The sequence below is a fragment of the Paenibacillus sp. CECT 9249 genome (assembly GCF_918697855.1).
GTDB lineage: Bacteria > Bacillota > Bacilli > Paenibacillales > Paenibacillaceae > MSJ-34.
This window is the reverse complement of sequence record NZ_CAKKLI010000006.1, coordinates 57672-173014: the sequence shown is the minus strand read 5'-3', so window position 1 is coordinate 173014 and position 115343 is coordinate 57672. Positions and strand designations below refer to the sequence as shown.

Annotated in this window: 105 protein-coding genes (2 of these 105 cut by a window edge); 84 read left to right on the top strand and 21 right to left on the bottom strand. The window is 52.2% G+C overall.

What is annotated here, in order from left to right:
* The 3 genes in view from LQ229_RS08015 to murC are tightly spaced (at most 29 nt apart) and all read left to right on the top strand, a layout consistent with a single transcriptional unit that may run on beyond the window.
* On the top strand, positions 1 to 2162 hold the 3' portion of the coding sequence (locus LQ229_RS08015; RefSeq protein WP_216540438.1) for a valine--tRNA ligase. It extends 508 nt beyond the left edge of the window; the window shows 2162 of its 2670 coding nt (coding positions 509–2670); its start codon lies beyond the left edge, outside the window; its stop codon occupies positions 2160 to 2162.
* Positions 2163 to 2191: 29 nt separating this feature from the next.
* A complete protein-coding gene (locus LQ229_RS08010) occupies positions 2192 to 3571 on the top strand; it encodes a folylpolyglutamate synthase/dihydrofolate synthase family protein (RefSeq protein ID WP_230191385.1) in 1380 nt (459 codons plus the stop codon).
* Between the two features lie 7 nt (positions 3572 to 3578).
* Positions 3579 to 4973, top strand: coding sequence for a UDP-N-acetylmuramate--L-alanine ligase (gene murC / locus LQ229_RS08005; protein ID WP_216540436.1), 1395 nt, complete (start codon positions 3579 to 3581; stop codon positions 4971 to 4973).
* Positions 4974 to 5043: 70 nt separating this feature from the next.
* On the opposite strand, the gene LQ229_RS08000 is transcribed toward murC, so the two are convergent.
* The 4 genes from LQ229_RS08000 to LQ229_RS07985 all read right to left on the bottom strand — a co-directional run bounded on the left by LQ229_RS08000 (position 5044) and on the right by LQ229_RS07985 (position 8130).
* Positions 5044 to 5673, bottom strand: a complete 630-nt coding sequence (locus tag LQ229_RS08000; protein WP_356710033.1) for a YitT family protein — start codon at positions 5671 to 5673, stop codon at positions 5044 to 5046.
* 66 nt (positions 5674 to 5739) lie between these two features.
* Positions 5740 to 6756 (bottom strand): stage V sporulation protein AD, encoded by a 1017-nt coding sequence (gene spoVAD, locus LQ229_RS07995; RefSeq protein WP_216540435.1) that lies wholly within the window; start codon positions 6754 to 6756, stop codon positions 5740 to 5742.
* 4 nt (positions 6757 to 6760) lie between these two features.
* Positions 6761 to 7237: a stage V sporulation protein AC gene (gene spoVAC / locus LQ229_RS07990; protein ID WP_216540434.1), complete on the bottom strand. Its 477-nt coding sequence runs from the start codon at positions 7235 to 7237 to the stop codon at positions 6761 to 6763.
* 32 nt (positions 7238 to 7269) lie between these two features.
* Entirely contained in the window at positions 7270 to 8130 is an 861-nt protein-coding gene (locus LQ229_RS07985) for a DUF421 domain-containing protein (RefSeq protein ID WP_216540433.1), read from the bottom strand.
* Positions 8131 to 8340: 210 nt separating this feature from the next.
* Between LQ229_RS07985 and LQ229_RS07980 the strand changes: the two genes are divergently transcribed.
* The 32 genes from LQ229_RS07980 to yajC all read left to right on the top strand — a co-directional run bounded on the left by LQ229_RS07980 (position 8341) and on the right by yajC (position 37571).
* Positions 8341 to 8547 (top strand): DUF1657 domain-containing protein, encoded by a 207-nt coding sequence (locus LQ229_RS07980; RefSeq protein WP_216540432.1) that lies wholly within the window; start codon positions 8341 to 8343, stop codon positions 8545 to 8547.
* Positions 8548 to 8677: 130 nt separating this feature from the next.
* The gene (locus LQ229_RS07975; protein ID WP_230191384.1) at positions 8678 to 9868 is read left to right on the top strand and encodes an SPOR domain-containing protein; all 1191 of its coding nucleotides are present in this window, start codon (positions 8678 to 8680) and stop codon (positions 9866 to 9868) included.
* A 151-nt stretch (positions 9869 to 10019) separates the two neighbouring features.
* On the top strand, positions 10020 to 10619 hold the full coding sequence (locus LQ229_RS07970) for a Maf family protein (RefSeq protein ID WP_230191383.1): 600 nt from the start codon (positions 10020 to 10022) through the stop codon (positions 10617 to 10619).
* A gap of 30 nt (positions 10620 to 10649) precedes the next feature.
* A complete protein-coding gene (gene radC, locus LQ229_RS07965) occupies positions 10650 to 11339 on the top strand; it encodes a DNA repair protein RadC (protein WP_230191382.1) in 690 nt (229 codons plus the stop codon).
* A 52-nt stretch (positions 11340 to 11391) separates the two neighbouring features.
* Complete coding sequence (locus LQ229_RS07960) at positions 11392 to 12426, top strand: rod shape-determining protein (RefSeq protein WP_230191381.1); 1035 nt, start codon at positions 11392 to 11394, stop codon at positions 12424 to 12426.
* Between the two features lie 3 nt (positions 12427 to 12429).
* The gene (gene mreC / locus LQ229_RS07955; RefSeq protein ID WP_230191380.1) at positions 12430 to 13302 is read left to right on the top strand and encodes a rod shape-determining protein MreC; all 873 of its coding nucleotides are present in this window, start codon (positions 12430 to 12432) and stop codon (positions 13300 to 13302) included.
* Between the two features lie 5 nt (positions 13303 to 13307).
* Positions 13308 to 13829: a rod shape-determining protein MreD gene (gene mreD / locus LQ229_RS07950; RefSeq protein ID WP_230191379.1), complete on the top strand. Its 522-nt coding sequence runs from the start codon at positions 13308 to 13310 to the stop codon at positions 13827 to 13829.
* 109 nt (positions 13830 to 13938) lie between these two features.
* Entirely contained in the window at positions 13939 to 14598 is a 660-nt protein-coding gene (gene minC, locus LQ229_RS07945; protein ID WP_216540425.1) for a septum site-determining protein MinC, read from the top strand.
* 5 nt (positions 14599 to 14603) lie between these two features.
* Complete coding sequence (gene minD / locus LQ229_RS07940) at positions 14604 to 15398, top strand: septum site-determining protein MinD (RefSeq protein ID WP_216540424.1); 795 nt, start codon at positions 14604 to 14606, stop codon at positions 15396 to 15398.
* A gap of 5 nt (positions 15399 to 15403) precedes the next feature.
* A complete protein-coding gene (locus LQ229_RS07935; RefSeq protein WP_216540465.1) occupies positions 15404 to 16555 on the top strand; it encodes an FtsW/RodA/SpoVE family cell cycle protein in 1152 nt (383 codons plus the stop codon).
* Positions 16556 to 16664: 109 nt separating this feature from the next.
* Complete coding sequence (locus tag LQ229_RS07930; protein ID WP_216540423.1) at positions 16665 to 17546, top strand: M23 family metallopeptidase; 882 nt, start codon at positions 16665 to 16667, stop codon at positions 17544 to 17546.
* Positions 17539 to 18387, top strand: a complete 849-nt coding sequence (locus LQ229_RS07925) for a M50 family metallopeptidase (RefSeq protein WP_216540422.1) — start codon at positions 17539 to 17541, stop codon at positions 18385 to 18387. The genes LQ229_RS07930 and LQ229_RS07925 overlap by 8 nt, the downstream gene beginning before the upstream one ends.
* A gap of 37 nt (positions 18388 to 18424) precedes the next feature.
* Complete coding sequence (locus LQ229_RS07920; RefSeq protein ID WP_230191378.1) at positions 18425 to 19648, top strand: Rne/Rng family ribonuclease; 1224 nt, start codon at positions 18425 to 18427, stop codon at positions 19646 to 19648.
* Positions 19649 to 20087: 439 nt separating this feature from the next.
* A complete protein-coding gene (gene rplU, locus LQ229_RS07915) occupies positions 20088 to 20399 on the top strand; it encodes a 50S ribosomal protein L21 (protein WP_216541379.1) in 312 nt (103 codons plus the stop codon).
* A 10-nt stretch (positions 20400 to 20409) separates the two neighbouring features.
* Complete coding sequence (locus tag LQ229_RS07910) at positions 20410 to 20745, top strand: ribosomal-processing cysteine protease Prp (protein WP_230191377.1); 336 nt, start codon at positions 20410 to 20412, stop codon at positions 20743 to 20745.
* 16 nt (positions 20746 to 20761) lie between these two features.
* Positions 20762 to 21073, top strand: a complete 312-nt coding sequence (gene rpmA, locus LQ229_RS07905; protein WP_216541377.1) for a 50S ribosomal protein L27 — start codon at positions 20762 to 20764, stop codon at positions 21071 to 21073.
* Between the two features lie 228 nt (positions 21074 to 21301).
* On the top strand, positions 21302 to 22027 hold the full coding sequence (locus LQ229_RS07900) for a Spo0B domain-containing protein (RefSeq protein ID WP_230191376.1): 726 nt from the start codon (positions 21302 to 21304) through the stop codon (positions 22025 to 22027).
* A 12-nt stretch (positions 22028 to 22039) separates the two neighbouring features.
* Positions 22040 to 23353, top strand: a complete 1314-nt coding sequence (obgE, locus tag LQ229_RS07895) for a GTPase ObgE (RefSeq protein WP_230191375.1) — start codon at positions 22040 to 22042, stop codon at positions 23351 to 23353.
* Positions 23354 to 23522: 169 nt separating this feature from the next.
* Positions 23523 to 23960 carry an ACT domain-containing protein gene (locus LQ229_RS07890; RefSeq protein ID WP_216541374.1) on the top strand — a complete coding sequence of 146 codons (438 nt, stop codon included), beginning with the start codon at positions 23523 to 23525 and terminating at the stop codon, positions 23958 to 23960.
* A gap of 90 nt (positions 23961 to 24050) precedes the next feature.
* On the top strand, positions 24051 to 25337 hold the full coding sequence (locus LQ229_RS07885) for a homoserine dehydrogenase (protein WP_230191374.1): 1287 nt from the start codon (positions 24051 to 24053) through the stop codon (positions 25335 to 25337).
* A 12-nt stretch (positions 25338 to 25349) separates the two neighbouring features.
* Positions 25350 to 26330, top strand: coding sequence for a homoserine kinase (gene thrB, locus LQ229_RS07880; protein ID WP_216541372.1), 981 nt, complete (start codon positions 25350 to 25352; stop codon positions 26328 to 26330).
* Entirely contained in the window at positions 26327 to 27226 is a 900-nt protein-coding gene (gene pheA, locus LQ229_RS07875; RefSeq protein ID WP_216541371.1) for a prephenate dehydratase, read from the top strand. Before thrB ends, pheA begins: the two co-directional genes overlap by 4 nt.
* Before the next feature lie 39 nt (positions 27227 to 27265).
* Entirely contained in the window at positions 27266 to 28144 is an 879-nt protein-coding gene (gene ilvE / locus LQ229_RS07870) for a branched-chain-amino-acid transaminase (protein WP_216538386.1), read from the top strand.
* 188 nt (positions 28145 to 28332) lie between these two features.
* Positions 28333 to 29535, top strand: a complete 1203-nt coding sequence (locus LQ229_RS27270; protein ID WP_216538385.1) for a LysM peptidoglycan-binding domain-containing protein — start codon at positions 28333 to 28335, stop codon at positions 29533 to 29535.
* Between the two features lie 121 nt (positions 29536 to 29656).
* Positions 29657 to 30283 carry a BofC C-terminal domain-containing protein gene (locus LQ229_RS07860; RefSeq protein ID WP_230191373.1) on the top strand — a complete coding sequence of 209 codons (627 nt, stop codon included), beginning with the start codon at positions 29657 to 29659 and terminating at the stop codon, positions 30281 to 30283.
* 156 nt (positions 30284 to 30439) lie between these two features.
* Entirely contained in the window at positions 30440 to 30940 is a 501-nt protein-coding gene (gene ruvC / locus LQ229_RS07855; RefSeq protein ID WP_216538384.1) for a crossover junction endodeoxyribonuclease RuvC, read from the top strand.
* A complete protein-coding gene (gene ruvA / locus LQ229_RS07850; RefSeq protein ID WP_216538383.1) occupies positions 30940 to 31575 on the top strand; it encodes a Holliday junction branch migration protein RuvA in 636 nt (211 codons plus the stop codon). The genes ruvC and ruvA overlap by 1 nt, the downstream gene beginning before the upstream one ends.
* A gap of 17 nt (positions 31576 to 31592) precedes the next feature.
* On the top strand, positions 31593 to 32600 hold the full coding sequence (gene ruvB, locus LQ229_RS07845) for a Holliday junction branch migration DNA helicase RuvB (protein ID WP_216538393.1): 1008 nt from the start codon (positions 31593 to 31595) through the stop codon (positions 32598 to 32600).
* A 91-nt stretch (positions 32601 to 32691) separates the two neighbouring features.
* Complete coding sequence (locus LQ229_RS07840; protein WP_230191372.1) at positions 32692 to 34827, top strand: SpoIID/LytB domain-containing protein; 2136 nt, start codon at positions 32692 to 32694, stop codon at positions 34825 to 34827.
* A gap of 160 nt (positions 34828 to 34987) precedes the next feature.
* A complete protein-coding gene (queA, locus tag LQ229_RS07835; RefSeq protein ID WP_216538381.1) occupies positions 34988 to 36016 on the top strand; it encodes a tRNA preQ1(34) S-adenosylmethionine ribosyltransferase-isomerase QueA in 1029 nt (342 codons plus the stop codon).
* Positions 36017 to 36033: 17 nt separating this feature from the next.
* Entirely contained in the window at positions 36034 to 37173 is a 1140-nt protein-coding gene (gene tgt, locus LQ229_RS07830) for a tRNA guanosine(34) transglycosylase Tgt (protein WP_216538380.1), read from the top strand.
* Positions 37174 to 37256: 83 nt separating this feature from the next.
* Entirely contained in the window at positions 37257 to 37571 is a 315-nt protein-coding gene (gene yajC, locus LQ229_RS07825) for a preprotein translocase subunit YajC (RefSeq protein ID WP_216538379.1), read from the top strand.
* A 64-nt stretch (positions 37572 to 37635) separates the two neighbouring features.
* Here the strand turns inward: yajC and LQ229_RS07820 are convergent, their stop codons facing one another.
* Positions 37636 to 38019 (bottom strand): TIGR04086 family membrane protein, encoded by a 384-nt coding sequence (locus tag LQ229_RS07820; protein WP_216538378.1) that lies wholly within the window; start codon positions 38017 to 38019, stop codon positions 37636 to 37638.
* Positions 38020 to 38200: 181 nt separating this feature from the next.
* Here LQ229_RS07820 and LQ229_RS07815 point away from each other — a divergent pair, with 181 nt between their 5' ends.
* Positions 38201 to 39517 (top strand): ArsB/NhaD family transporter, encoded by a 1317-nt coding sequence (locus LQ229_RS07815; protein ID WP_216538377.1) that lies wholly within the window; start codon positions 38201 to 38203, stop codon positions 39515 to 39517.
* A 125-nt stretch (positions 39518 to 39642) separates the two neighbouring features.
* The gene (locus tag LQ229_RS07810) at positions 39643 to 40356 is read left to right on the top strand and encodes a DUF421 domain-containing protein (protein WP_216538376.1); all 714 of its coding nucleotides are present in this window, start codon (positions 39643 to 39645) and stop codon (positions 40354 to 40356) included.
* A gap of 19 nt (positions 40357 to 40375) precedes the next feature.
* Here the strand turns inward: LQ229_RS07810 and spoVB are convergent, their stop codons facing one another.
* Positions 40376 to 41965, bottom strand: a complete 1590-nt coding sequence (spoVB, locus tag LQ229_RS07805; RefSeq protein ID WP_216538375.1) for a stage V sporulation protein B — start codon at positions 41963 to 41965, stop codon at positions 40376 to 40378.
* 256 nt (positions 41966 to 42221) lie between these two features.
* On the opposite strand from spoVB, the gene LQ229_RS07800 reads away from it, so the two are divergent.
* The 6 genes from LQ229_RS07800 (at position 42222) to LQ229_RS07775 (ending at position 48809) form a co-directional block, all read left to right on the top strand.
* Positions 42222 to 42470: a post-transcriptional regulator gene (locus tag LQ229_RS07800; protein ID WP_216538374.1), complete on the top strand. Its 249-nt coding sequence runs from the start codon at positions 42222 to 42224 to the stop codon at positions 42468 to 42470.
* Positions 42471 to 42582: 112 nt separating this feature from the next.
* Entirely contained in the window at positions 42583 to 43833 is a 1251-nt protein-coding gene (gene secD / locus LQ229_RS07795) for a protein translocase subunit SecD (protein WP_216538373.1), read from the top strand.
* Entirely contained in the window at positions 43823 to 44731 is a 909-nt protein-coding gene (gene secF, locus LQ229_RS07790) for a protein translocase subunit SecF (RefSeq protein WP_230191371.1), read from the top strand. Before secD ends, secF begins: the two co-directional genes overlap by 11 nt.
* A 106-nt stretch (positions 44732 to 44837) precedes the next feature.
* Complete coding sequence (locus LQ229_RS07785) at positions 44838 to 45791, top strand: cation diffusion facilitator family transporter (protein WP_216538371.1); 954 nt, start codon at positions 44838 to 44840, stop codon at positions 45789 to 45791.
* Between the two features lie 23 nt (positions 45792 to 45814).
* Positions 45815 to 48268, top strand: a complete 2454-nt coding sequence (gene recJ / locus LQ229_RS07780; RefSeq protein WP_230191370.1) for a single-stranded-DNA-specific exonuclease RecJ — start codon at positions 45815 to 45817, stop codon at positions 48266 to 48268.
* Positions 48269 to 48296: 28 nt separating this feature from the next.
* Positions 48297 to 48809 (top strand): adenine phosphoribosyltransferase, encoded by a 513-nt coding sequence (locus tag LQ229_RS07775; RefSeq protein ID WP_230191369.1) that lies wholly within the window; start codon positions 48297 to 48299, stop codon positions 48807 to 48809.
* A 68-nt stretch (positions 48810 to 48877) separates the two neighbouring features.
* Here LQ229_RS07775 and uraA read toward each other — a convergent pair whose 3' ends face one another.
* On the bottom strand, positions 48878 to 50158 hold the full coding sequence (gene uraA, locus LQ229_RS07770) for a uracil permease (protein ID WP_230191368.1): 1281 nt from the start codon (positions 50156 to 50158) through the stop codon (positions 48878 to 48880).
* 235 nt (positions 50159 to 50393) lie between these two features.
* Here uraA and LQ229_RS07765 point away from each other — a divergent pair, with 235 nt between their 5' ends.
* On the top strand, positions 50394 to 52574 hold the full coding sequence (locus LQ229_RS07765; protein WP_230191367.1) for a bifunctional (p)ppGpp synthetase/guanosine-3',5'-bis(diphosphate) 3'-pyrophosphohydrolase: 2181 nt from the start codon (positions 50394 to 50396) through the stop codon (positions 52572 to 52574).
* Between the two features lie 47 nt (positions 52575 to 52621).
* Positions 52622 to 53071, top strand: coding sequence for a D-aminoacyl-tRNA deacylase (dtd, locus tag LQ229_RS07760; RefSeq protein ID WP_230191366.1), 450 nt, complete (start codon positions 52622 to 52624; stop codon positions 53069 to 53071).
* A gap of 12 nt (positions 53072 to 53083) precedes the next feature.
* Here dtd and arcC read toward each other — a convergent pair whose 3' ends face one another.
* The 5 genes from arcC to LQ229_RS07735 are packed head-to-tail and all read right to left on the bottom strand — an operon-like array spanning position 53084 to position 59266.
* Entirely contained in the window at positions 53084 to 54031 is a 948-nt protein-coding gene (gene arcC / locus LQ229_RS07755; protein ID WP_230191365.1) for a carbamate kinase, read from the bottom strand.
* Positions 54028 to 54930, bottom strand: coding sequence for a DUF2877 domain-containing protein (locus LQ229_RS07750; protein ID WP_230191364.1), 903 nt, complete (start codon positions 54928 to 54930; stop codon positions 54028 to 54030). The genes arcC and LQ229_RS07750 overlap by 4 nt, the downstream gene beginning before the upstream one ends.
* A gap of 3 nt (positions 54931 to 54933) precedes the next feature.
* Positions 54934 to 56193 carry a DUF1116 domain-containing protein gene (locus tag LQ229_RS07745; RefSeq protein WP_230191363.1) on the bottom strand — a complete coding sequence of 420 codons (1260 nt, stop codon included), beginning with the start codon at positions 56191 to 56193 and terminating at the stop codon, positions 54934 to 54936.
* Positions 56194 to 56215: 22 nt separating this feature from the next.
* The gene (gene fdrA, locus LQ229_RS07740) at positions 56216 to 57970 is read right to left on the bottom strand and encodes an acyl-CoA synthetase FdrA (RefSeq protein WP_230191362.1); all 1755 of its coding nucleotides are present in this window, start codon (positions 57968 to 57970) and stop codon (positions 56216 to 56218) included.
* Positions 57971 to 58003: 33 nt separating this feature from the next.
* Positions 58004 to 59266: an MFS transporter gene (locus LQ229_RS07735; RefSeq protein WP_230191361.1), complete on the bottom strand. Its 1263-nt coding sequence runs from the start codon at positions 59264 to 59266 to the stop codon at positions 58004 to 58006.
* A 261-nt stretch (positions 59267 to 59527) separates the two neighbouring features.
* On the opposite strand from LQ229_RS07735, the gene LQ229_RS07730 reads away from it, so the two are divergent.
* From LQ229_RS07730 to crcB (LQ229_RS07675), 12 genes are all read left to right on the top strand, one after another.
* Positions 59528 to 59689 (top strand): hypothetical protein, encoded by a 162-nt coding sequence (locus LQ229_RS07730; protein ID WP_230191360.1) that lies wholly within the window; start codon positions 59528 to 59530, stop codon positions 59687 to 59689.
* Positions 59690 to 59771: 82 nt separating this feature from the next.
* On the top strand, positions 59772 to 61304 hold the full coding sequence (locus LQ229_RS07725; RefSeq protein ID WP_230191359.1) for a coproporphyrinogen III oxidase: 1533 nt from the start codon (positions 59772 to 59774) through the stop codon (positions 61302 to 61304).
* Between the two features lie 638 nt (positions 61305 to 61942).
* Positions 61943 to 63187, top strand: a complete 1245-nt coding sequence (gene hisS / locus LQ229_RS07720) for a histidine--tRNA ligase (RefSeq protein WP_230191358.1) — start codon at positions 61943 to 61945, stop codon at positions 63185 to 63187.
* Between the two features lie 53 nt (positions 63188 to 63240).
* Positions 63241 to 65022, top strand: coding sequence for an aspartate--tRNA ligase (aspS, locus tag LQ229_RS07715; protein WP_230191357.1), 1782 nt, complete (start codon positions 63241 to 63243; stop codon positions 65020 to 65022).
* A 36-nt stretch (positions 65023 to 65058) separates the two neighbouring features.
* Complete coding sequence (locus LQ229_RS07710; protein WP_230191356.1) at positions 65059 to 65799, top strand: tRNA threonylcarbamoyladenosine dehydratase; 741 nt, start codon at positions 65059 to 65061, stop codon at positions 65797 to 65799.
* Positions 65800 to 65813: 14 nt separating this feature from the next.
* On the top strand, positions 65814 to 67136 hold the full coding sequence (locus LQ229_RS07705) for a replication-associated recombination protein A (protein ID WP_230191394.1): 1323 nt from the start codon (positions 65814 to 65816) through the stop codon (positions 67134 to 67136).
* Between the two features lie 124 nt (positions 67137 to 67260).
* Positions 67261 to 68739 carry a spore germination protein gene (locus tag LQ229_RS07700; protein WP_230191393.1) on the top strand — a complete coding sequence of 493 codons (1479 nt, stop codon included), beginning with the start codon at positions 67261 to 67263 and terminating at the stop codon, positions 68737 to 68739.
* Complete coding sequence (locus LQ229_RS07695) at positions 68736 to 69911, top strand: Ger(x)C family spore germination protein (protein ID WP_230191355.1); 1176 nt, start codon at positions 68736 to 68738, stop codon at positions 69909 to 69911. Before LQ229_RS07700 ends, LQ229_RS07695 begins: the two co-directional genes overlap by 4 nt.
* 9 nt (positions 69912 to 69920) lie before the next feature.
* Positions 69921 to 70133, top strand: a complete 213-nt coding sequence (locus LQ229_RS07690) for a hypothetical protein (protein WP_230191354.1) — start codon at positions 69921 to 69923, stop codon at positions 70131 to 70133.
* A gap of 19 nt (positions 70134 to 70152) precedes the next feature.
* Positions 70153 to 71247 (top strand): GerAB/ArcD/ProY family transporter, encoded by a 1095-nt coding sequence (locus LQ229_RS07685; protein ID WP_230191353.1) that lies wholly within the window; start codon positions 70153 to 70155, stop codon positions 71245 to 71247.
* A 123-nt stretch (positions 71248 to 71370) separates the two neighbouring features.
* Positions 71371 to 71790 (top strand): fluoride efflux transporter CrcB, encoded by a 420-nt coding sequence (crcB, locus tag LQ229_RS07680; protein ID WP_230191352.1) that lies wholly within the window; start codon positions 71371 to 71373, stop codon positions 71788 to 71790.
* Positions 71787 to 72140, top strand: a complete 354-nt coding sequence (gene crcB / locus LQ229_RS07675) for a fluoride efflux transporter CrcB (protein ID WP_230191351.1) — start codon at positions 71787 to 71789, stop codon at positions 72138 to 72140. Before crcB (LQ229_RS07680) ends, crcB (LQ229_RS07675) begins: the two co-directional genes overlap by 4 nt.
* Before the next feature lie 6 nt (positions 72141 to 72146).
* Here the strand turns inward: crcB (LQ229_RS07675) and LQ229_RS07670 are convergent, their stop codons facing one another.
* The 3 genes from LQ229_RS07670 to mnmA are packed head-to-tail and all read right to left on the bottom strand — an operon-like array spanning position 72147 to position 75312.
* Complete coding sequence (locus LQ229_RS07670; protein WP_230191350.1) at positions 72147 to 73376, bottom strand: MFS transporter; 1230 nt, start codon at positions 73374 to 73376, stop codon at positions 72147 to 72149.
* Positions 73377 to 73416: 40 nt separating this feature from the next.
* Positions 73417 to 74163 (bottom strand): type I methionyl aminopeptidase, encoded by a 747-nt coding sequence (map, locus tag LQ229_RS07665; RefSeq protein WP_216538347.1) that lies wholly within the window; start codon positions 74161 to 74163, stop codon positions 73417 to 73419.
* 21 nt (positions 74164 to 74184) lie between these two features.
* Positions 74185 to 75312, bottom strand: a complete 1128-nt coding sequence (gene mnmA, locus LQ229_RS07660; protein ID WP_230191349.1) for a tRNA 2-thiouridine(34) synthase MnmA — start codon at positions 75310 to 75312, stop codon at positions 74185 to 74187.
* Positions 75313 to 75554: 242 nt separating this feature from the next.
* Between mnmA and LQ229_RS07655 the strand changes: the two genes are divergently transcribed.
* The 15 genes from LQ229_RS07655 to LQ229_RS07585 all read left to right on the top strand — a co-directional run bounded on the left by LQ229_RS07655 (position 75555) and on the right by LQ229_RS07585 (position 91394).
* The gene (locus LQ229_RS07655; protein ID WP_216538345.1) at positions 75555 to 75974 is read left to right on the top strand and encodes an Rrf2 family transcriptional regulator; all 420 of its coding nucleotides are present in this window, start codon (positions 75555 to 75557) and stop codon (positions 75972 to 75974) included.
* A gap of 68 nt (positions 75975 to 76042) precedes the next feature.
* Positions 76043 to 77194, top strand: a complete 1152-nt coding sequence (locus tag LQ229_RS07650) for a cysteine desulfurase family protein (RefSeq protein WP_216538344.1) — start codon at positions 76043 to 76045, stop codon at positions 77192 to 77194.
* Between the two features lie 125 nt (positions 77195 to 77319).
* Positions 77320 to 77841: a PRC-barrel domain-containing protein gene (locus tag LQ229_RS07645; protein ID WP_216538343.1), complete on the top strand. Its 522-nt coding sequence runs from the start codon at positions 77320 to 77322 to the stop codon at positions 77839 to 77841.
* 12 nt (positions 77842 to 77853) lie between these two features.
* The gene (locus LQ229_RS07640) at positions 77854 to 78066 is read left to right on the top strand and encodes a hypothetical protein (protein ID WP_216538342.1); all 213 of its coding nucleotides are present in this window, start codon (positions 77854 to 77856) and stop codon (positions 78064 to 78066) included.
* Between the two features lie 151 nt (positions 78067 to 78217).
* Positions 78218 to 79285 (top strand): AI-2E family transporter, encoded by a 1068-nt coding sequence (locus LQ229_RS07635; protein ID WP_230191348.1) that lies wholly within the window; start codon positions 78218 to 78220, stop codon positions 79283 to 79285.
* 380 nt (positions 79286 to 79665) lie between these two features.
* Positions 79666 to 82299 carry an alanine--tRNA ligase gene (alaS, locus tag LQ229_RS07630; protein ID WP_230191347.1) on the top strand — a complete coding sequence of 878 codons (2634 nt, stop codon included), beginning with the start codon at positions 79666 to 79668 and terminating at the stop codon, positions 82297 to 82299.
* An 88-nt stretch (positions 82300 to 82387) separates the two neighbouring features.
* Positions 82388 to 82648: an IreB family regulatory phosphoprotein gene (locus LQ229_RS07625; RefSeq protein ID WP_216538339.1), complete on the top strand. Its 261-nt coding sequence runs from the start codon at positions 82388 to 82390 to the stop codon at positions 82646 to 82648.
* Between the two features lie 17 nt (positions 82649 to 82665).
* Positions 82666 to 83082, top strand: a complete 417-nt coding sequence (gene ruvX / locus LQ229_RS07620) for a Holliday junction resolvase RuvX (RefSeq protein ID WP_216538391.1) — start codon at positions 82666 to 82668, stop codon at positions 83080 to 83082.
* 12 nt (positions 83083 to 83094) lie between these two features.
* Entirely contained in the window at positions 83095 to 83394 is a 300-nt protein-coding gene (locus LQ229_RS07615; protein WP_216538338.1) for a DUF1292 domain-containing protein, read from the top strand.
* A 3-nt stretch (positions 83395 to 83397) separates the two neighbouring features.
* Positions 83398 to 83715 carry a DUF1292 domain-containing protein gene (locus LQ229_RS07610; protein ID WP_216538337.1) on the top strand — a complete coding sequence of 106 codons (318 nt, stop codon included), beginning with the start codon at positions 83398 to 83400 and terminating at the stop codon, positions 83713 to 83715.
* A gap of 68 nt (positions 83716 to 83783) precedes the next feature.
* Positions 83784 to 84860, top strand: coding sequence for an endolytic transglycosylase MltG (mltG, locus tag LQ229_RS07605; RefSeq protein ID WP_230191346.1), 1077 nt, complete (start codon positions 83784 to 83786; stop codon positions 84858 to 84860).
* A gap of 35 nt (positions 84861 to 84895) precedes the next feature.
* The gene (locus LQ229_RS07600) at positions 84896 to 85840 is read left to right on the top strand and encodes a peptidase U32 family protein (protein ID WP_230191345.1); all 945 of its coding nucleotides are present in this window, start codon (positions 84896 to 84898) and stop codon (positions 85838 to 85840) included.
* A gap of 16 nt (positions 85841 to 85856) precedes the next feature.
* Positions 85857 to 87170: a U32 family peptidase gene (locus LQ229_RS07595; RefSeq protein WP_230191344.1), complete on the top strand. Its 1314-nt coding sequence runs from the start codon at positions 85857 to 85859 to the stop codon at positions 87168 to 87170.
* A 159-nt stretch (positions 87171 to 87329) separates the two neighbouring features.
* Positions 87330 to 89417 (top strand): methyl-accepting chemotaxis protein, encoded by a 2088-nt coding sequence (locus tag LQ229_RS07590; protein WP_230191343.1) that lies wholly within the window; start codon positions 87330 to 87332, stop codon positions 89415 to 89417.
* A gap of 144 nt (positions 89418 to 89561) precedes the next feature.
* Complete coding sequence (locus LQ229_RS07585; protein WP_230191342.1) at positions 89562 to 91394, top strand: penicillin-binding transpeptidase domain-containing protein; 1833 nt, start codon at positions 89562 to 89564, stop codon at positions 91392 to 91394.
* Here the strand turns inward: LQ229_RS07585 and ytvI are convergent.
* On the bottom strand, positions 91391 to 92494 hold the full coding sequence (gene ytvI / locus LQ229_RS07580) for a sporulation integral membrane protein YtvI (protein WP_216538333.1): 1104 nt from the start codon (positions 92492 to 92494) through the stop codon (positions 91391 to 91393). The two genes, LQ229_RS07585 and ytvI, sit on opposite strands and share 4 nt — an antisense overlap.
* Before the next feature lie 209 nt (positions 92495 to 92703).
* Between ytvI and LQ229_RS07575 the strand changes: the two genes are divergently transcribed.
* A complete protein-coding gene (locus tag LQ229_RS07575) occupies positions 92704 to 93999 on the top strand; it encodes a polysaccharide deacetylase family protein (RefSeq protein WP_356709978.1) in 1296 nt (431 codons plus the stop codon).
* An 89-nt stretch (positions 94000 to 94088) separates the two neighbouring features.
* On the opposite strand, the gene ilvD is transcribed toward LQ229_RS07575, so the two are convergent.
* A complete protein-coding gene (gene ilvD / locus LQ229_RS07570) occupies positions 94089 to 95774 on the bottom strand; it encodes a dihydroxy-acid dehydratase (protein ID WP_216538331.1) in 1686 nt (561 codons plus the stop codon).
* Positions 95775 to 96026: 252 nt separating this feature from the next.
* On the opposite strand from ilvD, the gene LQ229_RS07565 reads away from it, so the two are divergent.
* The 4 genes from LQ229_RS07565 (at position 96027) to LQ229_RS07550 (ending at position 101830) form a co-directional block, all read left to right on the top strand.
* The gene (locus LQ229_RS07565) at positions 96027 to 96752 is read left to right on the top strand and encodes a YwiC-like family protein (RefSeq protein WP_230191340.1); all 726 of its coding nucleotides are present in this window, start codon (positions 96027 to 96029) and stop codon (positions 96750 to 96752) included.
* A gap of 190 nt (positions 96753 to 96942) precedes the next feature.
* A complete protein-coding gene (locus tag LQ229_RS07560) occupies positions 96943 to 100041 on the top strand; it encodes a DEAD/DEAH box helicase (RefSeq protein ID WP_230191339.1) in 3099 nt (1032 codons plus the stop codon).
* A complete protein-coding gene (locus LQ229_RS07555; protein ID WP_230191338.1) occupies positions 100041 to 100910 on the top strand; it encodes an SWIM zinc finger family protein in 870 nt (289 codons plus the stop codon). Before LQ229_RS07560 ends, LQ229_RS07555 begins: the two co-directional genes overlap by 1 nt.
* A 146-nt stretch (positions 100911 to 101056) precedes the next feature.
* Positions 101057 to 101830: a polysaccharide deacetylase family protein gene (locus LQ229_RS07550; RefSeq protein WP_230191337.1), complete on the top strand. Its 774-nt coding sequence runs from the start codon at positions 101057 to 101059 to the stop codon at positions 101828 to 101830.
* A 31-nt stretch (positions 101831 to 101861) separates the two neighbouring features.
* On the opposite strand, the gene LQ229_RS07545 is transcribed toward LQ229_RS07550, so the two are convergent.
* Positions 101862 to 102737: an AraC family transcriptional regulator gene (locus LQ229_RS07545; protein WP_230191336.1), complete on the bottom strand. Its 876-nt coding sequence runs from the start codon at positions 102735 to 102737 to the stop codon at positions 101862 to 101864.
* A 163-nt stretch (positions 102738 to 102900) separates the two neighbouring features.
* Between LQ229_RS07545 and LQ229_RS07540 the strand changes: the two genes are divergently transcribed.
* The 5 genes from LQ229_RS07540 to LQ229_RS07520 all read left to right on the top strand — a co-directional run bounded on the left by LQ229_RS07540 (position 102901) and on the right by LQ229_RS07520 (position 109036).
* On the top strand, positions 102901 to 104079 hold the full coding sequence (locus LQ229_RS07540) for a galactokinase (protein WP_230191335.1): 1179 nt from the start codon (positions 102901 to 102903) through the stop codon (positions 104077 to 104079).
* 39 nt (positions 104080 to 104118) lie between these two features.
* The gene (gene galE / locus LQ229_RS07535) at positions 104119 to 105105 is read left to right on the top strand and encodes a UDP-glucose 4-epimerase GalE (protein WP_216538326.1); all 987 of its coding nucleotides are present in this window, start codon (positions 104119 to 104121) and stop codon (positions 105103 to 105105) included.
* A 4-nt stretch (positions 105106 to 105109) separates the two neighbouring features.
* A complete protein-coding gene (locus LQ229_RS07530) occupies positions 105110 to 106666 on the top strand; it encodes a UDP-glucose--hexose-1-phosphate uridylyltransferase (RefSeq protein WP_216538325.1) in 1557 nt (518 codons plus the stop codon).
* A gap of 11 nt (positions 106667 to 106677) precedes the next feature.
* Positions 106678 to 107550, top strand: coding sequence for a hypothetical protein (locus LQ229_RS07525; RefSeq protein ID WP_216538324.1), 873 nt, complete (start codon positions 106678 to 106680; stop codon positions 107548 to 107550).
* A 193-nt stretch (positions 107551 to 107743) separates the two neighbouring features.
* Entirely contained in the window at positions 107744 to 109036 is a 1293-nt protein-coding gene (locus LQ229_RS07520) for a homocysteine synthase (protein ID WP_230191334.1), read from the top strand.
* A gap of 56 nt (positions 109037 to 109092) precedes the next feature.
* On the opposite strand, the gene LQ229_RS07515 is transcribed toward LQ229_RS07520, so the two are convergent.
* The 3 genes from LQ229_RS07515 to LQ229_RS07505 form a co-directional block, all read right to left on the bottom strand.
* Positions 109093 to 109890: an ABC transporter ATP-binding protein gene (locus tag LQ229_RS07515; protein ID WP_216538322.1), complete on the bottom strand. Its 798-nt coding sequence runs from the start codon at positions 109888 to 109890 to the stop codon at positions 109093 to 109095.
* Positions 109890 to 110804, bottom strand: a complete 915-nt coding sequence (locus LQ229_RS07510; RefSeq protein WP_216538321.1) for an ABC transporter permease — start codon at positions 110802 to 110804, stop codon at positions 109890 to 109892. Before LQ229_RS07510 ends, LQ229_RS07515 begins: the two co-directional genes overlap by 1 nt.
* A 160-nt stretch (positions 110805 to 110964) precedes the next feature.
* Complete coding sequence (locus tag LQ229_RS07505) at positions 110965 to 112065, bottom strand: ABC transporter substrate-binding protein (protein ID WP_216538320.1); 1101 nt, start codon at positions 112063 to 112065, stop codon at positions 110965 to 110967.
* A 298-nt stretch (positions 112066 to 112363) separates the two neighbouring features.
* Between LQ229_RS07505 and LQ229_RS07500 the strand changes: the two genes are divergently transcribed.
* Together LQ229_RS07500 and LQ229_RS07495 are read left to right on the top strand one after the other, a co-directional pair.
* Positions 112364 to 113527 carry an iron-containing alcohol dehydrogenase gene (locus LQ229_RS07500; protein ID WP_216538319.1) on the top strand — a complete coding sequence of 388 codons (1164 nt, stop codon included), beginning with the start codon at positions 112364 to 112366 and terminating at the stop codon, positions 113525 to 113527.
* Positions 113528 to 113733: 206 nt separating this feature from the next.
* Positions 113734 to 115343: the 5' portion of a bifunctional 2',3'-cyclic-nucleotide 2'-phosphodiesterase/3'-nucleotidase gene (locus LQ229_RS07495; protein ID WP_230191333.1), read on the top strand. The gene runs 691 nt beyond the window's last position; only the first 1610 of its 2301 coding nucleotides appear in the window; the start codon lies at positions 113734 to 113736; its stop codon lies beyond the right edge, outside the window.

Below are 115343 nucleotides of genomic sequence, written 5' to 3'. Positions count from 1 at the left end.
AGCTGTACGAAAAAGGATTGATCTACCGCGGCAAATATATTATTAACTGGGATCCCGCGGCACGCACCGCGTTGTCGGACATCGAAGTGGAATATAAGGAAGTTCAAGGCCATTTGTATCATTTGCAATATCCGCTGAAAGACGGAAGCGGTTCGATTACGGTAGCGACGACGCGTCCGGAGACGATGCTCGGCGATACGGCGGTTGCCGTTCATCCGGAGGACGAGCGCTACAAGCATATGATCGGCCGCATGCTCGTGTTGCCGATCGTCGGCAGAGAAATTCCGGTGATCGCGGATGAATATGTCGACAAGGAGTTCGGAAGCGGCGCTGTGAAAATCACTCCCGCCCACGATCCGAACGATTTCGAAGTCGGGCTGCGGCATGATCTTCCGCAAATTACCGTAATGGACGAGAGCGGAACGATGAACGAGCATGCCGGCAAATACAACGGCCTGGACCGTTCGGAATGCCGCAAGCAAATCGTCAAGGATTTGCAAGAGCAAGGCGTGTTGATCAAAATCGAAGACCATCTTCATCAAGTGGGGCATAGCGAACGAAGCGGGGCTGTCGTCGAGCCTTATTTGTCCACGCAATGGTTCGTCAAAATGAAGCCGCTCGCGCAAAAAGCGATCGAGGCGCAAAAATCCGGGCAAGGAGTCCGCTTCATACCGGACCGTTTTGAGAAAATTTATTTGCATTGGATCGAAAATGTGCGCGATTGGTGCATCTCCCGCCAATTGTGGTGGGGGCACCGAATACCGGCATGGTATTGCAACGATTGCGGAGAGATGCATGTGTCTATAGGCGATGCGGCCGTTTGCGCCAAATGCGGAGGCAGCAGCCTGAGGCAGGACGAGGACGTGCTCGATACGTGGTTCAGTTCGGCGCTATGGCCGTTTTCCACGCTTGGATGGCCGGACCGAACGGACGATTTCAAACGTTATTATCCGACGAACGTGCTCGTGACCGGATATGATATTATTTATTTCTGGGTTGCGCGTATGATCTTTACCGCATTGGAGTTCACGGAACAGATTCCGTTTAAGGACGTCATGATTCACGGACTCGTGCGCGACGCCGAAGGCCGCAAAATGTCGAAATCGCTCGGCAACGGCATCGATCCGCTTGAAGTGATCGACAAATACGGCGCCGACGCCATGCGTTATATGATTTCCACCAGCAGCACGCCTGGGCAAGATTTACGTTTCCGCCTTGAAAAGGTGGAACAGGCGCGCAATTTCGCCAACAAAATTTGGAATGCGTCGCGGTTCGCCTTAATGAATTTGGACGGATTCACTTACGGCCAAATCGACATCGGCGGCGAACTCGGTACGGCCGACCGCTGGATTTTGCATCGGTTGAACGAGACGGCGCGCGACATTACCCGGTTGATCGACAGCTATGAGTTCGGAGAAACCGGCCGGTTGTTGTATAATTTCATTTGGGACGATCTATGCGACTGGTATATCGAATTCGCCAAGCTTCGCCTTTACGGCGAAGACGCCGATGCGAAGAAGAAAACGCAATCCGTACTCGCCTACGTGCTCGACCGTACGCTGCGTATGATCCATCCTTTCATGCCGTTTATTTCGGAAGAAATTTGGCAGCATTTGCCGCATGAGGGCGAAACGATTACGCTCGCTCCATGGCCGGTATACGATGCGGCGCTGGAGGCTCCTTCCGCGGTGCGCGAGATGAATCTGCTCATGGATATCATTCGCGCGGTACGCAATATTCGGGCCGAGGTTAACGTTCCGATGAGCAAGAAAATCGAATTGATCGTCAAACCTTCGGACGAGGAAACGAACCGCATTATTTCTCGCAACGCGGAATATGTTCGCCGTTTCTGCAACACGTCCAAATTCGAGGTCGATCCGGGCGTTGCCGCGCCGGATAAAGCGATGACCGCGGTCGTCACTGGGTTGGAACTGTATTTGCCGCTGTCCGGATTAATCGATATCGAGCAAGAGATCGCCCGTCTGGAGAAAGAATTGGCCCATTTGAACAGCGAAGTCGAACGGGTCGACAAAAAATTGGCGAACGCCGGATTTGTCGCGAAGGCGCCGGCGAAAGTGATCGAGGAAGAAAGGGCGAAGCAAAAAGATTATTCGGATAAACGCGATAAGGTGTTGGCGCGTATCGCAGAATTGCGCGGGTAATGCCGCAAGACGAAAAGGATGGGGTAACAATGGCTGACATCAACGGGGCTGTCGCGGCAGCCCCTTTTCAAACCTATGAAGAAGCGGTACGTTGGATCAACGGATTAATACCGTTCGGCATTCGCCCAGGCTTGGCGCGAATAGAAATGTTGATGGATTTAATGGGAAACCCGCATCGCAGATTGAAGTTTATTCATGTTGCCGGGACGAACGGCAAAGGATCGACATGCGCTTTTTTGACGCGAATTTTATGCCAGAGCGGCTACGATGTAGGGACGTTCACCTCGCCTTACATCGAGAAATTTACGAACCGGTTTCAATATAACGGCCAGGATATCCCTGAGGAAACGCTCCTGCGCCTAACGAACGAATTGAAGCCGTATGTGGACGAAGTGGCCGCTACCGAATTGGGATCGCCCACGATGTTTGAAGTGTCGACGGCTCTTGCCGTATTATATTTCGCCAAGGCAACTTTTCCCGATTATGTAGTTTGGGAGACGGGTCTTGGTGGAAGACTGGATGTAACGAACATCGTCGTTCCCGTGATTTCCGTCATTACGAATATCGGTCACGATCATATGGATGTGCTGGGCGATACGATCGAAGAAATCGCGGCCGAGAAAGCGGGAATCATTAAAGCCGGCGTGCCGGTCGTCAGCAGCGCGGAACAGCCGGAAGCGATCCGCGTGCTGCGCGAAACGGCGCAAAGCCGCAAATCTACGCTTTACTTGGCGGAAGAACAATATCGTTTCGAAACGATCCGTTCGCAAGAGAACGAGCAAGTTTTCACTTTTGTCGGTCCGTTCCGCAAACTGGATCATGTCGTCATCCGCATGAACGGGGAACATCAGATCAAAAACGCCGCCGCAGCGTTAATGGCGATTGAAGTGCTGCGGCAATATTACGCGCTTATCGTGGAAGACGACGATTTGTACAAAGCGCTTGCGGAGACGGCCTGGGCGGGACGCTTGGAAATGCTCGGGACGCGGCCGCGTCTGCTTGTGGACGGCGCGCATAATCCCGAGGGCGCGGAAACGCTGGCCAAGGCGCTCCAAAGCACGTACCGTTATAACAAATTGCATCTGATGCTAGGGATGTTGTCGACGAAGAATCATATTGATGTTTTACGGCATATACTACCTATAGTGGATACGCTTATCATAACCGAGCCCGATTTCCGCAAAAAGATGAAGGCCGAAGATTTGCTGGCGATCGTCCGGAACGTAGCGGACGAGATTTCGCGCCCGGATCTGAACGTGACAGTTGAACCGGACTGGAAAGAAGCGTTGCGAAAGTTGACGGAAATAACGTCCGACGAAGATTTGGCGGTCGTAACCGGAACGCTATACTTAATCGCCGATGTTCGTTCGCATATCTTGTATCAGACCGATTCTGAAAAAGGTTGGTGAGTCTTTGTTGAATACAGTAGAACATGTTCATTTTATCGGCATCGGGGGCTACGGGATGAGCGCCATTGCTCGGGTTATGCTGGAAATGGGATATACGGTTACGGGTTCCGACGTAGCCGCGCAAGATTTAACGGAGAAATTGGCGGCCAAAGGGGCGAAAATTTATATAGGACATACGGCGGGCAACGTGCAAGGCGCCGATCTGGTCGTTTATTCGACCGCGCTCGCAGGAGACAATGTGGAAAGAGTGGAGGCCGAGAAACAGGGCATCCCGATATTGCATCGTTCGCAAATGCTGGCCCGTTTGCTGAATTCGCGCAATGGGGTCGCTGTGGCGGGCGCCCACGGCAAGACGACGACTTCGTCGATGATCGCCCTTGTGATGGAGGAATGCAATTACGATCCGACCTATATTATCGGGGGAGAAATTATGAACGTCGGCACAAACGCGAAAGCGGGGAAAGGCGATTATGTCGTGGCTGAAGCGGACGAGAGCGACGGATCCTTTCTGCAATATCATCCGACGCTGGCTATCGTAACCAACATCGAAGCCGATCATCTGGAAAACTACGGCGGAGATTTCGCGAAGTTGAAGCAGGCCTATGTCCGGTTTCTGAATCAAGTGAAAGAAGGCGGCAAAGCGATCGTATGCGCGGACGACGAGACGCTGCAGGAAATGCTTCCTACGGTCAAAGGCGAATATATAACGTACGGAATCGACCGGCAAGCGGATTACACGGCAACAGACGTCGTTCTGGGCGATAGAAAGGTTAATTTCACGTTCTGCTACCAGGGCGTTCCGCTCGGTCCGATCGAATTGTCCGTGCCGGGCCGCCATAACGTGTATAACGCCATGGCTACGGTCATTACTTGCATGCAGGCGGGCATTCCGTTTTATGCGATTCAAGGCGCGATCAAGCTGTTTCGCGGCGCAAAGCGCAGATTTCAAGTGCTGGGCGAAGTGAACGATATATTGGTCATCGACGACTACGCCCATCATCCGACGGAAATTCAAGCGACCATCCAAGCGGCGAAGGCGACGGGCAAACGGATTGTCGCCGTATTTCAGCCGCAGCGCTATTCCCGCACCTTCTTTTTGCTGGATCAATTCAGCCGCGCCTTTGCGGACGCGGATGAAGTCATCATAACGGACATCTACTCCCCCGCGGGAGAAAAGCAGATCGAAGGCGTCCATAGCGCCAAATTGGTCGAATTGATCGTGCAGAACAGCAATCGAAATACGAAATATATTCCGACCAAAGAAGAGGTGCTGAGCTATTTGAGCGACAGCGTGCGTCCCGGCGACCTGGTGATTACCATGGGAGCGGGCGATATTTGGAAAGCCGCGGACGGGCTCGCCAAAACGCTGAGAGCGCAAATGGACGGCAAGCAGCTTCAGTAATTCAAATGGACGGTCCCCATCGTTGAACGAAAGGGGGCGGTCCTTTTTTTGTTGGTTTTCACGCCGCTGTTCAACCGAAGCGCCGATGTCCGGCAGGCGGTCCCGAATGCAGCGTATTGCGGTTCAAACAGCATAGTCCGGTTACGATTCCGCCGACGAATATCGTAACGACGGACAGCAGAAACGTTTCCGCGGAGAAAAGCATGCCGCCCAAAGTGACGATCATCCCGTCGATAATAAAAATCGTAAAGCCGACATTGACCAAATAATAGTCGGCAATAAATTTGGCGACCAAGTCCGTCCCCCCGGTACTGGTTTCGTAACGAAGCATCACGCCGAGGCCGCCCCCCATGAAGATGCCGCCGATCGCGGCGCTCATCAACGGACTTAGTTTCACATAGTACGTAAAGTAATAAAGCGACGGATAGAGCGCATCCGTAAACAGCGAGGAGATGAGCATGCCCGGGAAGCTTAAATAAAAATAAGGACGGTACCGGAACCATGCCAGCATAAAAATCGGAATGCTGCATACGATCATCGTCAGTCCGACTTTGGCGCCCCATAAATATTTGGCAATTAAGGCGATTCCGATAATTCCTCCGTCCAAAATGCTGAAAGGAATCAGAAAATAATTAATTCCGATCGCGATCATTAAGCTCCCCGCAATGATCGCCAACCACCTTTTGAGCGATCGCAACAAACATCAGCCCCCGTCCCGAAAATGCAGGATGAATTCCCTATTGCATACTTGTCTATTTATATGCAGTCAAGCGTCCGCATATTCGATGGACACCGCATGTGCGATGCAAGGAATGGTTTCCCCTTGCTGGTATGACAGGGGAGACAGCAGCGCCCCGGTTGCCACGACGAGAATTCGCTTCAATTCGCCGGCGAGCAGCCGGCGAATCAGATGGCCGTAAGTGACGACGGCCGAACAAGCGCATCCGCTCGCCCCCGCCTGCACCATTTGCTTCTCGTAGTCGTAGATCATCATGCCGCAATCCTGATACGTCGTTTGGTTCATCGGAACGTTATGTTTTTTCAACAAATCGCAGGCGATCGCATAGCCCACTTTCGATAGATCTCCGGTAACGATCAAGTCGTAATGCCCCGGTTGGATTTGCAAATCCCTGAAATGCGCTTGTATCGTGTCGACCGCCGCAGGAGCCATCGCCGCGCCCATATTGAACGGATCGCTAATTCCCATATCGACGACCCGGCCGATCGTAGCCGATGTTACGGCCGGTCCCTCTCCTTTGAGCGATACGACGGCCGCCCCTGCCCCCGTTACAGTGAATTGAGCGGTCGGAGGCTTCTGCGAGCCGTATTCCGTCGGATAGCGGAATTGTTTTTCGATGCCTGCGTTATGGCTGCAAGTGCCGGCAAGCGCGTATTTCGCCGAACCTGTGTTGACCATAAGCGAAGCGAGGGCCAAGCTTTCCATCGAGGTCGAACAAGCGCCGAAGACGCCGAGATAAGGAATGCCGAGCGTTCTGGCGCTAAAGCTGCTGCTGATGATTTGATTGTTCAAGTCGCCGCCGACATAAAATTGGACTTGCTCTTTCGTTAACCCGGCATTCTCGATCGCCAACGTCGCCGCTTCTTCCATCAATTTCTTCTCCGCTTTTTCCCAACTTTTTTGCCCCATCATCAACTCGCCGTGGATGATGTCGAAATCGTCGGCAAGCGGGCCTTGACCTTCGAAGGGGCCGACAACCGTAGCCGTTCCGACAATTCTCGGTTTATTCTCGAAACGCCAGCTTTGATGCCCTTTTAACGTCATTTGGTTATCCCCCCATATTCGGATTGAAAATCCAGTGGAGAATGCCGACGATAAATGCGGCTACGGTGCCGAAGACGATAACGGGTCCGGCGATTTTGAACATTTTGCCGCCCACGCCGAGCACAACCCCTTCGCTGCGATGCTCGATCGCCGCGGAAGCCATCGAATTGGCGAAGCCCGTAACCGGAACGGCTGTGCCGGCGCCCGCCCACTGCGCAATTTTATCGTACACCCCTAGGCTGGTAAGGATGACGGAGATAATGACGAGCACGGCAACGGTCGGATTGCCCGCTTCCTTCTCGCTAAACCCGCCCCATTTGATGAACATCTGCTGTATCGCTTGCCCGATCAGGCAGATCGTTCCGCCCGACAGAAACGCCAGCAAACAATTTTTGAGCACCGGACGCGGAGGTTCGTTGCGCTTGGCCAGTTCTTTATATTCTTGCTGCACGGGCGTTAAATCTTTATTTTTGCTTGACATTGGATTTCCTCCTTAAGTATTCGCGATGCCGCTTACCGTGTAAGCAACGGTTTCATATCTTCAATGACGCCTTGCATTTGCTCCGAACATTGCCGGTATAGCTCTTTCACGCTCGCTTCGTCCGTCGACAATCCGTACAGTTCGAGATCCGCTTCGCATTTTTTCAGCGTCGCGTAGAGCGAAGCTTTTTGCATCGGCTCCGGAACCTTAATTTGGTCGTCGTACAAATCGGCATAGAATTGGCCGTAACTGTCGACTTGGCCGACAAAAACGTTATCGAGCGATACCCCCAGCTTTTTTAATTCGGTATGAAGCCATCTTCGGTTCAATCCCAACGTTGCGAGCGGTTCGTCCAATATTTTGCCGTCCATAATAACGGCTTGCGGCTCTTGTTCCGGCCCGACTTTAATTCCGAGATGTTTCGGCGTTAGAGGCTGATTCTCTTTCTTCAGCATTACGTTGAGTTCTCCGCTTGGCTCCATGACCGCAAATTCGACATCCGCCGCTTTAAATGCATTTTTTTTACGCAACAGTTCGAGCAGTTCGTCGCTGGTAATCCTCTCTTTTTTCATATTGTCGTCCATGATTTTGCCGTCTTTGATGAGAACGGTACCTTTGCCGTCAACAAAATCGCGTATTTTTTTGCTTTTTAATTGAACAAATTCGATCGCTAAAGAGACTCCTACCCATACGACCAACGATACGATGCCGAGTACCCAATGCTTTTCCAGGTCCATTGATACATAAGCTGTCAAGCTCCCGATCGTAATGCCGGTAATGTATTCGAACAGGGAGAGCTGCGAAACTTGTCTTTTTCCCAATAACTTCGTCAAGGTAAATAGCACCGCAACGGACAATAAGGTGCGCAGAGCCGTCGCTAACCATTCGGGCATGCTGATCACTCGCCTTTCGTACATGAATGTCGATGAATTCCGCTACCAGCAGTCAATAGAAAAGGTACCCTCTTTCGCCAAAGATTATTCTTGCGGCGGTGCATCGAAGTGAAATCCGCATCGCGTAAGGTTTGTCCGAACCCATCGTATGAATTGCCGCCATTACGGTTACATTATGTTTCGTTACGTGAAGAGAGGAGGTGTGAATCAATGACCGTTGGATCCCAAGTCAAAACGACGCTGGCCTCGCTGAAAGGCGCACAGGCAGACCTTGAAACGTTTGCGCTGAGCACGCAAAATCAAGAAGCGAAAACGCTGTTCGAGAATGCGGCGAAAACGACGCAGCAAATCGTTCAACAAGTGGAAAGCCGCGTTCAACAGTTGGAAAACGAGGAGCCGCAATACAAAGGGTTTTAATGCGCCGACGAATCCCGACGTCATGGATTGCAAAGATGTCGGGATTTTTGCGTTCCCAAATCTATCATAATTTCTTCGACTCTATCATAGAGTGAAAATAGAAGAATGGACATGGAAGAGAGGGATTTGCATGAATAAAGCAAAGATGACGTTCCGCTTTGACGAGCCGAACCGCAAGCCTGCGAATAACGCGGCGATGCAGGAACAATCCGAGACGAAAGTCGTTTCCTTGAACGAATATAAGAGCGATTACGGTGTATGGAGCTCTCCGCAAGACGAGCTCGATGCGATCGAGCGGGAAATCCGCGAGTCCGATCGGATGCCGCAAATTCCTGCCGGGAAAGAGCGGCCGGAACAAGACGGGAAAGAAGAACGGGACACGATTGTTTGGGATGGCGAGACGGGCTATGTCGAGGTGGACGAAACGTGGAAGGGGGGCAGCTACCGGACGCCGGGAAGCCCTTCATGGTTCAAAATATTCATATCGGTAACCGGCGCAATCGCGACAGGCGCCATATTCGGATTCGTCGTATTATCGCTGTTTAACGGGGACGTGCAAATTCCGGGGTTGGACAAGCTCGTCGCCGACGATGTGAAAACCGGCGCAGCAATTGCGCCAAGCGGCCGGACGGATGTGAAACAGGCCGATCCCGAGGCGAAGGAAGCCGCAACCGTACAGACGCAGCCGCTAAGCGTCGCCGTCGACATTCCGGCCCAAAACTATTATATGCTCCAATACGGCGTCTTCAGCGGCTTAGAGGGCGTCAATCAGGCGAAGCAAGAGCTGCAGCAGAAGGGACTTGCGGCATACGCCGATACGGGAGACAAAAACAGGGTATACGCCGGCGTCGCCGTGGCGCGGGAAGACGCGATGCTGCTTACCCAGCAATTTAAAGCGCAAGGAATCGAATTTTACGTACGGACGGTCGAACTGCCGGCCATAAGCCAAATGACTTATGCGGGAGACGCAAAGCAAGTGTCCCAATATTTCGAGCAGTCCGCGGGCATGGTTCGATTGTTGAACGATGTGGCGATCGCGCGGCTCATGGAGAAGGAACCGAAGGCGTTAAGCGAATCCCAACTGCAAGCGATCCGTAACGAGCATCAGCGCTGGACCGAGCTCGAGAGCAAGGCGCAGAGCGGATTGCCGGCCGAAGCGAAGGAACTATGGTCGCAAATGACGAAAGCGATGAACAGCGCCGTCGTTGCGATGAACGAATATAACAAAAAAACGTCGGAAACCCATTTATGGGAAGTTCAATCCGCGATGATGGATTATATTATGCTGGAAAAATCTTTCCTGGAGACGATCGGGACGTAAACATGCCTGTCATCCTCCGCAAAATGCCGGGGAATGCGGAAAATCCGGCAGTGTACCGCTTAATGTACGCTGTCGGATTTTCGTTTGTGTTGTCGCAAAATACAAAGTATAATAGACAAAGGTGTAAAAAATTGGCGAAGGAGTTATCCGTTTGAACCATTGGAACAGTCATCTGCTAATATTAGCTTCTTCTTCTCCACGAAGGCAAGAGCTCATTCGTTCATTGGGATTGCCATTTGAAATTGTGGCAAGCGATGTCGACGAATCGACGCCTCCCGACTGGACGCCCGCGCATACGGTGGAGCAATTGGCATTGCGCAAAGCGCAAGCCGTCAGCGAACGGCTTGCGCCGCCGAACGAATCGATCGTCATCGGCGCCGATACGGTTGTCGTACTGGACGACGAAGTGCTCGGCAAGCCGAAGGACCGCGAGGATGCGGCGTCGATGCTGCGCCGGTTGCAAGGAAGATCCCATCAAGTATTTACCGGGGTCGCCTGCATCGATATGCGAACAGGACGCACCGAAGCGTCCCACCGTATGACGCATGTACGGATGAAGCCGCTCACTGAACGGCAAATCGCAGCCTACGCCGCAAGCGGAGAGCCTGACGACAAAGCGGGGGCTTACGCGATTCAAGGCTTGGGAGCGACGATCGTGGAATCGATCGAAGGATGTTATTTCAACGTCGTCGGTTTGCCGTTGTCGCTGCTCAGCGACATGCTTGCTTCATTCGGCATCGAAGTCTTATAAACGCACTATTTTGGGAAAAGAGGGTTTTGGATGGAAGCGCATAGTTATACTTTGCGCGATCTCCCCCGCGAAGAACGTCCGAGAGAGCGCTTGATGCAGTACGGGGCGAGTTCGCTGAGCAACGCGGAATTGCTTGCAATATTGCTGCGAACCGGAACGAGGCGGGAATCCGCCGTACATATGGCACAACGCATGCTGCGCCAAATCGGAGGACTACGCAATTTAGTCGATATAAGCATTGAAGAAATGACGGAAATGAAAGGAATGGGACTTGCCAAAGCGATTCAATTGAAAGCCGGAATCGAGCTGGGCCGAAGGCTTGCGCAGTCTCGTCTCAACGAGACGATAACGATACGCAAGCCGCAAGACGCGGCCGACCTGCTCTCGGAACAAATGCGTTATTTGCAGAAGGAGCATTTCGTATGCCTCTTTCTAAATACGAAAAACCATCTTATTGCACAAGAGACGCTGTCTATGGGCAGCTTGAACGCCTCCATCGTGCATCCGCGCGAAATTTTCCGCGCGGCGATCAAATGCAGCAGCGCTTCGGTGATATGCGCGCATAACCATCCGAGCGGCGATCCGACGCCAAGCGCGGAGGACATCGGTTTAACCCGGCGGTTGGTTGAAGCGGGCGAGATTATCGGAATTGACGTGCTCGATCACCTGATTATCGGAGATGGCAGTTTTATCAGTTTGAAGGAACAAGGGCTTATGTAATATAATTGAAAAGATATGAGGAACATTGATAGAGGAAAAGGAGATAAACAGCATGTTTGGTAGCTTCACGAAAGATTTGGGCATCGATTTGGGTACAGCGAATACGCTTGTTTATGTAAGAGGAAAAGGAGTTGTCGTAAGAGAGCCTTCCGTGGTCGCTCTGCGTACAGATACAAAGACGATTGAAGCGGTCGGAGAATCCGCGAAGAAAATGATCGGCAGGACGCCGGGCAATATTCGCGCCATCCGCCCGATGAAGGATGGGGTTATCGCCGATTTCGACACGACGGCGACGATGATCAAATATTTTATTCGTCAGGCGCAGAACAACCGGTCCATCTTCCCGCGGCATCCGAATGTGATGGTTTGCGTGCCTTCGGGAATTACGGCGGTAGAACAGCGGGCGGTCGAAGACGCGACGAAGCAGGCGGGAGCGCGTGAAGCATATACGATCGAAGAGCCGTTCGCTGCGGCGATCGGCGCTGATTTGCCCGTATGGGAGCCTACCGGGAGCATGGTCGTCGACATCGGCGGCGGTACGACGGAAGTGGCGGTCATCTCGCTCGGCGGCATTGTAACCAGCAGATCGGTGCGTGTGGCCGGAGATGAAATGGACGATTCGATCATTCAATACATTAAACGGTCGTATAATTTAATGATCGGCGAAAGAACGTCGGAACAATTAAAGATGGATATCGGATCGGCGCTGCCGCTCGACCAAGTGGAGTCGGTCGAAATTCGCGGCCGGGACCTCGTAACCGGCTTGCCGAAAACGCTTAGCATCACATCCGACGAAATTACGGACGCTTTAACCGATACGGTGACGGCGATCGTCGAGGCGGTGAAAGTGACGTTGGAGAAGTGTCCTCCGGAGCTTGCCGCAGATATTATGGACCGCGGCATTGTGCTGACAGGCGGAGGCGCGCTGCTGCGCAATTTGGACAAATTGCTCGCGCGGGAAACCGGAATGCCGGTGCTCGTGGCGGACGATCCGCTCGATTGCGTGGCAAAAGGCACGGGGCGCGCGCTTGAGAACATTCATTTGTTTAAATCGAAGAGCAGTCCGGCCGTTCGTTCCAAACGATAAGAGGTGTTTAAACTGTTTAAGCTACTGGGGAATAAACGTTTATTCATTTTGTTGTTGGGGCTAATCTTATTTATCGCTCTTATGGGTTTTACGCTTGGCAAGAGAAACCAATTGTCATGGCCCGAGAAGTTTATTAACGATACGGTAGCGTTTGCGCAGAACATTTTTTACAAGCCCGCTGGCTTTATAGCGGGCTTGTTTGAAGATATCGCCAATATGCGTGAGGTATACGAGGAGAATGAACAGCTGAAAATCGCGGTCTCTCATTATATCCGCGATAAAGCGAAATACAATTTTATCGAAGCGGAAAACGAACGGCTGCAAAACGAGCTCAATTTTACCGAAAACCAGAAGAAAATGTACAAATACGAGTATAAAATCGCCCAAGTCGTCAGCGCGAGTCCGGATCCGCTGAATCGGACGATTACGATTAATATCGGGGAGAAGAACGGGGTGAAGAACAATATGGCGGTCATTTCCGTCGAGGGACTCGTCGGAACGGTCAGCCAGGTGAGCCCGTTCTCGTCAACCGTCAAGCTTCTTACCGATTTGGACGAGCGCAACCCGAATTCGAATGCGATCGCCGCCACGGTCATCGGCAAGGAGAACGAGTCGTTCGGAATGGTGGAAAGCTACGATGAAGAAACCGGCACATTTCTAATGACCAAAATCGCGGAGAAGGATAAGCTCGACAAAGGCGATATCGTCGTATCTTCCGGTCTGGGAGAAGCTTTCCCGCGCGGGATGATTATCGGCGAGGTTATTTCGCGCCAGGTTGGCGATTTCGGCTTGACGCATACGGCAACGATCAAACCCGCGGCCACGTTCGGCAATTGGAAGGAATTATTCGTCGTCGTGCCGGAAATAGAGGAGTAACGGCGATGCAGCGCAAATGGTTGGTCCTTCTGTTAATCGTACTCTTTTTGATCGAAGGAACGGTCATGCCGTGGATCATCCCCGACGCATGGCAGACGAGAATCGTTCCTCATTTCGTTTTCACGGTTATATTGTTTTATGCGGTATACAGGCATCGGTACGTTGGACTCGGTTTAGGACTTATTTTCGGATTATTGCACGATATCGTTTATTACGGGCACATGATTGGAGTTTATTCTTTCAGCATGGGAATTTCGGCTTATTTGATCGGGCGGTTGACAGGCGGCAAACGGATTATGTTCGGCTGGATGATGTTTATCGTCTTGCTTGGCAATTGTTTGTTCGACACGGCCGTATTCGCCGTTTATACGCTATTTCGCGTTACACACCAGCCGTATGATTGGGCGCTGCTCCATCATATTATACCAAGTCTGTTCCTTCAGCTTTTATTTGCGCTCATCGTATACGTTCCTGTGCGCCGCGCTTTGGACGGGGATCGCAAAAAACCGGAAGAAGAAGAACAATAGTGAAGTCCCGCGGCTGCTCCGAACGCGCTTCCTACATACGGATTTTCTCGGGCATGCAGGAACTTTGCGGTGTCAGCACGAATTGAATAGATAGGAGGGACAGCCGTTTATGAGGACAAAGCATCGCGTCACGATTAAAGGAATCAAAGACGGCCTGGTGTTCCTGTTGGACGATCAATGCGAGTTTTCCGAATTGTTGGAAGAACTGAAATATAAACTGGAACATTCGCATCAAAATATATTAACCGGGCCGATTATGCATGTCGATGTGAAATGCGGTTCGCGTGAAATGTCCGAGAACCAGCGTGAAGAGATCATAAATATTTTGAAGCAAAAAGGGAATTTGTTGATCCGTTCGGTCGAGTCGGACGCGGCCGCGCCCGCGGAGGATTCCGGGGACCGTATTACAATTATGACGGGAATGGTCCGATCCGGACAAGTTATGCATCATGACGGCCATTTGCTGTTTCTCGGCGATGTCAATCCGGGGGGAACCGTTACATGTACGGGCGACATTTATATTATGGGAAAGCTCCGGGGAATGGCGCATGCCGGGTATAACGGCAACGAAGACGCGATTATCGCCGCTTCCCAATTAACGCCGACACAGCTTCGAATTGCCGACGTGATCAGCCGCCCGCCGGACGAGTGGGGCGACGCCGACTCGAATATGGAGTTCGCTTATTTGAAAGACGGGGCTATGGAAATCGACAAACTTACGAATATCACTCGCTTGCGTCGCAATAGCCAACTTTTTAAAGGGGTGTAGAACGAATGGGAGAGGCAATAGTCATCACTTCAGGCAAAGGCGGAGTGGGAAAAACGACGACATCCGCGAATTTGGGCACCGCTCTGGCGTTGCTTGAAAAGAAAGTATGCATGGTCGATACCGATATCGGACTGCGAAACTTGGATGTCGTGATGGGATTGGAAAATCGAATTATTTACGATCTGTGCGACGTGGCGGACGGCCGCTGCCGTCTGCAGCAGGCGCTCGTAAAAGATAAGCGTTTCGAGGAGCTTTATATGCTGCCCGCCGCGCAAACGAAAGATAAGAACGCCATTTCCCCGGAACAGGTGAAAGATATCGTACTGGAATTGAAGAAAGAATTCGAATACGTTATTATCGATTGCCCGGCAGGCATTGAGCAAGGGTTCAAAAATGCGATCGCCGGAGCCGATCGCGCTATCGTCGTCACGACGCCGGAGAATGCCGCCGTGCGCGACGCCGACCGGATCATCGGCTTGTTGGAAAACTCCCATATCGGAGCGCCGAAACTCGTCGTCAACCGGATTCGCTCCAATATGGTCAAATCGGGCGATATGCTTGACATCGACGAGATATTGCAAGTGCTGGCCATCGACTTGATCGGCATTGTGCCGGACGACGAGATGGTGATCAAAGCCGCGAATTCCGGCGAGCCAACCGTAATGAATCCGGATTCCCGCGCGGCGATCGCCTACCGGAATATCGCCCGCCGCATTTTGGGCGATACGGTTCCGCTTATGCAGCTTGATCAGAAATCGGGGATGCTCCACCGGATGAAGAAGTTTTTTGGAATGGGTTGATGCAAGTGCTGAACAAGCTGAAAAAAATAGATTGGAGCATTATATTATTACTGATCGTATTTATGTTTATCAGTTTCGTCGTCGTTCGCAGCGCGACGTTTGACGATCCGAAATTTCCGAATTACGACATCAAGACGCTTTTGTTTTACGGCGTCGGGTTTGTCATCATTTTTGCCTTAACGATGTTCGATTACCGGATTTTTCTGAAAGGATGGCTTTTCTTATTCGGGTTCGGGATCGCGCTCCTCGTACTGGTCTTTTTTTTCGGCTCGAAGGTGAACGGAGCGATCGGCTGGTTCGTACTGCCTGGCGGATTGCTCCAATTCCAGCCTGCGGAAATGATGAAGATTGCGATTATAATCGCTGTCGCTTATTTGATGGGCAGGCGCGACGGGGACCCGCTTCGCTTCCGCCGGGACGTCATTCCGATCGGGGTGCTCGTTTTCGTCCCGTTTGTGCTCGTGCTCGTGCAGCCGGATCTCGGAAACGCCATTATTTATGTTTTCATCTTGCTCGGCATGTTCTGGATCGGCAACGTGAAATATACCCATGTGCTCATCGGTCTTGCGGTCATTATCGCCGGCATGGTGCTGTTTATCTTTCTGTTTAATACCTTTAATTCGGAAATTAAAGATTATTTGGACAGCAAAAATAAAGTGCATTGGTATCAACGGATTAATACGTTCATTAATCCGGAGAGCGCGACCGTCGACGAGAAGCATCAATCCGAAAATGCGATGATCGCGATCGGTTCGGGCGGCTTGTCCGGGGACGGATATATGAAAGGCCAAATGAAAAGCAAAAAATTTATCCCGTACCCGTATTCGGACTCCATCTTCGTCGTCATCGGCGAAGAGTTCGGATTCCAAGGCGCTTCCATTTTGCTGCTGCTTTATTTTTTGCTTATATACAGGATGATTTTGATCGCCTTTCAGTGCAACGACAGGCGAGGCTCGTATATTATTATCGGTATCGTCTCGATGTTCGTGTTCCAAATCTTCGAAAATATCGGGATGATGATCGGGTTAATGCCGATTACGGGCATTACGCTGCCTTTCGTCAGTTACGGCGGAACTTCGTTAATGCTCAATATGATCTGTATCGGAATCGTACTCAGCATTAAAATTCATCAAGTCAAATACGAACTAAACGATTAAGCCGGCGCGCATTCGCGCCGGCTTTTTGCTTGCGCTTCGCGTTCATAAACAGGCCGGGCTTGTCATAATTATGTACAAACAGGAAAAAGAGTAGAAGGGGAACGTCCTTATGCACATTAAAGACAATGTCCGGGAACGCCGTCAGCGCAAAATTCGAAGTTTATTGGAATCGCAGCCGGAAAGGCAGGAAGAGAAAACTTTCCCGCCGCGTTCGAATTCGGCGCATCGGCCGATATCCGAATTGCCGCTTTCGAATGCGCCCGAACCGGATCCGGAACAAGTGTGGAAGCAGCAGCGCAACCAGCTATGGAACAGCCCGCCGGCGGCGGGAGGCGGCGAGGACCCGGAAACGCCCGAAAGGAACGGTTCTTCGGCCATCCGCTCGTTTGGCGTCAAATTGGCCGTTTGCGCGTTGCTCTTTGCCGCGGTGTGGGGCTTGTTTCAAGTGCAGAAGCCTTGGGCCGGGCCCGCCAAGTCGTTTATCGCCCAAGCTCTGACCGAAGAGATGAATTTCCAGGCGATTGCCGCATGGTATGAGCAAACGTTCGGCGGAGCGCCTTCGTTTATTCCGATATTTCAAACGACGGACAATCGGGCGGAGAAAGCGAATTCGACGGTAGCGTTTGTCGTCCCGCTCGACGGATCTGTCGTTCAATCGTTTGCGATGACGTTGAAAGGAATCGAAATCGCCTCATCCTCTTCCAACCATGATTATTCCGTGAAAGCCGTCGATACCGGCCGCGTCGTTCAAGTTTCCCGCGATCCGGAGCTTGGATTGACGGTTGCGATTCAGCATGCGGGTCAATATTTGTCGGTGTACGGAAGGCTGGGCGAGGCCGAAGTCAAGGTAAACGACTGGGTGCAGGCCGGCCATGAAATCGGGACGCTGTCCGAATCGAGGGAGGCGAGCGGCGCCGCGCCCATGTTGTATTTTGCCCTGAAAAAGGACGGGCGTTACGTGGACCCTGCGGATGTGATCGCATTTGATTAAATGGGGCGGTATCGAGTTTTCGCTGCATCCTCTGTTTATCATGGTCATGCTGGCTTCCATTTTCACCGGTCATTTCATTGAAATGATTACATTATTCGCGATCGTGCTCGTTCATGAATTGGGTCACGCGGCGGCGGCCAGAAGCTTCGGATGGGAAGTGAAAGAAATCAAGCTGCTGCCTTTCGGCGGCGTGGCGGTGATGGACGAATCGGGACGAGGCTCGGCTTGGGAGGAAATTGCAATCGCCATCGCCGGCCCTTTGCAGAACGCCCTTATGATCATCGTCGGCTGGGCCGCATTCCGCCTTGGTTGGTGGGATGCCGAGTGGACGAGCTATTTCATCAAGGCGAACGCGGTCATCGCGCTATTCAATTTGTTGCCCGTATTGCCGCTCGACGGAGGGCGAATCGTTCATTCGCTGTTCAGCTTATGGTTTCCGTATCATCGGACGATGATATGGAGTTTTCGGTTGAGCGTGGCGTTTAGCGGGCTGATTGTGGGATATGCGGTTTTGCCTTTATTTCGCCACGGAGAGATCGAGTTGAATTTGTTGGTGATCGGCTTATTTTTGCTGTATTCGAACTGGTATGACTACCGCAACATCCCTTACCGGTTCGTCCGTTTTATGGTGGGCCGCGAGCGTCTCGCTTCGGCCCAAATTAGGCGCGGCGTGGCCGCGGTGCCGATTGTTGTCCATGCAGCGCAACCTTTGCAGGATGTATTGCGTCTATTTATGAGGGGGAAGTATCATGTCGTGTACGTGATGAACGGTCATGGGAAAATCGTTGCGGTCTTGCCGGAACAGCGCTTGATCGACTCCTATTTTGCAAAGGAAATCTAATCTGTTATGAATTTACGCTTGGGACTGGGGTGAGACCGTGCAGCAAATGGTTGTTCACTGCGAACGGGATAAGACGCAAATGGCGTTGTTGGAAGACGGGCGATTGGTCGAATTCGCGGTGGAACGCGTTCAAGGAAAGCAATTGGTCGGCGGTTTTTATAAGGGCCGTGTCGTCAATGTGCTGCCTGGTATGCAAGCGGCATTTGTAGATATCGGCTTGAAGAAAAACGCCTTTTTATATGTTGATGATGTATTGCATCCGCATTTGGAAAAGCAGCCGAAGGAGAAACCTTCGATCGACAGCTTGCTTGACGTTGGCCAAGAATTGGTCGTGCAAGTGATGAAGGAGCCGTTTGGCGGCAAAGGAGCGCGCGTGACGACGCATTATTCGTTGCCCGGCCGCACGATCGTGTATATGCCGCATGCGGATTATGTCGGTGTCTCCAAAAAAATCGAGAATGAAACGGAGCGCGGCAGGTTAAAGGTAATAGGAGACCATCTGCGGCAGCCGGGCGAAGGACTGATCATGCGCACCGTAGCGGAAGGAGCGAGCCGGGATGCGGTCGCGGACGATCTCGCGCATTTGCGCGAGCAATGGCGGCGGATCGAGCAGCGCGCGGAGACAAGCCCCGCTCCGCTGGAGATTCATCACGACCTAAGCATGGTGGAGCGGCTAGTGCGCGATATTTTTACGCCTCAAACGGAAGAGTTGTTCGTCGACGATAAGGAAATATACGGGCAAATCGTTTCGCTGCTGCGGAATATGGAGCCGCTGCTCGTTCCGCGAATTCGTTACTACAAGGAGGCGGAGCCGATATTTCAACATTTCCGTATACAGGAACAGCTCGACCGGGCGTTCCAGCGCAAAATTTGGCTCGATAACGGCGCGTATCTCGTTCTGGACCATACGGAAGCGCTCACGGTTATCGATGTCAATACCGGCAAATATATCGGCAATCACGACCTTGAAGATACCGTGTTTGCGGCGAATGTGGAGGCGGCGGAGGAAATCGCGAGACTGGTGCGGCTGCGGGATATCGGCGGCATCATCATCGTCGATTTCATCGATATGGAACAAGAAGAGCACAGGCAGTACATTATCGACAGACTGGAGCAATTGTTGAAGAAGGACCGCACCAAATGCTTGGTCGTCGGTTGGACAAGACTCGGCTTGCTCGAAATGACCCGCAAAAAAGTGCGCGATCATGTTCTGTACGAGCCGTGCGCGGCTTGCCGGGGAACCGGCCGAATCAATACGTAGAATACGATAGAAGCCAAAAAGTTTTTTACAACTCTAAAGTCGATGAAAAATGATATACTATGGTTGCGGACCATGCTTTCATTGTTTTTTGGAGGTGTAATGATGAGTTTTATACCAAGTTCGAACCTTATAATTTTTGCTGTACTCTTCATTTTACTTTTTTTCCTCATTAGAAAAATCGTTCGCTATTGGACGGGGCTCAAAAAAACTTTGGAGCGTATTGAAGTGCATTTGATTGAAATAAAAGAGAATCAAAAAAATAATGGTTCTTGAATCTCCGGCTAAAACATGCTAATATAGGTAAGTATGTGTGAAGTATCCGTTGCTGCACATGCTGTAACCGCACCGATCGGGTAACGAAGCATGGACGATGATGCGCGTATGCCATCGAACCCATCACCTGAATCAGGCGAGTCTTGGACATGAGGAGGTGCAACAAATGTACGCAATTATTGAAACAGGCGGCAAACAATACAAAGTGCAAGAAGGCGATGTATTGTATATTGAAAAACTGAATGCAGGCGAAGGCGAGAGCGTTACTTTCGACCGCGTATTGGGCGTATCCAAAGGCGACGGTTTCGTAACAGGCACGCCAGTCGTATCCGGCGCATCCGTTTCCGCGAAAGTGGAGAAGCACGGCAAAGGACAAAAAGTTACGGTTTTCAAATATAAGCCGAAGAAAAACTATCACAAAAAGCAAGGTCACCGTCAACCGTACACGAAAGTTGTGATCGAGAAAATCCAGGCGTAAGAGGTGCGGCATGATTCGCATTCAAATTGCGCGCAAGCGGGATGATCGATCGATCGTTAGCTTCTCTGTGGACGGGCATGCGAACTATGCGAAACGGGGGCAGGATATCGTCTGTGCGGGCGTATCCGCCGTCACGGTCGGCACGGTGAATTCGATTGAAGCGTTAACCGGCGTCGTTCTGGAGAGCGAAATGAAAAACGGATTTCTGAGCGGACGCATCAAGGCTGCGATCGAGCCGGAAACATTCGCGCAAGTTCAATTGCTGCTTGAGTCTATGGTGGTTATGCTGCAATCTATCGAGACGTCATACGGAAAGTATATTGAAATACATGAACAATTCTTGTAAGAAGGAGGTAGACAACATGTTAAAGTTGAATCTTCAATTATTCGCATCGAAAAAAGGTGTAGGTTCCACGAAGAACGGACGCGACAGCATCGCGAAACGCCTTGGCGTGAAACGCGCTGACGGTCAAACCGTATCCGCGGGCAGCATCTTGGTGCGTCAACGCGGCACGAAAATTCACCCTGGCAACAACGTAGGAATCGGTAAAGACGATACGCTTTTTGCGAAAGTGGAAGGTGTCGTTAAATTCGAACGTTGGGGCCGCGATCGCAAAAAAGTGAGCGTCTACCCGGTTGAATCCGCTCCTGTAGCGGCGACGGTAGAAGCGTAATCGTTTTTGAAGCGACAAACCCGTTTCGGGTCTTTTGATTAAACAAGCCGAGGACAAACAAACTGATCCTCGGCTTGTTTTTTTCGTCCTGCCTCCGGGCGGTTGTCTTTCGTTGAAGATTTAGTGTACTATTTACACATACGCGCAATGATGGTTATCGAAAGTTCGAGATATGAAATTGTGGAAGAGGATTGTGGGAAACGGATGAAATCTTGGAGAACGAAGCGGATGATTGCAGCAGGATCAGCCGTTATTCCTCTGCTGATCGTCATCGTTTACGATCGGCCGCTGTGGCCCGCGATATTGTTCGCCGTATGGATCGGAGCGATCGCGTGGTACAGCGTGCGAACCGTTCGCAAGGAATATGAGGAGCGAATGAAGCGGTCGCTCCTTGCGGCTCATGAAACGGCCATACATACGTTGAATCATCACCGCCATGATTGGATGAACGAACTGCAAATCGTATACGGATATATTCAATTGAAAAAACATGATCAATTATTGCAGAGCGTGGGAAAAATAAAAGAGCGGATGGCGCAGGAAAGCAAAATTTCGAAGTTGGGAATCCCGTCGCTCGTGCTGTACTTTCACTCGTTTCGAACTTGCAACGCCGACATGCAATTGGATGTTCGTCTCGACGAGGAAATCGATTTGACGGATTTGCGCATGGAGATCGATGCGGAAACATTGTCGCAAACGATTCAAGATACGGTTCGAATTTTTCAGTACATTCCGCGGCAAACGTATGACGACGAACGGGTTCTTCAAGTCATGTTTCAGAAGCGCCCCGGAGAATTGCGCGTTGCCTATCGATGGGAAGGGGAAGTTCCCCTGGATGCATTAGATGACGTACGCCAAAAAATGAAATCGATTGTGCAGGGCAAACCAGGGATGATGGAGCAACCCGATTCCGGGCGGGCTTCGTTCGAATGGAGTGTGCCTTGCGTTACGTAACGAGGTGGAACGATGTTTGTAGATAAAGCGAAAATTTATGTCAAAGGCGGCGACGGAGGCGACGGGATCGTATCCTTCCGCAGGGAAAAGTATGTGCCGGAAGGCGGTCCCGCCGGAGGCGACGGCGGAAAAGGCGGAGACGTTATTTTCAGGGTGGACGAAGGATTGCGCACGCTGATGGATTTTCGTTATCAACGCCATTTCAAGGCGAAGCGAGGCGAGAAAGGGCGCAATAAAAGCCAGCACGGCGCCAATGCGGAGAATATGATCGTCCGCATACCTCCCGGCACCGTCGTGATCGATGACGATACGCAGGAAGTGATCGCCGATTTGACGCGGCACGGCCAACAAGTCGTCGTAGCCCGCGGCGGGCGCGGCGGGCGCGGCAATATCCGCTTTGCGACGCCGAACAATCCGGCTCCGGAAATCGCCGAGAACGGCGAAGAGGGAGAAGAACGCTGGGTCGTTCTTGAACTGAAAGTGATGGCCGACGTAGGCTTGGTAGGTTTTCCGAGCGTCGGCAAATCGACGCTGCTGTCGGTCGTTTCGGCTGCCAAACCGAAAATCGGCGCCTATCATTTTACGACGATTACGCCGAATTTGGGCGTCGTTGATGTTGGAGACGGCCGCAGCTTCGTCATGGCCGATTTGCCGGGACTGATCGAAGGAGCGCATGAAGGCGTAGGCCTCGGCCATGAATTTCTGCGTCATGTGGAGCGGACTCGCGTCATTATTCATGTCGTGGATATGGCCGGATCGGAAGGCAGAGATCCGTATGAAGATTGGCTCAAAATCAATCAGGAGCTCCAGCTATATAACGCCAAGCTTGCGGAACGCCCGCAAATCGTGGCCGCGAACAAGATGGATATGCCCGAAGCGGAACAGAACTTGTCCGAATTTACGCGCAAAGCGTTGAAGGAGCGGCCGGATCTGGACATTATGCCGATCTCGTCGCTTACAAGGCAAGGGATTCAGGAATTGCTGTACCGGGCTGCCGCAATCCTTGACGAAATTCCGGATACGCCGGAAATCGAAGAAGTGGCCGAGGTGGAGGAACGCAAAGTATACCGTTTCGAGAAAAAGGACGAACAGCAATTTACGATTCGGCGCGAGAACGACATCTTTGTCGTGGAAAGCGAGAGCATCGAACGCATGATGAAGCGGATGCAGCTCAATTCCCATGATGCGATCTTAAGATTTGCCCGCGTTTTACGCAAGATGGGAGTGGACGAAGCGCTGCGGCAGCGCGGAGCGAAAGACGGAACGATTATTCGCATCGCGGATTTCGAGTTCGAATTCGTCGAAGGCAGCAGCTACTATTATTGAGAAACCGCAGATGCTTTTTCTTCGCAACAGTCCGAGCCATATCATATCGACGCTTTGCACCCGCGCGATATGGTATGGTTTTTTCCGTTAACAACTATTGCTCTTCTACCCGGATTCCGCTATAATGTCCACTATACGAAAACAATGGTCTAGTGGGAGAGGACGTTCGATGGCGGAACGCTATTATTTGGTCCGGGAGGACATTTTGCCCGAAGCGGTAATGAAAACCGTTCAGGTAAAGCAAATGTTGGCAAGCGGCGAAGCGGTCACCGTGCATGAGGCTGTGGAGCGCGTCGGGTTAAGCCGCAGCGCGTTCTACAAATATAAAGACGGGATATTTCCGCTCAATCAAATGCAGCGGGAACGCATCGTTACGATTTCGCTCGATTTGGAGCACCGATCGGGCGTTCTGTCGAAAGTGCTTGGTTTGGTGGCGGCGCATGACGGCAATGTACTCACCATCAATCAGACCATTCCGCTGCAAGGTATGGCCAATGTGGTCATTACGGTGGAGACGACGTTCATGTCGGGGCAACTGGAGGCGATGATGGAAGCGTTCCGGGCGCAGGAAGGCGTCAGGAAGGTGTCTCTCATCGGACAAGGATAGTCTTGAGCACGGAATCACGCGGACTTCGAAAGCAAATGAGCATGATATTGTTTCAAGCGTCACGCTTACAAACATTTAGGAGGAGCATATATGAAACCGGTCAAAGTGGGGTTGTTGGGGTTAGGCACTGTCGGTACGGGAGTCGTCCGTATCGTTCAAGGGCATCAGGAAGATTTGCGGAGTCAAGTCGGATCGCCCATTCAAATCGAAAAAATATTGGTGAAAGATGCGAATAAAGTTCGTAATATTCCAATCGATCCGGGCAAGCTGACGGAGGACGCTTGGGAAATTATCCGCGATCCGGAAATCGATGTCATCGTCGAAGTGATGGGCGGAGTCGATTCGACCAAGCCGTATATACTCGAAGCTTTGGAACGCGGCAAACATGTCGTCACCGCCAACAAAGATTTGATGGCGCTGCACGGCCCGGAAATATTGGCGAAGGCCCAGCAGCATCAATGCGACGTGATGTACGAGGCTAGCGTTGCCGGCGGCATTCCGATTATACGTACCTTAATCGAAGGCTTCTCTTCCGATCGCATTTTGAAAATTATGGGGATTGTGAATGGGACGACGAACTATATATTAACGAAAATGAGCCAAGAAGGGGCTTCTTACGAGGATGTGCTGAAAGAAGCGCAGCAGCTCGGATATGCGGAGGCAGACCCGACTTCCGACGTCGAGGGACTCGACGCCGCGCGCAAAATGGCGATTCTCGCGACGCTCGGGTTTCGTACGGAAGTGGCGCTGGAAGATGTCGACGTACGGGGGATCTCCGGCGTGTCCAAAGAAGATATTATGTACGCGAAACGTCTCGGCTACGAAGTGAAACTGCTCGGCATCGCCGAACGGCAGGATGAGCATATCAGCATTAGCGTGCAGCCGACGATGGTGAAATTTTCGCATCCGATCGCTTCCGTCAACGGGGTCTTCAACGCGGTTTACGTTCATGGCGAAGCGGTGGGAGAAACGATGTTCTACGGAGCCGGAGCCGGCGAATTGCCGACGGCAACATCCGTTGTCGCCGATTTGGTCGCGGTGGTGAAAAATTTAAAACTCGGCGTCAACGGGCAAAAAACGATGGTGCCGTATAACGAGAAGAAACTGAAATCCGACGAGCAGATCGCCTGCAAAAACTTTCTTCTTTTGCACGTTGAAGACAAGGCGGGAGTTCTCGCGCAAATTACGCAAGTATTCGCCGAGTACGAGGTCAGCTTGGCATCCGTATTGCAGCAGCCAAACGCCGACAATCCGGACGCGGAAATCATTATCATTACGCATGACGCGAGCAAAGCGAGCATGGATAAAGTATTGAAACATTTCGAACGGCTTGGCGTCATTCGCAAAGTGAAGAGCGTCTACCGCGTCGAAGGTTAAAAGGTGGAGCCGATGACGAAACAGATTAACATTCGTCCGAGGGCGGCTGTCAAAGTTCCGGCCAGCACGGCCAACTTGGGACCGGGATTCGACACGCTCGGCATGGCGCTCAATTTGTTCGCTTGGATCGAAATGAAGCCTTCCTCGGAGACGCAAATCCATTTATACGGCGATGAAATGAACGATATACCGTGCGATAAATCCAATTTAATTTATAAAGTGGCGCAAACGGTGTTTGCAGAAGCGGGCGTTGCCGTGCCTGAACTGGAAATATCGATGTACAGCGACATCCCGCTTGCGCGGGGACTGGGAAGCAGCGCCGCGGCGATTATCGGCGGCATGGTGTGCGCGAATGCGCTAATCGGCAATCCGCTGTCGCAGGACCGCATTTTCACATTGGCAACCGCTTTGGAGAAGCATCCCGACAACGTAGGAGCGTCGTTGTTCGGCGGAATCGTCGTGACCGTATGGAACGGGGAACGCGCCGAACATATTCGTTTGGAACCGCATCCCGCCTTGGAGGTGCTGGCGGCGATTCCGGAATTTCATCTGGAAACGGAAAAGGCGCGCCATGTGCTGCCGCAATCCGTCTCCATGCAGGACGCCGTGTTCAATGTAAGCCATTCGTCGTTATTGGTCGCGGCGCTTGCGAGCGGCAAATTGCCGCTCATCCGCCAGGCGATGAAGGACAAGCTGCATCAACCGTATCGGGCGGCCTTGGTGCCAGGCATGAAGGCGATATTGGAGAATGCGACGGAATACGGCGCGCTAGGCGTCGCGCTAAGCGGCGCGGGGCCTACGCTGCTCGCATTGGTTGATGGACAAGGGGTTCATAAGGTACAATTAGAACAGTTTTTATTGGATACGTTGCAACGGGAAGGAATAACCGCGGCCACGCTCCGGCTGAAGCCGAACGCGGAAGGAGCCGTCGTGCTGCCCGAGCCTGCGCAGCAGTCTTTCATGGAGCTTGTTAAAGGGGAAATGGGCGTATGAAACGCATCGCATTATTGCCGCAAGGCACGGTGTCGCATGAGGCGGTCGCTTATTTATTCGCGAACGAAGAGCATGAATTCGTGCATTACAAAATGATTTCCGACGTTTTCGCCGCGACGGCATCCGGCAAGACGGATTACAGCGTCATTCCGATCGAGAACACGATTGAAGGTTCGGTCAGCCTTCATATGGATTGGCTGATCCATGAAGTGGACATTCCGATCCAGGCGGAATGGGTATATCCCTCCGTCCAAAATTTGATCGGCGACGCATCGCAATTCCGCGTTTTGGGCGGCGACGGGAAACGGGAAGCGGGCGAAGAGGCGATCGATTACCGTAAAATTAAAAAAATATTGTCCCATCCTGTGGCGATGGCGCAATGTACGCAATTTTTGCGCACTTACGTGCCCCATGCCGAATTGGAGCAGGTCGGCAGCACCGCGGAAGGCGTCAAGCAAGCGAAGGAAAGGCCGGGCCAAGGCGTTGCGGCAATCGGAACCAGACTTGGAGCGGCGGCGCACGGTCTTGATATTTTGAAGGAAAACGTAACCGACCATCAAAACAACTTTACGAGATTCGTACTGATCGGTCCGGACAACATCGCTTTGCCGAAACCGGGGCGCATGAAAACGAGCATACTCGTCACGCCGCCGCAAGATTATTCGGGAGCGCTTCATCAAATTTTATCGGCGTTCGCATGGCGCCGCCTTAACTTGACGCGTATCGAATCCCGGCCGACCAAAAAGCAATTAGGCAATTATTTCTTTTATATCGATATTGAGGCTTCGATGGATTCCGTTTTGCTGCCTGCCGCGATAGCGGAAATTGAGGCGATCGGTTCGCAGGTTCGCGTCCTTGGTTGTTATCCGAGCTATTCTTACGATCAACCAAAATGATCATAGAAGTTCGTTAAATAATATGGAGGTGTCAATCATATGTCACAATGGATCTACTTAAACGGACAATTTGTAACAAAAGAAGAGGCCACAGTATCGGTGTACGACCACGGTTTTTTGTACGGCGACGGTATTTTCGAAGGGATTCGGATTTATAACGGCAATATTTTCAAATGCAAAGAACATTTAGACCGGTTATACGATTCCGCCAAATCGATTATGTTGGAAATTCCGTTAACGTATGAAGAGATGGAAGCAGCGCTTGTGGAAACGATACGCAAGAACGATATGCGCGACGGTTATATTCGTCTCGTCGTTTCGCGCGGAGCGGGCAATCTCGGACTCGATCCGCGCCGCTGCCCGAAAGCGACCGTTCTCATTATTGTGGAGCAGCTCGCCATTTACTCGGAGGAAGCGTACAAGAACGGCTTGAGAACGGTTTCCGTCTCACAGCGACGCAATATTCCCGACGCCTTGAACCCGAAGATCAAGTCGCTCAACTATTTGAACAATATCCTGGTGAAAATTCAGGCGAATTTGGCCGATGTCGGCGAAGCGATTATGCTGAACGCGCAAGGGTACGTCGCGGAAGGGTCGAGCGACAATATTTTCATCGTCAAAAAAGGGGCCGTATATACGCCGCCTTGCTATATCGGAGCGTTGGAAGGCATCACCCGGCTTGCGATAATTGAATTATGCGCCAAATTAGGCTACGCGTTGAAAGAAGAACCGTTCACGCTTCATGACGTATACGTCGCCGACGAAGTATTCTTTACCGGCACGGCCGCCGAAGTGATCGCGGTGCGCGAAGTGGACGGCCGGATCATCGGTGGAGGGCAAGCCGGACCGGTCACGCTGCATCTTCTAGAAGAGTTCCGCAAAATCGTAGATCAGGACGGCGTCAAAGTGTTCGAATAATATGATCCATAATGGATTCCTCTCAACCATTCGCAAGGTTGGGAGGAATTTTTTTGTACTCGGGGATGTCAAAAGCCCACCTCCTGCATAGTATGTATTAATTGGTTCCGGGCATTTATCATGCCTGCACAGAACATAAAGCACGTACCTTTATTTTTGCACAGAAAAAATGTAGGAGGTTCTGACGCGTGAAAATTCATATCGTCAAAAAGGGAGATACGCTCTACGAATTGTCAAAAAAGTATAACGTGTCTCTTGAAAAGATTATTGAAGCGAATCCGGATATTGCGAATCCGGATCAGTTGAACGTCGGAATGAAGGTCAAAATTCCGACGGTAGCGAAACCGGTCTTGCCTGATTACGAAACGATGCATAAACATACGGTGAGTCAAGGCGATACGTTGTGGAAGCTGTCCAAGGCATGGGGAGTTCCGCTTCAGGATATGATCAAGGCCAACCCGCAGCTTAAAAATCCGAACGCACTATTGGTAGGGGAAGTTGTAAACATACCTAAGGTAGGTCATGTCGTCATGCCGGACGACGATAAGTCGGGTTGGAAGAAGCCGACCGGACCGAAACCGGCGGAGCCTACGCAAGCGGTACCGGCGGTTCCGATGCAGCCCGCGGTTCCCGCAGCGCCGGTCATGCCGGAATCGACGTATTATGAACCGATGGAAATGGAGATGGAGATGTCGGAAGATTTATTTGCCCAGTTCCATGTGCCGGCCACGGAAGCATTTACACATGAGATGACGGAATATCCGGGATTGTATCAGTACCCGATGATGGAAGCCGCGCCTCCGGAAATTCCATACTCCGCATATGAATCTTGCTCTCCCGGCTATCAAATGCCGGCGTTCTACGAGCCGCAAACCTATCAGTTCGGAACGCCGTATGCGCCGCCCTGTCCGCCGGACGCAGGCAAGGAAGCGTATACGCATCAGTATTGGATGCCGACGCCAGACGGGCATCACCACCATCATCATGAAATGGCGGAGCCTTATGGCGCAGGGACGCTAGGGGGCGAACAAGAGGCTTACGTTCATTCTTATCCGTACGCAAGTCCCTATATGATGCCGTACGGCCATGAAATGCAGCCTTCGTTCGTGCCGCCGATGCCGCTTGGAGCTTACGGCATGGTTCCGTACGGCATGCCGCATAAGAAGCCTTGCGATTGCGGATGCCATACCCGCGAGACGGAGCAAGCCCCCGCGGAAGGGAGCGTCGAAGCGGCTGCCGTTCAGACGACGGAGAAGGCCAAATCGCCGGAGTCCCGTCAGCCGTCCAAAGCAAAAGCACGTACGTCATCCGCCAAACGGACGGGATCGCCAGGAGCGAGCCGCCAGAACAAATCGAAAAAAACGCGCAATTTGCCTTGGATCAACGGATAATGCAAGATTATTCCTTTCATGCCTCGAAGTGCGAAATTCGGGGCTTTTTCCTATGCCAATCCGTATAAATCCTGCTTCCGATGGGTAAACTAGGGTAAACTCAGGATAGAAGGGGATAGCGGTGTTCTTCAATATTCGAAAACGGATCAAAAAAAGACTGCGGCGTGTGAAACGTCCCGTATGGTCGCTCGGAATCTTGCTCATTGTCGTTCTATTCGTCGCGATTCGGCTCGTGACGGCGGACAGCAAGCCGACGGCCGGCGTGATTGAAGCGCTTAGCAAAGATCCGCAGGAGCGTGAGGTTTATTTGCGCAAAGAATACGTCTGCGGCCAAGAAACGACCTCGTTAGGCTATATGCAAGCCGATGAAATTATCCGATTATTGCAGCAGCATCCGGAATGGAGCGGGCATACGGATATGGAAGGCGCCGTTTGGCTCGTGGAGCATATTGAAGATTTGTCGGACGACTGCAAGCAAAACGGTTATATCAGCTTGGACAAAGCCGGAAATTTGTCTTTGTTCGACGGCCCGCCGGATCGGGAGAAAGTGCTTCGTACTTTTTTTCAACTCGACATCGAGTCGATGGAAAGCTCGCTGCCCGACCATATTATTCAGGAATTGCGGGAAGGAATCCGCGTGAGCGATTTCGATGAATATAACAGCGTCATTTCGACATTTAGCGATTACGCGGTTGACGATACGGAACATGTGATGAAATATAAAAGCGAATCGGAGTCGATTCGTTAATCCGTAATGGATGCGGGAAGGGTGCGAGGGCCCTTCCTTTTTTGCGTGCCCGAAAACAGGCAAACAGGAAATGATGCGCTACTCGTTCTCTTCCTCCCGATCTTTTGTTATAATGTAGTGGATACATATGTTCGGCTTGGAGAGGGAGATGTTTTTTTGCGAATATTAGGAATCGATCCGGGGATCGCGATTGTCGGATTCGGATTTATCGATAAAGCGGGGAGCAAACTAACGCCCGTGCAATACGGTTCGATACAGACCGAAGCTCATACGCCGCTCGAAGAGAGGCTTTTGCAAGTATATGAGGCGACGCTGCAACTCATCGACAAATATAAACCGGATACCGTTGCGATGGAGAAATTGTTTTTCAATCGAAACGTCACGACCGCTTTCACGGTCGGACAGGCAAGGGGAGTTATGATTCTCGCCGCCGTGCAGCGTGGACTTTCCGTAGCGGAATATACGCCGCTACAGGTGAAGCAAGCCGTCGTCGGTTACGGAAAAGCGGAGAAGAGGCAAGTGCAGGAAATGGTCAAAATGTTTTTGCGGCTGCAGGCGGTGCCGAAGCCTGACGACGTGGCCGACGCTTTGGCGGTCGCCGTATGCCATGCCCATTCGTATACGCTACAACAAAAAGTAAACGAGGTATTGCGCTAATGATCGATTTTCTTAAAGGCCGCGTGGCCCATTTGGAGACGGATTACATCGTGCTCGACGTGCATGGCGTAGGATACCGGGTTTTCTGCCCGAATCCTTATCGTTTCGCCAAGTCGGACGACACGGTAACGGTTTATACGCATCATCATGTGCGGGAAGACGCCATTTTGCTGTTCGGATTCGAAACGAGGGAAGAACAGAAGCTTTTCCGCCGCCTGCTCGACGTTTCGGGCATCGGGCCGCGCGTTGCGCTCGGCATTTTGGCCGGAGGGCGTCCGGAAACGGTCGTCACGGCCGTTCAACAGGAAAATTTGACGTTTCTAACGAAATTGCCGGGTATCGGCAAGAAGACGGCCCAACGCATAATTTTGGATTTAAAAGATAAGTTGGACCATATCGGATTAGGTTCGGAACTTGGGGCTTTATCGGCCGGATATGTCGACGATCCGGCGTCCGCCGCGGCGCTTCGGGAAGGCGGGCCGATCTGGGGAGAAGTGAAGGAGGCGTTGAAGGCGCTCGGATATACGGATGCGGAATTGGATCGCGCATGGCATGAGATGAAGAACGACGTGCCGGGAGACGAAAGTGCCGATGCGCTGATGAAACGGGCGTTAAAGTTATTGTATAGAGGGTAGAGGTGCCAGAACGCATGATGGATGATCGAATTATATCGGCGAACTTGATGATGGAAGACCAGGCGGTGGAGTTCAGCCTTCGTCCCCGCTACTTATCGGAATATATCGGCCAGTCGCAGGCGAAGGAAAACTTGAAAATATATATCGAGGCAGCCAAAATGCGCAAAGAGGCGCTTGATCACGTACTGCTGTACGGTCCGCCCGGACTTGGCAAAACGACGCTCTCGAACATTATCGCCAACGAGCTCGGCGTCAATTTGCGCACGACTTCGGGCCCGGCGATCGAGCGCCCGGGCGACCTTGCGGCGCTTTTGACCAATTTGCAGGAGAACGACGTATTGTTCATCGACGAGATTCACCGTTTGCACCGTACGGTGGAGGAGGTGCTGTATCCGGCGATGGAAGACTTCGCGCTGGATATTATGATCGGCAAAGGGCCGAGCGCCCGTTCGGTGCGGCTTGACTTGCCGCCCTTCACGCTCATCGGCGCGACGACGAGAGCGGGCTTGCTCTCGGCGCCGCTGCGCGACCGCTTCGGCGTCGTCAGCCGGCTCGAGTTTTACACGGTCGACGAACTAAGCTATATCGTAACGCGCGCGTCAGAAATTTTAAACGTGCAAATGATTGGCGACGCCGCGGAAGAGATCGCTCTTCGGTCCCGGGGGACGCCGCGGATCGCCAACCGGCTGCTGAAACGGGTGCGCGATTACGCGCAGGTGCGCGGCGACGGCGTTATTACGCTGGACGTTGCACGGCAAGCGCTCAAGTTGATCCAAGTGGACAATATGGGCCTTGACCATATCGATCATAAGATGCTGCACGCAATGATCCGCAATTTCGGCGGCGGCCCGGTCGGACTGGATACGATTGCGGCGACGATCGGCGAAGAAAGTCAAACGATCGAAGACGTTTACGAACCGTACTTGCTGCAAATCGGCTTCTTGCAGCGCACGCCGCGCGGCAGAGTGGCTACGGTGCAGGCGTACCGGCATTTGGGAATTCCTGTTCCGGGCGACGAAACATAATGCCGAAGCAAGGCGTATACATATGTGCAAGAGTTCGTCCTTGTCGAAACAAAACACGGATCATGAGGAAATACTGGAGGAGGAATCGTAAATGCGCATATGGAAAAAGGAACGGTCCCGCCAATGGAGCAGAAGCGTCTTTTTGGCGGTTATATTGTCATTATCTCTCGGTACGGCTTCCTATCAGCCCGCTTATGCGGATGAGGCGGCCGCGTCGGCCAAACAAATTCGGGTGGCATTATTCGCCGATTTGGGGAATCAATATCGATCGATTGCGCCGACCGTGACGATGAACGCGGGCGGAGGGATGGCGATCGGCGAGCGCCTGGGCGGAGGAATCGTCCCCCTTGCGAATGCGGGAGCGGGGGAAACGGTGCGTTTCAGCATGGACTCCTTTATGGTGAAGGCGCTTGAAACGACGGACGCCCAAGCGGCGGCCGGCGCCGCGAGTCGGCTTCAGGCTGCCGACGGCGCGGGCAAAGTTTATGTAATGGCCGTTAGCCAGCAAAGCGGCACAGTTTACCAAGTTTACATAGGCAATTATGCAAGCAAAGAGGAGGCGGTTCGAGTCCGGGACCGTCTCGCCGCGGATCCGGCCCTGTCCGCGATTGTGCCAAGCGGGAAACCGATTGTGACGGGCAACCTCCATTGGCTCGCAGGCTTGTATGAAACGGAAGAACAAGCGAACGCCGCCGTACGGACAATCGCAAATGCCGGTTTGGATGCGTTTACGGCCATCGCAGTGAATCAAGGGGGATCGGTGCAATATGCCGCGCTGCTCGGACAAGCCGCCGACTCGCATGAGCTCGACTCGGTCGGAAACGAAGCGACGAAACTCGTTCCGGGCTTGTCGCTTCTGCCGACCGATCCGGCTTCGCTATATTTAATCCGGCGGGACGATATGTCGCCCGGGGTATCCGGTTCGGGGCAAGCGTTCAGGCATTATTTCTTAGGGGGCGCTTCCGATCGCAAGTTGTGGATCGCACCAAGCGCGGCGGGATCCGGCATCCAAGTGACGGAACGGGCGGGTCGCATGTATCGGGGCGGATTCGAATTGAGCCTTGCGAACAATCGGCTCGCACTCGTGAACGAGCTTCCGCTTGAACAATATTTATATTCCGTCGTCGGCATGGAAGTTTCGCCTTCCTGGCCCGAGGAAGCGTTGAAGGCGCAGGCTGTCGCTGCGCGCACGTACGCTTTGTACCAAGGGACGAAATATCAAATCGCCGACGTGGTGGATACGACGTTAAGCCAAGCGTATTACGGCATGGATAAGGAACATCCGAACACGATCGCGGCAGTCGATGCGACCGCCGGCGAAGTTATAATGCTGAATGGGAAATTGATTGAGCCGCTATATTCGTCCAATAGCGGAGGGATGACGGCCGACCCCGGCGAACTATGGAACAGCAAATCGGATTATTTGGTTAGCGTACAAAGCCCGGACGAAACCGCCGAGCAAGGATTGCCTTACTGGTATCGCGTCGTGCTGCCGGACGGGAAAGTCGGCTATATTCGCGAAGATCTCGTACAGGATACGGGAGAGAAAACGAAAGCCGGATTGCCCGTATTTACGGTCAAGACGGACGGCGCCAACATTCGCCAGCTTCCGCTTATCCAAAGCGATGTCGAGCCGATCGCAAACGTGAATCAAGGCGTGAAAGCGATCGTATTGGAGAAGACGATTCAATCCAATACGATGAACTGGATACGCGGACCGTATACGTCGGATCAACTTTCCAAATCGATTCAAGGCCAGGCCAAGACGCCGATTCAAGGCCCGATCGTATCGTTGGAGGTTACCGAACGCGGGCCTTCGCAACGGGTGACCGAAGTTCGCGCGAACGGGCAAATCGTCGATGTCAAATATCCGGATAGTTTGCGGTCGGCGCTTGGCGGATTGCCGAGCACCCGGTTCGATATAGAACCGGCGGGAGCGTATTCCATTCTGGGAGCGAACGGTGCGTCCGGCAACGCAGCGCAGCAAAACGTGCATGCGCTGTCCGAATCCGGCAAGCAGCAAGTAAACGATTCGATTCTGGTTCAGAACGGTTCCGGCGACGTCTCCGTCATGACCAAAGCTCCTTCCTATCGCTTTGTAGGCCAGGGCAACGGGCACGGAGCGGGGATGTCGCAATGGGGATCCAAAGGCTTGGCCGATCAAGGCTACCGATACGAATCGATATTGCAGCATTACTATAAAGGAGTTCAAATCGCGAAACCGTAGTTTCCTCGCTCCTGATCCGTTCATGCTTTTGGCAAATTTGATATTAAAGAGTCTGGCAGTTATACTATATTAGATACCTATCGTTAAGAGAGCACGTATGGTTGACGATAAGGAATGCAATACTGGAATTAATAAGACATTAAGGGATGACTTGGAACTAATGAATGTTGACTTATACGATTTCGATTTGCCGGAACGGTTAATCGCCCAGACGCCGCTGTCGAACAGAACGGATTCAAGGCTTCTTGCTTTGGATAAACGGAGCGGCGCGATCGGACATCATCTTTTTCCGGACATCATCGATATGCTGCATGCCGGAGATACGCTCGTCTTAAACGATACGCGCGTCATCCCGGCCCGCATATTCGGCGTTAAAGAGGACACCGGCGCCAAGGCGGAAGTCCTGCTGTTGAAGCAAGTCGCCGACGACCGCTGGGAGTGTCTCGTCAAGCCCGGCAAAAAATTAAGATCAGGCTCGACGATTCGGTTCGGAGATTCGCTCTCGGCGGTTATCGAAACGGAAGGGGAAATGGGGGCGCGCGTGCTCCGGTTTTCGTACCAAGGCATTTTCAACGAAATATTGGATAAGCTCGGGCAAATGCCTTTGCCTCCTTATATTAAGGAGCGGTTGGAAGACCGGGAACGTTATCAGACGGTATACGCCAAGCACGAAGGCTCGGCGGCCGCGCCGACCGCCGGCTTGCATTTTACGAAGGAGATCCTGGAACGAATCGCCGCCAAACAAGTGACAATCGCCTATGTGACGCTTCACGTCGGGTTGGGGACGTTTCGGCCCGTTACCGCAGAGCGGGTGGAGGAGCATGTCATGCATGAGGAATATTATTCGCTCTCCGCAGAAACCGCCCGCCTATTGAATGAAGCGCGAGGTCGAGGAGGACGGGTGGTCGCCGTAGGGACGACCTCATGCCGAACGTTGGAAACGGTCGCTGCCCGATTTGCGGGGAAGCCGTTCGAGCCATGCAGCGGTTGGACGGACATTTTCATGTATCCCGGATACAAGTTTCGGTTGGTGGACGCATTGCTCACCAATTTCCATCTCCCCAAATCGACCTTGGTGATGTTGGTCAGCGCGTTGGCGGGCAGGGAGAACGTGTTAAAAGCGTACCGCGAGGCGATCGAACGGGAATACCGGTTCTTTAGTTTCGGAGACGCGATGTTTATATACTAAAGAGGAAGCGATAGCACATGACAGCAGCTGTAACCTACGAACATATCAAAACATGCAAGCAATCGGGAGCGCGGCTTGGACGGGTTCATACCCCGCACGGCACGATCGACACGCCGACGTTCATGCCCGTCGGAACGCAAGCGACGGTCAAAACGATGAGCCCTGAAGAATTGAAAGAGATGGACGCGCATATCATTTTGAGCAATACATACCATTTGTTTCTGCGTCCCGGGCATGAGATTGTAAGAGAGGCGGGCGGTTTGCACCGCTTTATGAATTGGGATCGTGCCATATTGACCGATAGCGGCGGGTTTCAAGTGTTCAGTTTGAGCGAGATGAGGAAAATTTCCGAAGAAGGCGTTCACTTCCGCTCCCATCTGAATGGGGATAAGCTGTTTATTTCGCCCGAAGTCGCGATGGAGATTCAAAATGCGCTCGGTTCCGATATTATGATGGCGTTTGACGAATGTGCGCCTTATCCGGCCGAACATTCCTATGTCAAGCAATCGATGGAGCGGACGACGCGCTGGGCGGAACGCTGTTTGAAGAGCCATGCCCGTCCGCAAGATCAAGCGTTGTTCGGCATCGTACAGGGCGGCATGTATGAAGATTTGCGCAAGCAAAGCGCCGCCGAGTTGACTTCGCTTAATTTCCCGGGGTATGCTATTGGTGGGTTAAGCGTCGGAGAACCGAAGCATCTGATGTATGAAATGTTGGAGTGCACGGTGCCGCTGTTGCCGTTCCATAAACCGCGCTATTTAATGGGCGTCGGTTCGCCCGATGCGCTGATCGAGGGATCGATTCGCGGAATCGACATGTTCGACTGCGTGCTGCCGACGCGCATCGCCCGCAACGGAACGACGATGACAAGCGAAGGACGGCTCGTAATCCGCAATGCGAAGTTCGCCCGCGATTTCGGACCGCTTGATCCGAATTGCGATTGCTATACATGCCGCAATTATTCCCGCGCTTATTTGCGCCACTTGCTTAAAGCCGAGGAAACGTTCGGCATCCGCCTGACGACGTATCATAACTTGCACTTCCTGCTGCAATTGATGCGCGATGTCAGACAAGCCATTCGGGAAGACAGACTGCTCGACTTTCGGGACGAGTTTTTCGACAAGTATGGCATGCATGGGAACGACAGCGGTTTTTGACCGCGTTGCAATGGATATCAGTTCAAAAAAATGAGACGTTTTGCGGAACGTTTCGTAAAGTAAATGAAGGGAGGGAAAAACAGATGACATTTTTAGCGGCAGAAGCGGCCCAAGGAGGCGCGGGCAACATTATTCAATTAATTTGGCCTTTCGTTCTCATGTTCGCGGTTTTCTATTTCTTATTGATCCGTCCGCAGCAGAAGAAGCAAAAAGCGCGCGGAGCAATGTTGAACGCTTTGAAAAAAGGCGATAAAATCGTGACAATCGGAGGGCTTCACGGCACAATTCACGAAATTACGGACGATGTGGTCGTATTGCTTGTCAACGATGCGACGAAGCTAACATTCGACCGCAGCGCCGTAAGCCAAGTATCGAGCACGACGGAAACGTCGAGTTAAGAAACAAATACATAAGGAAGAGGACCGGAAGAAGAACTTCGGGTCCTTTTTCACGTTAACGATTCTACTTTCTCGTGTTAACGCCGAGAATGCCTCCGATCGCGCTGACGCCGAACGCCGCGACGAAGAATACGAAAACAGTGAACGATAAGCCGGAATCGAATGCGAGAAAGCTGACCAACAATACGATCAAACAATATAGTATTCCAATTAAACCTCCGGCATACCACCCCCTTCTAATGGAGCGGCGCCCTGCCGTAAATCCGCCGACGAATAATGCGAATCCGTGAATAATATAAGTGTATGCGGATAAATTATTTTCTCTGATTCCGCCCAGCAGAAGCAGCGCGGATAAAGCGACGGCTCCAAGCGCCATCCAAATAAATGCGTTAAGCAAACCTGACAATACCGGGCTGGAAATACGCAATCGCTGATTGATCGGATTCATGGATTAACCCTCCTTAAAGTTTTGTGAGCGATGCCACGCGGATAAACTCCGGACAAAACTAGCGTTGAAAGCATGCGCCCTTATTCTGCGTTACCACCAGTTTATGGCCAAGCCGTTGAAAATAGTACATCGATTGGATATAATATTCTTCACTAATTTAGAAGGCTGGGAAGGATAACGAATGGAACAGATGCCCGAAACATCATGGCAGGTCATTGCCGCAGTCGTCGTGTTTTTGCTAAGTTACGCCATCATCATCTCAGAAAAAATAAACCGGGCTATTATTGCGCTGCTGGGCGCAATTGTGCTCATCGCGCTGGGAATCGTCGAATGGCATCATGCTTATACGGTACATATCGAATGGAATACGATTTTTTTGCTCATCGGCATGATGATATTGGTCGGCATTACGAATCGAAGCGGCATTTTTCAATATGTCGCAGTCAAAGCGGCCCAAATGGCGCAAGGAAATCCAGTCAAAATTTTGATTGCGCTCGCTTCGTTGACGGCGATTGGATCCGCCTTTCTCGATAATGTGACCACAGTTTTGCTAATGGTGCCGATCACGTTCTCGATCACCAAAATGTTGCGAATCAATCCGGTGCCTTATTTGATTTCCGAGATTATTGCCTCCAACGTCGGCGGAACGGCTACCTTGATCGGCGATCCGCCGAACATTATGATCGGCTCGTCGAACCCTCATTTGACGTTCAACTCGTTTTTGCAGTATTTAACGCCGATCATCGTGATTATTATGGCGGTCTTGATCTTGGCGCTCGTCGTCATATACCGCAAGCAACTGCGCGTACCGGAAGAACGGAAGAAAGAGTTGATGTCGCTGGAAGCCGCCAGCTATATTCGGGATAAGGCGCTGGTCATTAAATCCGTTGTTGCGCTTCTGCTCACCGTTGCCGGATTCGCATTGCATTCGGTCATTCATGTCGAAGCTGCGGTCATCGCCATAGCCGGCGCGGTTATTTTAATGCTTGTTACGGTTAAGAAAGAGAGTGAGCTGGAAGAAGCTTTCCGCGGCGTGGAATGGGTAACGATATTTTTCTTCATCGGCTTGTTTATTCTAGTAGGAGGCTTGAAGGAAGTCGGCGTTATTCAGGCGCTTGCATCTCTTACTTTACATGTAACTTCCGGCGATATGACGTTGACGTCGATGCTGATCCTATGGGTGTCCGGCATCGCATCGGCAACGATTGACAACATCCCGTTCGTAGCGACGATGATTCCGATGATTCAAGATTTAGGGGTCCAAATGGGAATTGCAGACCCAAGCGAATTGAATCCGCTATGGTGGTCGTTATCGCTGGGCGCTTGTCTCGGAGGAAACGGAACGATCCTCGGCGCTTCGGCGAATGTGATCGTTGCCGGCATGGCACAGCGGGAAGGCAAAGGTTTCAGCTATATGCAATATTTGAAAATAGGCGCGCCGCTAACGCTGCTGTCTTTAGCGTTGGCAACGGTTTACGTATATTTTGTCATTTTGTAACGGCCATTTACCATTAATTAAACACTTCCCAAATGCATGAGGCAGGGAAACGGCGGTCAGAATACCATTGAATGATCAGACGATTCAAGCTTTCCGACAAGAAACTTTGAGGAGGCTCGTATTCAATGGAAGCTCTGACCGTTATTTTTCGTACCATGCTTATTTACTTTGTCGTCTTACTGATTATGCGTCTAATGGGAAAACGCGAGATCGGTAAATTGTCTTTATTCGATCTAGTCATTTCAATCATGATCGCGGAAGCCGCCGTATTCGTTATTGAAGATACGAAACGTCCGATCTGGGAAGGCATATTGCCGATGGCCACATTGCTGGTCATTCAGGTCGGCACTTCGTTTCTTGCGCTCAAGAGCCGGAATCTTCGCTTCGTACTTGACGGAAAACCGAGCATGGTTATTAACAACGGGCAATTGATGCGGAATGAGATGCGCAAGCAAAGATACAGTTTGGACGATCTTATGGCCCAACTGCGGGAGCAAAACGTAGACGATATCAACGATGTTCAATTCGCATTCTTGGAAACGACGGGCAAGCTAACGGTCATCTTGAAAGACGCCGCACATTCGAAAGGAACTGCCGAATCAAGCCGCGGCGAGCAAGTCACGCTCCCGGAAGGGCAAAAGATCCGATACGAATCTTTGCCGCTCCCGCTCATCATGGACGGGAAGGTCCAGGACGAAAACTTGGAGAAAATTGAGAAAAACCGGTTTTGGCTGAAAAGTCAGATTCAATCGAAAGGAATCTCCGATTTTAAAGAAGTTTTCTTCTGCACGATCGATCATAAAGGGCGGTTGTTTGTAAACTCGAAACAAAAGCAATAGCGAATGAAAAGCCCAACGACTACAATTTGAATAATTTGCCCAAAATCGGAATGCGCACGATATCGTAACGGTCGATCAGCTTGACCCAAACCATAATGAGCAAATAGACGACGACTCCGGCAGAACAAGCGGCCATCAATTTCAGCCACACATTTGCTTGCAAATCGACGCGGTAAAAAACAAAATGCACGATGGCCGCCATAACGATCATCGCCGCGATCACTTTCACAAAATCGGCGATTTTCATGCGGAAACGAAGCAGCTTGACGACGCTGAACCCATGCAATCCGGTCACGAGCACAATATTGACGATAATGGCGATTAAAGCGCCGTAAATGCCCAGTTCGGGATCGGTAGCCAATTGGACGATCAGAAACAGCTTGACGGCGGCGCCGATGAAAGTGTTCAGCAGCGCTTTCCCCGGTTGATCCAACGCTTGCAACGAGGCCTGAAGCGGAGCCTGCAAGTAGATGAATAACGCGATCGGAGCCATCATCTTCAGCATGGGAGCGATACTTGCATTATGGTATAGCGCCATACATATCGGCTCGGCCAGGACGTACATCACGACGGCGAAGGGGGCGCCGGCGACCAAGGCGAGCCGCAACGCTTGATGAAGGCGCTTATGAATCGTGCGGTAATCCTGCCTCGCCGAAGCTTCGGCTAAGGAAGGAATAAGCGATACGGCCAAGGAATTCGTCAGCGCCCCCGGCAGCAGCACGATCGGAAAGATCATGCCTTGCAGCGCTCCGTATTGCGCGGTCGCTACCGCAGTTGCAATTCCTGCCATCGCCAAACTTTGGGCGATCATAATCGATTCGAGCAAATACGATAAAGAGCCGACCATTCTTCCGGCCGTGACCGGTATGGCGACCGCAAAAATCCGGCGCAATTCGCCGAGCGGTTCGAATAACCGTTTCGCGGGGGCTCCGGCTTTGATTTTCCCTTCAACCGTTTCCCCATAGTTTGGCGTTCGTTTTTTATCTTGGAAAAACTTCCACAGCAAGACGACAAATCCGCACAATTCCCCGGCGCCTACCCCCAGCATCGCTCCTGCCGCGGCGTATTCCAATCCGTATGGCAGCATAAGGTAAGCGAGCAATAGTACGGCCACAATTCGTACAAGCGTTTCGACGACTTGCGAAAGAGCGGTCGGTATCATATCGAGTTTGCCTTGGAAATAACCGCGCAGGACGGAAGAGGCGCCGATGAGAACAATCATCGGGCTCATGCTCAAGAAGGAGTAGTATACGCGCTGATCCGTTAAAATATTTCGGGTAATCCAAGGCGCCATCACGATGCATAGCACGGTAAACAACAGGCTGATGCCGATCACGAAGCTGAGCGATACCGTCAAAATGCGCTTAACCCGTCTGCCGTCGCCTTCCGATTCGGCCGCGGCAACCAGCTTGGCAATCGCAAGGGGAATGCCCCCCGTAATAATCGTTAGAATGACAGTTAGAAACGGATAGGCAAGCTGATACAATCCTACGCCTTCGGCCCCGATAATGCGCGGCAGCGTAATGCGGGGAATAAAACCGAGAAGGCGGTTAATTATGCCTGCGGCCAACAGGATCATCGTACCTTTAATAAACGATTGTCTGGTCAACGGAAATTCCCTCTTCCTCGGTTCGTATTGGGCCGTATGGGCCAAGCAGTTCTTGTCCCTACATGTGTATGCACGACAAGCTGCGGCTCATGCACAATAAGTTCCAATCGCTTCAAATGTTTTGGTCATACAAAATTTTACAAAATAAATTCGCGGGAGCGATGCAGGATTTTGCGGTCGGGAATCGAATTATATCTAAGATTGGCCTTTAGAAAGACTGTCTTCCTTTGACGACGGGAAAGGAGGGTCTTAAGACGTGAACGACGAATATACGGAACAGGAATTGAACGAACTGATCGAGCAATTATGCCGCAGCAAAGCGGAAGAGTTTCGAATGATCGGTTACGAACAAGTGAGCGGGGAAGACATTTGGAATTGCGTAAGCGACAAATATCATAAAGGAATTCCGTCTCTGCACCAAGTCGTTAACGACATTCTTTCGTTGAAAGTGACAAGTTTTATGAATTATATGACCCTAAGCGCATTCAAGGGCTCCCGTTTCTAGGCAGGAGTTCTTTTTTTGCCCTTAAAACCCAAGTTTCGTCATGAATTGACTTTGATTTTAGCAAGCTACTATAATAGGAATATTGAGAATGGAAAGGGGAACATAGGACGGTATGAAGAGGATCTTGGCTTTCTTGCTTATCGTAGTTGTATCGATCGGTGTTATGGCCTGGACAAGTCCCGAACTCGTCAAAAGCATCCGATTGGGATTGGATCTAAAAGGAGGCTTCGAGATTCTGTATGAGGCGGAACCTTTGGAGCAAGGCGGAACGGTGACGAAGGAATCGCTCCACCAAACGGCGAAAAGCTTGGCGAAGCGGGCGGATGCGCTCGGTACGACAGAGCCGGAAATTACGCCGGAAGGAACGAAGCGTATCCGGGTGAAAATTGCCGGCATTACGGATGAAGCGAAAGTCCGCGACATTATGAAGAAACCGGCGGAATTGACTTTCCGCAGCGCGGACGGTTGCAAGCCGGAGGAAGGCTATTGCAAAGTGGAACTGCGCGGCAACGAATTCGTAGAGAACGGCGCAGAACTCGTTTACGATCAGCTTCACAATCCGGAAGTCGCGATTAAAGTTAAAGACAAGAAGAAATGGGAAGAAATTTCAAGCCGCTTAATCGGCAAACAATTGGCTATTTACTTGGATGACCGTTTGTTGTCCGACCCGGTCGTTAACGGCGTGTTTACGGACGGAAACGCGGTCATATCGGGAAGCTATACGAACGAAGAAGCGCGCGAATTGCGCGACACGATTAATCTTGGCGCGCTCCCGCTCAAATTGACGGAAAAATATACGCAAAGCGTCGGCGCTACATTAGGACAAATGTCGCTGCAGCAAACGGTATTTGCCGGCTTGATCGGTTCGGCTGCCGTCGTCTTGTTTATGCTCATATTTTACCGCTTGCCGGGAACGATCGCCATTTTCACGTTGTTGATGCATACCTGGCTCATGCTGCTGCTGTTTTATTGGGGCGGATTTACGCTTACGCTTCCGGGAATTGCGGCGTTCGTGCTTGGCGTCGGCATGGCCGTCGACGCGAACATTATTACGAGCGAGCGGATTAAGGAAGAACTGCGGAGCGGCAAAAGTGTCTTGTCCGCGTTGAAGGCGGGATCCAAAAACTCGTTCCGCGCCATCATGGATGCAAACGTAACAACATTGATCGCCGGCGCCGTCATGTTTATGATCGGTACGGGATCGGTCAAAGGTTTCGCGGTTATTCTAATGCTGAATATCATTACGAGTATATTGACGAACGTGTTTTTGTCCCGCGTATTGCTCCATATGGTCGTGAAAGCCAACCTGTTCAAGAAACCGTCTTATTTTGGTGTGAAGGAGAGTGAAATCAGTGCGCTCTAAGTGGGACTTCAATTTTGTCAAGGCAAGTAAATATTGTTTCACTTTCTCCATCGTCATCACGCTGCTCGGAGCTATTATGCTCGGTGTGCTAGGCTTGAATTACGGCGTCGATTTCAGCGCCGGCTCCAATGTGGATATTTCGGTGAACAAGCCTGTGGCTCAGGGGGATGTCGAACAATTTTTGCAGGAACAAGGGTTTGAGAAAATCCCTCCGATTATCGTCGGCGCCGACAGGGTAACGATTCGATTTCCGGAAGTATTGAACGACCAACAGGAACATAAACTGAAAGAGGACTTTAGCGCGAAGTTCGACGCGGGAGCGTCCTACGAAGTGAATACCGTTGACGTGGAGATGGCCAAAGAGCTGCAGCGGAACGCGCTGATCGCCGTCTTGCTTGCAAGCGTCGGCATCATTATTTATGTGAGCATTCGGTTCGAATGGCGGTTTGCGATCGCCGCGATCGTATCGCTGCTGCATGTCGCTTTTTTCGTCATCAGCATCTTTTCGGTGTTTCGCTTGGAAGTCAACTTGCCGTTCATTATCGCGATCTTAACCATTATCGGTTATGCCATTAACGATACGGTCGTTATTTTCGACCGGATTCGTGAAAATCTCCGTTTTGCCAAAATTAAAGGGAGAGACGATTTGGTGAAGCTCGTCAACCGAAGCGTGTCGCAATCGATGACAAGGTCGGTCAACACGGTGCTGACCGTGCTTTTCGTAGCCGTTTGTTTGTTCGTTTTCGGCAGCGAGTCAATCCGTTTGTTCTCGCTTGCGATGGTAATCGGTTTAATATGCGGAGCTTATTCCTCGATATTCATCGCGAGCCCGCTTTGGGTGTTGTTGAAAGACAAACAAAAGCCCAAGGCAAAAACAGCGGCAAAAGCAACGACATAAAAATAGCGCAGCAGGGCCTGTCCGTCGGCAGGCCCTCCGCTGCCGTACCGCTGTTTTCGCTTAAGTAGGTTTCAGATCTTTTGTGCTCGTTGTAAGGGGTGGCTAGATGACAGAGGAACGTTTTGCAAAGGCTGGGAACGGCGCTTGGATCGAAATTGCCGGCAATATCGGTTTGGCCTTGATGAAAGGAATTGTTGGATGGTTTTCGGGCAGTAAGGCGCTTATAGCGGATGCATTTCATACCGCTTCAAATGTTGCGTGTTCGATTGCCGCATTGATTGGTTTGAAACATTCGCGCAAGCCGGCGGACAAAGATCGTCCGTATGCCGGCGGCAACGCGGAAACCGTTAGCGCTATCGTCGTCTCCATGCTGCTAATGCTCGTAGGCTTGGAAATCGCCATTGCCTCGGTCAAAGCGATGATGGAAGGAGTCGACAAAGCGCCGACCGGTTATGCGGTTGGCGCCATCGTCATATCGCTGATTGTGAAGGCAGCGATGGTTCAATACCAAAGCAGAGTGGGCAAAAAAGCGTCCAACAGGGCATCGGCCGCGAACGCGTGGGAGCGAAGCTCCGATGTTTATTCGTCGTTGGCCGCTTTATTCGGCGCTGCCGGCGCGATGCTTGGCGATAAGCTGGACGTCGCCTTCTTATTGTATCTTGACCCGGCTGCCGGATTGATCGTCACCCTATTGATTTTACGTATGGGATACCGCCTTATAACGGACACGATTTTCGGCCCGACGGATCAACCGCTGCATGACGATCAGGCTGCGGAATTCATCGAGACGGTTCAGCGCGTCGGCGGAGTGATTGCCGTTGACGAGTTGCGGGCGCGGGAGCTTGGGCATTATGTTGTTATAGATGTGAAAATTAGCGTCAATCCGCGTCTGAGCGTCATGGAAGGGCATGATATCGGCAAACGGGTCAAACATCAATTAATGCAGCGGCATTTGCATGTTTCCGACGTCTTCATTCAAGTGAATCCATACGACCCGGGATACCCGTACAAAACGAATCATCAATGGGATGAAGACGATATGCCGACTTTACTGCAATAAGCTAGACAGTTAGGAGGAAGCCAATGCTTCATTCGCAAATGAAGTGGGTCTGCGCCAAGACGGAGACAGACAACGCAGAGCGGCTGGCCCAAGAGACGGGCATTAGCGTATTCCTCGCCCGGTTGCTTGCCGCCCGCGGAATCGAGAACGCCGAACAGGCGGATCTATTTCTGCACGGAAGTTTGGACCGGCTGCACGACCCATTTTTATTGCAAGGGATGCGCGAGGCGGTGGAACGCATTCGCCGCGCGCTCGCCCATCGGGAAAAAATACGAATATACGGCGATTATGACGCGGACGGCGTGTCGAGCACTTCGCTCATGATCGGTTTGCTGCGGCAATTGGGAGCCGACTTCGATTACTATATCCCTCACCGGGCGCTGGAAGGCTACGGCTTGAACAACGACGCCGTATACGATGCGAAACAAAGCGGCGTCGGTCTCATCGTTACGGTCGATACCGGCATTAGCGCGGCGGAGCAAATCGATTACGCCAATTCGCTCGGCATCGATGTCGTCGTCACGGATCACCATGAGCCGCCGGATGTGTTGCCGAACGCATACGCGCTCGTCAATCCGAAAATTCCCGGCTGTCCTTATCCGTTCAAAGGATTGGCCGGCGTCGGCGTCGCCTTCAAGCTTGCCCACGCGATGCTAGGACGGATTCCGGCCGAATATTTGGAGCTTGCGACAATCGGGGCGATCGCCGATTTGATGCCGCTTACGGATGAGAACCGGATTATCGTCCGGTTCGGAATCGAACGGATGCGCCGTTCGGAAATTGCCGGCATCCGCGCGTTGTTCGCCGTGGCGGGCATCGAATTGTCCGGCGTGACTTCTACGAACGTCGCGTTTGCCATGGCGCCGCGCATCAATGCAAGCGGACGGTTGGATCATGCGAATATAGCCGTCAATCTGTTGACTACGGCGGACGAACAGGAAGCGAGCGGACTGGCGCTAGAGTTGGATCAATTGAATAAAGAGCGCCAGCATATGGTAGAAACGATCGTCAAGGAAGCGGAGGAGCAGCTTCGTCGCAAGGCGCAGGGCGGAGAACCGCCGCTCGTCGTCGTACTGGCTGCCGAAGGATGGAACCCCGGCGTCATCGGCATCGTCGCTTCGAAAATATTGGAAAACTATTACCGGCCTACGTTCGTTCTCAGCATCGATCCGGAAACGGGTTTATGCAAAGGGTCGGCCCGCTCCATTCCGGGCTTCGATTTATACGAAGCGCTCACGGAATGCGCCGATCTGATGGAGCATTTCGGCGGCCATCAAGCCGCGGCGGGAATGACGATCCATTCCGGCAAGCTGGAGGAATTGGAAAGGAAGCTGATCGGGCTGGCAGGACAGAAGCTGTCGCAAGACGATTTGATTCCGACCGCCGAGATCGATTTGGAGTTCGATCTGGCCGATATTACGATCGAGATGATCGAACAAATCGAAACGCTTGCCCCGTTCGGCATGGCCAATCCTTCCCCGCGTTTCGCGCTGCGGAACGTCCGCGTGCAAGAGCGCAAGCTGCTGGGCAAGGAAAAGCGGCATTTGAAGCTTACGCTGGCGGACCGCGGGCGCAAGCTCGATGCGATCGCTTTCGGACGAAGCGATATAAGCAGTCTTATCTCGGACAATGCGCTTGGAGATGTGCTTGGAGAACTGCAGATCAATGAATGGAACGGCGTCCGCAAACCGCAGCTTATGCTGCAGGATATGTGCGTAACGCATCCGCAAGTGTATGATTTCCGGGGCGCCGCCGATCCGTTCAAACGCGCGCTTGAACTGATGGAGCGCGAACGGAAGGCGAATCGAAGGCCCGTTTCGAGTGAGGGCGCCTTCGCAATATTATTGGCCGACGCGAGCCGCATGCCGCAGCAGATGAAATGGCATATGGCGGGCTGCTCTTTATGGGTTTATGACCATAAGGACGGCGCGCTTCCCGCAAACGAATCGGCTGCGCAAATTGCCGGCGATCGGCCGCGCTCTTTATTCATCATGGAACTGCCATCCTCGTTAGCGGCGATGGATGCGGCGTTACGGCGGATGCGCGGCATTGAACGCTGCTACGTCTTATACGGCAACGGCAAGGAGGCGGCGGAGAACAAGCCGTTTTCCGTGTCCGAGCGGCTCTCGGCTCCATCGAGAGAGCAGTTTAAGCAAGTATATATCCAGTTAAGAGCCCGCCGATCGTGGGAGCGAAGCGAGAAAGGGTTCTGGCAGCAGCTGAGCAAGCGTACCGGCCTTTCGGAACGTACGTTGGACGGGATTATGCAAGTGTTCGAAGAGCTTGCATTCATTCAAGAACGGAACGGCACTTATTCCATTGTTTCCGAGCCGCGGAAGGCGGATTTAACCAGCGCCGCAACTTATAAGGAACTTGTCGAACGGGCGAAGCTCGAGAACGAACTCGTCCACCCGGCAACGGAACGGTTGACCGCATGGTATATGTCCCGCATTTACGACGGCGGAGCGCTTTCATAGCTACATATAACTTTTAGGAGGAATTCAAATGGATTTTAAATCGTATATTCGCGTCATCCCCGATTATCCGCAGCCGGGCATCCGGTTCAAGGATATTACGACGTTGTTGAAAAACGGGGAGGCGTACCGGGCTGCCATTGAAGCGCTAAAAGAGATGGTTGCGGACAAACAAATCGACCTGATCGCGGGACCGGAAGCTCGGGGATTTGTTATCGGGGCGCCGCTGGCCAATAGCCTCGGCGTCGGATTCGTTCCGATCCGCAAAAGCGGCAAACTGCCGGGAGAAACGATTGAGGCGGGCTACAATCTGGAATACGGCAAAGATACATTAGCGATGCATAAGGATGCGATCGAGCCGGGCCAAAAAGTGCTCATCGCCGACGATTTGCTGGCAACCGGCGGAACGATCTCGACGTCCATTGACTTGGTAAGACAGTTGGGCGGCGAAGTGGTAGGAGCAGCTTTTCTGATCGAATTGAGTTATTTGTCGGGCCGCGAGAAATTGGGCGGAATCGATATTCATACGCTAATCACGTTTTAAACGCACGAAAAAAGGAACCGTCCGAAGTCATGCGGCATGACAGCGGACAGTTCCTTTTGCATTAAGGCCTATTCTTTTTCGTTCGACCAGCCGAGTTTCTCGATCCCTTTGAACAGCAAGCTGAACACGATGCCTGTGACGGTCGCGAGCGACATGCCCGACAATACGATCGGCCCGAGCGATAACTTCACCGTGCTTAATCCCGCAACGAGAACGAGTGTCGTTAACAGCAGATTGGTCGGCTTGCCGTAATCGACTCTGCCGTCGACGAGCACTCTCAATCCGGAAGCGGCGATTACCCCGAACAGCAACAGCGACACGCCGCCCATCACCGGCTCCGGTATGTTGGCGATCAGCGCGGAAAATTTGCCGAAGAACGACATCACGATTGCGATCACCGCGGCGCCGCCGATAACGAAGACGGAATAGACTTTCGTCAGCGCAAGGACGCCCATATTTTCGCCGTAGGTCGTATTAGGAGTCGAACCGACAAAGCCGGAGACGACGGTGGATATTCCGTTTCCTAGCAAGGAGCGGTGAAGCCCCGGATCTTTCGACAAATCTTTCCCTACAATATTTCCGGTAACCAGCAGGTGGCCGATATGCTCGACAATGACGACGAGCGCTGCCGGAGCGATAATCGCGATGGCCGACCAGTTGAACGTAGGGGTCGTAATCGCGGGAACGGCGACGATGCCCGCTTCCGCGACAGTGTCGAATTTCACGATGCCGAATAAGTATGAGATGATGTATCCGGATACGATACCGATCAGTACGGGAATAATCTTCATAAATCCTCTGAGCAATACGTTGCATAATACTGTAATTAACAGCGTAAGCACCGACACGGCGACGATTTTCGGATCCATCGACCAATCCGCGGCGCCGTCCTTCGGAATCCAGCCGGCCATGCCCGCAGCGACCGGGAACAGTTCCAGACCGATAACCGCCACAATCGCGCCCATGGCGGCCGGCGGGAATACGACATCGATCCAGCCGGTTCCGACAAGCTTGATCAGCAGCGCGATGAGGCAGAAGATGACGCCGACGACGATGAACCCGCCGAGCGCACTGGATAGGTTGGCTTCCGGGTTGCCGGCGATGACGATTGCCGCCGGAGATATAAACGCAAAGCTGGAGCCAAGATAGGCGGGGATTTTCCCTTTACACAATAACAGGTAGAATAGTGTTCCGATCCCGTTCATCAACAGGACGATGCCCGGGTCGATACCGAGCAAATTCGGCACCAGCACCGTCGAGCCGAACATCGCAAACAAGTGCTGAAAGCTTAGAAACGCGCTTTGTCCGATCGGAGGTATTTCATGAACTTGAATTTCGCGTTGCTGCAAAATAGCAACCTCCCCTAAATGATTTTCAACGACATTTTTATTAGCCATCTGATAAATTATCATATTTTGTGCCAAAAAAACAATATAAAATTAGGTTATCTTTGTCGGATAGTTGACGTTATCAATCATCTAACGCATAATTATAGAAAATCGCAATACCTCTAGACGGGATTATACATCTTGCGGACCTCTCACAGAGGTTATCTCATATTGGAAAGGAATCGGATTGGAACCCATGGGCATTGAGCAGTTACTGGAAAAGGCATCCGCGTATATAAAAACACAGGACCTGGAGCGCATTAGGGAGGCTTACGATTTTGCCGAGCAGGCCCATCACGACCAAGTGCGCAAATCGGGGGAACCCTATATTTTGCATCCGCTTGCGGTTGCGGATATCGTTGTGAATATGCAAATGGATGCTACATCAATCATCGCCGCGCTGCTGCACGATGTCGTTGAGGATACTACCGTATCTTTGGATACCATCCGGGAGAAATTCGGCGATACTTGCGCCATGCTGGTTGACGGATTAACGAAGTTGGAACGGATACAGTTCCGCTCCAAAGAAGAACAGCAAAACGAAAATTATCGTAAAATGTTCGTTGCGATGGCTCAGGATATCCGCGTCATCGTCATCAAGCTGGCGGATCGGCTGCATAATATGCGGACATTGAAATACCAATCGGAAGAAAGCCAGCGCCGCATCGCATATGAAACGTTGGAAATCTTCTGCCCGATCACGCATCGGCTCGGGATATCCGCCATTAAATGGGAAATGGAAGACATTGCACTCCGTTATTTGAATCCTCAGCAATATTACCGCATAGCGAATCTCGTGCAAAAAAAACGGACGGAACGCGAGCAATACATTGAACAATTGATCGTGCGCATTCGCGAAAAATTGAATGAAATGGGCATCGAAGCCGATATTTCGGGCCGCCCGAAGCATATATACAGCGTTTATAAAAAAATGAGCACGAAAAACAAGCAATTTAACGAAATATACGATTTGCTCGCCATTCGGATTATCGTTGACAATATTAAAGATTGTTACGCGACGCTCGGCATTATCCATACGTTATGGAAGCCGATGCCGGGCCGGTTTAAAGATTATATCGCCATGCCGAAAGCGAATATGTACCAGTCGCTCCATACGACGGTGATCGGCCCGACGGGCGAACCGACCGAAGTTCAAATCCGGACATGGGAGATGCATCGAACTTCCGAATACGGGATTGCCGCCCACTGGGCTTATAAAGAAGGCAGCGTCGTGCCGACGGGCAATTTCGGCGAGAAAATGAACTGGTTCCGCGAAATATTGGAACTGCAGCAAGAGACGAAAGACGCATCGGAGTTTATGGAATCGCTCAAGATGGATTTCTTCTCGGATCTTGTTTTCGTATTCACGCCGAAAGGCGAGGTCATCGAACTGCCGGCGGGATCGGTGCCGCTCGACTTCGCTTACCGTATCCATACGGAGGTCGGCAACCGCACGATCGGGGCGAAGGTGAACGGGCGCATCGTGCCGCTAGACCATAAGCTGAAAACCGGCGATATCATTGAAATTTTGACATCCAAACATTCGTACGGTCCGAGTCAGGACTGGGTGAAAATTGCACAATCCTCTCATGCGCGCAACAAAATCAAACAATGGTTCAAAAAAGAAAAACGCGAAGAAAATGTCGAAAAGGGCCGCGACTTGCTTGAACGCGAGTTGAAACGCCTCGGTCTGGAACCTTCCGCATGGATGATGGAAGACAAGCTGCAGGAAGTAGCGAAAAAATTCACATTTAACGATTCGGAAGATATGCTCTCGGCGATCGGATTCGGAGGAATTACCGCGGCGCAAATTTGCACGCGCTTGACGGAAAAGCTGCGCAAGGAAGCCGAAGAAGCCAACATGATCGAACTGACGAACGAAGTGAAGGAAGTGAAATCCGCCCCCGAGAAAAAGAGCCGGCCGACGCACGGGGTGGCGGTGAAAGGAATCGATAACTTGCTCGTCCGTTTCGCCCGCTGCTGCAATCCGATTCCGGGCGATGAAATCGTCGGCTATATTACGCGCGGCAGAGGCGTATCCGTCCATCGGGCCGACTGCACCAATCTTCCGACCGGCGAAGAGGGGGAAGAAGCGGCGCGGGTCATCGAAGTCAATTGGACGGATGCGGCGGAAGCGAATTACAGCGTCGACATCGAAATTACGGGACATGACCGGCGCGGCATGTTAAATGAAGTGCTGCAGGCGGTCTCGGAGAGCAAAACGAATATTTCGGCCGTTTCCGGCCGTTCGGATAAAAATAAGATGGCGATGATTCATATGACGATCTTAATTCGCAACAGCGATCATTTGCAGTCGGTCGTCGACAAAATTAAAAGGGTAAAGGACGTATATTCGGTCCATCGCATTATGCAATAAGCGGGTTCGATCCGCACGATCATGATACGGCAAGGAGTTTGGCATCGATGAGAGTTGTTGTACAGCGCTGCACAGAGGCGCAAGTAACCGTGGACGGCGAAGCAATCGGCCGGATCGGACAAGGACTAATGCTCCTCGTCGGCGTAACGCATGACGATACCGAGCGGGACGCCCGCTATTTGGCCGACAAAATTGCAGGCTTGCGGATTTTCGAGGATAATCGAGGAAAAATGAATCTTTCCGTACAAGATGTCGGAGGAGCGGTATTGTCGGTATCGCAGTTTACGTTATACGGGGATTGCCGCAAAGGCAAGCGCCCGAACTTTATGGCCGCCGCCCGGCCGGAACATGCGGAAGGGATGTACGATTTGTTTAACGGCTACTTGCGGGAATCCGGCCTGCAAGTGGAAACAGGCCGTTTCGGCGCTATGATGGACGTCTTGCTCACGAACTGGGGGCCGGTAACGCTCGTGGTGGACAGCCGGCAGTCGATATAAGCGAATCGAAATCTAGCCGTCCCCTTTCTTCACTATCCGCGTTCCCGCTTTCCCTTCTAAAGCGAGAGTCGCGGAGCGAAGAGATCCGATAACGGCGGTTCCTCCCGTTTCGGCGAAATCGACGGACGCCTCCATCTTCGGTCCCATGCTTCCTTTGCCGAATTGGCCTTCGGCCAAGTAACGCTTGGCGTCTTCGGTCGTAATCGTATGAAGAGCCTTCTGGTCCGGTTGGCCGAAACGAATAAACACATGCTCCACATCGGTCAGCATAACGAACATGTCCGCGTCAAGCTCTTTTGCAAGCCGGCAAGCGGTACGGTCCTTGTCGATGACGGCCTCCACCCCTCTCAGCGTCCCGTCAACCTCCCGAACCACCGGAATGCCTCCTCCTCCCGCAGCAATAACGATATGACCCGCCTGAAGCAATTCCCGCATTGTTTTCCCGCCGACAATGCCTTGCGGTCGAGGCGAAGGCACGACTCGGCGCCAGCCGCGGTTGGAATCTTCGACTACGTTCCACCCATGTTCGGACTCAAGGCGTTCCGCTTCTTCTTTGGCATAGAACGGTCCGATCGGCTTGCTCGGAAGGCGAAAAGCATCGTCGTTCGGAGACACTTCGACGCAAGTCAGCATACAGACGACCTGTCGGTCGATATTTCTTCGCGCCAGTTCGTTCATTAGCGATTGCTGGAACATATACCCGATAAATCCCTGGCTTTCCGCATTGCAGACATGCAGAGGAAGCATCGGTATCGTATCTTTGGCGATTTCGTTCTGCAATAAAATATTGCCCACCTGCGGCCCGTTGCCGTGGGTAAGCAGCACCCTGTATCCTTTTTGCACGATATTCGCGATCGCCTCGCAGCATGCTGTCACATTTTTCAATTGATTGTCGTAAGTCGCTTCCTGATTCGCCTGCAAAATCGCGTTTCCGCCAAGCGCAAGCAATACGGTCTTCATGAAGGGGCCGCCTCCTCTAGCAAATTATGAATAACGCAGTATATTCCAAGTGCGGTATCGATTCCGGAACTGTGTCCGCTGCCGGCCAGTATGCTGAAGGCTTTGGCCAAATCGGCGTTTTGTCCATTGAACAAAGCGTCCAGCAGCTGCAAAACGCTTGTTCCGAATTGCCGCTTCAAGGCATAGTGAAGATATTCCGAACTGATGTCGGTCGTCAGGCCGGGATGTTCGGCGAATCGTTCCGCGAGCTCCCGCAGAACGACAGGGGAAACTCGCCCGGAATACAATCCGGCGGCCAGAGCCCCGATAAAAAAATCGTCGCCCGCAGGAGTCAGCCCGGCGCCGTATCCGATGAGGGGCCGAATGGTTTGCCACCGCCGTCGCGGATCGGGACAGTCCCAGGAACCCCGAAACCGAATAAACGTCTGTCCCAACTCCGTCCTGTCCGTTCCGTTTTGCAGAATGCTCATCAATTGAGTTGGGCTTAACCCGAATCCGCTCTTGTGGGAATAAGTGCGGAGCAAGGCGGCGAAATTGCGGAAATTGGCGGATATGTCGCCGGCGCCGCCGCGAAAGTCGCGCAGCGTATTGGAGAAGGTCCGGGCAGAATCCAACCGGATTGTAACGTTGCAGGTAATAAGCCTGAGCTCCTGTTGCCTGTATTCCAAAAGTACGGGACCGGAGGGATGGAGCCGATACGCGATACGATCGACGGAACGGCGGTCGATATGAACGGCAAACGGCAGTTGCCCGCTTACATCGGTCCCGATAAAAACAAGCCTCTGTCCCACACGGATGTTGATCCCGTTCCGGAACAGGCTGTGTACCGTCCCGGAACGATTCCGTTCAAGCAGAAGCGGGACATTCGGGCTATAGGCCTCTCCTTGAACGACGGACATAGGTCAATCTGCAACGCCCATCGTCTCGGCCAGAGCGACCAGCGCTTTCTCGAAGCAGGCGAGCGGGGCGTTAACCGTACCGGCCCCAACCTGTCCGATCCCCGCTTCTTTATGGGCGATGCCCGTATTTATAACAGGCGTAATGCCCGTTTCAATTACTTTGCGAATATCGATGCCGAGACAGATCCCCTGGAAGTTCCATGTTGGAACGGTGAGATTGCTGTTCCGGTCGAAACAGATTTCCGCCATTTCATTACTGATCGCCAAAGCGTCTTCGAATCCGCCTGCGCCGACGAAGCGGGTGACGCCCGGCGCGGCGATCATCGCCATCCCGCCGACCCCGAACGTCTCTGTAATGGCGCTGTCCCCGATATCCGGATTGGCGTCTTCTTGCGAATAGCCGGTAAAGAACAATCCTTTCGGCGTATTGACAGGAGCGGTAAACCATCGATCGCCCAACCCGCTGACGCGAATGCCGAAATCTTTGCCGTTGCGGGTCATGGCGGTAACGATCGTGCCCGCTTGAATCGTGCGCGCGCCGTCCATGACAGCCTTGCACGCGGCCATCATCACATTGAGAAAAAATTGATCGGTATCCGCCAAAAATTTGATAATCGTTCTTTTGTCCGTTTCGGATACTTCGGCTGCTAACAATAGCGGCGCCAACTCTTTGAGCAACAGCAGCGAGGCCGCAATGTTCCGTTGGTGGAACTCGTCGCCCATCGTAATCGCCTTGGCGACGACGACATTCAGGTTGATGCCGCCGTCCGAAGCTTTCAACGCTTTGGACATGCCGGGACCGAGAACGTCGCGAATCCAACGAAGGCGGTCGATCACTTCCTGGCTATAGGCGCCGAAGCGCAATACCTTGCCGATCCCTTCGTTCAGGTTGCAGTATGCACGGTTGCCTTCCGTGCGGTTCTCCACCACAAGGACGGGCATACTGGCCGATGTAATTCCGCCCATCGGCCCGACGGCGTTCGCATGGTGGCAAGGGACGAACCGGATTTCTCCTCCCTCCAGCATTCGCTTGGCTTCGTCTTCCGTTGCGGCCCAACCTTCGAACAGCAGCGCGCCGATACAGGAACCCTTCATCGGCCCCGTCATATTCCGCCACTCGATGGGCGGGCCCGCATGAAGCAGCGTTCGGCCGTTCAACTCGTCAATAACGGTTTTGGCGGGAACAACGTCGATCAGAAACGGCTGTGCGTTGGCTATTTTGTCAACGACCGCCCGGTTGGCTTCGTCAATCGTATTGTACATATTACGTTCTCCTTCATGGTCGTTATTTTAATTTTGACAAAATATCGGCTAGTTTTTTATTGCCGCCCGCTACCGGGCGCCAGTCGAATTGGACGACTTTCCCTTCGTACCGATGGATCGTGTCCGCAAAGCTTGCCAGGCCCAGATTGATCACGCGCGGCTTGCCGGATAATAGCTTGGTCGTCGCTTCCGGCACGTTCGGCGCGGCTGCTGTCCCCTGCTGCGCGCCCGCAGGCGCGGCGGAAGGTACGGATACAGATGGCAAAGGCTTGCCGACGATATCAAGCGCCCGCTTGACGGCTTTCACGTTACTGGATTCGACAATAACGCCGGCCTCTTCGAGCTTTCGCTTTTGTTCCCCGTAATTTTGCGGATCTTGATCGGTCCCGCAGACGGAGCAAACGAAGTGAACGGTTCTTCCTTCCGCGGAAACGCGCGCCCGAGCTTCCCGAATGGAAGGAATCAGTTCCCCGGCCATATCGGCATGGGAGCCGTAACCCAATACGACGTCGAATAAAATAACCGCCGTGCCGGGATCTTTCGCCATACTGCCGATCTTCTCCTTACGGGTGGTCGGATCGATCATCGGATGCGGCCGCCCTTTCGTATAAATATCGTCGCCGAGGTCGATAATTTCATGCCCTTGATCTTTGAAAATATAGCCCTCTTCATGCTTCAGCGAAGCGGGGATGCCGAACGCTTCGCGCACGAGCATCGCGGCTTCCGTCGCCAGCGTGCCTCCCGAATATAATCCTTTGATATACGATTGGGAAGGGAGCAACGAACGATCCTCTTTTGCGGCACTCCCCGAACTTTCGGGCGGCGCAGCCGTTTTACCGTATGCGAGCTGCACGGCCATGACCGCCGTTTCTTCCAAAGTATAGGCATAACGAATGTTTCCTTCCGGTTCCGCCGGTTTTTCGCCCGTGAAGACGGCGACCGAGGGCTTGGACAGAGACTTTAGAAGGGCCGCAACTTGATTTTTCACCTCGGGAGCGGGCGGCTTGGAAATAACGACGATCAATTCGGTGTTCGCGTCGGCCTCCAATGCGGCAATGCCGTCCATCATGGTGAGCGCGCCGATCGATTGACTCAGGTCGCGCCCGCCGGTGCCGATCGCATGGCTAACCCCGCCGCCTAATCTGTCTATGATTGTGGATACTTCTTGAATACCGGTGCCGGACGCGCCCACGATCCCGATTTTTCCCGTGTTTACGACATTGGCGAAGGCGATGGGAACTCCGGATAATATTCCTGTCCCGCAGTCGGGCCCCATAACGAGCAAGCCTTTCTCCTTCGCTTTCCGTTTCAGTTCCAGTTCGTCTGCCTCGGGCACATTATCGCTGAAAATAAAAACGTGAAGCCCTTTGTCCAACGCTTTATGCGCCTCTCCCGCGACATATTCGCCCGGAATAGACAAGAGCGCCAGATTGGCGTCCGGCAGCAGTTGCATCGCCCGATCCCATGTGCGGACTTTGTCGTAATCGTTTTTTGCGCCGGCGAGCGCTTGGTTTTTCAGAAAAAAATCGATCTCGTTCAGCACTTCCGTCGCTTTCTCTGGGTGCTCCGTATCGATCACAATGCATATATCGTTTGGCTTGGCCCGATCCAATTCGGCAGTATATAAACCGGTGTTGCGGAAAATATCCAAATTGGCGGGGGTGCCCATCATGACCGAAATGCGGTTGATGCCTTCCATGGCGGACAACTTGTTCGTGAGGAGCATTAAGCTGACCGAGTCCTGATAGACGTTTTCTTTAATGATGGTTTTAAGCACGGCAATCTTCCTTTCGTGTCGCGGCCCGAATCGTCAGGCCGTTTTCGTTCTTGGTTTTTCATGAGTGAAAATCATCGCCGCCAGACCGACAAACAGCAAAATCATGGCCAGAAAAAAACCGGATCGCATGCTGCCCGTTTGGTCCACCAGGTATCCCGTAATGTAAGGAGCGAGGATCGAAGAGCTCATTCCGATAAAATTATACAGACCGAACGCGGTGCTGTACGCTTCCTTGGGAGCGTTATCCGCTACAAAAGCGACGAGCACGGGATCGAGCGCCAGTTTGCCGGTTAAACCGTAAACGATCAAGGCGAACATCATGGCGGCGGCGCTTTGCGTATAAACCACCAAATAAATAGACAGGGCAGCAATGGGTACCAGCACATAAACCAGCGGCTTGCGTCTTCCGAACCGGTCCGATAAATAGCCGAAGAACAGCGCTCCGGGAATAGAAGCCCAGGGTACGAGCGAAGAGATGAAGCCGACATCGCTTCCTTGATACCCCCGTTCGGTCTGCAAATATTGCGGGAGCCAGGTAAGAATCGCGAAAAATCCGTAGAGCGAGCAGAAAACCATCACAAAGGTGAGCGCAAGATTTCGGTTTTTAAACAATGAAAACATGGAGGTTTTTCGCACGTCTCCCTTGTTCGCTTCCGTTCCCCTGGCTTCGACATTCAGCTTGCGCGGCTTCTCCTTGACGACAAACCAAATTAAAAACGCGGTGATCACCGTCGGAACGGCCATAATGTAAAACGGAATTCTCCAGCTCCAACCGTTCTCCAGCGTTAACGTGCTGGCTGTAATATAGCCTAGCGAAATGCCGATCGCTTGCCCGCTGTTAATGACCGCCGTTCCAACCGTGCGCACCCTCTCGGGAATGGCTTCGGACGACAAAGCGTATTGCGGACCGTAATACGTCCCTTCGCCAATACCGGTCACGATCCGGGCGATGAGCAGTAAAAAGAAGGAATTGACGATCCCGGTGAAAGCGGTCGAGATGCCGAACAGAATATAGCCGGGAACAAGAACGTTTTTGCGCCCCAACCGGTCGCCAAGCGTTCCCGACGGAATCTGCAAAATCGCATAAGCGAGAAAGAATACACTGTTGATTAAACCGAGTTGAGCGTTGTTGATGCCGAATTCTCTCGCCAGAATAGGCATGACGGGATTGAGAATGGTACGGTCGGCATACATGAATACCCAGCCGAGCGTAAAGACGAGGATAACCTTCCAATAATAAGGCATCCCGGTTTTTGGCGTCGTTGACTTGAACGATTTCTCTATCGTTTTTTGCATGGCAAATTCTCTCCGTTTCGGCTTAATTTCATAAGCTAATATTTTCAATCTTTGCGATCATTATTCGTCAAAGTTTATATTTAACATAATCGGTCCCATTCGTTGATTTTGATCTTGATGTCGTTTAAACTTCAAATGTGGCATGTTCACGCGTTCCCCGGTCATATTTTATCGGGCCCTTGCGGAAAATAATCGGTAACAATGGCGTCCTTGGCATCGCTCAACGCGCCATCAGATCATTTCCTGCAAGGAGCGAGAAAGATGCGACAATCGACGAAGGAGATCGTCATACGGCAAACGGTCAATCGCATGTTGAACAACGATTTGCATGAAGCGTTGAACATGACGCGGGGAGAGGCGGAAGTCGAATTTGCGGCCGATTTTCGATGCCGTCCGCCGCTTCGGGGGCGGCGCGGAGATTGACCTAGCCTGTAAGGAAAGAGCGGTACGCGACAGTTAGCGGTCCTATATGCCGGCCGCAGCTAACGAGAAGGGAGGTGTAGGGATGCGGATCGACATTGTAACCCGCGAATCTGCATTCGAACGTACGTTTTCCAACATCGTTCATTTGTTTTTCGAAGAAGCGGAAGTTAACGTCGTAACTCCCGAACACGCAAACGAAAGCGGAAAATCGGAGATGACAATCGCCCTTATGTACGAGCGTACAGAAGGGGGGAGGCTCGAAGCTGCCGCTTCGTTCGACGTTGCAGCCGAGCGGCGGCGATTCGCCGCTTGCCATGTTAGAACGCCGGAAGCGAAGGAAGATGGCGAAGCGGTGCGCAAGCATGTGAAACAAGCGCTATGCCATGTGCTGCTTCACGTTCTGCAGCAATATACGGGAATTGTGCAGCCTTGGGGCATATTGACGGGCATACGCCCTACCAAGTTATTGCATAGCGCTCTTCAGCAAGGGCTTTCGAAGGAGAACGCCCATCGGACGCTGCGCGAACAATATTTGGTTGATCGCGGCAAAATCGAACTGATGCAGCAAATCGTCGATCGGCAATTGACGATGATTCCCGATTTATACGCGCTGAAGAACGAAGTCAGCATTTACATCGGGATTCCGTTCTGTCCGACCAAATGCGCCTACTGTACGTTTCCCGCCTATGACATTAACGGCCGCCAAGGATCGGTTCACTCGTTTCTCGGCGGGCTTCATTATGAAATGCGGGAGATCGGCCGCTGGCTGAAAGAACGGGGAATATCCATCACGACGGTCTATTTCGGAGGCGGTACGCCTACCAGCATTACGGCGGAAGAAATGGATATGCTATATGAGGAAATGTATGCCTCGTTCCCGAACGCGGACCGCATTCGCGAAATTACGGTCGAGGCCGGGCGCCCCGACACGATAACGCCCGAGAAGCTGGCCGTTCTGAACAAATGGAATATCGACCGGATCAGCATCAATCCGCAGTCGTATACGCAGGAAACGCTCGATATTATCGGAAGGCATCATTCGGTCGAAGAGACGGTCGATAAATTTTGGCTGGCGCGCCGAGCCGGCATGAACAATATAAATATGGACCTGATTATCGGCTTGCCGGGCGAAGGGATAGCGGAGTTCCGGCATACGCTCGCCGAAACGGAGAAGCTGATGCCGGAGTCGCTGACGGTGCATACGCTGTCCTTCAAGAGAGCTTCGGAAATGACCAAGCATCGCGGAGACGGCAAATATACGGTGGCCGGCCGGAGCGAAATCGAGAGCATGATGCGGGAAGCCGAGCGATGGACCAAGCTTCATGGATACGTCCCTTACTACTTGTACAGGCAAAAAAATATTTTAGGAAACTTGGAGAACGTCGGCTATGCCATACCCGGACAAGAGAGTCTTTATAATATTTTGATTATGGAAGAAATGCAGACGATCATCGGGCTGGGATGCGGGGCCGCCAGCAAATGGGTCGATCCGTCCACCGGCGCGATCAGCCGCTTCGCCAACCCGAAGGAGCCGAAAGCGTACAACGATAACTATGAACATTATACAAAGGCGAAAATTGAAATTTTGGAGCAATTGTTCGGAACGAAATCTTAAAACGAGAGGCAAAACTATTGGAATGAAACGCTTTATTTTTTGTAATATAACTGTAACATGATTTCAATATTACTCTAACATTGCCAGTCTATAATAACAGACATGACCCCCTTTTTTAATATATACTCTTTGGACCTACAACGTTATTTGTAGGTTTTTTTCTGCCCTTTTACAATAAAACGCTCCGTTCCACTCTCTTGACTTTGTTCGCTAACAGCGTTACAATCTTAAAATATATAGTTTTATCAATGGATTCGATGAAGGGAAAGAGTAACTCGCACCCGCATATGCAGAGAGGGATCTCGCAGGCTGTAAAGATCCTTATGCCGGACGAAGGAAAGACCTCCCCGAGAACTTGCGGTGAACTTCCGCGGACATTCGTCCATGTCCTCCGGTCAGTAACCGTACGCGTGTTGCGGGCGTTAACCGTTTGAGCGGACGGCTGTCTGAAGTTTTGACACTGAGGCGACGGTCCGGAATGTGGGTGGCACCACGGGCGATTTCGCATATAAATCTCTCGTCCCTGTTATGAACAGGAACGGGAGTTTTTTTATTTTAAGAGGCTGGTCAAAAGGTCCATGCTGAAAGATTGGCTTTTTGAACGCTTAATTATAAATACGTTTGCAGGAGGGAATCCAATGGCTTTCCAAAAACCGACGGGCACGCAAGATTTGCTGCCGGGTACCGTTGAGCGATGGCAGTATGTGGAACAGAAAGCGCGGGACTTATGCCGCCGTTTTCATTACCGGGAAATTCGCACGCCGATTTTCGAACAAACCGAGCTGTTTGTGCGCGGCGTCGGCGAGACGACGGATATTGTCGAAAAAGAAATGTATACGTTCCGCGACAAAGGCGACCGCAGTATGACGCTCCGTCCGGAAGGGACGGCGGGAGTCGTACGTTCTTTTGTCGAGAACAAACTGTACGGGGAGCCGGATGTGAGCAAGCTGTACTATATCGGACCGATGTTCCGGTACGAGCGTCCGCAGGCGGGACGCCAGCGCCAGTTCCACCAGTTCGGGGTGGAAGTGTTCGGCGCGGAAGACCCCAGCATCGATGCGGAAGTTATCGCGCTTGGTTATCAATTTTATGCCGAAATCGGATTGAAAGACGTCAAGGTGGAGATCAATTCGGTCGGAAATCCGGCAAGCCGGGCGGCATACCGCCTGAAGCTGCTCGATTTCTTGAATCCGCTGCGGGACAAACTTTGCAAAGATTGCCAATCTCGCATCGAACGCAATCCGCTTCGAGTGCTCGATTGCAAAACCGATCAAGCTTATTTTGCGGACGCTCCGTCGATATTGGACAGCCTGGATGAAGAATGCACGGCGCATTTCCAAAAAGTGCTGCAATATTTGCAAGCGATGGAAATCCCGTTTGTCGTGAATACGCGTCTAGTACGCGGCCTCGATTATTACACGCATACGGCGTTCGAATATAAAGCGCAAGGAATCGGAGCGATCGACACGATCGGCGGCGGCGGACGTTACAACGGCCTTGTCGGCGATGTCGGCGGGCCGGACCAGCCCGGAATCGGTTTAGGAATCGGACTGGAACGGGTACTGCTTATTTTGGAAAAACAAGAAGCCTCCTTGCCGCTGGTCAATCCGCTCGACGTCTATATCATTGCTCTCGGCGAGCAGGCCGAGCAAGAAGCGGTCAAGCTGCTGTTCGACCTGCGCAAGCGCGGCGTCGCCGCGGAGAAGGATTATTTGGGCCGCAAGATGAAAGCCCAAATGAAATCGGCCGATCGCATGCAAGCGCGATATACCGCGATTTTGGGCGAGGACGAATTGGCGCGAGGAGAAATCGCGCTGAAATCGATGGCGACCGGAGAGCAACGGTTCGTGCCGCTCGCGCGGCTTGCAGACGAGCTGCTGTAAACGGAATTCACGGCTGGCATAAGAACATATTCCATAAAGGGGACGATCATACAATGAAGCTAAAAACTCATCACTGCGGTACATTAACGAAAGCGAATGTCGGAGAAACGGTAACTTTGAACGGTTGGGTGCAGCGCCGCCGCGACTTGGGGGGCGTGCTGTTCATCGATCTGCGCGACAGAACCGGCATGATGCAAATCGTATTCAATCCGGACTTCTCCGGCGAAGCGCTGCAAATCGCCGACCGCGCGCGCAACGAATACGTCTTGTCCGTAACCGGACAAGTGGTGGAGCGCGATCCGGAAACGTTCAATCCGAATTTGCCGACAGGCGAAATCGAAGTGAGAGTAACGGAAATCGAAATTTTAAATGCGGCGAAAAATCCGCCCTTCTTCATCGAAGACGGGATCGAAATCGACGAATCGCTGCGCTTGAAATACCGTTATTTGGATTTGCGCCGGCCGGAAATGCAGAAGACGCTGCTGCTTCGTTCGAAAGCGGCCAAAGTATTCCGCGATTTCCTTGACGGCGAAGGGTTTATTGAAGTGGAAACCCCGATCTTGATCAAAAGCTCGCCGGAAGGCGCGCGCGATTATCTTGTGCCGAGCCGCGTGCATCCGGGCGAATTTTTCGCTTTGCCGCAGTCGCCGCAAATTTTCAAGCAATTGCTCATGGTCGGCGGCATCGAGCGTTATTATCAAATTGCGCGCTGTTTCCGGGACGAAGATTTGCGCGCGGACAGACAGCCGGAGTTTACGCAAGTGGACATCGAGACATCCTTCTTGTCGCAGGATCAATTGCTTGGCATGATGGAGCAACTGATGGCCAAGTTATTCCGCGAAACGCTGCAAATCGAGATTCCGACGCCGTTCCAGCGGATCAGCTACGCGGATGCGATGGGCAAATACGGCTCCGACAAACCGGATTTGCGTTTCGGCCTGGAATTGATCGAAATGAACGATATCGTGGCAAACAGCGGCGTTAAAGTATTCGCTTCCGTCATTGAAAAGGGCGGGGAAGTGAAATGTTTGAACGCCAAAGGCTGCGGCACATGGAGCCGGAAGGAGATCGACGATCTCGGCCCGTACGCCGCCCGTTACGGAGCGAAGGGACTTGCCTGGATTCAAGTGAAGGACGGCGAATTCAAAGGGCCGATCGTAAAATTTATGTCCGAGCAAGAAATCGAGGCAATTAAAGAACGGACCGGCGCGGAAGAAGGCGACTTGCTTTTGTTCTCCGCAGACAATAAGAAGATCGTTGCCGACGTGCTGGGCAATTTGCGCCTTAAGATCGGGCGCCAGCTCGGCTTGATCGACGACAGCCAGTTCAAATTCGCCTGGGTTGTCGACTTCCCGCTTCTCGGCTATGACGAGGAAGCGAAGCGTTATGTGGCGGAGCATCATCCGTTTACCCGCCCGAAAGACGAAGATCTGGCCTACTTCGATACGGATCCGGGCCAAATCCGCGCTCAAGCTTACGACCTCGTGCTTAACGGTTACGAAGTGGGCGGCGGTTCGATGCGGATTTTCAAACGCGACGTACAGGAAAAAATGTTTAACGCCCTTGGATTTTCCCCGGAACAAGCGAAAGAGAAATTCGGCTATTTGCTCGACGCGTTCGAGTACGGGACGCCTCCGCACGGAGGCATCGCATTCGGGTTCGACCGTTTGGTCATGCTGCTGGCGGGACGCACCAACTTGCGCGAAACGATCGCCTTCCCGAAAACGGCAAGCGCGACCGATTTAATGAGCGCCGCGCCGTCGGAAGTCGATCCGGCTCAATTGGAAGAACTGCATATTAAGCTGGCGAAAAAGCCGGGCGAAGAGAAAAAATAATGAGCAATCCGGATAGAAAAGGGGAATAGGACACGTATGCTTCATCAATTTTCCCGAACCGAGCTCGCGATCGGGCCGGAAGGTTTGGAACGAATGAAAAACAGCACGGTGGCCGTTCTCGGCATCGGCGGCGTCGGTTCGATCGCCGCCGAGGCGCTTGCGCGTACGGGCATCGGGCGGATCGTGATGATCGACAAGGATACTGTCGACATTACGAACATTAACCGGCAAATCCATGCCTTGACGACGACGGTAGGCCAGAAGAAGGCGGAGCTGATGCAGGAGCGGATTCGATTGATCAATCCGGAATGCGACGCTATCGCTTTAAATATGTTCTATACGGAAGAGACGTACGAGCGATTGTTCGCTTATCCGTTAGACTACGTCATTGACGCTTCCGATACGATTTCGTACAAAATTCATCTGATCAAGCAATGTCTCGAACGAAACATACCGATCATTTCCAGTATGGGGGCGGCCAACAAAATGGATCCGACAAGGTTCCAGGTAGCGGACATTTCCAAAACGTCGGTGGATCCGATGGCCCGCGTCATCCGCCAGAAGCTGCGCAAGGACGGCATTAAAAAAGGCGTGAAGGTCGTCTTCTCGACGGAAGAACCGATCAAGCCGCGGCCGGACGTGACCCAGCGGATCGTGCCGGAAACGGCGCCGGAAATTCGCAAGGCGCAGCAGCCGCCGGCGAGCAACTCGTTCGTGCCGCCGGTGGCGGGATTGATTATGGTTAGCGTCGTCGTGAAGGATTTGCTCGATCAATAAAGGTGTGAACGATGATGGATCTATTCTCTTATCAGGCGGAAACGGAGCCGTCGCAGCGTCTGCTTGCGGACCGGATGCGTCCCGAGACGCTCGACGAATATATCGGGCAAGAACATATCGTCGGCCCGGGCAAATTGCTGCGCAGGGCGATCGAGGCCGATCAAGTGTCGTCCATCCTGCTGTACGGCCCGCCGGGCTGCGGCAAGACGACGCTGGCCCATATTATCTCCAAGCAGACGAAAGGCGATTTCGTGCGGCTGAACGCTGTGGATGCCTCCGTCAAAGACGTACGGGAAGTCATCGAGCAGGCCAAAACGAATAAATCGATGTACGGCACGAAAACGATTCTTTTTCTGGACGAGGTTCACCGCTTCAACAGTTCGAGGCAGGACGCGCTACTTCCCGCGGTGGAGAAAGGGATTATCGTGTTTATCGGCGCGACGACGGAGAATCCGTTCCATTATGTGAACGGGGCGTTAATGAGCCGTTCGACGCTGTTCCAGCTGCATCCGCTGGCGAAGGAGCATTCGCTTGCGGCGATGAAGCGCGCTTTGTCCGACGCGGACAAAGGGCTTGGATTCATGCGTCTGCAAGCCGATGAAGAGGCGCTTCTGCATATCGCCGAAATGGCGAACGGCGACATTCGGCGCGCGTTGAACGCGCTGGAACTTGCGGCGATGACGACGACGCCGGACGAGGATGGCAGCGTGCGCGTGACGCTGTCCGCGGCGGAGGAATCGATCCGCCGTCCGACGGTGCGCGCGGACGAATCGACGCAGTACGACGTCTTGTCCGCGTTTCACAAAAGCGTTCGCGGCTCAAGCGACGCCGCGCTGTTCTGGTTTCTGTACGCGGTGGAGAAGCTGGGCATGGATCCGATGGTGTTCATCCGCCGCTTAACCGTGGCGTGCAGCGAAGATATCGGACTCGCCAACCCGCAGGCGATGGTGCAAGCGGTAAGCGCTTTGGAGGCATACCAGCGCATCGGCTGGCCGGAAGCGAAATATATCGTCGCCCAGGCGATTCTGTTCGCGGTGGAGAGCCCGAAATCGAATGCGGTTGCGGCGGCGATCGGAAGAGTCATGGACGCATTCGATCAGATCAAATCGGCCGAGGTGCCGCTTCATTTGCGCGATACGCATTATAAGGGAGCGGACAAGCTGGGGCATAAGGGGTACAAATATCCGCATGATTATCCCGGGCATTATGTCGAACAAGATTATTTGCCGGAATCGATTCGCAACCGCGTATTTTACCAAGCAAGCGAACAAGGGACGGAACAAAAAATTAAAGCGAATCAGCAGCGGCGGCGCGGACGTTCGCCGGACAATGAATAAAGCTGTTATGAAACCTGAGGTTACTTACGCCTCGGGTTTTTTCATGTGCGAAACAGGCCTGAAAAGAGTAAAATTAACAAAATTGGGGAACCTATCGCTCAAAAGCGAGAATCGGGTGAATAACATGACAGAGGTGGCGGATACGCTCCAACAATTTAAAGAAGCGATGCAGGGTATTTCCGATGTCGTATATCACGAAGTCGAGCTCCAAGGGGGCGCTGCTTGCGTCCTTATTTATATACCGAGCATTACCGATTCAAACAAGCTGCAAGATAGCGCGCTGACTCCTTTGATCAAGGCGGCGCAGCAGCAATCCGCAGTCGAGCTCAATCAATCGATTTCAAATGGAAACGTCTTTCCGATGATCATCGAGCAATCGGCGTCCGTAGCCGAAGCGGTAACTTGCGTGCTGGAAGGGAAAACGGCGTGCCACATTCGCGGATTAAGCGATATATTTATCTTGCCCTTGACGAAATACCAGAAAAGGTCGATTGCCGAAGCACAAAACGAAATGGTTATCGTCGGGCCGCAGGTAGCGTTCATCGAGGATTTGGATTCGAACATTTCTTTGATCAGGCATCTCGTGAAACACCCGGATTTTAAAATTCAGCATTATAAAATAGGCAAATATTCCAATTCGGATATATGTTTGTTTTACATTGACGGGTTGGTGAACCAGGAAGTGTTGTCCGGATTAAAGGAAAAATTGGAAGGGATAAAGATGGACGGCGTGCTCGGAGTCAGCTATATTGTGGAGCAGATTGAGTCTACGACCTATACCCCGTTCCCGCTCGTGCAGTACACGGAAAGGCCGGATACGGTCGTGTCCTCTCTCATGGAAGGCCGGGTCGGGCTGTTGGTGGAAGGAACGCCAAGCGCCGTCATCGTTCCGGTTACCTTTTTTTCGCTGATGCAGGCTGCCGAGGATTATTTCCAACGGTTTTTCGCTACGACATGGATCCGCTGGATCCGCTATTTATTCATCTTTGTTTCTTTTTTGCTGCCTTCTCTCTATATCGCTGTCACGACATTCCATCCGGAAATGATACCGTCCAACTTGCTGATTACGATCGCTTCCTCGCGCGAGCATATTCCTTTTCCGGCGCTTGTCGAAGCTTTTATGATGGAAATTACGTTCGAAGGGCTACGAGAAGCGGGCATTCGCATTCCGAAGCCGATCGGACAGACGGTATCGATTATCGGAGGCATCGTCATCGGACAGGCTGCCGTTCAGGCGGGAATCATCTCCGCACCCATGGTTATTGTCGTCGCCTTAACGGGGATCGCGTCATTCATTACGCCCAATTTCGAGCTTGCGCTCGCGTTTCGGCTGTTGCGTTTTCCGATTATGATTTTGGCCGGGACATTCGGCATGCTCGGCATCATTCTAGGCCTGTTCCTTATTATTTGCCATATGGTATCGCTGCAATCGTTCGGGATTCCGTATATGAGTCCGCTGGCGCCGATCGTGCTCAAAGACTGGAAGGATACGTTTGTTCGAGCGCCTTGGAAGAAAATGATTGATCGTCCCGGGACGTATGAAAACCGTGACGAGCGCCGGCAAGATACCCATATCAAAAAAGATAAGGATAAGATCGTATGAAAGTTTGCAAAATCGGGATTCTTTTATGCGCCATAAGTGTATTGTTGTCCGGCTGCTGGTCGACGATCGAACTGAACGACAGAACGTTCGTCAGCGGGTTATTCGTCGACAAATCGCCCGTTCCGGGCGAAGTGCTGTTAACGATAGCCACTCCGCTGACGAACCGTATGACGTCGGGCGCGGAGGCGGGAGGTCCGAGTTCGTCGGGCAACCCGTACGCTACCGTGACAAAATCCGGAAAAACGTTCCCGGAAGCGATGCTAAGAATTCAAGACGATTTGACGCGCAAATTGACGTGGGGGCAAACGCGGATTATCGTCATGGGCCGGGAGTATGCGGAACAAGGAACGAAAGAATTGTTCGAATGGCTCATCCGCCAACCGCAATTTCATTTGAAAACCTACATCATCGTCGCGCCCGGCAAAGCGACGGAAATTACCGAACTGACTCCCGTCTATGAGCGTACGCCTACCGAAGTGCTGCGCGAATTCGTCAATTTAAAAGTGTTGATGCAAACGAGCGTCAAAAACTATTTGGAAGCGGTCATCGCCGGCCAGGACGTTGCCGCGAGCATTCTGACGTTCGGGAAAGTGGAAGCGGTCAGCGAGAAAGGTAAAGAAACGCCTTGGGCCGGCACTGACGGCGCCGCCTTGTTCCGCGACGGCAAACTGGTTGGCACTCTGAATATGGAAGAGACGAAAGTGTTGTCATGGCTGAACAAGTCGCATCAAAGTCAAATACGAACCGTAGAGTTGGATGGGGCCAAAGAGAAGATTAGCGTGACGATGCGCCAATTAAAAAGACAAATTCGCCCGCAATTGTCCGGAAACAAAATTGTGTTTCACATTACGCTAACTGCGGAGGCGGATGTGCTGTCGGCAGTATCAAGCAAAGATTTATTGGATCCGAAGGTCGTGCATAAAATCGAGCAAAAATTCGCGGACGATGTGCGTACCGACGCGCTGGCGATGCTGAAAAAGACCCAACGCCTGAAATCGGACATTTTAATGCTCGGTTCGATCGTCGACTGGCGGTACCCGCGCAAATGGAGAGAGATCAGAGACGATTGGCGCGATTATTATAGAGACAATGTCGATTTTCAAATTCAAGCCAATATTCGAATTATGCATTTCGGGGCGGAAACGGTGCCTTTTTGGCAGGATAGAAAATGAGGTGAGGACATGGCAATGGTAATGGTAGTCATGATCTGTATCGGCTTGTTCGATTGGAGAATGGTTCGCCGCAATAGCAGAACCTACGAAAAAGCGGCTTATTTATGCGTCTGGTTCGTTTTCTTCGTTTACATGATGCTTTCCATCCCGCTTAGGTCTTTGGCGACGCCGAATACGATCGTGTCGTTTCTGTTCGGGTGGGTGGATCGATGGTTTCCATAATGAAACAGGAGGTGGCCGCATGAAATTTATAACGGGTTCGCAATTTTCACGATTTTGGATGGTGTACCTTTTATCGGCGCCGTTTGCCTTTTTAATCCGTCCGCTGCTGGAGAAGGCGGATTATCAAGGGTGGATATCGCTTCTCGCAGCCTATGCGTTCAGTCTTGTTTTGGCTTATTTCGCCATCCGCCTCGGGCAGGTGAATCTGGACAAGTCATGGGTGGAATTCGGCGGCAAAGTTGTCGGCAAATGGCCGCATTACTTTTTTGTATGCGTCTTTTGTTTTTATTGCATCCATCTCGCTTCGATCAATGTGGAGGAATTTACGATCTTCTTCAGCTCGATCTATTTGGCGAACACGCCGGATTGGGTCGTTTCGTCCATTTTTGTATTCTGCACATGTTTGGCCGCCCGTCTCGGCATTCGAACGATCGTCTATTTGGCGGACATTTTTTTCCTGCTGTCGTTTATCAGTCTTCTGCTCATTATTCCGGCATTAATGCCGAGTGCGAATTACAGCATGAGCATTGCAATGATTACCGATTTCGAATGGCAGAAAATGTTGAATTCATTCGTCTACGCCATCCCATGGTACGGGGAAATCGTGCTGCTTCTATTTTTGTTCCCGCATTTAAAGCAAGAGAAGAAATTGATGCGCTACGCCTTTTTGGGAAGCGTCATCGCCTGGCTCGCCGTTCTTGTTTTCTGGTATATGGCTCTAATGTTGTTCGGCCCTTATCTAGGCTCGAATTTAAGGTTTACGATGCTGGAAATGATCCGGTTTGCGGAAATCGGACAGTTTCTGGAAAACATCGATCCGCTCGTTCTTTCCGTCTGGTCGACGACATTGCTCATCAAAGACAGCTTGTTAATATTTATCGCATCCAAGTTGATGGCTCAAATCGTCGGCTTCCGCGATCCGAAAACGACGACGTTTCTTATCGGGGCGCTGATTGTGACCATTGCCCACTTGTTCTCAAAGGAGCAGACGCTCTTTGCCAAAACGTTGACCTCATCCGGCCTGGCCATCTATATGCTGCTTGTGCAACTCATACCGATCGTTTACGTTGCGGTGCATGCGATCAAAGGGCGCTTCAGCGGCAACCGTTCCTGACATAGCGGTATGGCATGCGGTCAATTCCGGAGCTATTCCAAAAAGGCGCTTTACGTCTCTGCGCGTCTCCAACAAGATATGATAAAATGAGAAACAGCTATCATACGGACAGGAGAGAGCGTCATGATAAAAAAAATGGCCGCCGTCGGAATCGGGGGCGGTTTCGGGGCATCGGCCCGTTATTTGATAGGACTCGCCTTTGTAACGGAGGCGGGGAAGTTTCCGGGAACGACTTTTGCGATCAATCTCCTCGGTTGTTTGTTTCTCGGCTGGTTTTTTACAGTTACGTTGGAGCGACTGCCCGTTGCGCCCGGGTTGCGGCTATTCGTCGGAACCGGGTTTACGGGAGCGTTTACGACGTTCTCCGCCTTTTCCGTCGAAACGGTGCGGCTGCTTGAGAACGGGCAGCCGGGCCTCGCTTTGCTTTATTCGCTCGGCAGCGTCGTTTGCGGCCTGTTGCTGACCGGCGCGGGCATTGTATTGGGCCGGGCGGGACAAGCCGGGAAACGGCCCGCATCCGTGGAAAGGGGAGACCACGAATGATATGGTTGGTAGGTATGGGCGGCGTCTGCGGCGCGATTGCCCGATTCTGGATCGGGCAATGGGTCGCGTCCCGTGCCCATTCCCCGTTTCCTTGGGGAACTTGGCTCGTGAACGTCGCCGGCTCCTTTGCGCTCGGTTGCTTGTCCGGCGCCGGCCCGAGCGTTCCCGCTTGGATTTATGCGCTGGCCGGCATCGGCTTTTGCGGTTCTTTTACGACATTTTCCACTTTCGGTTATGAAACGTTGCAATTGTTGGAATCGAAGCGGTATGTTCATGCCGCCGCATATATCGGCGGCTCTGTTGGGGTTTGCGCCGCATTTACCTGGCTCGGCATCGTTTTGTCGACCTAAGCTCCCTTACCGGTCCAGCGTAACCGAGGCGGCGGAACGCTTGGCGCGATGGAATGAAGCGTGCAGCATGAAAAAGGCGACCGCGACGGCTGAGCCGATCACGGCGACATAACTGACCTGCGTCATGCCTCCCCAATCGTACGTGATGCCAAGAATATAAGGTCCGAGCACGCGGCCGACGCTGCCGATGCCGCCCGTGATGCCGAGATAGAACGGAGAATCGCCGTCGGCATTCTCGGTAATAAAGGCGGGAACCGTCGGGCCGATCAGCATTTCGCCGAAGGTGGTAACGATCATGCCCAGCACGATGAAGACATAGCTATGATTGGCCAAAATAATCATAAAGCCGAGCAAATAAAACACGGCGCTCGCCGTCAATTGGGAAGTCAAGCTTCGGGCCGCAAATTTTTTGATTAACATAATGACAGGCTGGCCGACGAAAATCAGTACGCCGTTGATCGTCCACAGCAAGCTGTACGCGGAAAGATCCATCCCTTCGTCATACAAAAACGGCGCGACTCCCGTTCCCCACATGGAGTTTGAAAACCAAACGAACAGACTGCCGAGCCCGACAAACAGATAAAGCTTGTAGGGAATGAGCAGTCGAAAAGCGCGGACGGCTCGTCCCGACCGCAGTCCTCTGGCCGATTTGTCCGGCAACTGATCCGTCTTCATCGTCCGCAGGAAAAAATAGAAAAAGGCGGCGAATAAGACCGATGTCGTTCCGTTCAGCATGAATGTGAGTTGGAAGGAATAGTTGGCAACCAAGCCGCCGAGCGCCGTGCCGATTGCAACGCCGATATTGTTGCCGACATAGGTGGCGTTGAACATCTCGCGGCTGCTGCCCGGCCAACGGAAAGCGATAAACGCCTGGATTGCCGGCATCGAGGCGGAGCTGAACAGTCCTAGCGCCGTCATAATGATCGCATAGACGGCGAACCGATCCGTCAGCATGAGCGAGAATTGCATCGCCGCCGCCAGCGCGAGCGCGCCGACGATGAGCTTTTTCACGCCCAAACGATGGTACAGCATCCCTCCCAGCAATTGCCCTATAATGCCCGCAAGCGAGTAAAGGAGGAGGACGAAGCCGGCGTCGGCCAGCGGCCGTTCGAAAAAGGTGTATACATAAAGCGTAGTCAACGGCCACATAAAAGCGCTGCCCAGCGCGTTGACAAAACTTGCAAAAATAAAAACGCCGGCTTCCCGAGGGAAGCCGTTTAACTTGAATAGTTTCATCCGATCACCCAATTATATGTTCAGAATAGAGGCAGATTCGTTATTGCGCCGTTAAGATGACCGGGCCGTCTTGCGTAATGGCGATCGTATGCTCGAACTGCGCCGACAATTTGCCGTCAAACGTTCTTGCCGTCCAGCCGTCGTCGTCGATAAAGATATCGTAGGTTCCTTGATTGATCATCGGTTCGATCGTAAAGACCATGCCTTCCTTCAACCGGAAGCCTCTGCCCGGCTTCCCGACGTGCACCATGTTCGGTTCTTCGTGCAACGACCGGCCCACGCCGTGTGCAAGCAAGTCGCGAACGACGGAATAGCCGTTCTTCTCCGCATGCTGCTGCACCGCATGCATGACGTCGCCGATCCGATTGCCCGGCACCGCTTGTTCAATGCCCAAATACAAACATTCCTTCGTCACTTCCACCAAGCGGCGCGCTTCGTCGGATACGTTTCCGACCAGATAGGTCCAGCCGGAATCGCCGAACCAGCCGTCCGCTTCGACGACAACGTCGATCGTAACGATATCGCCGTCTTGGAGCGGTTTTTTGTCCGGGAACCCGTGGGCGATCACATCGTTAACGGATGCGCAAGTCTCGCTGGGATAGCCTTTATAGCCTTTCGTAAATTGTTTCCCGCCCAATTGCGTAATGAGGCCGGCAACCATATCGTTAATTTCCAAGGTCGAAACGCCCGGCTTGATCATTTTAGCGATTTCGCGATGGCATGCCGCCACGATCTGCCCCGCTTTTTTCATTTGTTCGATTTCGGCGGGGGATTTTAATACGACCATGTGGTTCGACTCCTTTCCTCTTCACAAATTTGCGTTTTGTTCTATTTTATGCACCTGATCGATCATTCCTCCGCCCAAACATTCTTCGCCGTCATAGAAGACGACGGCTTGGCCTGGGGTGACCGCTTTTTGCGGCTGGTCGAACGTTACCCGCACCGTATCGCCGCCGGTCCATGCGATCGTAACGCCTTGATCGGGCTGACGGTAGCGGAATTTCGCCGTACAGCGCATTTCGCCGGCAGCCCCCAGGCGGTCATTGCCGCTAATCCAGTTGACTCCCGTCGCGACGAGGCCTGTCGAATACAGGCTCGGATGCCGGTCTCCTTGCACGACGTAAAGCACGTTGCGTTCCAAATCTTTATCGGCCACAAACCACGGCTCGCCTGTTCCCGAACCGCCGATGCCGAGGCCTTGGCGTTGGCCGAGCGTATAGTACATCAAACCGTCGTGGCGTCCTTTGATCTCGCCCGTCCGAATATCGATCATATCGCCCGCTTGTGCCGGCAAATAGCCGCTCAGAAACTCTTTGAAATTGCGTTCCCCGATAAAGCAGACGCCTGTGCTGTCCTTTTTCTTGGCCGTTGCAAGTCCCGCTTCCGCCGCAATTTTGCGAACTTCCTGCTTAGGCAAATGCCCGATTGGAAACATCGCTTTGGACAGTTGCGCTTGATTGAGCGCGTTCAGGAAGTAGGTTTGGTCTTTATTGCCGTCGATTCCGCGCAGCAGCCGGTACGCATCCCCGCTCCGCTCGACGCGGGCGTAATGTCCCGTGGCCAAGTAATCCGCTCCCAAATCGAGCGCGCGGTTCAGAAATTCGCCGAACTTAATTTCCCGGTTGCACATGACATCCGGATTCGGCGTTCGTCCCCGTTTATATTCATCCAAAAAATAGGTGAATACCTTATCGTAATATTCTTTTTCAAAGTTAACCGTATAATAAGGGATTCCGATTTGGTCGCACACGCGGCGCACGTCTTCTGCGTCTTCCTCCGCCGTGCAACGCCCGAATTCGTCGGTATCGTCCCAATTTTTCATAAATATACCGATGACGTCGTACCCTTGTTCCTTTAACAGCAAGGCGGTCACGGACGAATCGACTCCGCCGGACATTCCTACGACGACACGCGTATTCGCATTGGAATTCGACATGAACATCACCATTTTCTAAGAAAGTGTAAAAACTAAATCATATTTTATCACAACATGCAACTTCTTACGAATTACGTTCGTCTGATATGTTAAAAAGCATCATTTCGTATCGAAAGATACTAAAATTTTTTCATGAATATGTCAACGATTTTTTGCCCATACAAGAGATAAATATGTTAACATTAATCATAGGTGTATAATCGGAATACATAGTTTCAAAATCATGAAAGAGGTGCCTTTTTTTGAAAATATCGACGAAGGGCCGTTACGGCCTGACTATTATGATGGAATTAGCCGCCAAATTCGGCGAAGGGCCGATTTCTTTAAAAAGCATTGCCGAGAAAAACCAGTTATCCGAACATTACTTGGAGCAGCTTGTAGCTCCGCTGCGCAACGCCGGACTCGTGAAGAGCGTGCGGGGGGCGTACGGGGGATACACGCTGGCGAAAGAAGCGGAGCAGATTACCGCGGGCGATGTTATTCGCGTGTTGGAAGGCCCCATTTCACCGGTCGATTTCACGGAAGAAGACGATCCGGCCAAACGGGATTTATGGCTGCGCATTCGCGACGGAATCGCCCAAGTGCTCGATTCGACGACATTGGCCGATTTAATCGCTTATAAGGACGAAGGCGTCCAGGACAGTTATATGTTCTATATTTAGAAAGGTCGTTCAAGAAGCCCCCTTTTGACCTTTTTGTACTTATATTTAGGAGTAGGAGAACAACTTGGATGGCACCCATATATTTAGACCATTCCGCTTCAACCCCGATGCATCCCGAAGTGATCGAAGCGATGCTCGCCTATATGCGCGATCATTACGGAAACGCTTCGAGCGTGCATTCGTTCGGTCGCGCTGCCAAGCGGGCTCTCAGCGAAGCGCGGGATCAAATCGCACAACAACTGCATTGTCAATCTAACGAACTCGTATTTACCGGCGGAGGCACCGAAAGCGACAATACGGCGCTGTTCGGAGCGGCATCCGCCATGAGGGGCATCAAAAAACATATCATTACTTCCTCTGTCGAGCATCACGCCGTATTGCACACATGCAATCAATTGGAACGAATGGGGTACGAAGTCAGCTTCGTTTCGGTCGATTCCACCGGACAAGTGGACGTTAACGAAATCGAAGCCGCCATTCGCCCGGATACGTTCCTGATCAGCATCATGTACGGGAACAACGAAGTCGGCACGCTGCAACCGATCGAACCGATCGGAGAGCTGGCGCGGGCGCGCGGCATTTTGTTCCATGTCGACGCCGTTCAAGCGCTCGGCATGACGCGGCTCGATTTAGACGAGCTTCCCGTAGACCTCATGAGTTTTTCATCCCATAAAATAAACGGACCACAAGGCGTAGGCGCGCTTTACGTTTCGCGCCGCGCCAACATCGACCCGCTGCTGTTCGGCGGGCTGCAGGAGCGCAAACGTCGAGCCGGCACCGAGAATATTGCCGGCATTATCGGGTTTGCCAAGGCAGTACAGCTTGTCGCTTCGAATATTGCGGAACATGCGCGGCATCTTACGGAACTGCGCGAAGCGATGCTTCGGTTGCTGCGTGAGTCACTAGGCGCCGACCGGGTCGTCGTAAATGGTCATCCCACCGAGCATTTGCCGCATATCTTAAACGTCAGCTTCCCGGACGTTCCGACGGAAACGATGCTGATGAATTTGGACATGGAGGGGATTGCGGCTTCGAGCGGCTCCGCATGCACGTCCGGATCGCTGGAAGTTTCGCATGTGCTTGTCGCGATGAAGCTTCCGGAGCCGGTGTTGCGTTCGGCGGTACGATTTAGTTTCGGTTTGGGCAATACTATGAAAGACGTGGAAATCGCCGCCCAAAAAATTGCAACCATTGTAGAACGGATACGTAAAAAAAATTAGGGCTTTTTTTCGAAAAGAGAAGGGGGGATGAATTGACGAACACGTCGGTGACAAGGTCGTACAGCATGAAAACGATATGCGTATAAGATCAATCTACAAACCGAACGAGGAGGCGCCCTAACGCCGTGAGATTACAGGAAATGATCGGTTTATCCGTCTTGGAAGTGGAGAAGGGTAAGCAGGTCGGTAAAGTGAAAGATTTTTTGTTGACGGAAACTTGGGAGATCCAAGGTCTCGAACTTGAAGGTAAACGGTTATTTTCCTCAACAGTCAAGACGGTATTGTGGAATGACGTAATTGCTTACGGCGAAGATGCCGTAATGATTGTCAATAAACAGGCTGTCCGCCAGACGGAAGCTGTCGATATACAACATACATTTTTGAACGGAAACGGAAAAGTCAGGGACCTTCCGGTCGTGACCGCGAACGGAACGCGGTTGGGGAGCGTAACGGACGTTTACTTTGATCCCAAAATGGGTAATACAATGATAGGATTGGAAATTTCGGATGGTTTTATTTCAGATCTCATGGAAGGAAGAAGATGGCTGCGTTATTCCGCCGATATGAAGATTGGGCAAGATGCGGTTATCGTTCCGGAGCATTGCGAGCAGCATCTGGAGAAAATCATTACTCTTGTTAACGGATAGGTGGAATTTTATATGTTGAGGTGCCCAAATTGCAATTCCAAAGACATCGGCAAAATCGGCTCCCACCAGTTTTATTGTTGGGGCTGCTTTATCGAATTGACGGTGAACGGGGAAAAGATGTCCGTCTTTCAAGTGGAAGAAGACGGTACGCTCAGCTCGCTTGACGACTTGTTCTTCAGCGAGGAATTGCCGCAGGACGTGTCCCATATACATTTGTCGACGTAAACGAAATGGACGCGACCGCCGTTTCCAACGCTCTTTCGCCGCAACCTGTGCGAGGTTCCGGTTGAAGGGGCGTTTTTTTTGCCGTGTAAATTCGTACCCTTGTACATATACTTTAGAGTAGAGCTCAAGTGACGAACGGTGGTGAACGGCATTGGAACGGTTTACGAAGAGCCGTCTGTTTACGTACGGCATTTATACATTGCTAGGCTTGCTGATTTTATATATGCTGCTGTTGATCAAACCGCTCATCGTCGGCGTTTACGATTTTTTGAAGGCGGTGCTGGCTCCGTTTATTATCGCGATGATCATTTCCTACGTCTTGAATCCGATCGTCGGTTTGCTCAAAGACCGCAAGGTGCCGCGCACGATGGCGGTGCTGCTTATTTATGCGGTTTTTTTGACGACGATGACGGTCATCATAATGAATTTAATTCCGATGTTTATGAAGCAGCTGCAGGAATTGAACGAACATATTCCGGAATTGACGATGCGCGCGCAAAGCATTGTCGAGGACTTGAACCAATCGTTTTTGCCGCAAGGCGTGCGCACGGGCATTATGAAATGGACCGTACAACTGGAGAACAAGCTGGCCCAAAGCATCTCCGACTTTATGAACAATATCGGAGCGACGCTGAACGTACTGTTTATCGCGTTTATTATTCCATTCCTTATTTTTTATATTTTGAAGGATTTCGACGTCTTCGAACGCACCGCATTGAAATACGTTCCGAAATCGCATCGCAAACATACCGTCATGCTGCTGAAAGATATCGACGAAGCGCTCGGCAACTATATCCGCGGCCAGTTCATCGTTTGTTTCATTATCGGCATATTGGCTTATTTGGGCTATTGGATCATCGGCATGCCTTATCCGCTGCTGCTGGCCGCGGTGGTGGCGATTTGCAATATCATTCCTTATTTGGGCCCGTTTCTCGGGGCGGCGCCGGCCATTATTATGGCGTCGACGATCTCGCTCAAGATGGTGCTGCTCGTCGCTCTGGTGAACATGATCTGCCAAATTCTCGAGAGCAACGTCATCTCGCCGCAAGTGGTCGGACGCACGCTTCACCTGCATCCTCTGCTCATTATTTTCGCCTTGCTCGTCGGAGGGGAGATTGCCGGGGTGATCGGCCTAATTTTGGCGGTGCCGTTCTTTGCGGCGATGAAAGTCATCCTGCAGCATATATTTACTTATTATGTGCGGAGAAAGACGATTTGACAGGATGAAGCGAGGTAGCTATACTGTAAATGAAAAAATATGAAAACGATGATGAAATGAAGTAAGCCATAGACCATGATCCAGAGAGATAACTCCGCGTGCGCGGCCGCTTAGGTTCGCGTTCGCAGGCTGCGAGAGTTTTTGCATGAAGGATGGCCGAAAGCTGATTTCGGAGTGCGGGCAAATCCGCCGGCCGGCCGACGTTAACGGCTATACGAGGAGATCGCTGCATGCGCTCGCAAAGAGCTGCATAAGGGCGATAACCAGGGTGGTACCGCGATGTTAGAAATCGTCCCTGTTACTAGGGGCGATTTTTTGTTTTTGAAGAGGTTGTTCAAAAATTTATTCTATTTCATTTGAACTAATTGGAGGCAATTACGATGAAAGCTAGTGAAATTCGCTCGAAATGGCTGGACTTTTTCGCAGGCAAAGGCCATAAAATTGAACCAAGCGCTTCCCTTGTACCGCATAACGATCCGTCATTGCTATGGATTAACGCGGGAATGGCGCCGTTGAAGCCTTACTTCGACGGCCGCGTCAAGCCGGACAATCCGCGGATTGCCAACTCGCAAAAATGCATACGTACCAACGATATCGAGAATGTCGGCAAGACGCGCCGCCATCATACGTTTTTTGAAATGCTGGGCAATTTCTCGATCGGCGATTATTTCAAGGAAGAAGCGATTACGTGGGCATGGGAATTTTTGACCGACCCAAAGTGGATCGGTTTCGATCCGGAGAAGCTGTCGGTAACGGTCTATCCGGATGACGAAGAAGCGTTCCGGCTCTGGAATGAGAAGATCGGATTGCCTGCGGAGCGCATTTATAAGTTGGAAGACAATTTCTGGGATATCGGGGAGGGCCCGTGCGGCCCGTGCACCGAAATATTCTACGATCGAGGCGACGCTTACGGCGATCTTTCCGATCCGGAATGCGTGCCGGGCGGCGAGAACGAACGCTTCCTGGAAGTGTGGAATCTTGTGTTCTCGCAGTTCAACCATAATAAAGACGGCAGCTTTACGCCGCTTCCCAACAAAAATATCGATACCGGGGCGGGATTGGAGCGTTTTGCTTCTATTTTGCAAAATGTAGATTCCAATTTCGACACCGATTTATTCCAGCCGATGATTCAGGCGACATGCCGGATCGCCGGCGTACGCTACAAAGAAAATGCCGACTTTGACGTCGCGTTGAAAGTCATTGCCGACCATATCCGTACCGTCGTATTCTCGGTCGGCGACGGCGTGCTGCCATCGAATGAAGGCAGAGGTTATATTATTCGCCGTTTGCTGCGCCGCGCGGTACGCTACGGCAAATTGATCGGCATCGACAAGCCGTTCCTTTATCAGTTAACCTCTGTCGTCGGAGACGCGATGGGCGTGTACTATCCCGAAGTCGTCCAAAAACGCGAATTTATCGAAAAAGTGATCCGTACCGAGGAGGAGCGTTTCCATGAAACGTTGTCGGACGGCTTGGCCATCTTGGAGGAGCTCGGCAATGAAGCGCGCAGCGAAGGCAAGAGCGAAATAAGCGGCGCCGACGCGTTTAAATTGTACGATACGTACGGATTCCCGTTCGACTTGACGGAGGATTACGCGGCGGAACACGGCCTTACGGTCGATCGCGCCGGCTTCGATGCGGCGATGCAGGAACAGAGGGACCGCGCCCGCTCCGCGCGCCATGAATCGGAGAGCATGAAGGTGCAGGGCGGCGTCCTGTCCGACTTTACGTCTAAAAGTGAATTTGTTGGTTATAATGAATTGGAGATTGAAGCCCGGATTATCGCATTGGTTGTGGGCGATTCGTTCGCGGAAAGCGTGGAAGCGGGAGATGCCTGCCAATTGATTTTGGACCGTACCCCGTTCTATGCCGAAAGCGGCGGACAAGTCAGCGATACGGGCACAATCGGCCATGGAAGCGCGCTGGCCAGAGTGGAAGGTCTTTTCAAAGCGCCTCACGGCCAACATGTCCATCAAGTGACGGTCGAATCCGGCTCCTTCCGTGTCGGGGATACCGTTCGGGCGGCGGTGAACAGACCGGCCCGCGAAGATATTATTAAAAATCATACGGCGACCCACTTGCTTCATAAAGCGCTCAAGGAAGTGCTGGGCGACCATGTCAACCAGGCGGGTTCGCTCGTGGAAGGCGAACGTCTCCGTTTCGATTTCTCGCATTTTGGCAGCATTACGGCGGATGAACTGGCGGATATCGAACGGCGGGTCAACGAGCAAATCTGGAAAGGGACGCCGCTAGTCATCGAGCATAAGCCGATTGCGGAAGCGAAGGCGATGGGCGCGATGGCGTTGTTCGGCGAAAAATACGGCGATATCGTGCGCGTCGTGCAAGTCGGCGGATACAGCATCGAACTATGCGGCGGATGCCATGTGGACAACACATCGCAAATCGGGTTGTTCAAACTGACAAGCGAGAGCGGCATCGGCTCCGGAGTACGACGGATCGAGGCGTTGACCGGACGCCATGCTTACCGCTACATGGAAGGGCAATTGGAGTTGTTGAAACAATCCGCTCAATTGCTGAAGTCCAATATAACGGAAGTGCCGAAGCGCATCGAAGCGATCTATGCGCAAATGAAAGAGATGGCAAGAGAAAACGAGTCCTTGCAAGCAAAACTAAGCAGCATCGAAGCCGGACAACTGACCGACAAATTAATCGATCTTGGCGGCGTCGGCCTGCTGGCGGCAGAGGTCAATGCGGGCGGCATGGACGCTTTGCGCACGGTTGCCGATGAATTGAAAGGAAAGATCGATTCGGCAATTCTGGTGCTTGGCGCAGCTCAGGAGGATAAAGTGAACTTTGTCGTATCCGTGTCCCCGGAGCTTGTAAGCAAAGGATTCCACGCCGGCAAACTCATTAAAGAAATCGCCGCCGTCTGCGGCGGCGGTGGCGGAGGACGTCCGGACATGGCGCAAGCGGGCGGGAAAGATCCGTCCAAGCTTGGCGAAGCGTTGAAATTATCGGAACAACTGGTTCGCAGACAGATTGCAGGGGAATAGCAAAAATTTGCCCGTTATATTTCCTTCTTTCGCTGCGAATGTGTTATGATAGAATAAAAGCTTTGACAAAAGCGAGGTGGTGTTGGCGATGGAATCGATGGATAAAACGGTGAAATTTAACGTAAAAGCGGAAGAGGAGGAATATTCTTCGCAGGAAATTCTCCTAAACGTTTACGACGCATTGGTGGAAAAGGAATACAACCCGATCAACCAAATCGTCGGTTACTTGATATCCGGAGACCCCGCTTATATTCCGCGTCATAACAACGCACGAAGTTTGGTCCGCAAGAAGGAAAGGGACGAACTGATTGAAGAATTGGTGCGGTTTTACTTAAGCCAACATCGGTAACAGGAGTTTAACGGATGATGAGAATTCTCGGCTTGGACTATGGGGATCGCAGGATCGGCGTCGCGATTAGCGACGCATTCGGTTGGACCGCGCAAGGGATCGAGGTCATCGAACGCAGAAGCGAAGCGGACGATTTCCGCCGCATTTCGGAGTTGATTGAAGCGCATGAAGTGACCGAAATTGTGGTGGGGTTGCCGAAGAACATGAATGGCACGATCGGCTCCCGTGGCGAAATTTGTATGGCATTTGCACAATCTTTGCAAACGGAATTGAATTTACCTGTTCACCTTTGGGATGAGAGATTGTCGACGGTATCGGCGCAGCGTATTTTGATCGATGCGGATGTGAGCCGAAAGAAAAGAAAGCAAGTCGTTGATAAAATGGCGGCAACTTTGATTTTGCAAAATTTTTTAGATTCTAAATCAAAAAGGTGAGGGTGATGAACGATGGCAAAGGACAAAGAAATACAGATGGAAGAACCGGAAATTATTTATATCCCTGACGATGAAGGGAATGAAGAAGAATTCGAAGTCATCATGAAGTTTGAAGTGGACGGTTCCGATCACAAATATATGATGGTCGTTCCCGTAGAATCGGACGACGACGAGTCGGACGAGGTATACGCGTTCCGTTATGAAGAAGACGGAGACGACTTGAAACTGTACATTATCGATGATGAAGAAGAATGGCAAATCGTTGAGGAAACGTTTAATACGTTAATCGGCGAACTGGATGAGGAGAATTAACAAATGAGCTATTTCGAAGCGAAGGATATCGTGTATACGAACCGGCTGTTTGAGACTTTTGGAAGCTATGTCGAATTGACCGGCGAAGACGGAGACGGTGAAGTATATCGCATATTGAAAGAGTTTCAACTCGGGACGCAAGGATATGCCGTCCTTCAATCGGAAGCCATGAGCAAGGAGGGCGAGGTCGAGTTTTTTCGCATTACGATATCGCAGGACGGTCATCCGGAATTGGAAACGATCGAAGATGACGAAGAATGGGAGAACGTGGCGGAACTGTTCGACGAACTTAACCTTCCCGATGCGATGGATGAACCTTAATTCAACCGGCATCGACATTTGAATAGCGGTTAGGAACGAAAAGGGCGGCGATGTCCGCTCTTTTTGGTATGGGAGGGGAACAGGGCAACGTGGGGAAATTGTTGAAAATTGTATTCGGTTTATTGCTTGCGATCGTACTGTTGGCCGGAGGAGCCGTCGGCTATGTTTGGTACGGAATGCAGCCGGCCGCCGCCAGCGGGCAGGAATTGAAGATTACGGTCGATTCGGGAATGAGGCCGGCCCAAATTGCCGATTTGCTCGAGCAAAACGGGATTATTAGAAACGGCACTTTTTTTCAATATTATTTGAAATATAAAAAAGAAGGCTCGAAATTTAAGGCGGGACCTTACGCGATGAAGCCGGGGATGACATACGACGATATCATCGCGAAGTTGAACGCCGGAGACGTCATTCCCGACGAAATGATCCGTTTTACGATTCCTGAAGGGTTCACGATCGCGCAAATGGCCGACAAATTAAGCCAGGAAGGATTCGTGGACAAGGAGACGTTTCTTCGGCTCGCCGACGATCCGCAGCCGGCGGAGGGCAAATTTGCCAAATTCATTCCGGACGACGACGGGTTGCGGCATAGGCTGGAAGGCTATTTATTCCCGGAAACGTACGAGTTCAAGAAAGGCAGCACGGAAGCCGATATGATCAACCGCATGCTGCAAGAGCTGGACAAAAGGCTGGAGAAGGAGTTGCCCGCCGATTGGGAGCAGAAACTGGCCGCGCTTAACGTCGATTTTCATCAGTTAATGACGATCGCGTCTTTGATCGAACGCGAAGTGGTCGTCGACGAGGAAAGGGCGCTGGTAGCCGGCGTCATATACAATCGCTTGAACAAAGGAATGATGCTGCAAATCGACGCGACGGTGCAATACTTGTTCGATCAGCAGAAAGAGAGACTGCTGAACAAAGACTTGAAAATCGAGAGCCCGTACAATACGTATTTGCATGAAGGCTTGCCGCCCGGACCGATTTCGAGCCCGAGCCTGGCATCCATCCAAGCGGCGCTCGATCCGGAACCGTCCGACTATTTGTATTATGTGACGAAAAAAGACGGCACGCACAAACATTTGTTTGCCAAAACATATAAAGAGCATTTAAGAAACATTCAAAAAAGTAAGGAATCGGCAAAATAAAGCGGCCGAGCTAGAGACGGAAGGTGAATGTCGACATGGTAACTAAACCCGAGCTGCTGACAACGGCCGGCTCGCTTGCCGAAGTTGCGGCAATGATTCGCGCCGGCGCCGACGCCGTTATGATCGGCGAAGCGAAATACGGCTTGCGGCTGGCCGGCGAGTTCAAGCCGGAGCAAATTCGCGAAGCGGTTCGCGAAGCGCATGCCCACGGGGCGAAAATCGTTGCAGCGGTTAACAATATTATGAGCAATAACGTCTTGAACGAATTGCCCGCCTATTTGGCTCAGCTTGCGGATGCGGGCGTCGATGCGATCCAATTCGGCGATCCGGCGGTTCTGATTGCGGCAAAGCAAACCGCGCCGAACGTGAAGCTGCATTGGAATGCGGAAATGACTTCCACCAATTACGCAACGGCCAAATTTTGGGGCAGAAGGGGAGCGTCGCGCGTCGTCTTGGCGCGCGAATTGAACATGGAGCAGGTGCTTGAAGCGAAATCGCAGCTGCCCGACATGGAAGTTCAGGTGCAAGTGCACGGCATGACGAATATTTACCACTCGAAACGCAATTTGGTGGGAAGCTATATGGAACACCGAGGCGCGGGGGAAGCCGGCGGCGCAAGTGCCAATCGGGGCATGGACCGCGGCTTGTTCCTGATCGAGGCGGAACGGCAAGACGAGAAGTATCCGGTGTTCGAAGACGAGAACGGTACGCATATCATGAGTTCGGAAGATCTATGCATGCTGGAAAATTTGCATGAATTGATGGAAGGCGGCATCGACAGTTTTAAAATCGAAGGATTGTTAAAATCGACGGTTTATAACGAAACCGCGGTGCGCGCATACCGGCAGGCGATCGACGCGTATACGGCGGATCCGGCCGGTTACCGCTTCGATCCGGCATGGCTTGCAGCCATCGAAAAGCTGCAGGACCCGGAACGCGAGCTTTCTTACGGATTTTTCTACAAGGAACAAGTATATTAATCAGGAGGTGCCGTACATGTCTGCAACTACTGTGGCAAAGCCGAAATTTAAAGGACAAAGATACCGCCTCGACAAACCCGAACTGCTGGCTCCGGCGGGAAATTTGGAAAAGCTGAAATTCGCCGTTCATTACGGAGCGGATGCCGTATATATCGGCGGGCGGCAATACGGCCTTCGTTCCAACGCCGACAATTTCAGCTTCGAGGAAATGCGCGAAGGGGTTGAATTTGCGCGCAAATACGGAGCCAAAGTGTTCGTAGCGACGAATATATACGCCCATAATGAAGATATCGAAGGATTGGAACAATATTTGCGGAATTTGTCCGATGTCGGCATTGCCGCCATCATCGCCGCGGATCCGGTTATTATCGAAACGGCGCAGCGCGTCGCCCCGGATTTGGAAGTTCATATCAGCACGCAGCAATCGACGATGAACTGGCAGGCGGTTCAATTCTGGAAGGATGAAGGGGCCCCGCGTGTCGTATTGGCGCGGGAGGCAAGCCTTGAAGATATCGCCGAAATAAAACGTCATGTCGATATTGAGATCGAAGCTTTCATTCATGGGGCGATGTGCTCTTCTTATTCGGGACGATGCGTGTTGTCGAACCATTTCACCGACCGGGATTCGAATCGGGGAGGATGCTGCCAGTCTTGCCGCTGGAAGTACGATTTGTTCGAAGACGGCCGACCCGGCGCGGCCGACGGTTCGTCCGGCCCGGATCGCTATCGGATCGGGGTTACGCAACTGCCTCTTTTTGAGCCCGAAGACAACCGGTTTACGATGGGTTCCAAAGATTTATGCATGATCGAGCATATTCCGGATTTGATCGAAGCCGGCATCGACAGTTTCAAAATCGAAGGCAGAATGAAGTCGATTCATTATGTCGCTACAGTCGTCAATGTGTACCGGCAGGCGATCGATTCGTATATGGCCGATCCGGCTCGCTACCGCTTAAAGCCCGAGTGGATCGAAGAGATTAATAAAGCGGCGAACCGCCCGTTAAATTCCGGATTTTTCTACGATACGCCGGGACACGAAGATCATATTTACGAGCCGGAATCGAAGGCGGCGCCGTACGATTTTGCGGGTCTCGTCCAGCAATACGACGCGGAGACAGGCATCGCCGTCATCGAGCAGCGCAATCATTTCAAACCGGGCCAAGAGATCGAATTTTTTGGGCCGAACGGCACATTCTTCAAACAAACGGTGGAAGCGATATGGGACGAGGACGGCAATCCGCTCGATGCGGCGCGCCACCCGCTGCAACGGGTGCGGATTAAGGTGAATCAGCCCGTCCGTCCGTTCGACATGATGCGCAAAAAAATATAGCCGATCAGGAATGAACCCTCCGAAAAATAGTTCGGGCGGTTCATTTTTTTTGTTTTTTTGCGAGAAACGCATAAACATTTTGGATCATTATGCCGATACATAAGTAGTGTATGGAGAAGCTTCGATTCTTTTTTTAAAATAAATAGGGTGGTGTCAACTGTGGGTCTACAGCTCAAAACACTGAAAGAATTAGGTGGCAAAATTCAAATCAATCCGTTCAAATCGATAGGAGTGAAGCTTTTTTTAATCTTTTTTGTAAGCAGCTTGGTATTTGTGCTTGCACTCGGACTATATTCCTATAGTCAGGCGAAATCGATTATTAAAGAACAGGCTTCCGAAGCGCATTTTCAAACGATCGTGCAAGCGTCGGAAAAAATCGATTTTATGTTGCAAAATTACGTCGACATTACGTTGTCGATTTTGATGAACAACGATCTTCAGAAAGCGATCACCGAAAGCTCCAGCCAACATATTTCCGATTACGAGAAATTGATCAATTCGCAAAAAATCGAAGAAATTTTGCAGCGCACGACGCTGGGCAACAATACGCTTCTCGGCGCGACCTTGATACCCGTTGAAGAAAAAGGGAAGTTCTATTCTTCCAACGGATCGAGCACGGAGATCGAACAGTTGAAAAAAGAGCCCTGGTTCCAGCAAACGATCGATAGCGAGGGCAGACCTGTATTCATTCCGTCCCAAAGCAACGGAATCGCTACGCACCAAGGGCAGGCTTCGTTCGGTTTGGCGCGGCTCGTCAAAAATACCGGTTCCGGCAAAGCGACGCATGTATTGATGTTGGAAATGAAAACGGCCGCTTTCGACGGACAAGTCGGTTCGTTGAACTTGGGCGACGGCAGCAGCTTGCAAGTCGTGACGGCGGACAACCAAGTCGTTTATTCGAATATTCCGGAAAATATCGGACAGGCCGCCGAAGTCGAATTGAAGAAAGACGAGAGCGGAGCGATTGTAAACGGCGGAGAAAATATGAAGGATGCCGCGGGCAAAGAAGTGCTGGCTATATTCAACGGGTTAAAAGCGGCAAACTGGTCGCTTGTAGGCATGATCCCGGTTGAGAAGCTGGTGGAGAAAACGCAGCAAATTCGCATATTGACGATCGTCGCCGCGCTGATCGTGACATTGGTCGCCGCATTGATCGGCGCATGGATGATCCGGATGATCGCCAGACCGCTCGTTCAATTGCGCAATTTGATGAACGAAGGCGCGCGCGGCAACTTGGCAGTCCGGACGAAGAGCAAATCGCAGGACGAAATCGGCCAGCTGTCGGCCGGCTTTAACGAAATGATGGATCAGATCACCAATTTGGTGCAGCATACGAATGAATCGGCCCGTTCCGTTTTGGATACCGCGTCCGAATTAAGCGAAGCTTCCAAGAAGACGGCGATTTCGGCGAAGGAAATCGCGGTGGCGACGGAAGAGATCGCCAACGGGGCGACCAATTTGGCGGTGGAAGCGGAAAAAGGCAATGACCTGACGATGAATATGGCCAAACAAATGAAAATGGTTATTGAAGCGAACGGCGAAATGGGAAGCTCGGCGGCGAAGGTGGAGCAATCGAGCGAACATGGTATCCGGTACATGGAAGAACTCACCGAGAAGACGAGCTTGACGGAAGAAATGGTCCGTTCGATGGTCGAAAAGGTCGACTCGCTGCAAGAAAGCACGCAGTCCATTCGCAAAATTTTGGATATGATGAACAACATTTCGAAGCAAACGAATATTTTGTCGCTGAACGCAACGATTGAAGCGTCGCGCGCAGGGGCGGCCGGCAAAGGCTTTATGGTCGTAGCCGATGAAATTCGCAATCTCGCCGAACAATCCAGACAATCGATCGGCGTCGTCGGCGAAATGATCGAAACGATCCAGCGGGAAATCGGAGATACGGTAAACGTGCTGTCCAACGCATACCCAATCTTCAATCAACAAATTCAATCGGTGAAAGAAGCGAATGAAATATTCTCGATGGTACGTACGCAGATGGGCGGATTTATCCAGCAATTGGATTCTGCTACCGATTCCATCCAGCAGCTGGATCAAGCCCAAGTCGTATTGGCCGAAGCGATGAGCAATGTCAGCGCGGTCGCCGAAGAGTCTTCCGCAACTTCGGAAGAGGTCGCATCGCTTAGCAACGAACAGCTCGGCGTAAGCGGCAATCTGGTGGATTTATCCAACAAGCTCGAAGACGTTTCCGCGAAATTGAAAGAAACGTTGGCGCGCTTCACGTTATAAGAAGACAAGATATAAGCAACCTGTCCGTTTACGCGGGCAGGTTGTTTCATTTCCCCGCTTATTGCGCTCCGAACTGGGCAATACTTGGAACATAAAGAATCATTGGAATGCGGCCGGAGACAAGACGAGGCAGGAGGGGCGGGAATGTTCAAGATAAAGAAGCGATTATTCATCGGCTTGATCGGGATGACGACGCTGTTCGTCCTATTGGCCGTGCGGCTGTTCTGGATTCAGTCGACGGCCGGCCGGCCGGCGGCAGCGAGCGGCGGACGGAGCATGCTGCAAATGTCGGTCGTTCAACGCGAGCGCGGCATTGTGCTCGACAGCGGCAGAGGGCATTTCTACGACCGCCGCGGTTTGCCTATTACAGGCAATATCAAGCCGGTGCTGGTACTGTTCCCGCTTCGGGCGGAGGCAAGGGGAGAGCCGGAAGCGGTCGGCGCGCTTTCCGCCGTACTGCGCACGTCCCCGGAGGAACTGAAACGGCGCTGGGATGCGCTTAAAGCGCCTTACATTTGGCAGGCGGCGGACGGGAAAGATCCGCTCGCGCTCTCGCAGGACGAAATCGAAGCGATTGGGCGGCTGCCGCTCAACGGAATCCGCGTGCTTCCGTATCAAACCCGCTATCCGAACGACTTTCCCGCGAAGCAATGGCTCGGCTTCGTCGCGCAAAATCCCGACCGGCTGCGGCGGGAATACGCCTTAGGCTTGGACCCGCATCATATGCCGATATCGACTTCGGTCGGCGCTGCCGGCCTGGAACGGACATTCGACGATTTCCTCCGTGGCGTCGGTTCCACAACCGTAACCTATTTCGTCGACGCTGCGAAACGGCCGATGTTTGGCTTGGATACGCGCATGACGGCGCCGGACAATCCATACTATCCGCTTCAAATCGTAACGACGATCGATCTGCGTCTGCAAAACGAAATCGAAGCGTATGCGGACCGCGTCGGCATGCGGGAAGGGGCGATCGTCGTGCAGGATGCGAGGAACGGGGATGTGGCGGCGATGGTATCGCGTCCCGCGTTCGATCCGCGCCATATCGACCTGAAGGAAGGGAATTGGAGCAACCGGGCGCTGAAAGCGATGGTGCCGGGTTCGATTTTCAAAACGGTTATGGCCGCAGCCGCATTGGAAACGGGGGCCGCTTCCGAGCGGGAACGGTTCGAATGCCGCGGCGAATACGGGAAATACGGTTTTTCATGTTGGAAGAAAGAGGGACATGGCGTACTGACGCTGCAGGAAGCGTACGCGCATTCTTGCAATATCGCATTCGGCGCTTTAGGCGAAAGGCTTGCGCCGCAGCAAATCGAACGATATGCTTCGATGCTCGGCTTAGGGCGGCAAATCGGGTGGGAGGCGAACCGATTCATGGATCGGGCGCCTTTTCGACAATGGGATGCGGAGGAAAGCGGCCGAATTTTCTTGCCGGTATGGGCTCGAATGGCACCGGGCAAGACGCGCCGGCCCGGTCCGGAGGACGGAGGGGTCCGCGTGCAGACGGCCGTAGGACAGCGGGATACGCTTGTTACGCCGCTGCAGGCGTCCAATCTTATCGTGACGCTGCTCCATCGCGGCCAAGTGCCCGCTCCGCGCATCGTGAAGGAAATCCGCTATGCGAACGGCCAGTTGATGGCCGAATTCGCGCCGCATCGTTCTCCTTCGCCATACGGCGCCATCCGGCCGCAAACCGCCGATCGGCTGCTGCGTTGGATGAACGATGTCGTACGGTCGGGAACCGGCAAATCGTTAAGAAACGCAAAGTGGAGTGTAGCCGGGAAGTCGGGCACCGCGCAAGTCCGGGAACATGGGGCGCCGCGCAACAATCATTGGTTTATCGGATACGGACCGACGGAAGCGCCGCGCTACAGCGCCGCCGTCGTCGTTCAAAACCAGCCTGAGGGCATTGCGAATCAGGCGGCGATTGTATTTCGCGGCGTGATGGATATTGCGGCTCGGTATACGGAGAGTTAATTTTTCGGCGGCGGCGTCTCGAACTCTTCCTTCGGCAGGCGAATCCAGCTTTGCAAGTAGCCTTGATCCATGAGCGCTTTGATCAGGATCAACAATACAGGCGAAAGAATCAATCCTGCGACGCCGAACAGCGAAAGGGAAATAATCATGCAGGACAGCATCGTAAAGGCCGAGACGCCGAGCGAGTTGCCGGTTATTTTCGGTTCGAGGATTTGTCTCGTTAACATGACGACCCCCAGCACGACCAGCATCCAGACGGCCAGCCACGTATCGCCGATGACGAACAAATAAATCGCCCACGGTATAAAAATGACGGGGATTCCGAGCAGCGGAAGCAGATCGAATAATGCCGACAATAAAGCGATCGTAAAGGCATTGCCCACGTTCAGCAGCAGCATGGCGATGAATACCATGATGAAAGTGACCGAGATCAATTTGAACTGCGCTTTTAAATAGGCGGCAATCCCTTTGAATACGTTGTCGCGCAAAAAGGCGAACGCCTGTTTAAACGTGTTCGGCGTTTTCTCCTTCGCGAATTTGCGCCAAGTGCTGATTTCGACGCTCAAAAAATAGGCCAAAATGATGGCGATTCCGAAATTGACGAGAAACGACGAGAAGGAAGTAAGGAAAGAAAACAACCAAGCGAGAAATTCGCCCATCAGTTGCGAAACTTTGGTCGTTATCGTTTGCAGCGTCTCGTTCAGCTTCAGCAGCACTTCCGCCGGGAGGAGCTCCGCTTTACCCATCAAATAAGTAAACGTTTCGTTAAACGCCGTTTGCAGCATATTGATATAGGTTGGGAATTTGCTCTGCAATTGCGCAATTTGCGATACGAGAATGACTCCCGCTCCGAAAAAGAAGCCGAGGATGATAATAATAAAGCAGAGCACGGAAATGGCCGATGCGATCGCTTTTTTGAATCCTCTTTTATTCAGAAATTTGGCAAAGGGTTCGATAATAAAAAACACGATGAAGGAAAGAAAAATCGGTGTCGCGATATTATACAGGAAGCTGAATACAAACATGATTAAATAGACGGTTAATGCGATCAGCCCGATATCGAATGCGGTTCTCCAATATTTTTTGTAGAATGACAACATATCCCTTTACTCTCCTTCTGAAAATATATAATATTGATTGTACACTATTTTCAAAAAACGTGCCTATTTTTTCATCCATATGGTACAATAAAAGAAGTTCATTGAAAAGCGGGGAAATGTAGATGGAGAATTTGCTGCTCTGGATATTTTACATTTTAACTTTTTATGCGTTTCTCCCGGGCTTGGTTAGTCGTACATTCGGATTTCGCGTGTTCAAGAGAGGTCGGGCGGAGAAGGAAATTTCCTTAACGTTTGATGACGGACCGGACGCTTATTATACGCCGTTGTTGCTTGATTTATTGAAAAAATACAACGCAAAAGCTACGTTCTTCGTCGTTGGCGTAAACGCTGAGAGACATCCCGATATCATCAAGAGAATGCATGATGAAGGACATTTGATCGGTATTCATAATTACGTACACAAGAGCAACTGGTTGATGCGGCCGAAGACGGTCAAAAATCAAATAAACCGGACGATCCAAATTATTCAGTCGATAACCGGTTCGGGTACCGTTTATTACCGGCCTCCTTGGGGGGTCGTCAATTTGATCGATTTTGCGAAACTGGGACATTTGCAAATCATTTTATGGTCCGCGATGTTCGGAGATTGGCGCAAACGTCTTGGAGCCGACCGGCTGGAACGCCGAATGATGAAGAAGATGCGCCCAGGCGAAGTGGTGCTGCTGCATGATTGCGGTACGACCTTCGGAGCGGATAAAGACGCTCCGGCGAATATGATGATCGCATTGGAGCGTTATATGCAGGCGGCACAGCGTAAACATTTTCGCTTTATCCGTATCGACGAAATGATGCGGCTTACGGACGCGGTTCGCATGCGCCAACCAAGCTTGTACAAACGCACGATCGTAAAGCTGTGGTTTGCGTGGGAAAAATGTTTCCATTCTGTATTCGGACTGAAGACGACGAACGAGGAAGATCCTGTTTTTTATTACCGGGTAAGACCTTATCAAGGCGAAGCGGTGGCGCTTGATCAGGGACAGACGCTTGTCCAAGGCGATAAAGTGTTAGAAATTCATTTTGATAATAAGAAGTTATACGAAATGAGCAAGAAGTCCCGTTCCACGATGCAAATCGCCATTCAAATGATTCGATCGGTCGAGAAGACGCTGCCCGAATTAGCCGATCTCGCGACAGCCGACCCGCAGTTTGCCGACGTCAAAGCGTTGTATGGCGTCAGCATGCTGAACCGGGGGCCGGAGAAATTCGGTTTCAAAGTATTGGATTTGCCGAAGGGCTTTTTTGCCCGGTCGTCGCAACTTTACTTGAAATTTCTGCTTTCCGTCATTCATCCGCGCGGCTCTGCGAGGTTGAAAGAGAATAACGAATTGCTGGTGCCTAAAATGATGATCATGCCGTTCGATTTTCTCATTCACCGTTACAGTTCCGTCGCGAAGAACGATGCCGGGAAGGCGGAACCATTCGCGGCGCCGCTGGCGGCGAAGCGAGCGGAAGGATTCGAGAGCACGCCGCCTCCGTTTGCGTGAATGGCTCTCCTAATACAAGGGACAGAAACAATATGCTTATGAAGAAGGACCTGGGGATCAGCCCCAGGTCCTTTGATCTTTGCGCTTGCTTATATTTTCAATACGCCGCCCATGCTTGCATTCGTAACGAGTTTGGAATAACGGGCTAAATAACCGGTTTTCACTTTCGGTTCGAAGCCTTTCCAGTTCGCTTTGCGGCGCTCTAATTCCTCGTCGCTTACTTGCAGTTCGATTTTGCGGTTGACAAGATCCAACTCGATAATATCTCCGTCTTCGACGAATGCGATCGGACCGCCTTCTGCCGCTTCAGGCGAAATATGGCCGATGCTGATTCCGCGCGATGCGCCGGAGAATCGTCCGTCGGTAATGAGACCGACTTTCGCGCCAAGCCCCATGCCGACGATTTGCGAAGTCGGCGCGAGCATTTCCGGCATGCCCGGTCCGCCCTTCGGCCCTTCGTAACGGATGACGACGACGTGGCCTTCTTTTACTTTCCCGTTCGCGATGCCTTCCAGCGCTTCGTCTTGCGAATCGAAGCAAATGGCCGGCCCTACATGGCGGCCGCCGACCGATTTGTCTACGGCGCCTACTTTAATAATGGAGCCTTCCGGCGCGAGATTGCCGAACAATACGGCCAAACCGCCCTGTTCGCTATGCGGGTTGTCGAGCGTATGGATGACGTCCGTATTTTTAATCTCGCAACCTGCCACGTTTTCGGAGAGCGTTTTGCCGGTCACGGTAATGCAATCGCCGTGCAGCGCTCCCGGTTTTTTGAACAATTCGTTCAGGATGGCGCTGACCCCGCCGGCGTTATGCACGTCTTCAATATGATAATCGGAAGCCGGTGCGATTTTGGCCAAGTGCGGCACGCGAGACGCGACTTCGTTAATGCGCTCGATCGGATAATCGATTCCCGCTTCGCTCGCGATCGCAAGCGTATGAAGCACCGTGTTGGTCGATCCGCCCATCGCCATGTCGAGGGCGAAAGCATTGTCGATCGCTTCCAAAGTGACAATATCGCGCGGTTTAATGTCCGCTTCGATTAAATTCATCAGTTGTTTCGCCGACTGTTTGACAAACTCGCGCCGTTCCGGAGCGACGGCCAGAATCGTGCCGTTGCCCGGCAAAGCGAGGCCCAATCCTTCGGCCAAGCAGTTCATCGAGTTCGCGGTGAACATGCCGGAGCAGGAACCGCAAGTCGGACAGCCGTACTGCTCAAGCTCGAGCAGCCCTTTGTCGTCGATTTTGCCGGCTTGATAAGCGCCGACGCCTTCAAATACGGACGACAGCGAAATCGATCTTCCTTTGCTGTCTTTGCCCGCTTTCATCGGTCCGCCGCTGACGAAGACGGTCGGAATGTTGACGCGCAGCGCGCCAAGCATCATGCCCGGCGTAATTTTGTCGCAGTTCGGAATGCAGACCATGCCGTCGAACCAGTGAGCGGAAACGACCGTTTCAAGCGAATCGGCGATAATTTCCCGGCTCGGCAGCGAATAACGCATCCCGATATGTCCCATTGCGATCCCGTCGTCGACGCCGATCGTATTAAATTCGAAAGGAACGCCTCCCGCTTCGCGAATCGCTTCCTTCACCAATTTGCCGAACTCTTGCAAATGCACATGGCCCGGAACGATATCGATATAAGAATTGCAGACGGCGATAAACGGCTTATCGAAGTCCTCTTCTTTCACGCCGGCGGCGCGCAGCAAACTGCGGTGCGGAGCGCGGTCGAAGCCTTTTTTTATCATGTCTGAACGCAATTTTTTGGCACTCATGATGTCCCCTCCATCAATATGATTTGATCGTGTACCCCCGGTACAAGTTTAAGCCTATTCTTTGAGTCTATCACAACCGCTTTTGTTTTACCACATATTCATCGGCGATGAATGCGAGCGAATCAATGACTTTACTAACGATTTTAATAGGAATGAATTGACAATTTGTTGAACGCAATGTACTTTTCGGCCTGCGATCGGTACGATGGAGTCAAAGTATACGATTCAATGATAAAAGGAGGGCAAATGCCGATGAAAAACTATATTCCGAAACAGCACGGCGCTTGGGCCATGTTGATCATTCCGTTTCTGTTCGGCATGTTCGCTTCGCAACCTCAATGGCTGCATCTATTGCTTGGTTTCGTTTGGCTGTTGACCTATTTGTTTACCTACCCGCTGCTCCAATGGATACGAACGGGGAGAACGGCAACATATGCGAAACCGCTGTTGTTATACGGAATATTGCTGCTTCCTTCCGCCGCGGCGCTCATCGCATGGAAACCGGATCTGCTGCGAATGGGGCTCGTTCTTCTGCCGTTCTTTCTCATTAATTGCTATTTTGCGAAGCGCAATCGGGAACGCGATGTTTGGAACGATATCGCAGCGGTCGTCCAATTCAGCCTGATCGTTTTCATCGCCTATGATGTCGGCGGGGGGACCGATTGGCGCTTGGCGGCGGAACTGTTCGCCATTAGCGCGCTTTATTTTACAGGGACCGTATTTTACGTCAAAACGATGATTCGCGAAAAAAAGAACAGGCGTTATTATTACGTTTCGATCGCGTATCATTCGTTCGTCCTGCTGGCAAGCGCAGTTGCCTTTCCGTGGCCGCTGCTCATTCCGCTGGCCGTACTTCTGATTCGGTCCGCCGTATTGCCCGGACGAAAAATTACGATTAAACAGGTCGGCATAAGCGAAATCGCATTGTCGATCATGGTCGCCGCATTCGTACTTGCGCCCTTTGGAACGACGAATTGACTTTGGCGCATGATTGCTGTTTCGCGGGAGATCCCTCCGCTTTTAAAGAAGTTTTGAAGTGGGTAAAATAGCATAATCGGAAAAAAACGGGAAGTTCAATTTGTTCGGTGTTATAATAGAATTTACTGTATGGATGTAAGAACGATGCAGTCGTTTTATCGGAAAGTAGAATCGGAGGGATACAACGTTGTTGGCAAACGGCAGGTGGCACGGTATCTGGATTGAGGACCGGTTTTTTTGTTATTCGCCCGAGGAGGACGCTGCACAGATCGAGGAAAGTTTGGATGCGGCCCGGGAACGGGCGTCGGAATCGGAAGATTCGGTCTGGAAAAATGCGGTCGTCCGCCGGTTCGAATTAAAACTGCCGATTTTCACGAAGAAAGGGACGTTGCGCGGGGAACGAATGCACCAATTACCCAGGCGGGAAGTGTCGGGATTTACGCTGCCGATCGCATCCGCATTTGCGCTTTTGATTCAATCGGATTTTGAAACGTATTTCACGAATGCGTTCGGGGAGCGGGCGACGACGGGGGACGATTTGCGCTTCTGGCAAAGATCGGCTTTGTTCGGGTTGGAATTGCTGCTGCGCGGGCGATACGTGCCCGACGTGGAACTTCAGCTCAAGACGGGAAGAGGGGTATGGAGGCCAAGCCTGGATATGGAAGGCGATTTGGAGCGTTATTATATGTTGGCCGACGCGATGCCTCCCGTCTGTTTGGCGCATGACAACCGCGATTCGAAGGGCCCGGGCCGGTCCGCGGAGGAATCGTTGTTTTCCTTTATCGGCGCGATCATCGATAACCAAGTGAGACAGCGGATGAGCGACCGGAAAGACTTGGCATCGATGCTGCAATTTCCGGCGGCGGCAAACGATCGCGTCGCCGTATTATGGTGGAAATCGCTGCTGAATCCGGGCCATGCGCCCGCGTTTATCGTAACGCCCCAGGAGGGGGAACGTTTGGCCGCGGAAATTCGCGACTGGACGAAGGCGTACCATCCGCTCCGGAACAAGCAGGAGGGCAAAGCCGATCTGTTGCGGCTCGGCCTGAGGCTGGACCCGCCGGACGGCGGCGAAGCGGGAGCCGCCGATTGGACGCTTCATTTCCATCTGCAGCCGCAGGACGATCCGAGCTTGCAAATTCCCGCAATCTTCATCTGGCAGCAGCGGAAGGAAGAAATGCGCTGGTTCGAACGGCGGTTTTATAACGCGCAAGAAGCATTGCTGGCCAGATTGGCTGAGGCGGCAAGATTATACCCGCTGCTGGAACGGGAGCTGGAACGCCCGCGCCCGCAAGCGCTGCGCTTAAGTACGGAGGAAGCGTACCGGTTTCTGCGGGAGTATGCCCCCGTTCTGCGCGAAGGAGGAACGTCCGTGGAATTGCCGGCATGGTGGACTCGGGAAGGGCGCCGCCGGATCGGGCTGCAATTGAAATTGAAAACGCCCGGAGCCAATCAGGACGTCTCCGTGTCTTCGAAAGGCAGGCTCGGCATCGCGCAGATTGCGCAATTCGACGCCAAGGCGGCGGTCGGCGACGAGACGGTAACGGCGGAAGAACTGGAGCGGCTCGCATCGCTTAAAGTGCCGCTTGTTCCGTTTCGCGGCGAATGGATGGAAGTCAATCCGGAAGAAATTCGCCAAGCGCTTCGTTATATGAAAGAACGGCCGACGATCGAATTGTCGTACGGCGAATTATTGCATATTGCGACCCAGGGCGGAAGCGATGCGGAAGTGCATGGAATTCCGGTCGCCGATTACGAGCTTCCGCCGGCGGTACTACGGTTGTTGGACGGCGATTGGGACGCGATCGTCCGGGAGCGGGCCGTGCCCGGCGCTTTGAACGGGACGCTGCGCCATTATCAGGAGCGGGGATTCCATTGGCTTGCGGCGATGAGCGAGCTAGGCTTCGGCGTTTGCCTCGCGGACGATATGGGCCTGGGCAAAACGATTCAGGTGATTACGCTCTTGCTCGATTCGTTCGAGCGGGGCGCCGCCGAACCGGCGCTTGTCGTGTGTCCCACATCCTTGCTCGGAACATGGCGGCATGAACTGGCGCGGTTCGCGCCGAGCTTGCGCGTCGTCACGCATCACGGGCCGGTGCGCGAACACGGCGACTTCTTCATGCGGCAGGCAAAGCGATTCGACGTCGTTCTAACGACCTACAATTTGATCGCCCGCGATGAAGCGGATTTTAACAAAATCGTTTGGTCGAATCTGATTGTTGACGAAGCGCAAAACATTAAAAACGAAACGGCCAAGCAGACGCAAAGCATCATGAGATTGTCCGCGGCGAATCGCGTCGCGGTGACGGGGACGCCGATCGAAAACCGTTTGAACGAGCTATGGTCGATACTGCATTTTTTGAATCCGGGATATCTCGGCACCGTTTCAACATTTCGCAGCCGGTTCGCGCTGCCGATCGAACGGTATCACGATCGCAGGCGCACGCAGCAATTAAAGCGGCTTGTCGCGCCCTTTATATTGCGCCGTTTAAAGACCGACCCAAACATTAGCAAAGATTTGCCGGATAAAATCGAAACGAAAATTTATTGCGGCCTGACGAGGGAGCAAGCTTCGCTCTATCAAGCGACCGTACGCGACATGCTCAGCCAGGTCGACGATTCGGAAGGAATCCGGCGCAAAGGCCTTGTTCTTGCAGGACTTACGAAACTGAAGCAAATCTGCGATCATCCGGCCTTGTTCTTGCAGGACGGCGGCGCTGCGCCGAACCGGTCCGGCAAATTGAAACAATTGCTGGAACTCGTGGCAAGCATTCGGGAAACGTCGGAATGCGTTATCATCTTCACGCAATACATTAAGATGGGCGAGATGCTCGTCGAATATTTGCGGCAGCAGACCGGAGAGGCGCCGCTCTTCCTGCACGGAGGAGTGCCGAAAAAAGACCGGGACGTCATGATCGATTCGTTCCAAAGGGACGGCGGACCGTCCGTATTTGTTTTGTCGTTGAAAGCGGGCGGCGTAGGCTTGACGTTAACGCGCGCGAGCCATGTCATTCATTTCGACCGATGGTGGAATCCTGCGGTCGAGAATCAAGCGACGGACCGTGCGCATCGAATCGGCCAGACGAGAAACGTTCAGGTTCATACTTTTATTTGTACAGGGACGCTGGAGGAAAGAATCGATGAAATGATCGAAGCGAAGCGAATGTTGACCGAACAAGTCATTGGTACGGGAGAACATTGGATTACCGAACTGTCCGGGGCCGAATTGCGCCATTTGCTCGAATTGAGGGAAAACTCGCTCCAAGACGATATGGAGGAGGCTGAATAATGGATGGGACGAAAAAGCACGGGTCAACGTGGTGGGGTTTGAAATGGAGGCTGGCGCTTGAGTCCTTCAACTGGAAAAGCCGGTTGCAGCGGGGAAGAACATACGCGCGGGGCGGAATGGTAAGAACGATTTCCGTCTTGCCCGGCGTCGTGCAGGCGGAAGTTGCCGGCAGCCGCGCCAAACCGTACCGGGTATGGATACGGCTGACGCCTTATACGGAGCAGCAATGGGAGCGCGTCTTGCACTCGTTCGCGTCCCGGCCGCTTTTTGTCGCGAAGCTGCTAGCCGGCGAAATGCCCGAACAGATGGAATCGGCGCTGGAGGATGCGGGTTTGCATCTGTTCCCGGTAAGAGAATCGGACCTGAATACGGAATGCTCTTGCCCGGACTGGGTCAATCCTTGCAAACATATTGCCGCCGTATATTATAAGTTGGAAGAACGCCTCGACGAAGATCCGTTCCTGCTGTTCAAGCTGCGGGGGATGGACCGCGAGGAGATGCTGCGGCATTTGCGTCAAGGATGGGCGAATGCGGATCAAGGACAGGATGCATCGGATCCGGCGAATTCGTCTGCGGCCTCCCATGCATTGGATATGGGAAACAGCCTTCTTTCGGAAGAAAAGCATGATCTGTGGGAGGCGGCCCGGCACGGCTCGTTCTGGATGGCAGGCCCGGAGCTGGATAAAGTGCAAGTCGATCTTCATCCTGAAGCGGTCGCGCCCGACAGTCTCGTACGCTCATGGGGAATGCCGCCCTTCCTGCCGGCCGAGTCGGCCGCTTTATCCGTACTGGCGGAACTCGTTCGGCAGGTCAGCGACGAGACGCGCGCGCTCATCGAGGAGTTGGAGAAAAAGGGAGACGGAAAATAGAGATCCAAATAGAGATCCAAATAGAGTTCCATGGATCTCTATTTTTCGTTGTCGGAGTCTGGCATTGCTTTCCAAAATAAAAGCAGGCAAAACGGAGAAATCTAAAACGGTGTAATGAATGAATAACGTGTAGGGGTGACCCGTGAATGCTGCTTGCTTGCAAAATGTTGCTGGCTTTAACGTTTGGCCTGGCGCCCGCTATTCCCCAATTGTCGGACGATATCGCCGTCGATGCGATAAAACCGCATAAAGGACGCAACTATTACGAGTCGCGCGGCGACATTGTGTGGGACGTGCCGACCGATCGCAAAATGATCGCACTGACGTTCGACGACGGCCCGGATCCGAGATATACGCCGGATATTTTGAATTTGCTGCGCAAATACGATGCAAAAGCGACTTTTTTTGTGATCGGCAAACGAATCGGCAATTATCCGGATATTGTTCGCCGCGAAGTGAAGGAAGGCCATGAGTTGGCGAATCATACGTATTCTCATACTTATTTCTCAGGCTCGTATTCGGTGGATAAAATCAAAAAAGAGATCGAGCAAGCCCATGATCTTATCGTGCGGACGACAGGCTATAAACCGCAGCTGTTTCGGCCGCCGGGAGGGTATTATAACGATTCGATCATTGAAGCCGCCAAAAAACAAGGATATCTCGTCGTTCTCTGGTCATGGCATCAGGATACGAAAGATTGGCGCTCTCCCGGCGTGAACCAAATTGTAAACAAAGTGTTGCGCAATGCGAGAAACGGCGATATTATTCTGTTTCACGACCATGTGGAAGGAAAGTCCAATACGGTCGAGGCGCTCAAAATCATTTTGCCGGCATTAAAGAAGAGAGGGTACTCATTCGTCACCGTGTCGGAATTAATCTCGAACAGCATGAAGCTCATTCCCGTAGAGCAAGTCAAATGAACAAGGGGAATCGCGATTTCGCGGTTCCCCTTTAACGTCTGTCTTCGGACAAACGGTTCATCGCATTCCGGTATTCCGTCGGGGATTGTTGGTAGAATCGCCTGAACTGCCGCGAGAAATATAGCGCGTCTTGAAATCCGACCGATGCCGCGATTTGCTCGACCGTCAGCTCCGTACGTTCGCGAAGCAACTGCCTGCCCTTGTCGATCCGAAGCTTGAGCAGAAACGTAACCGGAGACATTTGCGTCGCTTGCTTGAAAATACGCGATAAGTAGGCGCGGTTATACCCGAGACTTTCCGCCATCTTCTCAATCGAGATAGGCTGGGCGTATTGGGTGGACATATAACGGATCATCTGTTTGACCGTTTTCTGCACATCGGACTCCAGTTCGAAATCGTACGAATCTCTTTTTCGTATTTTGCCGTATGCGGCCATAATAAGATGCAAATAACCGATCGCATCCAAATTGCTGTATACGTTATTCATGCGAAAAGATTGGCGGATATGATCGATATATTCGGAGACGATACGATTGTCCGACGCGAGGACGACCGGGTTTCGGGTCGAAAAACCGACCGTACGGGCCAAACCCGCCGCATCCTTGCCCTTAAACGCGACCCAGCGATAGCGCCAAGGCGTTCGTTCGTCCGACATATAACTGACGAGCTGCTCGGGCTCGATCAGAAAGCTGTCGCCCGCTCCCAGACGGTACGATTCATACTCCGTCGTATAAACCCCCGCTCCCGATTCGATCACGTGCAGCAAAAAATAGTCATATACTTTCGGTCCAAGTTTATGCACCGGTTTCGTCTGGCTTTCCCCCGCAAACAACACCTGAAATTCGCTGTCGGCGGCATAAACGGGATTTGAAGCAACCGAGTAAGTATAAGCTTCGGTTGAGGACATCATTGCACCCCCCGTTTCAATTCATGCTACGATATCTATTTTATCTTATAAAGTCACATTAATCCATGTGAAAGCAACATCGGTTTATTACAAAAGCACAATATGTTCTGTATACTGAAATTATTACGAATGAATCATTCATCTAAAAAAAGAAGGTGAACCCATGAATCAACAGTTAAAAGAAAAGCTTCATCGAACGTTTATCGAATATTACGGGTCCGGCGATCGTCCAGTAAACGTCTTTCATGCGCCGGGTCGCGTCAACCTGATCGGAGAGCATATCGATTACAACGGAGGTTACGTGCTCCCCGCCGCGCTGGAATTCGGCACGACGCTGCTGATCGGGGCGCGCGACGACGATCGGATCTCGCTTTCGTCCGCACAGTTTCCGGAACGCGCGGAATTTGCGTACGGGCAATTGCCAGGCGCCAAGTCGGATCAATGGACGGATTACCCGACCGGCGTGATGGTCACGTTGCAGCAGGCGGGATACCCATTGTCCCGCGGATACGATCTGTTGTTTCACGGCGAAATTCCGAACGGCTCGGGTCTTTCGTCCTCGGCGTCGATCGAAGTCGTGACCGCGTTTGCGCTGCTGACGCTGGAAGGACATCCGGTCGACCGCAAGCAAATCTCTTTATGGGCGCAAAAGGCGGAGAACGCTTATGTCGGGGTCAATTGCGGCATTATGGACCAGTTCGCCGTTGCCAACGGGAAGAAGGACCATGCGATTCTGCTTATGTGCGATACGCTGGAATTCGAGCTGGTTCCGTTTCAAACCGGGAACTACAAGCTCGTGATCGGCAACACGAACAAACGAAGAGGTCTCGTCGATTCCAAATACAACGAACGGCGGTCCGAGTGCGAAACGGCCGTTAACGAGTTGAAGGCGGCATTTCCGGAATTGACGCTGCTCGGCCAGCTTAATCGGGACCAATTCGCGCAGCATGCCGGCCTCATTGCAAGCGAAACGGTGCGCAAGCGCGCCAAACACGTCATCGAAGAAAACGAGCGCGTGCTGCAATCGGTGCAGAAATTGAAAGAAAACGATTTGGCGGCGTTCGGGCGTTTGATGCGGGAATCGCATCTCTCGCTGCGCGATCTGTATGAAGTAAGTTGTTTCGAGCTTGATGTCATGGTGGAAGAGGCGCTTAAAATACCGGGAGTCGTCGGATCCAGAATGACCGGAGCGGGCTTCGGCGGATGCACCGTATCTCTTGTACGCGAAGATCAGATCGAGCGATTCGTTCGCGAAGTAGGGGAAGCTTATGAGAAGGCGACAGGCCTGGAAGCCGCTTTCTACGTATGCGGCGTCGGCAATGGGGCGGAGCAAATCGAATAGAAAAGCAAACCTTCACAAATCTTGTTAGGGGGAAACAACATGGCTATTATGGTAACGGGCGGAGCCGGTTATATCGGCTCGCACACCGTCATGGCGCTGCTTGAGCGCGGCGAAGAGGTCGTCGTGGTGGATAACTTGCAGCAAGGGCATCGCGGCGCGGTGCAAGGCGGCAAATTGTATGTAGGAGACATACGCGACCGGGCATTTATGGATACGGTATTCGGAGAGAACGACATCGAGGCGGTGATTCATTTTGCCGCAAACTCGTTAGTTGGAGAAAGCATGCAGCATCCCGCCAAATATTACGACAACAACGTGCACGGCACGTTATGTTTGCTGGAAGCGATGAACGCTGCGGGAGTGAAGCGGATCGTGTTTTCATCCACGGCGGCGACGTACGGTGAGCCTGAGAAATTGCCGATAGAGGAAAGCGACCGGACGGAACCGACCAATGTGTACGGCGAGACCAAATTGGTGATGGAGCGAATGATGCGTTGGTTTGACAACGCTCATGGCATCAAGTATGTGTCGCTTCGCTATTTCAATGCCGCAGGCGCTCATGCTAGCGGGCTGATCGGCGAAGACCATCAACCGGAGACGCATTTGATTCCGCTTGTACTGCAAACCGCGCTGAAGCAGCGCGAATTGATTTCGATTTTCGGCGACGACTACGCTACGCATGACGGTACCTGCATTCGCGATTATATTCATGTCAGCGATTTGGCTGATGCGCATATTTTGTCGGTGCATCATTTGCGCCAAGGCCGGGAGAGCGCCATATTCAACTTGGGCAACGGCCAAGGTTTCACGGTCAAGGAAGTGATCGAAACGGCGAAGAAGGTAACCGGGATCGATATTCCGGTCGTCGTACAACAACGCCGGGCGGGGGATCCGGCGATACTCGTCGCTTCTTCGGACAAAGCGCGCTCCACGCTTGGCTGGAATCCGTCCAGAACCCGGTTGGAAGACATGATTCAAAGCGCATGGAACTGGCATGTACAACATCCGAACGGATATGGGGACTGATCTTATGACGAACGGACGACAACGAGCCGGATTGGCGATCGAACAGTTGCTGCGATTTGCGCTTCGCAAACGTTTGATCCAATCGGCGGATCTGGCCTATTGCCGCAATCAACTGCTGGATTTGTTTCAAATGCCCGAACCTTACGACGGCCCTGTCGGGGAAGAAACGTACGATGAGCCGCATGCAATGCTTGCGACGCTTATCGAGTACGGCTTCGCGCTCGGGCTTATGCCTGAGCAAAACGGAACATATGCCGACTTGCTGGACGCAAAAATTATGGGATTGCTGACCCCGAGACCTTCGGAGGTGGAGGAAACGTTCCGCCGCAATCGCGAGGAAAGCGGCGTCGAAGCGGCGACAGGAGCGTTCTACCGGCTATCCATCGATTCCAATTATATTCGGATGGACCGTATCCGGAAAAACGTATATTGGCTTCACCCTTCGGAGTTCGGCGAGATCGAAATGACGATCAATTTGTCCAAACCGGAGAAAAGTCCGCAAGAAATCGCGTTGGCCAAACAACAGACCGCGTCCTCCTATCCCAAATGCTTGCTATGTGCGGAAAATGTAGGATACGCGGGACGGCTCAATCATCCGGCCCGGCAGAATTTGCGCATTATTCCGGTTCGCCTGAACGGGGAGTCCTGGTATTTTCAATATTCGCCTTATGTGTATTACAACGAGCATTGCATCGTTTTCCATCATGATCACGTGCCGATGAAGCTGACGAGCGACACCTTTGCGCGGCTGGTTGACTTCGTGGAACAATTCCCGCATTATTTTATTGGAACGAATGCGGATTTGCCGATTGTCGGAGGATCGATTCTGACTCACGACCATTTCCAAGGGGGACATCATACGTTTCCGATCGAGAAAGCGCCGACAGAGGAGGGTTTCTCGCATCGAACGCATTCGGGATTGCGGCTGCGGATCGTGAAGTGGCCGATGTCCGTGCTGCGGTTAAGCGGGAAGAATCGCGATGCATTGCTGCGGGCGGCAAACGAGATCTATGAATCGTGGAAAGCGTATAGCGACGAGGAAGCGCAAATCTATGCATTCTCCGGCTCGGGAGCAGAACGCGTTCCGCATAATACCGTTACGCCGATCGTCCGTTTGAACGGGCAAGGCGAATTCGAGATGGATTTGGTGCTGCGGAACAACCGTACCGATGAACGGCATCCGGAGGGGATATTCCATCCGCATCGCCACCTGCATCATATTAAAAAAGAAAATATCGGACTGATCGAAGTGATGGGCGTGGCGATTTTACCGGGACGGTTAAAGCGGGAACTGGAGCAGATCGGCGCGATTTTGCGCGGCAAAACGGCCTGGAATGCGGAGGCGGCGAACGGACCGCTCGCCGGGCATGCCGCCTGGATTCAGGATCTGATTGAGCGGTACGGCATTGCCGATCGTTCCGAGGAAGAAACGATGCGAAGTTTGCAGCATGAAGTGGGAAGCAAATTTGTGGAAATTTTGTCCAACGCCGGCGTTTACAAACGGACGGAAGCGGGAAAGCAAGCGTTCCGCCGTTTTGTGCAAAGTATGGGTTGGGAATAGGAGGAAATTTCATGTCTACGACAGTGGAAACAGTGCAAACGGCCGAATGGGGCCAATGCCTCGAGCTTCGGCATGGGGATTACCGCCTGCTGGTTACGCTCGATTGCGGGCCGCGGATCATTCATTGCAGTTACCGGGACGGAAACAACATATTTTTCGAAGATCCCAAAGGCGAAATGACGAAAGACAACGGTTGGAAAATGATCGGCGGACACCGCTTATGGATCAGTCCGGAAATGTATCCCCGTACGTACGATCCGGGCAAAGAGGCGATCCAATGGGAACGCACCGGGACGGGAGCCGTCATCCGTTTTGCGGAACGGGGCTTGACGGACGCGGATAAAGAGATCGAAATCGGCTTCGAAGGGGATCGGATTCGACTCGATCATCGGATCCGCAATGCGGGCGCGTGGCCGATCGAATTCGCGCCTTGGGCGCTATCCGTCTTGGCCGCGGGAGGAACGGCAATCGTGCCTCAGCCGAACCGGGACACGGGGCTGCTGCCGAACCGTAAATTGATTCTATGGCCGTATACGGATATGTCCGACGAACGCGTCGAATGGGGCAAGGATCATATCGTCGTGCGGCAAATGCCGGACCGTCCTCCGTTCAAGTTCGGTTTGAATAACGAGCATGGCTGGGCGGCTTATTATAATAACGGCGTTATTTTCAAAAAAACATACACACATATCATGGAAGCGGAATACCCGGATTTCGGCAGTTCTTTCGAACTTTATACGAACGGCCATTTTATCGAGATCGAGACGCTGGGCGCTTTGCAAAACGTTCAGCCCGGAGAACAAGTTGCGCATCGCGAATATTGGCAATTGGAAGCTTGTCCGAGCGAAGAGCGGTTTCTCGCTCTGGCGAAAGAGTGGCAATAATCGAACGATTTTTCAGCCTGCAGTGCTTTGCATTGCGGGTTTTTTGTTATATAATAGTGAATAAGTATAAAACAAAGTATTCTTAGTTATTTACTATGAATAGTCTTTTATTTTTGCTGAAGATATGAGACAATGGAAATGTTAAAATTTGAAAAGCCATTATTGTTACATGATATTAAGGGAGGAACTGTGTATGTCACAAGAACGCAATTATTTATTGGATACGCTTGCTGTCCATGCGGGACAGGAAATCGATCCGACGACGCTGTCGCGCGCGGTGCCGTTGTACCAAACGACTTCCTACGGCTTCCGCGATACCGACCATGCAGCCGATTTATTCGCCTTGAAAGAGTTCGGCAACATTTATACGCGCATTATGAACCCGACGACGGATGTATTCGAGAAAAGGGTTGCCGCGCTCGAAGGCGGTCAGGCGGCGCTTGCTACTTCCTCCGGTCAGGCGGCGATCACGTTCGCGATTCTGAATATTGCCGGCTCCGGCGATGAAATCGTATCCGCGTCGAGCTTGTACGGCGGTACATATAATTTATTCTCGACGACGCTCGCTAAGCTGGGCATCAAGGTTCATTTCGTCGATCCGAGCGATCCGGAAAATTTCCGCGCGGCGATCAACGGCAAGACGAAAGCGCTGTTCGCGGAAACGATCGGGAATCCGCGCGGCGACGTGCTCGATATCGAAGCGGTGGCGAACATCGCTCATGAACACGGAATTCCGCTCATCGTCGACAATACGTTCCCGAGCCCCTATTTGCTTCGTCCGCTTGAGCATGGGGCGGATATCATCGTTCATTCCGCAACGAAATTTATCGGCGGCCACGGCACTTCGATCGGCGGTGTCATTGTGGACGGCGGCAAATTCGACTGGAAAGCGAGCGGCAAATTTCCGGGCTTGACGGAGCCCGATCCGAGTTATCACGGAGTTGTGTACACCGACGCGGTAGGACCGATCGCGTATATTATTAAAGCGCGCGTCCAACTGCTGCGCGACATGGGTTCCTCCATCTCGCCGTTTAACTCGTTCTTGCTGCTGCAAGGATTGGAGACGCTGCATCTGCGTATGGAGCGCCATAGCTCGAACGCGCTCAAAGTGGCGCAGTTCCTTGAGGCGCACGAGGCGGTCGAGTGGGTGAACTATCCGGGCTTGCCGAGCCATCCGTCCTATAAGCTTGCGCAAAAATATTTGCCGAAAGGCCAAGGCGCCATTATGACGTTCGGCATTAAAGGCGGCGTCGAAGCGGGGCGCAAATTGATCAACCATGTCAAGTTGTTCTCTCATCTCGCCAACGTAGGCGATTCGAAGTCGCTCATCATTCATCCGGCCAGCACGACGCATCAGCAGTTGAACGAGCAGGAGCAGCTTTCCGCGGGGGTTACGCCAGGCATGGTGCGCCTGTCTATCGGTACGGAAGCGATCGAAGACATCATCTACGATCTCGAGCAGGCGATTGCCGCAAGCCAGAAATAATTGCATATTATCATATAAGAAGGCTGTCCCTCCGGGGAACAGCCTTCTTATATGGTTTAGGAACCGAGCACGACGCGGTCGTCCACAAATTTCTCGCCGCGAATTTTTTCGAATTCATGCAACAGTTTCTCCACCGTTAAATCTTGTTTGTCCGCCGTCTTGATATCGAGAATGATCCTTCCTTTATCCATCATAATCAATCGGTTGCCAAGACGAATCGCCTGCTCCATGTTATGGGTGACCATTAATGTCGTCAGATGGAAATCTTCCACGATTTGTTTCGTCAGCCGCGTAATCAATTCCGCCCGGGAAGGATCGAGCGCGGCGGTATGTTCGTCCAGCAGCAAAATTTGCGGTTCGGTAAACGTAGCCATCAATAAACTTAACGCTTGCCGTTCTCCGCCGGATAATAGGCCGACTTTGGCATTGAGCCTGTTCTCCAATCCGATGCCCAGCTTCAGCAAATGCTCGCGGAAGATGGCGCGCCGTTTATTCGTGACGCCAAGACGCAAGCCGCGCTTTTTGCTGCGCGCGTACGCCAATGCCAAATTTTCCTCGATCGTCATGGACGGCGACGTACCCGCCATCGGGTCTTGGAATACGCGTCCGATCCATTGGCTGCGCCGATATTCGGGCAAGTTTGACATATCTTTGCCGCCGATTTTCACTTGTCCGATGTCGGGCTGCATGACGCCGGATATAATGTTCATCAGCGTCGATTTTCCCGCTCCGTTGCTGCCGATGACGGTTACGAAATCGCCTTTCTCCAACTGCAAGTCGATGTTCGTCAAAGCGATTTTCTCATCCGGCGTGTCCGCATTAAATATTTTCGTTACGTTATGAATGTTAAGCATTAACGCGCACCTCCGTTTTTCGCCGTCATTTGCTCGCTTCGTTTTTTGCCCACCAGCTTGGAACGGAATCGTTTCTGAATCATCGGCAGCGTCAAGGCGAGAATAACGATCAATGCCGTAATAAGCTTCATATCTTGCGCATTCAGGCCGATTCGTAGCGCAATGACGATGATCATGCGGTAAATAATCGCGCCCAGCATGACGGCGAGCGTGACGCGGAACACCGTTTTCGTGCCGAAGATCGCTTCCCCGATAATAACGGAGGCCAAACCGATGACGATCATGCCGACACCCATTTGGACTTCGGCATAACCGGAGTTTTGCGCGACGAACGAGCCGGCCAGAGCGACAAGCGCGTTGGACAAGCTGACGCCGATAATGATCGTACGGTCGGTATGCACGCCGAAACTGCGAATCATCCGGGCGTTGTCGCCGGTCGCGCGCAGCGCCATGCCGAGTTCCGTATGCAGAAACCAATCGAGCGCAAGTTTAATGGCGATGACGACGACGGCCATGACGGCAATCATGATCCAAGGATTGTCCAGCCAGGAATAGATCGTCGTCTTGCCGAGCAACGGAATGTTCGGCTTTCCCAAAATGCGCAAATTGATGGAGTACAAGGCGATCATCATTAAAATACCGGACAATAACGGATTAATTTTTCCTTTCGTATGCAATATGCCGGTTAACATACCTGCGATGGCTCCCCCAACGAAAGCGAAGAGAGAAGCAAGGACCGGATGAATTCCAGCCGTAATCGAGACGGCGGCGATCGCCGCGCCCGTTACGAAGCTCCCGTCCACGGTTAAATCCGGAAAATCCAATACCCGGAACGTTAAATAAACGCCCAAGGCCATAATTGCATAAAGGACGCCAGATTCCAGCGAACTTTGAAGCAATGGTATGATAGTCATAAACTTGCCGCCTCCTCCATAGATCCTTAAGTCAATGTAATTGAATGCGAAAACGAGTCGATTTCCGTAAAAGTGCGTGTTCGAAAAGTCGACTTTTTGAACAACCTCTTAAAGCAAAGGGAGAGCAGCCTAGCCAGTAGACTACCCTCTTGTCCTCTTCTTATTGTCTTTCGATTTTCTCGAACAGGTTCTCCGGTTTCGTTACCATCGCTTTGATCGCATCGGTCACTTCGATGCCTTGGTTAGCTCCGGCTTCCAAGTTGATCGCCAGATCGAGCGTTTCCGGATAGCTTGCAGGAACGTCAGCCGGCTTCTTGCCGTTTTTCAGGATTTCCACGGCCATTTTGCCTGTCGTATACCCGAGATCGTAATATTCGAATCCGTACGATGCGAAGCCGCCGCGTTTCACCGAATCTTTCTCCGGCACAAACAACGGAATTTTATTTTTCTCGGCTACTTGAATGACCGATTCCAAAGAGCTGACGATCGTGTTATCCGAAGGGACGTACATCGCTTGCACCTTGCCGACTAACGATTCTGCCGCCAGTTTGACGTCGGAGCTGTTCACGACCGGTGCCTTTACTACTTTCAGGCCAAGCTTTTCCAAGGAGTCGGCTGCGATTTGCACGTTCACCGCGGAGTTCGCTTCGCCTTCGTTCGTAATGATGCCTACCGTTTCGACGTTCGGAAATTGATTTTTAATAAATTCCATCAGTTTCGGCACGGCATCCGGATGGAGGTCGGCTGTGCCGGTCACGTTGCCGCCGGGAGATTCCATGCTTTGCACCAATCCGGCATCCACCGGGTCGGTTACGGCCGTAAACAAAATCGGCGTATCTTTCATGGCCTGCGCTGCAGCTTGCGCCGACGGAGTCGCGATCGCTAACACCAGATCTTTTTTGTCGGATGCGAATTTCTGGGCGATCGAAGTGTTGATGCCCGCGTCGTTTTGCGCGTTTTGGAAATCGATTTTCGCCGTTTGGCCATCGATATAACCGGCATCCTTCAACGCTGCTTCGAAGCCTTCGCGCGCCGCGTTCAAGGAAGGATGTTCAACATATTGAATGATTCCGATATTGACGGTTTTGGCCGGTTCCCCCGATTGTCCCGTTTCTCCGGAACCTGTCTGCGATTCCGATTGCGTGTTCGTTTCGCCTGTCGAACCGTTCGGTTCGCTGCCTCCGGAACCGCTGCCGGAGCAGCCGGCGACGATGACGAGGATGGCTGATAATAGTGCGATTAATGTCAGTTTGAATTTCATGTTGCATTTCCCCCTTCATTTCATTTTTTCGTCGGTTTAACTGTTCACTGCATAAAAGCATAAACAATTTAAAGCGGTCTGCTATCATTATATCTATATATCGCTGCACGTCAATGCAATCCCTTCGATTTATAGCGAAAATTTGCGGTTTTCGCCCAATCGAATTGGATGCAATAGGGGAAGCGGAAAGTTATCGGTCCGATTGTGGCAAAAAGCGTTGACTCCTTGAAGCGATTAGGCAATGCTATATAAGGAAGGGATATGACAGTTTACGATGTTAATAAGGAGGGTTCTGCTTATGAATTCGTTCACGTTTCACAATCCGACGAAATTGATTTTCGGCGCGGGACAGTTGCAGCAATTGAAGGAAGAAGTTCCGAAATACGGCAAGCGCGTATTGTTGCTGTACGGGGGAGGCAGCATCAAGCGCAACGGCATATACGACAACGTAATCCGGTTGTTGGACGAAATCGGCGCGGCGGTCGTCGAGTTGGGCGGCGTCGAGCCCAATCCGCGCCTTTCGACGGTTCAGCGCGGCGTCGATCTATGCCGCGGCGAGGGGATCGAGTTGATTCTTGCCGTCGGAGGCGGCAGCGTCATCGATTGCGCGAAGGCGATTGCGGCCGGCTCCCGATATGAAGGCGACGTCTGGGATTTCTATACGCGCAAGGCGACGGCCAAGGATGCGCTGCCGATCGGAACGGTGCTTACGATCGCGGCGACGGGATCGGAAATGAACGGCTCCACCGTCGTTACGAATTGGGAAACGAAAGAAAAGCTCGGTTGGGGCAGTCCGTACGTCTACCCGAAATTTTCGATTCTCGACCCGCATCATACGATGTCGCTTCCGCGGGATCAGACCGTATACGGCATGGCCGATATTATGTCGCATGTGTTCGAGCATTATTTCCATCGGGAGACGAATACGCCGTTGCAGGACGGATTTTGCGAAGCGCTGCTGCGCACGGTGATCGAAGCGGCGCCGAAGCTGGTGAACGATTTGCAAAGCTACGAACAGCGGGAGACGATATTGTATTGCGGCACGATGGCGTTGAACGGAATATTGAATATGGGATACCGCGGCGATTGGGCGACGCACGATATCGAGCATGCCGTCTCCGCCGTATACGATATTCCGCACGGGGGAGGGCTCGCCATTCTGTTCCCGAATTGGATGACATATGTATTGGAAGAGAATGTGGGCCGGTTTAAACAATTTGCCGTGAACGTGTTCGGCGTTCGCGCGGAAGGACGAAGCGACCGCGAAGTCGCGGAAGAAGGCATCGCGGCATTGCGGCGGTTCTGGACGTCGATCGGAGCTCCCGGCCGTTTGGCCGATTACGGCATAGACGATTCGCAGCTTGAAGCGATGGCCGACAAAGCGACGAAATTCGGGCCGATCGGAAACTTTAAGAAGCTGAACCGGCAAGACGTGTTGAACATTTACCGCTCGGCGCTGTAGAGGGGGGCGCAAGCTTCGTTTTACGCGCTATTTCCGATCAGGGAGGCAGAATGAAACTTTCTTTCTCCGATTGACAAATAGATAGAAATATCGTTTACTAAAAATGGGGTATTTTACCACATCCGATGCGCAGTTTCCCTGCGGGGGCGATATGCCGTTTTATGCCGGGAACTGCGCTTCACCAAACTTGTCAGGAGGGATTTGGTTTGAAATTGAAAGCGTTTTCCCTATGTCGTTCTCTCATTGTTCCCGCATTAAGTTTGATTTTGGCCTTCCCTGCCATATCGTCGGCAGCGGACGCCAAAAACCCCGAGCTCAAGCTCCGCATCATGGAGACGACAGACATTCACGTCAATCTTGTGAACTACGATTATTACAAAGACAGTGCAACCGACGAATTCGGCCTGGCAAAAACGGCAACGCTGATCAAAAAGTACAGGGAAGAAGCGAAGAACAGTTTGTTGTTCGATAACGGCGATCTGATTCAAGGAAATCCGCTCGGCGATGTGATGGCCAAGATCGATCCGTTGAAGGAAGGCGAAGTCCATCCTGTCTATAAAGCGATGAATCTGTTGGATTACGATGCGGGCAATATCGGCAATCATGAATTCAATTACGGCCTTGAATTTCTGGACAGATCTTTACAAGGCGCCAATTTCCCATACGTCAATTCCAATGTTTATATCGACGATAAAGACGGCAATCCCGACAACGACAAAAATTATTTCACGCCGTACCTGATTTTGGATCGTACATTCAAGGACGAGAGCGGCCAGGATCAGAAATTGAAAGTCGGCGTCATCGGCTTTGTACCTCCGCAAGTGATGAATTGGGATAAAGCGCATTTGGAAGGCAAAGTAACCGTGAATGGAATCGTCGAGTCGGCCGAGAAATTCGTTCCGAAGATGAAAGCGGAGGGCGCGGATATCGTCGTCGCGATTCCGCATTCGGGTTTCGGTTCGATCGAAAGCACGAACAACGACGAAAACGCCGCCTATTTGTTAAGTAAAGTGCCGGGGATCGACGTCATCCTGTTCGGGCATGCCCATGTCACGTTCCCGAGCGACAATTTCGCAGGTCCCGCGGGCGTGGATTTAGCCAAGGCCGGCGTAGATATGATGAAAGGAACGATTAACGGCGTCGCGGCCGTCGAGCCCGGTTTCTGGGGAGACCATCTGGGCGTCGTCGATCTGCAATTGCAGAAGACGGACGGAACGTGGAAAGTGATCGATTCCCAGTCGAGCGTCGTGCCGATTTACGATAAGACGAATAAAAAAGCGCTGGCCGAGGCCGATCAAACGGTTGTCGATGCGGTGAAATCCGAGCACGAAGCCACGTTGAAATACGTGCGCGGTTCGGTGGGAACGTCGACGGCTCCGATCAACAGTTATTTCGCGCTCATTCAAGACGATCCGTCCATCCAAATCGTAACCAACGCGCAGAAGTGGTATGTGGAGAAACATATAAAAGGCACGGAGCTGGACGGCATCCCGGTGCTGTCGGCGGGCGCTCCGTTTAAAGCAGGCGGACGCAACGGCGCAAGCTACTATACGGACATTCCGGCAGGAAGCCTTGCCGTCAAAAATATGGCCGATCTCTACGTCTATCCGAACACGCTGCAGGCCGTTGTTGTGACAGGGGAGCAAGTGAAAGATTGGCTCGAGATGTCCGCGGGACAGTTCAACCAAATCGACGCGAGCAAGAAGGAAGAACAACCTTTGATCAATGCCGGCTTCCCGACATACAATTTTGACGTGATTGACGGCGTTCGCTATCAAATCGATGTGACGCAGCCGGCCAAATACGATATCGGCGG

Bases quoted from the DNA above. Each gene is read 5' to 3' on its own strand.
- LQ229_RS07600 (WP_230191345.1), top strand. From the start codon at position 84,896: ATGGTAACTAAACCCGAGCTGCTGACAACGGCCGGCTCGCTTGCCGAA.
- arcC (WP_230191365.1), bottom strand. From the start codon at position 54,031: ATGAAGACCGTATTGCTTGCGCTTGGCGGAAACGCGATTTTGCAGGCG.
- LQ229_RS07550 (WP_230191337.1), top strand. From the start codon at position 101,057: ATGCTGCTTGCTTGCAAAATGTTGCTGGCTTTAACGTTTGGCCTGGCG.
- mltG (WP_230191346.1), top strand. From the start codon at position 83,784: ATGGGAGGGGAACAGGGCAACGTGGGGAAATTGTTGAAAATTGTATTC.
- LQ229_RS07670 (WP_230191350.1), bottom strand. From the start codon at position 73,376: ATGAAACTATTCAAGTTAAACGGCTTCCCTCGGGAAGCCGGCGTTTTT.
- LQ229_RS07555 (WP_230191338.1), top strand. From the start codon at position 100,041: ATGGATGGGACGAAAAAGCACGGGTCAACGTGGTGGGGTTTGAAATGG.
- spoVAC (WP_216540434.1), bottom strand. From the start codon at position 7,237: ATGTCAAGCAAAAATAAAGATTTAACGCCCGTGCAGCAAGAATATAAA.
- LQ229_RS07885 (WP_230191374.1), top strand. From the start codon at position 24,051: ATGAAACCGGTCAAAGTGGGGTTGTTGGGGTTAGGCACTGTCGGTACG.
- LQ229_RS07520 (WP_230191334.1), top strand. From the start codon at position 107,744: ATGTCACAAGAACGCAATTATTTATTGGATACGCTTGCTGTCCATGCG.
- LQ229_RS07700 (WP_230191393.1), top strand. From the start codon at position 67,261: ATGACAGAGGTGGCGGATACGCTCCAACAATTTAAAGAAGCGATGCAG.
- LQ229_RS08010 (WP_230191385.1), top strand. From the start codon at position 2,192: ATGGCTGACATCAACGGGGCTGTCGCGGCAGCCCCTTTTCAAACCTAT.
- hisS (WP_230191358.1), top strand. From the start codon at position 61,943: ATGGCTTTCCAAAAACCGACGGGCACGCAAGATTTGCTGCCGGGTACC.
- ruvB (WP_216538393.1), top strand. From the start codon at position 31,593: ATGGATGATCGAATTATATCGGCGAACTTGATGATGGAAGACCAGGCG.
- LQ229_RS07985 (WP_216540433.1), bottom strand. From the start codon at position 8,130: ATGCCCGAATGGTTAGCGACGGCTCTGCGCACCTTATTGTCCGTTGCG.
- minC (WP_216540425.1), top strand. From the start codon at position 13,939: ATGAGGACAAAGCATCGCGTCACGATTAAAGGAATCAAAGACGGCCTG.
- LQ229_RS07615 (WP_216538338.1), top strand. From the start codon at position 83,095: ATGGCAAAGGACAAAGAAATACAGATGGAAGAACCGGAAATTATTTAT.
- LQ229_RS07510 (WP_216538321.1), bottom strand. From the start codon at position 110,804: ATGACTATCATACCATTGCTTCAAAGTTCGCTGGAATCTGGCGTCCTT.
- LQ229_RS07810 (WP_216538376.1), top strand. From the start codon at position 39,643: ATGGAAGCTCTGACCGTTATTTTTCGTACCATGCTTATTTACTTTGTC.
- aspS (WP_230191357.1), top strand. From the start codon at position 63,241: ATGAAGCTAAAAACTCATCACTGCGGTACATTAACGAAAGCGAATGTC.
- LQ229_RS07730 (WP_230191360.1), top strand. From the start codon at position 59,528: ATGCGACAATCGACGAAGGAGATCGTCATACGGCAAACGGTCAATCGC.
- LQ229_RS07820 (WP_216538378.1), bottom strand. From the start codon at position 38,019: ATGAATCCGATCAATCAGCGATTGCGTATTTCCAGCCCGGTATTGTCA.
- ilvE (WP_216538386.1), top strand. From the start codon at position 27,266: ATGTCACAATGGATCTACTTAAACGGACAATTTGTAACAAAAGAAGAG.
- dtd (WP_230191366.1), top strand. From the start codon at position 52,622: ATGAGAGTTGTTGTACAGCGCTGCACAGAGGCGCAAGTAACCGTGGAC.
- minD (WP_216540424.1), top strand. From the start codon at position 14,604: ATGGGAGAGGCAATAGTCATCACTTCAGGCAAAGGCGGAGTGGGAAAA.
- LQ229_RS07765 (WP_230191367.1), top strand. From the start codon at position 50,394: ATGGGCATTGAGCAGTTACTGGAAAAGGCATCCGCGTATATAAAAACA.
- LQ229_RS07540 (WP_230191335.1), top strand. From the start codon at position 102,901: ATGAATCAACAGTTAAAAGAAAAGCTTCATCGAACGTTTATCGAATAT.
- LQ229_RS07505 (WP_216538320.1), bottom strand. From the start codon at position 112,065: ATGAAATTCAAACTGACATTAATCGCACTATTATCAGCCATCCTCGTC.
- map (WP_216538347.1), bottom strand. From the start codon at position 74,163: ATGGTCGTATTAAAATCCCCCGCCGAAATCGAACAAATGAAAAAAGCG.
- rplU (WP_216541379.1), top strand. From the start codon at position 20,088: ATGTACGCAATTATTGAAACAGGCGGCAAACAATACAAAGTGCAAGAA.
- galE (WP_216538326.1), top strand. From the start codon at position 104,119: ATGGCTATTATGGTAACGGGCGGAGCCGGTTATATCGGCTCGCACACC.
- recJ (WP_230191370.1), top strand. From the start codon at position 45,815: ATGCTTCATTCGCAAATGAAGTGGGTCTGCGCCAAGACGGAGACAGAC.
- yajC (WP_216538379.1), top strand. From the start codon at position 37,257: ATGACATTTTTAGCGGCAGAAGCGGCCCAAGGAGGCGCGGGCAACATT.
- LQ229_RS07710 (WP_230191356.1), top strand. From the start codon at position 65,059: ATGCTTCATCAATTTTCCCGAACCGAGCTCGCGATCGGGCCGGAAGGT.
- alaS (WP_230191347.1), top strand. From the start codon at position 79,666: ATGAAAGCTAGTGAAATTCGCTCGAAATGGCTGGACTTTTTCGCAGGC.
- LQ229_RS07750 (WP_230191364.1), bottom strand. From the start codon at position 54,930: ATGTCCGTCGTTCAAGGAGAGGCCTATAGCCCGAATGTCCCGCTTCTG.
- queA (WP_216538381.1), top strand. From the start codon at position 34,988: ATGAATGTTGACTTATACGATTTCGATTTGCCGGAACGGTTAATCGCC.
- LQ229_RS07565 (WP_230191340.1), top strand. From the start codon at position 96,027: ATGAAAAACTATATTCCGAAACAGCACGGCGCTTGGGCCATGTTGATC.
- LQ229_RS07735 (WP_230191361.1), bottom strand. From the start codon at position 59,266: ATGCAAAAAACGATAGAGAAATCGTTCAAGTCAACGACGCCAAAAACC.
- LQ229_RS07910 (WP_230191377.1), top strand. From the start codon at position 20,410: ATGATTCGCATTCAAATTGCGCGCAAGCGGGATGATCGATCGATCGTT.
- LQ229_RS07815 (WP_216538377.1), top strand. From the start codon at position 38,201: ATGGAACAGATGCCCGAAACATCATGGCAGGTCATTGCCGCAGTCGTC.
- LQ229_RS07900 (WP_230191376.1), top strand. From the start codon at position 21,302: ATGATTGCAGCAGGATCAGCCGTTATTCCTCTGCTGATCGTCATCGTT.
- obgE (WP_230191375.1), top strand. From the start codon at position 22,040: ATGTTTGTAGATAAAGCGAAAATTTATGTCAAAGGCGGCGACGGAGGC.
- LQ229_RS07595 (WP_230191344.1), top strand. From the start codon at position 85,857: ATGTCTGCAACTACTGTGGCAAAGCCGAAATTTAAAGGACAAAGATAC.
- LQ229_RS07695 (WP_230191355.1), top strand. From the start codon at position 68,736: ATGAAAGTTTGCAAAATCGGGATTCTTTTATGCGCCATAAGTGTATTG.
- LQ229_RS07890 (WP_216541374.1), top strand. From the start codon at position 23,523: ATGGCGGAACGCTATTATTTGGTCCGGGAGGACATTTTGCCCGAAGCG.
- ytvI (WP_216538333.1), bottom strand. From the start codon at position 92,494: ATGTTGTCATTCTACAAAAAATATTGGAGAACCGCATTCGATATCGGG.
- pheA (WP_216541371.1), top strand. From the start codon at position 26,327: ATGAAACGCATCGCATTATTGCCGCAAGGCACGGTGTCGCATGAGGCG.
- LQ229_RS07930 (WP_216540423.1), top strand. From the start codon at position 16,665: ATGCACATTAAAGACAATGTCCGGGAACGCCGTCAGCGCAAAATTCGA.
- LQ229_RS07685 (WP_230191353.1), top strand. From the start codon at position 70,153: ATGAAATTTATAACGGGTTCGCAATTTTCACGATTTTGGATGGTGTAC.
- LQ229_RS07725 (WP_230191359.1), top strand. From the start codon at position 59,772: ATGCGGATCGACATTGTAACCCGCGAATCTGCATTCGAACGTACGTTT.
- tgt (WP_216538380.1), top strand. From the start codon at position 36,034: ATGACAGCAGCTGTAACCTACGAACATATCAAAACATGCAAGCAATCG.
- ruvA (WP_216538383.1), top strand. From the start codon at position 30,940: ATGATCGATTTTCTTAAAGGCCGCGTGGCCCATTTGGAGACGGATTAC.
- LQ229_RS07705 (WP_230191394.1), top strand. From the start codon at position 65,814: ATGGATCTATTCTCTTATCAGGCGGAAACGGAGCCGTCGCAGCGTCTG.
- secD (WP_216538373.1), top strand. From the start codon at position 42,583: ATGAAGAGGATCTTGGCTTTCTTGCTTATCGTAGTTGTATCGATCGGT.
- LQ229_RS07500 (WP_216538319.1), top strand. From the start codon at position 112,364: ATGAATTCGTTCACGTTTCACAATCCGACGAAATTGATTTTCGGCGCG.
- LQ229_RS07960 (WP_230191381.1), top strand. From the start codon at position 11,392: ATGTTTGGTAGCTTCACGAAAGATTTGGGCATCGATTTGGGTACAGCG.
- LQ229_RS07745 (WP_230191363.1), bottom strand. From the start codon at position 56,193: ATGTACAATACGATTGACGAAGCCAACCGGGCGGTCGTTGACAAAATA.
- LQ229_RS07690 (WP_230191354.1), top strand. From the start codon at position 69,921: ATGGCAATGGTAATGGTAGTCATGATCTGTATCGGCTTGTTCGATTGG.
- rpmA (WP_216541377.1), top strand. From the start codon at position 20,762: ATGTTAAAGTTGAATCTTCAATTATTCGCATCGAAAAAAGGTGTAGGT.
- spoVAD (WP_216540435.1), bottom strand. From the start codon at position 6,756: ATGACGTTAAAAGGGCATCAAAGCTGGCGTTTCGAGAATAAACCGAGA.
- LQ229_RS07525 (WP_216538324.1), top strand. From the start codon at position 106,678: ATGTCTACGACAGTGGAAACAGTGCAAACGGCCGAATGGGGCCAATGC.
- LQ229_RS07640 (WP_216538342.1), top strand. From the start codon at position 77,854: ATGTTGAGGTGCCCAAATTGCAATTCCAAAGACATCGGCAAAATCGGC.
- LQ229_RS07610 (WP_216538337.1), top strand. From the start codon at position 83,398: ATGAGCTATTTCGAAGCGAAGGATATCGTGTATACGAACCGGCTGTTT.
- LQ229_RS07975 (WP_230191384.1), top strand. From the start codon at position 8,678: ATGAATAAAGCAAAGATGACGTTCCGCTTTGACGAGCCGAACCGCAAG.
- LQ229_RS07840 (WP_230191372.1), top strand. From the start codon at position 32,692: ATGCGCATATGGAAAAAGGAACGGTCCCGCCAATGGAGCAGAAGCGTC.
- radC (WP_230191382.1), top strand. From the start codon at position 10,650: ATGGAAGCGCATAGTTATACTTTGCGCGATCTCCCCCGCGAAGAACGT.
- LQ229_RS07785 (WP_216538371.1), top strand. From the start codon at position 44,838: ATGACAGAGGAACGTTTTGCAAAGGCTGGGAACGGCGCTTGGATCGAA.
- mreD (WP_230191379.1), top strand. From the start codon at position 13,308: ATGCAGCGCAAATGGTTGGTCCTTCTGTTAATCGTACTCTTTTTGATC.
- LQ229_RS07650 (WP_216538344.1), top strand. From the start codon at position 76,043: ATGGCACCCATATATTTAGACCATTCCGCTTCAACCCCGATGCATCCC.
- mnmA (WP_230191349.1), bottom strand. From the start codon at position 75,312: ATGTCGAATTCCAATGCGAATACGCGTGTCGTCGTAGGAATGTCCGGC.
- LQ229_RS07530 (WP_216538325.1), top strand. From the start codon at position 105,110: ATGACGAACGGACGACAACGAGCCGGATTGGCGATCGAACAGTTGCTG.
- LQ229_RS07980 (WP_216540432.1), top strand. From the start codon at position 8,341: ATGACCGTTGGATCCCAAGTCAAAACGACGCTGGCCTCGCTGAAAGGC.
- LQ229_RS07625 (WP_216538339.1), top strand. From the start codon at position 82,388: ATGGAATCGATGGATAAAACGGTGAAATTTAACGTAAAAGCGGAAGAG.
- crcB (WP_230191351.1), top strand. From the start codon at position 71,787: ATGATATGGTTGGTAGGTATGGGCGGCGTCTGCGGCGCGATTGCCCGA.
- LQ229_RS07515 (WP_216538322.1), bottom strand. From the start codon at position 109,890: ATGCTTAACATTCATAACGTAACGAAAATATTTAATGCGGACACGCCG.
- LQ229_RS07585 (WP_230191342.1), top strand. From the start codon at position 89,562: ATGTTCAAGATAAAGAAGCGATTATTCATCGGCTTGATCGGGATGACG.
- LQ229_RS07775 (WP_230191369.1), top strand. From the start codon at position 48,297: ATGGATTTTAAATCGTATATTCGCGTCATCCCCGATTATCCGCAGCCG.
- ruvX (WP_216538391.1), top strand. From the start codon at position 82,666: ATGAGAATTCTCGGCTTGGACTATGGGGATCGCAGGATCGGCGTCGCG.
- LQ229_RS07545 (WP_230191336.1), bottom strand. From the start codon at position 102,737: ATGTCCTCAACCGAAGCTTATACTTACTCGGTTGCTTCAAATCCCGTT.
- thrB (WP_216541372.1), top strand. From the start codon at position 25,350: ATGACGAAACAGATTAACATTCGTCCGAGGGCGGCTGTCAAAGTTCCG.
- crcB (WP_230191352.1), top strand. From the start codon at position 71,371: ATGATAAAAAAAATGGCCGCCGTCGGAATCGGGGGCGGTTTCGGGGCA.
- ilvD (WP_216538331.1), bottom strand. From the start codon at position 95,774: ATGAGTGCCAAAAAATTGCGTTCAGACATGATAAAAAAAGGCTTCGAC.